Source organism: Ideonella alba (assembly GCF_018069875.1).
Lineage (GTDB): Bacteria > Pseudomonadota > Gammaproteobacteria > Burkholderiales > Burkholderiaceae_C > Ideonella > Ideonella alba.
The window spans coordinates 1-109,143 of record NZ_JAGQDF010000004.1 but is presented as its reverse complement, the minus strand read 5'-3'; the positions used below and the strand labels follow the sequence as shown (position 1 = coordinate 109,143).

The 109,143-nt window shown below is 71.1% G+C and carries 107 protein-coding genes, 1 tRNA gene and 1 pseudogene (1 of these 109 only partly in view); 49 read left to right on the top strand and 60 right to left on the bottom strand.

Translation table 11 applies throughout. The features are described from left to right. A protein-coding gene (locus tag KAK07_RS25710) for a putative bifunctional diguanylate cyclase/phosphodiesterase (protein ID WP_210860085.1) crosses the window boundary here: on the top strand, positions 1 to 889 show its 3' portion. 977 nt of this gene lie to the left of the window's left edge; the window shows 889 of its 1,866 coding nt (coding positions 978-1,866); its start codon lies off the left edge, out of view; the stop codon is at positions 887 to 889. 31 nt (positions 890 to 920) lie between these two features. On the opposite strand, the gene KAK07_RS07900 is transcribed toward KAK07_RS25710, so the two are convergent. Genes KAK07_RS07900 through KAK07_RS07880 form a run of 5 tightly spaced genes read right to left on the bottom strand, consistent with a single transcriptional unit; the run spans position 921 to position 4,288 of the window. Next, on the bottom strand, positions 921 to 1,421 hold the full coding sequence (locus KAK07_RS07900; protein ID WP_210860084.1) for a CinA family protein: 501 nt from the start codon (positions 1,419 to 1,421) through the stop codon (positions 921 to 923). Beyond that, positions 1,421 to 1,978 carry a phosphatidylglycerophosphatase A family protein gene (locus KAK07_RS07895; RefSeq protein ID WP_210860083.1) on the bottom strand — a complete coding sequence of 186 codons (558 nt, stop codon included), beginning with the start codon at positions 1,976 to 1,978 and terminating at the stop codon, positions 1,421 to 1,423. The genes KAK07_RS07900 and KAK07_RS07895 overlap by 1 nt, the downstream gene beginning before the upstream one ends. After that, positions 1,975 to 2,940, bottom strand: a complete 966-nt coding sequence (thiL, locus tag KAK07_RS07890) for a thiamine-phosphate kinase (protein ID WP_210860078.1) — start codon at positions 2,938 to 2,940, stop codon at positions 1,975 to 1,977. Before thiL ends, KAK07_RS07895 begins: the two co-directional genes overlap by 4 nt. Then, positions 2,927 to 3,751, bottom strand: a complete 825-nt coding sequence (locus tag KAK07_RS07885) for an anti-sigma factor family protein (RefSeq protein ID WP_210860076.1) — start codon at positions 3,749 to 3,751, stop codon at positions 2,927 to 2,929. Before KAK07_RS07885 ends, thiL begins: the two co-directional genes overlap by 14 nt. A gap of 3 nt (positions 3,752 to 3,754) precedes the next feature. Then, positions 3,755 to 4,288, bottom strand: coding sequence for a sigma-70 family RNA polymerase sigma factor (locus KAK07_RS07880; RefSeq protein WP_210860074.1), 534 nt, complete (start codon positions 4,286 to 4,288; stop codon positions 3,755 to 3,757). Positions 4,289 to 4,379: 91 nt separating this feature from the next. On the opposite strand from KAK07_RS07880, the gene trxC reads away from it, so the two are divergent. From trxC to KAK07_RS07855, 5 genes are all read left to right on the top strand, one after another. Then, positions 4,380 to 4,811, top strand: coding sequence for a thioredoxin TrxC (gene trxC / locus KAK07_RS07875; protein WP_210860072.1), 432 nt, complete (start codon positions 4,380 to 4,382; stop codon positions 4,809 to 4,811). A 63-nt stretch (positions 4,812 to 4,874) separates the two neighbouring features. Continuing rightward, complete coding sequence (locus tag KAK07_RS07870; RefSeq protein ID WP_210860070.1) at positions 4,875 to 6,842, top strand: aminotransferase class I/II-fold pyridoxal phosphate-dependent enzyme; 1,968 nt, start codon at positions 4,875 to 4,877, stop codon at positions 6,840 to 6,842. 112 nt (positions 6,843 to 6,954) lie between these two features. After that, positions 6,955 to 10,533, top strand: a complete 3,579-nt coding sequence (locus tag KAK07_RS07865) for a response regulator (RefSeq protein WP_210860068.1) — start codon at positions 6,955 to 6,957, stop codon at positions 10,531 to 10,533. A gap of 21 nt (positions 10,534 to 10,554) precedes the next feature. After that, positions 10,555 to 11,412, top strand: a complete 858-nt coding sequence (locus KAK07_RS07860) for a Rossmann-like and DUF2520 domain-containing protein (protein ID WP_210860066.1) — start codon at positions 10,555 to 10,557, stop codon at positions 11,410 to 11,412. Positions 11,413 to 11,497: 85 nt separating this feature from the next. Further along, on the top strand, positions 11,498 to 12,451 hold the full coding sequence (locus KAK07_RS07855) for a class I SAM-dependent methyltransferase (RefSeq protein ID WP_210860064.1): 954 nt from the start codon (positions 11,498 to 11,500) through the stop codon (positions 12,449 to 12,451). Positions 12,452 to 12,469: 18 nt separating this feature from the next. On the opposite strand, the gene KAK07_RS07850 is transcribed toward KAK07_RS07855, so the two are convergent. After that, positions 12,470 to 12,925: a MaoC family dehydratase gene (locus KAK07_RS07850; protein WP_210860062.1), complete on the bottom strand. Its 456-nt coding sequence runs from the start codon at positions 12,923 to 12,925 to the stop codon at positions 12,470 to 12,472. 132 nt (positions 12,926 to 13,057) lie between these two features. Between KAK07_RS07850 and KAK07_RS07845 the strand changes: the two genes are divergently transcribed. Genes KAK07_RS07845 through KAK07_RS07830 form a run of 4 tightly spaced genes read left to right on the top strand, consistent with a single transcriptional unit; the run spans position 13,058 to position 16,049 of the window. Beyond that, positions 13,058 to 13,309 (top strand): FeoA family protein, encoded by a 252-nt coding sequence (locus KAK07_RS07845; protein WP_210860053.1) that lies wholly within the window; start codon positions 13,058 to 13,060, stop codon positions 13,307 to 13,309. Further along, on the top strand, positions 13,306 to 15,198 hold the full coding sequence (gene feoB / locus KAK07_RS07840; protein ID WP_310740711.1) for a ferrous iron transporter B: 1,893 nt from the start codon (positions 13,306 to 13,308) through the stop codon (positions 15,196 to 15,198). Before KAK07_RS07845 ends, feoB begins: the two co-directional genes overlap by 4 nt. 5 nt (positions 15,199 to 15,203) lie before the next feature. Beyond that, entirely contained in the window at positions 15,204 to 15,431 is a 228-nt protein-coding gene (locus KAK07_RS07835) for a DUF6587 family protein (protein WP_210860051.1), read from the top strand. Between the two features lie 36 nt (positions 15,432 to 15,467). Further along, on the top strand, positions 15,468 to 16,049 hold the full coding sequence (locus KAK07_RS07830; protein WP_210860049.1) for a cob(I)yrinic acid a,c-diamide adenosyltransferase: 582 nt from the start codon (positions 15,468 to 15,470) through the stop codon (positions 16,047 to 16,049). On the opposite strand, the gene KAK07_RS07825 is transcribed toward KAK07_RS07830, so the two are convergent. Continuing rightward, on the bottom strand, positions 16,042 to 16,350 hold the full coding sequence (locus tag KAK07_RS07825) for a hypothetical protein (RefSeq protein WP_210860047.1): 309 nt from the start codon (positions 16,348 to 16,350) through the stop codon (positions 16,042 to 16,044). The genes KAK07_RS07830 and KAK07_RS07825 overlap by 8 nt on opposite strands. 2 nt (positions 16,351 to 16,352) lie before the next feature. Beyond that, entirely contained in the window at positions 16,353 to 16,955 is a 603-nt protein-coding gene (locus tag KAK07_RS07820) for a sigma-70 family RNA polymerase sigma factor (RefSeq protein WP_210860045.1), read from the bottom strand. Positions 16,956 to 17,088: 133 nt separating this feature from the next. Here KAK07_RS07820 and KAK07_RS07815 point away from each other — a divergent pair, with 133 nt between their 5' ends. The 3 genes from KAK07_RS07815 (at position 17,089) to KAK07_RS07805 (ending at position 22,867) form a co-directional block, all read left to right on the top strand. Next, entirely contained in the window at positions 17,089 to 17,553 is a 465-nt protein-coding gene (locus KAK07_RS07815; RefSeq protein WP_210860043.1) for a hypothetical protein, read from the top strand. 64 nt (positions 17,554 to 17,617) lie between these two features. Then, complete coding sequence (locus KAK07_RS07810) at positions 17,618 to 20,227, top strand: serine/threonine-protein kinase (protein WP_210860042.1); 2,610 nt, start codon at positions 17,618 to 17,620, stop codon at positions 20,225 to 20,227. Positions 20,228 to 20,233: 6 nt separating this feature from the next. Continuing rightward, positions 20,234 to 22,867, top strand: a complete 2,634-nt coding sequence (locus KAK07_RS07805; RefSeq protein ID WP_210860041.1) for a serine/threonine-protein kinase — start codon at positions 20,234 to 20,236, stop codon at positions 22,865 to 22,867. Between the two features lie 69 nt (positions 22,868 to 22,936). On the opposite strand, the gene KAK07_RS07800 is transcribed toward KAK07_RS07805, so the two are convergent. After that, the gene (locus tag KAK07_RS07800; RefSeq protein WP_210860040.1) at positions 22,937 to 23,110 is read right to left on the bottom strand and encodes a hypothetical protein; all 174 of its coding nucleotides are present in this window, start codon (positions 23,108 to 23,110) and stop codon (positions 22,937 to 22,939) included. An 80-nt stretch (positions 23,111 to 23,190) separates the two neighbouring features. Then, positions 23,191 to 24,309: a 3-deoxy-7-phosphoheptulonate synthase gene (locus tag KAK07_RS07795; protein ID WP_210860039.1), complete on the bottom strand. Its 1,119-nt coding sequence runs from the start codon at positions 24,307 to 24,309 to the stop codon at positions 23,191 to 23,193. Between the two features lie 259 nt (positions 24,310 to 24,568). Here KAK07_RS07795 and KAK07_RS07790 point away from each other — a divergent pair, with 259 nt between their 5' ends. After that, positions 24,569 to 25,996 carry a sulfatase gene (locus KAK07_RS07790; RefSeq protein ID WP_210860037.1) on the top strand — a complete coding sequence of 476 codons (1,428 nt, stop codon included), beginning with the start codon at positions 24,569 to 24,571 and terminating at the stop codon, positions 25,994 to 25,996. A gap of 30 nt (positions 25,997 to 26,026) precedes the next feature. Here KAK07_RS07790 and KAK07_RS25705 read toward each other — a convergent pair whose 3' ends face one another. From KAK07_RS25705 to tldD, 3 genes are read right to left on the bottom strand one after another with little or no spacing between them, the layout of a single operon-like run. Further along, positions 26,027 to 26,683 carry an acyltransferase gene (locus KAK07_RS25705; RefSeq protein ID WP_210860035.1) on the bottom strand — a complete coding sequence of 219 codons (657 nt, stop codon included), beginning with the start codon at positions 26,681 to 26,683 and terminating at the stop codon, positions 26,027 to 26,029. Next, a complete protein-coding gene (locus KAK07_RS07780) occupies positions 26,680 to 27,774 on the bottom strand; it encodes a methyltransferase domain-containing protein (protein WP_210860034.1) in 1,095 nt (364 codons plus the stop codon). The genes KAK07_RS25705 and KAK07_RS07780 overlap by 4 nt, the downstream gene beginning before the upstream one ends. Positions 27,775 to 27,810: 36 nt before the next feature. Beyond that, a complete protein-coding gene (tldD, locus tag KAK07_RS07775) occupies positions 27,811 to 29,304 on the bottom strand; it encodes a metalloprotease TldD (RefSeq protein WP_210860033.1) in 1,494 nt (497 codons plus the stop codon). 96 nt (positions 29,305 to 29,400) lie between these two features. On the opposite strand from tldD, the gene KAK07_RS07770 reads away from it, so the two are divergent. Next, positions 29,401 to 29,766, top strand: a complete 366-nt coding sequence (locus KAK07_RS07770; RefSeq protein ID WP_210860032.1) for a hypothetical protein — start codon at positions 29,401 to 29,403, stop codon at positions 29,764 to 29,766. On the opposite strand, the gene rsmI is transcribed toward KAK07_RS07770, so the two are convergent. Further along, positions 29,767 to 30,693 carry a 16S rRNA (cytidine(1402)-2'-O)-methyltransferase gene (gene rsmI, locus KAK07_RS07765; protein WP_210860031.1) on the bottom strand — a complete coding sequence of 309 codons (927 nt, stop codon included), beginning with the start codon at positions 30,691 to 30,693 and terminating at the stop codon, positions 29,767 to 29,769. Here rsmI and KAK07_RS07760 point away from each other — a divergent pair. The 3 genes from KAK07_RS07760 to KAK07_RS07750 are packed head-to-tail and all read left to right on the top strand — an operon-like array spanning position 30,692 to position 32,341. Beyond that, the gene (locus KAK07_RS07760; protein ID WP_210860029.1) at positions 30,692 to 31,093 is read left to right on the top strand and encodes a YraN family protein; all 402 of its coding nucleotides are present in this window, start codon (positions 30,692 to 30,694) and stop codon (positions 31,091 to 31,093) included. The two genes, rsmI and KAK07_RS07760, sit on opposite strands and share 2 nt — an antisense overlap. Before the next feature lie 30 nt (positions 31,094 to 31,123). Beyond that, the gene (locus tag KAK07_RS07755) at positions 31,124 to 31,693 is read left to right on the top strand and encodes an SIS domain-containing protein (protein WP_210852639.1); all 570 of its coding nucleotides are present in this window, start codon (positions 31,124 to 31,126) and stop codon (positions 31,691 to 31,693) included. Between the two features lie 21 nt (positions 31,694 to 31,714). Next, entirely contained in the window at positions 31,715 to 32,341 is a 627-nt protein-coding gene (locus tag KAK07_RS07750) for a BON domain-containing protein (RefSeq protein WP_210852637.1), read from the top strand. 30 nt (positions 32,342 to 32,371) lie between these two features. Here KAK07_RS07750 and KAK07_RS07745 read toward each other — a convergent pair whose 3' ends face one another. The 4 genes from KAK07_RS07745 to KAK07_RS07730 are packed head-to-tail and all read right to left on the bottom strand — an operon-like array spanning position 32,372 to position 36,133. Beyond that, a complete protein-coding gene (locus tag KAK07_RS07745) occupies positions 32,372 to 33,262 on the bottom strand; it encodes an NAD(P)-dependent oxidoreductase (protein WP_210860027.1) in 891 nt (296 codons plus the stop codon). A 16-nt stretch (positions 33,263 to 33,278) separates the two neighbouring features. After that, positions 33,279 to 34,415 (bottom strand): PilT/PilU family type 4a pilus ATPase, encoded by a 1,137-nt coding sequence (locus KAK07_RS07740; protein ID WP_210860026.1) that lies wholly within the window; start codon positions 34,413 to 34,415, stop codon positions 33,279 to 33,281. Between the two features lie 20 nt (positions 34,416 to 34,435). Continuing rightward, the gene (locus KAK07_RS25700) at positions 34,436 to 35,083 is read right to left on the bottom strand and encodes a Crp/Fnr family transcriptional regulator (protein WP_210852631.1); all 648 of its coding nucleotides are present in this window, start codon (positions 35,081 to 35,083) and stop codon (positions 34,436 to 34,438) included. 6 nt (positions 35,084 to 35,089) lie between these two features. Next, positions 35,090 to 36,133, bottom strand: coding sequence for a type IV pilus twitching motility protein PilT (locus tag KAK07_RS07730; RefSeq protein ID WP_210860024.1), 1,044 nt, complete (start codon positions 36,131 to 36,133; stop codon positions 35,090 to 35,092). Between the two features lie 48 nt (positions 36,134 to 36,181). Here KAK07_RS07730 and KAK07_RS07725 point away from each other — a divergent pair, with 48 nt between their 5' ends. Beyond that, entirely contained in the window at positions 36,182 to 36,889 is a 708-nt protein-coding gene (locus KAK07_RS07725; RefSeq protein WP_210860022.1) for a YggS family pyridoxal phosphate-dependent enzyme, read from the top strand. Here the strand turns inward: KAK07_RS07725 and KAK07_RS07720 are convergent. Further along, a complete protein-coding gene (locus KAK07_RS07720) occupies positions 36,883 to 37,059 on the bottom strand; it encodes a hypothetical protein (protein WP_210860020.1) in 177 nt (58 codons plus the stop codon). The two genes, KAK07_RS07725 and KAK07_RS07720, sit on opposite strands and share 7 nt — an antisense overlap. Positions 37,060 to 37,176: 117 nt before the next feature. Beyond that, the gene (locus KAK07_RS07715; protein ID WP_210860018.1) at positions 37,177 to 37,671 is read right to left on the bottom strand and encodes an Lrp/AsnC ligand binding domain-containing protein; all 495 of its coding nucleotides are present in this window, start codon (positions 37,669 to 37,671) and stop codon (positions 37,177 to 37,179) included. Positions 37,672 to 37,775: 104 nt separating this feature from the next. On the opposite strand from KAK07_RS07715, the gene KAK07_RS07710 reads away from it, so the two are divergent. Then, a complete protein-coding gene (locus KAK07_RS07710) occupies positions 37,776 to 40,814 on the top strand; it encodes an L-glutamate gamma-semialdehyde dehydrogenase (protein WP_210860016.1) in 3,039 nt (1,012 codons plus the stop codon). A gap of 55 nt (positions 40,815 to 40,869) precedes the next feature. After that, on the top strand, positions 40,870 to 41,502 hold the full coding sequence (locus tag KAK07_RS07705) for an FABP family protein (RefSeq protein WP_210860014.1): 633 nt from the start codon (positions 40,870 to 40,872) through the stop codon (positions 41,500 to 41,502). Between the two features lie 29 nt (positions 41,503 to 41,531). On the opposite strand, the gene KAK07_RS07700 is transcribed toward KAK07_RS07705, so the two are convergent. The 3 genes from KAK07_RS07700 to KAK07_RS07690 form a co-directional block, all read right to left on the bottom strand. Beyond that, positions 41,532 to 43,085 carry a tetratricopeptide repeat protein gene (locus KAK07_RS07700; RefSeq protein ID WP_210860013.1) on the bottom strand — a complete coding sequence of 518 codons (1,554 nt, stop codon included), beginning with the start codon at positions 43,083 to 43,085 and terminating at the stop codon, positions 41,532 to 41,534. Continuing rightward, positions 43,082 to 44,107, bottom strand: coding sequence for a tetratricopeptide repeat protein (locus KAK07_RS07695; protein ID WP_210860011.1), 1,026 nt, complete (start codon positions 44,105 to 44,107; stop codon positions 43,082 to 43,084). Before KAK07_RS07695 ends, KAK07_RS07700 begins: the two co-directional genes overlap by 4 nt. A 157-nt stretch (positions 44,108 to 44,264) precedes the next feature. Beyond that, a tRNA-Arg gene (locus KAK07_RS07690) sits at positions 44,265 to 44,340 on the bottom strand. Between the two features lie 138 nt (positions 44,341 to 44,478). Between KAK07_RS07690 and KAK07_RS07685 the strand changes: the two genes are divergently transcribed. Further along, entirely contained in the window at positions 44,479 to 44,976 is a 498-nt protein-coding gene (locus tag KAK07_RS07685; protein WP_210860009.1) for a c-type cytochrome, read from the top strand. A 47-nt stretch (positions 44,977 to 45,023) separates the two neighbouring features. Here KAK07_RS07685 and KAK07_RS07680 read toward each other — a convergent pair whose 3' ends face one another. The 10 genes from KAK07_RS07680 to KAK07_RS07635 all read right to left on the bottom strand — a co-directional run bounded on the left by KAK07_RS07680 (position 45,024) and on the right by KAK07_RS07635 (position 53,681). Then, complete coding sequence (locus KAK07_RS07680; RefSeq protein WP_210852604.1) at positions 45,024 to 45,539, bottom strand: DUF2946 family protein; 516 nt, start codon at positions 45,537 to 45,539, stop codon at positions 45,024 to 45,026. 9 nt (positions 45,540 to 45,548) lie between these two features. Continuing rightward, a complete protein-coding gene (locus KAK07_RS07675) occupies positions 45,549 to 46,520 on the bottom strand; it encodes a YheT family hydrolase (RefSeq protein WP_210860007.1) in 972 nt (323 codons plus the stop codon). Next, positions 46,520 to 46,972 carry a YybH family protein gene (locus KAK07_RS07670; RefSeq protein WP_210860005.1) on the bottom strand — a complete coding sequence of 151 codons (453 nt, stop codon included), beginning with the start codon at positions 46,970 to 46,972 and terminating at the stop codon, positions 46,520 to 46,522. The genes KAK07_RS07675 and KAK07_RS07670 overlap by 1 nt, the downstream gene beginning before the upstream one ends. Before the next feature lie 2 nt (positions 46,973 to 46,974). Beyond that, positions 46,975 to 47,859 carry a formyltetrahydrofolate deformylase gene (gene purU / locus KAK07_RS07665; RefSeq protein WP_210852598.1) on the bottom strand — a complete coding sequence of 295 codons (885 nt, stop codon included), beginning with the start codon at positions 47,857 to 47,859 and terminating at the stop codon, positions 46,975 to 46,977. A gap of 69 nt (positions 47,860 to 47,928) precedes the next feature. Then, positions 47,929 to 48,294, bottom strand: coding sequence for a phosphate-starvation-inducible protein PsiE (locus tag KAK07_RS07660; protein ID WP_247664284.1), 366 nt, complete (start codon positions 48,292 to 48,294; stop codon positions 47,929 to 47,931). Positions 48,295 to 48,349: 55 nt separating this feature from the next. Beyond that, a complete protein-coding gene (locus tag KAK07_RS07655) occupies positions 48,350 to 49,339 on the bottom strand; it encodes an NAD(P)H-binding protein (protein ID WP_210860003.1) in 990 nt (329 codons plus the stop codon). Positions 49,340 to 49,388: 49 nt separating this feature from the next. Further along, complete coding sequence (locus KAK07_RS07650; protein ID WP_210860002.1) at positions 49,389 to 50,171, bottom strand: indolepyruvate oxidoreductase subunit beta; 783 nt, start codon at positions 50,169 to 50,171, stop codon at positions 49,389 to 49,391. Then, the gene (locus KAK07_RS07645) at positions 50,168 to 51,826 is read right to left on the bottom strand and encodes a thiamine pyrophosphate-dependent enzyme (protein ID WP_210859994.1); all 1,659 of its coding nucleotides are present in this window, start codon (positions 51,824 to 51,826) and stop codon (positions 50,168 to 50,170) included. The genes KAK07_RS07650 and KAK07_RS07645 overlap by 4 nt, the downstream gene beginning before the upstream one ends. Before the next feature lie 134 nt (positions 51,827 to 51,960). Beyond that, complete coding sequence (locus KAK07_RS07640; RefSeq protein WP_210852584.1) at positions 51,961 to 52,431, bottom strand: aromatic-ring-hydroxylating dioxygenase subunit beta; 471 nt, start codon at positions 52,429 to 52,431, stop codon at positions 51,961 to 51,963. Next, entirely contained in the window at positions 52,428 to 53,681 is a 1,254-nt protein-coding gene (locus KAK07_RS07635) for an aromatic ring-hydroxylating dioxygenase subunit alpha (RefSeq protein ID WP_210860436.1), read from the bottom strand. The genes KAK07_RS07640 and KAK07_RS07635 overlap by 4 nt, the downstream gene beginning before the upstream one ends. A 98-nt stretch (positions 53,682 to 53,779) precedes the next feature. Between KAK07_RS07635 and KAK07_RS07630 the strand changes: the two genes are divergently transcribed. The 3 genes from KAK07_RS07630 to ybiB all read left to right on the top strand — a co-directional run bounded on the left by KAK07_RS07630 (position 53,780) and on the right by ybiB (position 57,939). Further along, positions 53,780 to 54,700, top strand: a complete 921-nt coding sequence (locus KAK07_RS07630; protein WP_210859992.1) for a LysR family transcriptional regulator — start codon at positions 53,780 to 53,782, stop codon at positions 54,698 to 54,700. A gap of 141 nt (positions 54,701 to 54,841) precedes the next feature. Further along, complete coding sequence (locus KAK07_RS07625) at positions 54,842 to 56,953, top strand: methyl-accepting chemotaxis protein (RefSeq protein ID WP_210859990.1); 2,112 nt, start codon at positions 54,842 to 54,844, stop codon at positions 56,951 to 56,953. A 53-nt stretch (positions 56,954 to 57,006) separates the two neighbouring features. Next, the gene (gene ybiB, locus KAK07_RS07620) at positions 57,007 to 57,939 is read left to right on the top strand and encodes a DNA-binding protein YbiB (protein ID WP_210859988.1); all 933 of its coding nucleotides are present in this window, start codon (positions 57,007 to 57,009) and stop codon (positions 57,937 to 57,939) included. On the opposite strand, the gene KAK07_RS07615 is transcribed toward ybiB, so the two are convergent. From KAK07_RS07615 to KAK07_RS07595, 5 genes are all read right to left on the bottom strand, one after another. Then, positions 57,940 to 59,736 carry a sensor histidine kinase gene (locus tag KAK07_RS07615; protein ID WP_210852574.1) on the bottom strand — a complete coding sequence of 599 codons (1,797 nt, stop codon included), beginning with the start codon at positions 59,734 to 59,736 and terminating at the stop codon, positions 57,940 to 57,942. It abuts the gene before it with no gap. Further along, on the bottom strand, positions 59,736 to 60,581 hold the full coding sequence (locus KAK07_RS07610; protein WP_210859987.1) for a phosphate/phosphite/phosphonate ABC transporter substrate-binding protein: 846 nt from the start codon (positions 60,579 to 60,581) through the stop codon (positions 59,736 to 59,738). Before KAK07_RS07610 ends, KAK07_RS07615 begins: the two co-directional genes overlap by 1 nt. A gap of 140 nt (positions 60,582 to 60,721) precedes the next feature. Next, the gene (locus KAK07_RS07605) at positions 60,722 to 60,928 is read right to left on the bottom strand and encodes a zinc-finger domain-containing protein (protein WP_210852570.1); all 207 of its coding nucleotides are present in this window, start codon (positions 60,926 to 60,928) and stop codon (positions 60,722 to 60,724) included. A 20-nt stretch (positions 60,929 to 60,948) separates the two neighbouring features. Next, on the bottom strand, positions 60,949 to 61,872 hold the full coding sequence (locus KAK07_RS07600; RefSeq protein WP_210852568.1) for a branched-chain amino acid transaminase: 924 nt from the start codon (positions 61,870 to 61,872) through the stop codon (positions 60,949 to 60,951). 40 nt (positions 61,873 to 61,912) lie between these two features. After that, positions 61,913 to 62,293: a hypothetical protein gene (locus KAK07_RS07595; RefSeq protein WP_210852566.1), complete on the bottom strand. Its 381-nt coding sequence runs from the start codon at positions 62,291 to 62,293 to the stop codon at positions 61,913 to 61,915. 131 nt (positions 62,294 to 62,424) lie between these two features. On the opposite strand from KAK07_RS07595, the gene KAK07_RS07590 reads away from it, so the two are divergent. Beyond that, on the top strand, positions 62,425 to 62,793 hold the full coding sequence (locus tag KAK07_RS07590; RefSeq protein WP_210859985.1) for a hypothetical protein: 369 nt from the start codon (positions 62,425 to 62,427) through the stop codon (positions 62,791 to 62,793). On the opposite strand, the gene KAK07_RS07585 is transcribed toward KAK07_RS07590, so the two are convergent. Continuing rightward, positions 62,766 to 63,125 (bottom strand): antibiotic biosynthesis monooxygenase family protein, encoded by a 360-nt coding sequence (locus KAK07_RS07585; RefSeq protein ID WP_210852562.1) that lies wholly within the window; start codon positions 63,123 to 63,125, stop codon positions 62,766 to 62,768. The two genes, KAK07_RS07590 and KAK07_RS07585, sit on opposite strands and share 28 nt — an antisense overlap. Continuing rightward, the gene (locus KAK07_RS07580; protein ID WP_210859983.1) at positions 63,125 to 63,757 is read right to left on the bottom strand and encodes a LysE family transporter; all 633 of its coding nucleotides are present in this window, start codon (positions 63,755 to 63,757) and stop codon (positions 63,125 to 63,127) included. Before KAK07_RS07580 ends, KAK07_RS07585 begins: the two co-directional genes overlap by 1 nt. Positions 63,758 to 63,794: 37 nt before the next feature. On the opposite strand from KAK07_RS07580, the gene radA reads away from it, so the two are divergent. Then, the gene (radA, locus tag KAK07_RS07575; RefSeq protein WP_210859981.1) at positions 63,795 to 65,162 is read left to right on the top strand and encodes a DNA repair protein RadA; all 1,368 of its coding nucleotides are present in this window, start codon (positions 63,795 to 63,797) and stop codon (positions 65,160 to 65,162) included. A 75-nt stretch (positions 65,163 to 65,237) separates the two neighbouring features. Here the strand turns inward: radA and KAK07_RS07570 are convergent, their stop codons facing one another. From KAK07_RS07570 to KAK07_RS07560, 3 genes are all read right to left on the bottom strand, one after another. After that, positions 65,238 to 65,627 carry a hypothetical protein gene (locus KAK07_RS07570; RefSeq protein WP_210852556.1) on the bottom strand — a complete coding sequence of 130 codons (390 nt, stop codon included), beginning with the start codon at positions 65,625 to 65,627 and terminating at the stop codon, positions 65,238 to 65,240. Positions 65,628 to 65,714: 87 nt separating this feature from the next. Further along, the gene (locus KAK07_RS07565; protein WP_210859979.1) at positions 65,715 to 66,434 is read right to left on the bottom strand and encodes a PepSY domain-containing protein; all 720 of its coding nucleotides are present in this window, start codon (positions 66,432 to 66,434) and stop codon (positions 65,715 to 65,717) included. A 6-nt stretch (positions 66,435 to 66,440) separates the two neighbouring features. Continuing rightward, the gene (locus tag KAK07_RS07560; protein ID WP_210859976.1) at positions 66,441 to 67,898 is read right to left on the bottom strand and encodes an aminotransferase-like domain-containing protein; all 1,458 of its coding nucleotides are present in this window, start codon (positions 67,896 to 67,898) and stop codon (positions 66,441 to 66,443) included. 152 nt (positions 67,899 to 68,050) lie between these two features. On the opposite strand from KAK07_RS07560, the gene KAK07_RS07555 reads away from it, so the two are divergent. The 3 genes from KAK07_RS07555 to KAK07_RS07545 all read left to right on the top strand — a co-directional run bounded on the left by KAK07_RS07555 (position 68,051) and on the right by KAK07_RS07545 (position 70,605). Beyond that, complete coding sequence (locus KAK07_RS07555; protein WP_210852550.1) at positions 68,051 to 68,344, top strand: DUF2917 domain-containing protein; 294 nt, start codon at positions 68,051 to 68,053, stop codon at positions 68,342 to 68,344. A gap of 72 nt (positions 68,345 to 68,416) precedes the next feature. Beyond that, on the top strand, positions 68,417 to 68,929 hold the full coding sequence (locus tag KAK07_RS07550; RefSeq protein WP_210859974.1) for a hypothetical protein: 513 nt from the start codon (positions 68,417 to 68,419) through the stop codon (positions 68,927 to 68,929). Positions 68,930 to 68,976: 47 nt separating this feature from the next. Next, positions 68,977 to 70,605, top strand: coding sequence for a peptide chain release factor 3 (locus KAK07_RS07545; RefSeq protein WP_210859972.1), 1,629 nt, complete (start codon positions 68,977 to 68,979; stop codon positions 70,603 to 70,605). Between the two features lie 19 nt (positions 70,606 to 70,624). On the opposite strand, the gene KAK07_RS07540 is transcribed toward KAK07_RS07545, so the two are convergent. The 5 genes from KAK07_RS07540 to KAK07_RS07520 form a co-directional block, all read right to left on the bottom strand. Beyond that, a complete protein-coding gene (locus tag KAK07_RS07540) occupies positions 70,625 to 72,508 on the bottom strand; it encodes a DUF4135 domain-containing protein (protein WP_210859970.1) in 1,884 nt (627 codons plus the stop codon). A gap of 20 nt (positions 72,509 to 72,528) precedes the next feature. Further along, positions 72,529 to 73,941: a hypothetical protein gene (locus KAK07_RS07535; protein ID WP_210859968.1), complete on the bottom strand. Its 1,413-nt coding sequence runs from the start codon at positions 73,939 to 73,941 to the stop codon at positions 72,529 to 72,531. Positions 73,942 to 74,222: 281 nt separating this feature from the next. After that, positions 74,223 to 74,813, bottom strand: a complete 591-nt coding sequence (locus tag KAK07_RS07530) for a hypothetical protein (protein WP_210859966.1) — start codon at positions 74,811 to 74,813, stop codon at positions 74,223 to 74,225. A 35-nt stretch (positions 74,814 to 74,848) separates the two neighbouring features. After that, positions 74,849 to 75,475, bottom strand: coding sequence for a hypothetical protein (locus KAK07_RS07525; protein WP_247660968.1), 627 nt, complete (start codon positions 75,473 to 75,475; stop codon positions 74,849 to 74,851). A 123-nt stretch (positions 75,476 to 75,598) separates the two neighbouring features. Beyond that, a complete protein-coding gene (locus tag KAK07_RS07520; protein WP_210859964.1) occupies positions 75,599 to 76,738 on the bottom strand; it encodes an HD-GYP domain-containing protein in 1,140 nt (379 codons plus the stop codon). A 112-nt stretch (positions 76,739 to 76,850) separates the two neighbouring features. On the opposite strand from KAK07_RS07520, the gene ubiA reads away from it, so the two are divergent. Both ubiA and KAK07_RS07510 read left to right on the top strand, forming a co-directional pair. Beyond that, the gene (gene ubiA / locus KAK07_RS07515; RefSeq protein WP_210852539.1) at positions 76,851 to 77,744 is read left to right on the top strand and encodes a 4-hydroxybenzoate octaprenyltransferase; all 894 of its coding nucleotides are present in this window, start codon (positions 76,851 to 76,853) and stop codon (positions 77,742 to 77,744) included. Between the two features lie 30 nt (positions 77,745 to 77,774). After that, positions 77,775 to 78,245 carry a glutaredoxin family protein gene (locus KAK07_RS07510; protein ID WP_210852536.1) on the top strand — a complete coding sequence of 157 codons (471 nt, stop codon included), beginning with the start codon at positions 77,775 to 77,777 and terminating at the stop codon, positions 78,243 to 78,245. Positions 78,246 to 78,263: 18 nt separating this feature from the next. Here KAK07_RS07510 and proC read toward each other — a convergent pair whose 3' ends face one another. Then, positions 78,264 to 79,094, bottom strand: coding sequence for a pyrroline-5-carboxylate reductase (proC, locus tag KAK07_RS07505; RefSeq protein WP_210852534.1), 831 nt, complete (start codon positions 79,092 to 79,094; stop codon positions 78,264 to 78,266). Positions 79,095 to 79,318: 224 nt separating this feature from the next. Between proC and KAK07_RS07500 the strand changes: the two genes are divergently transcribed. From KAK07_RS07500 to KAK07_RS07485, 4 genes are all read left to right on the top strand, one after another. Beyond that, entirely contained in the window at positions 79,319 to 80,593 is a 1,275-nt protein-coding gene (locus KAK07_RS07500; RefSeq protein ID WP_210859962.1) for a Glu/Leu/Phe/Val family dehydrogenase, read from the top strand. 59 nt (positions 80,594 to 80,652) lie between these two features. After that, entirely contained in the window at positions 80,653 to 81,621 is a 969-nt protein-coding gene (locus KAK07_RS07495) for a Bug family tripartite tricarboxylate transporter substrate binding protein (protein ID WP_247664283.1), read from the top strand. A 78-nt stretch (positions 81,622 to 81,699) separates the two neighbouring features. Further along, a complete protein-coding gene (locus KAK07_RS07490) occupies positions 81,700 to 83,064 on the top strand; it encodes an AAA family ATPase (RefSeq protein WP_310740715.1) in 1,365 nt (454 codons plus the stop codon). Next, a complete protein-coding gene (locus KAK07_RS07485; protein WP_210859958.1) occupies positions 83,061 to 83,711 on the top strand; it encodes a retron system putative HNH endonuclease in 651 nt (216 codons plus the stop codon). Before KAK07_RS07490 ends, KAK07_RS07485 begins: the two co-directional genes overlap by 4 nt. 31 nt (positions 83,712 to 83,742) lie before the next feature. Here KAK07_RS07485 and KAK07_RS07480 read toward each other — a convergent pair whose 3' ends face one another. Next, a complete protein-coding gene (locus tag KAK07_RS07480) occupies positions 83,743 to 85,401 on the bottom strand; it encodes an MBL fold metallo-hydrolase (protein WP_210859956.1) in 1,659 nt (552 codons plus the stop codon). A gap of 44 nt (positions 85,402 to 85,445) precedes the next feature. Here KAK07_RS07480 and KAK07_RS07475 point away from each other — a divergent pair, with 44 nt between their 5' ends. Then, entirely contained in the window at positions 85,446 to 85,781 is a 336-nt protein-coding gene (locus KAK07_RS07475; protein WP_210859954.1) for a 2Fe-2S iron-sulfur cluster-binding protein, read from the top strand. A gap of 225 nt (positions 85,782 to 86,006) precedes the next feature. On the opposite strand, the gene KAK07_RS07470 is transcribed toward KAK07_RS07475, so the two are convergent. After that, positions 86,007 to 86,837 carry an HDOD domain-containing protein gene (locus tag KAK07_RS07470; protein ID WP_210859952.1) on the bottom strand — a complete coding sequence of 277 codons (831 nt, stop codon included), beginning with the start codon at positions 86,835 to 86,837 and terminating at the stop codon, positions 86,007 to 86,009. A gap of 128 nt (positions 86,838 to 86,965) precedes the next feature. Between KAK07_RS07470 and KAK07_RS07465 the strand changes: the two genes are divergently transcribed. Together KAK07_RS07465 and KAK07_RS07460 are read left to right on the top strand one after the other, a co-directional pair. Beyond that, entirely contained in the window at positions 86,966 to 88,669 is a 1,704-nt protein-coding gene (locus KAK07_RS07465) for an ExeA family protein (protein ID WP_210859950.1), read from the top strand. 17 nt (positions 88,670 to 88,686) lie between these two features. Further along, positions 88,687 to 89,412, top strand: coding sequence for a general secretion pathway protein GspB (locus KAK07_RS07460; RefSeq protein ID WP_210859948.1), 726 nt, complete (start codon positions 88,687 to 88,689; stop codon positions 89,410 to 89,412). 169 nt (positions 89,413 to 89,581) lie between these two features. On the opposite strand, the gene metW is transcribed toward KAK07_RS07460, so the two are convergent. After that, positions 89,582 to 90,166: a methionine biosynthesis protein MetW gene (metW, locus tag KAK07_RS07455; RefSeq protein WP_210852519.1), complete on the bottom strand. Its 585-nt coding sequence runs from the start codon at positions 90,164 to 90,166 to the stop codon at positions 89,582 to 89,584. 1 nt (position 90,167) lies between these two features. Next, positions 90,168 to 91,304, bottom strand: a complete 1,137-nt coding sequence (gene metX / locus KAK07_RS07450; RefSeq protein WP_210859946.1) for a homoserine O-succinyltransferase MetX — start codon at positions 91,302 to 91,304, stop codon at positions 90,168 to 90,170. A gap of 214 nt (positions 91,305 to 91,518) precedes the next feature. On the opposite strand from metX, the gene KAK07_RS07445 reads away from it, so the two are divergent. From KAK07_RS07445 to KAK07_RS07435, 3 genes and pseudogenes are all read left to right on the top strand, one after another. After that, a complete protein-coding gene (locus KAK07_RS07445) occupies positions 91,519 to 92,466 on the top strand; it encodes an HlyD family secretion protein (protein WP_247664282.1) in 948 nt (315 codons plus the stop codon). After that, a pseudogene (locus KAK07_RS07440) lies at positions 92,463 to 93,167 on the top strand (ABC transporter ATP-binding protein); the annotation flags it as partial. The gene KAK07_RS07445 and the pseudogene KAK07_RS07440, both read left to right, overlap by 4 nt. A 65-nt stretch (positions 93,168 to 93,232) precedes the next feature. After that, positions 93,233 to 94,369 (top strand): ABC transporter permease, encoded by a 1,137-nt coding sequence (locus tag KAK07_RS07435; RefSeq protein ID WP_210859942.1) that lies wholly within the window; start codon positions 93,233 to 93,235, stop codon positions 94,367 to 94,369. A gap of 20 nt (positions 94,370 to 94,389) precedes the next feature. On the opposite strand, the gene KAK07_RS07430 is transcribed toward KAK07_RS07435, so the two are convergent. From KAK07_RS07430 to KAK07_RS07405, 7 genes are all read right to left on the bottom strand, one after another. Continuing rightward, a complete protein-coding gene (locus KAK07_RS07430; RefSeq protein ID WP_210852511.1) occupies positions 94,390 to 95,340 on the bottom strand; it encodes an Ig domain-containing protein in 951 nt (316 codons plus the stop codon). 67 nt (positions 95,341 to 95,407) lie between these two features. After that, positions 95,408 to 96,436 (bottom strand): MBL fold metallo-hydrolase, encoded by a 1,029-nt coding sequence (locus tag KAK07_RS07425; protein ID WP_210859940.1) that lies wholly within the window; start codon positions 96,434 to 96,436, stop codon positions 95,408 to 95,410. 79 nt (positions 96,437 to 96,515) lie between these two features. After that, on the bottom strand, positions 96,516 to 97,478 hold the full coding sequence (locus tag KAK07_RS07420) for a DUF535 family protein (RefSeq protein WP_210859938.1): 963 nt from the start codon (positions 97,476 to 97,478) through the stop codon (positions 96,516 to 96,518). A gap of 194 nt (positions 97,479 to 97,672) precedes the next feature. Beyond that, positions 97,673 to 99,004: a S1C family serine protease gene (locus tag KAK07_RS07415; protein WP_210852505.1), complete on the bottom strand. Its 1,332-nt coding sequence runs from the start codon at positions 99,002 to 99,004 to the stop codon at positions 97,673 to 97,675. A 162-nt stretch (positions 99,005 to 99,166) separates the two neighbouring features. Further along, entirely contained in the window at positions 99,167 to 101,317 is a 2,151-nt protein-coding gene (locus tag KAK07_RS25160; RefSeq protein WP_247660967.1) for an SEC-C metal-binding domain-containing protein, read from the bottom strand. Between the two features lie 197 nt (positions 101,318 to 101,514). Beyond that, positions 101,515 to 101,646 carry a hypothetical protein gene (locus KAK07_RS25595; RefSeq protein ID WP_256441060.1) on the bottom strand — a complete coding sequence of 44 codons (132 nt, stop codon included), beginning with the start codon at positions 101,644 to 101,646 and terminating at the stop codon, positions 101,515 to 101,517. Positions 101,647 to 101,835: 189 nt separating this feature from the next. Next, positions 101,836 to 102,723 (bottom strand): serine hydrolase domain-containing protein, encoded by an 888-nt coding sequence (locus tag KAK07_RS07405; protein WP_210852503.1) that lies wholly within the window; start codon positions 102,721 to 102,723, stop codon positions 101,836 to 101,838. 355 nt (positions 102,724 to 103,078) lie between these two features. On the opposite strand from KAK07_RS07405, the gene KAK07_RS07400 reads away from it, so the two are divergent. The 7 genes from KAK07_RS07400 to KAK07_RS07370 form a co-directional block, all read left to right on the top strand. Further along, complete coding sequence (locus KAK07_RS07400; protein WP_210852501.1) at positions 103,079 to 103,402, top strand: hypothetical protein; 324 nt, start codon at positions 103,079 to 103,081, stop codon at positions 103,400 to 103,402. After that, positions 103,399 to 104,553 (top strand): GGDEF domain-containing protein, encoded by a 1,155-nt coding sequence (locus KAK07_RS07395; RefSeq protein WP_210852499.1) that lies wholly within the window; start codon positions 103,399 to 103,401, stop codon positions 104,551 to 104,553. The genes KAK07_RS07400 and KAK07_RS07395 overlap by 4 nt, the downstream gene beginning before the upstream one ends. Before the next feature lie 22 nt (positions 104,554 to 104,575). Further along, positions 104,576 to 105,550, top strand: a complete 975-nt coding sequence (locus KAK07_RS07390; protein WP_210852497.1) for an ABC transporter permease — start codon at positions 104,576 to 104,578, stop codon at positions 105,548 to 105,550. Next, positions 105,551 to 106,450: an ABC transporter permease gene (locus KAK07_RS07385; protein WP_210852495.1), complete on the top strand. Its 900-nt coding sequence runs from the start codon at positions 105,551 to 105,553 to the stop codon at positions 106,448 to 106,450. Next, positions 106,450 to 107,421: an ABC transporter ATP-binding protein gene (locus KAK07_RS07380; RefSeq protein WP_210852493.1), complete on the top strand. Its 972-nt coding sequence runs from the start codon at positions 106,450 to 106,452 to the stop codon at positions 107,419 to 107,421. Before KAK07_RS07385 ends, KAK07_RS07380 begins: the two co-directional genes overlap by 1 nt. Further along, entirely contained in the window at positions 107,418 to 108,416 is a 999-nt protein-coding gene (locus KAK07_RS07375; protein ID WP_210852491.1) for an ABC transporter ATP-binding protein, read from the top strand. The genes KAK07_RS07380 and KAK07_RS07375 overlap by 4 nt, the downstream gene beginning before the upstream one ends. After that, positions 108,413 to 109,143, top strand: a 731-nt coding sequence (locus KAK07_RS07370; RefSeq protein WP_210859935.1) for a septal ring lytic transglycosylase RlpA family protein, incomplete at its 3' end; no start/stop codon positions are given. The genes KAK07_RS07375 and KAK07_RS07370, both read left to right, overlap by 4 nt.

The following is a 109,143-nucleotide window of genomic DNA, read 5'->3' as shown; positions in this document are numbered from 1 at the left end:
GCCCCAGCTCTCGCCGGGCGAGCGACCGATCGGTGCCGACGGCGAGATGCTGCGCGCCTTCGACGACGACGAGCTGCAGCTGTTCTTCCAGCCGGTCATCGACACCGAAACCGGCCAGGCCGTCGGCGCCGAGGCCCTGATCCGCTGGCAGCACCCCAGCGAAGGCCTGCTGCCGCCCTCGCGCATCATCCACCGCGCCGAGGAAACCGGCGCGCTGCACCGGCTGGAGCTGCGCACGCTGGACCAGGCCTGTGCCCAGCTGGCCGCCTGGAAGCGCATGGGTCTGAAGCCGGGCAAAGTCTCGATCAATGTGTCGGCCCCCGAATTCCGCCACGCCGCCTGGGCCGAGGAACTGGGCCAGGCGCTGACCCGCCACGGCATCCACCGCGGCGAGCTGGCTGTCGAGCTGACCGAGGGCACGCTGATGGGCGACGCCGAGGACACCGCCCAGCGCCTGCGCGCGCTGCGCAGCCTGGGCGTGCCGCTGGTGATCGACGATTTCGGCTCGGGCCCGATCTCGCTGGCCCGGCTGGGCGAGCTGCAGCCGGCCATGGTCAAGCTGGATGCGGGCTTCGTGCAGCGTCTGCCGCAGGATGTGGCGGCGCGCGCGCTGGTGTCGGGCATCGTCGGTCTGGCGCGCAGCCTGGGCATCACCGTGATCGCCGAGGGCGTCGAGACCGAGGCCCAGCGCGACATGCTGGCCGACCTGGGCTGCCCGCTGCAGCAGGGCTACCTGTTCGCCCGGCCGCAGCCGGCGCTGCCCGAGCCGGCCTGGCCGCTGCCGCACGCCGAGCCCGACCTGGAGCCCTGGCCGCTCGAGGGCGCCAACGACGCCATGCTGTCGCCGCTGGACGCATTGCAGCCCAACCGCCAGCTCGGCCTGCGCTGAGCACCGGCGCGCGGCCGGTCCGCAGCGAGCGTCAGCCCAGCGCGTCCACCAGCATCGTCAGCGCGCGCACCACGGTGGCGCTGCGCACCGCGGTCCGGTCCCCTTCGAAGACCTGGCACTCGGCCCGGGTGTCGCCGCCGCGCCGTCCCAGCGCCAGCCACACCGTGCCCACCGGCTTGGTCGCTGAGCCGCCGCCCGGCCCGGCAATGCCGGTCACCGCCAGCGACCAGTCGGCGTCGCTGTGCTGCAGCGCGCCCTCGGCCATCGCGCGCGCCACCGGCTCGCTCACCGCGCCGTGGCGCTCGATCAGTGCCGCAGGCACGCCCAGCAGCTCGTGCTTGGCGGCATTGCTGTAGGTGACGAAGCCGCGCTCGAACCAGTCCGACGAGCCCGCCAGCACGGTGCAGCTGGCGGCGATCAGGCCGCCGGTGCAGCTCTCGGCGGTGGTCAGCCGCTGGCCGCGGGCGCGCAGGCCCTGCGCCACCTGCTCCAGCAGCGGCGCCAGTGCCTGGGGGTCATCGATCAGCCGCATCAGGTACCGGCCCGCCACAGGGCCATGACGATCAGTGTGCAGAAGGCCGCCACCAGGTCGTCGAACAGGATGCCGAAGCCCTGGCGCCAGCCGGGCGCCTCGCCGGGCCTGGCCTTGAAGAGCCGATCCGCCCAGCCCACCGGGCCGGGCTTGGCGGCGTCGAACAGGCGGAACAGCGCGAAGGCCACCAGCTGGGTCCACCAGCCGGCCGGCGTGACCACCCACAACACCAGCCAGATCGCCAGCCATTCGTCCCAGACCACCGCGCCGGGGTCGGCGGTGCGCATGGCCTGCGCGGTGCGGGTGCAGGCCCACCAGCCGACGACGAAACCGGCCAGCAGCAGCGCGGCCCATTGGCCATCGTCCAGCCGGCCTTCCAGCAGATGGAAGGCCACCCAGGCCCACAGCGTGCCCACCGTGCCCGGGGCCATCGGCGCCAGACCGCTGCCCGCGCCCAGCGAAAGGAAGTGCAACGGTGAGGACAGCAGCAGTCGCCAGTCGGCCCGCCGCGGGGCACCGACGATCTGCGCGTCGCTGACCTCGGGGGCGGTGCTCATGGCGCGGCGAAATGGTCGAAGCCGCGCCAGCCGCGCAGGTCCAGCGCGGCGCCCTGGCCATCGCGCACGACCAGGCCGGGCTCGGCGGTGACGCGGCCAATCCGGGTGACCGCCACACCGGCGGCGGCGCCGGCGGCGCGCACGCCCTGGGCGTGGGATTCGGGCGCGGCAAACAGCAGCTCGTAGTCGTCGCCGCCAGCCAGCAGGCAGGTGCGCTGCAGCGCCGCGGGCTGGGCGGCCAGCAGGGGGCTGCGCGGCAGCGCGGCCTCGTCCAGCTCGGCGCCCACGCCGGAGAGCGCCAGCACATGGCCCAGGTCGCCCAGCAGGCCGTCGGACAGGTCGATCGCCGCGCTGGCCACGCCGCGCAGGGCGCGGCCCAGGGCCACGCGTGGCATGGGTGTTTCCATCGCCCGGCGGGCCTGCTCAAAGCCCTCGCCGGCCAGCGCCACGGTGCCGCGGAAGGCCTCCAGCGCCAGCCGCGCATCGCCCAGCGCGCCGCTGACCCACAGCGCATCGCCCGGCCGCGCGCCGCTGCGCAGCAGCGCCTCGCCGGGGGGCACCTCGCCGAAGACGGTGATGCCGATCGTCAGCGGTCCGGCGGTGGTGTCGCCGCCGACCAGTTCGATGCCGTGTTCATCGGCCAAGGCCAGCAGGCCCTGGGCGAAGGGGGCCAGGAAGGCCTCGTCGGCGCGCGGCAGCGCCAGGCTGAGGGTGAAGGCCAGCGGCTCGGCGCCGCTGGCGGCCAGGTCGCTGAGGTTGACCGCCAGCGCCTTGTGGCCCAGCCGCGCCGGGTCGACCGTGGACAGGAAATGCCGGCCCTCGACCAGCAGGTCGGTGGACACCGCCAGTTGCAGGCCGGGACGCACGCGCAGCAGCGCGCAGTCGTCGCCCACGCCCAGCGCGGCGCGCTGCACCGGGCGGCGGAAGAAGCGGTCGATCAGCGCGAATTCACCGAGGGCCATGGGCGGCATTGTCGCCCACGCCCTGCTGGTAGATCGCCTCGGCCAGCGCCAGCAGCTCGGCCTTGGGCAGGGCGCCGGTCAGCGCGTAACCGGCGCCGCCCTCCACCCAGTAGAACTGGCCCAGGCCGTCCTGCTCGCGGTACTGGAAGGCGGCGGGCGTGCCCGCCTCGGGCTTGCGCAGATAGACCGTCACCCGGCCGCCATCGGCGCGCTCGTACATCAGCTGGGCGCCGGGCGCGCCGCCATCCGGCAGCAGGCGGCCGCCCACCAGCTGGTAGCCGCGGGCCTGCAGGTCGAACAGCTTGACCGGCACCGACAGGCGCTTGGTCAGCCAGGCGGCCAGGTGCTGTTCCTGGGCGGCGATGGCCTGGCCATCGTCACCGCGCACCGACACCTCCACCGGGTGGCGCTTCTCGGGCACGTAGACCGCGTGGGCGGCGGCGGCGCGCTGCACCCAGGGGGTGGCCGTGGCCAGCGCGGTGCCGCCACCGCTCCAGCGCCCCGCGGCAAAGCCGGCCAGACCAGTGGCCAGGGCCAGCGCGGCGGCCAGCGCGGGACGACGCCAGGCGCCGTCGTTGGCAGGCGCGGCCTGCAGGCGCTGCACCCAGGCCTCGGGCAGCGGCTCGGCCAGCTCGGCGTCCAGGCGCTGGCGCAGCGCGTCACGGTCGGCGGCCCACAGACGCACGCGGGCGGCTTCTTCAGGGTGGGCCTGCAGCCAGGTTTCGACGGCCTTGCGCTCGGGCGGCGGCAGCTCGCCATCCAGCCAGGCCTGCAGGCGGGCGTCGGAGGGGGAAGGGGTGGAGGCGTTCATGGCTCAGACCACACGTTTGAGCGGCACCGGCGGCCGCGCGGGCGGCGCGCCGTCCAGCGCCTGGCGCAGCGCGGCACGGGCGCGCGACAGGCGCGACATCACTGTGCCGGCGGGCACCTGCAGCACCTCGGCGCACTCGGCGTAACTCAACTGCTCGACGCCCACCAGCAGCAGCACCTCGCGGTGCAGCGGCGCCAGCTGGGCAAAGGCCGCCAGCAGGTCGATGCGCAGCCCCGGGTCACGCGGGCCGTGGTGGGCCTGGGCGTCCTGCAGGTGGGCCAGCTCGTCCGGCGGCAGGCCCTGGGTGCGGCGCTCGCGGCGCAGGGTGTCGTGGTGGGCGTTGTGGGCGATCGACAGCAGCCAGACCAGCAGGTCACGCCGCTGGTCGAACTGGTGCCAGTGGCTCAGCGCCCGCTCGATCGTGCCTTGCACCAGGTCGTCGACGCCGGCGGCGTCGTGCACCAGGGTGCGGGCATAGCGCCGCAGCCGCGGGAGGGCGTCCAGCAGCTGGCGGCGGAAGGGCTCGGGGGCGTGCATCACACGGTAGACGTCGCGCGGCGCCCGAATATTCCCACGGCCCGCAGCCCGGTCTCTTGAAATACCGTCGCCGGTACCCATGATGCTGGACATGGACTCTTCGAACGCTCCCCACATCGTCTGCACCCACTGCGGCGCCACCAACCGCGTCCCGGCCCAGCGCCTGGGTGAGGACCCCAGCTGCGGCCGCTGCGGCCATGCGCTGCTGCCGGGCGAGCCGGTGGAGCTGACCGACGCCAACTTCGCCCAGGTGGTGAACGGCACCGACCTGCCGGTGATCGTCGACGTCTGGGCCGCGTGGTGCGGGCCCTGCCGGATGATGGCGCCGCAGTTCGCGGCCGCCGCGGTGCAGATGAAGGGCCGGGCGCTGTTCGCCAAGCTCGATTCCGACGCCCACCCGCGCACCGCCGGTGCGCTGGGCATCCGCAGCATCCCCACGCTGATCAAGCTGCAGCGCGGTCAGGAGCTGGCGCGCCAGTCCGGGGCGCTGCCCGCCGCACAGATCGTCGCTTTCGCGGGCTGATCGCCGCCGAATATTCGGCGGCCGGGCGCCTACACTCGGCACTCCCACCAGGAGTGCTTTCCGATGAAACCGGTCACCCATGTGCTGGTCGTCAGTGCCGACCCGGCCTGGCGCCAGCCGGTGTGTGACGGCCTGAACCAGGCCGCCGCCCAACGCGACAACCCCCATGGCCTGCTGGCCGTGCCCTGTGCCTGCGACACCAGCGCGCTGGAAGCCGCCCTGTCCACTCAGCACGGCGCCGACGTGCAGGTGGTGCTGGTCGACCACGGCCCCGCCGGCAGCGGCCAGGGCCCGGCCGCGGTGCTGCTGGCGCAGCGCCTGATCGACGCCCGCCCCGAGTTGTCGCTCTACATGGTGCTGGAGGACGACGCCGACAAGCTGCTGGTCGAGCAACTCGCCAGCGACGCGGTGGACGGCTATTTCTTCCGCGGCGAGGACGACCCGGTCGGCTGGCTGCGCATCCTGGCCGCCGAAGTGGCCGAGAAGGCCGACACCCCGTTCTACGACGCGCTGCGCGACTATGTGGCGCAGGCCAAGGACAGCTGGCACACGCCCGGCCACGCCGGCGGCGACGCCTTCAAGGGCAGCCCCTGGGTGGGCGATTTCCACGGCTTCGTCGGCGAGGAGATGCTGCGCGCCGACCTCTCCTGCAGCGTGCCCGCGCTGGACTCGCTGCTGCACCCCACCGGCGTGATCGCGCAGGCGCAGCGGCTGGCGGCCAAGGCCTTCGGCGCGCGCGCCACCTACTTCGCCACCAACGGCACCAGCACCTCCAACAAGGTCATCTTCCAGAGCCTGCTGACACCCGGCGACAAGCTGCTGCTGGACCGCAACTGCCACAAGAGCGTGCACCACGGCGTGATCCTGTCGGGGGCGCGGCCGGTGTACCTGGACTCGGCGGTGAACCGCCACTTCGGCCTGTTCGGCCCGGTGCCCAAGGCCACGATCGCGCGTGCCATTGCCGAGCACCCGGATGCCCAGGTGCTGATCCTCACCAGCTGCACCTACGACGGCCTGCGCTACGACCTGCGCCCCATCATCGAGATGGCACACGCCGCGGGCATCAAGGTCATCGTCGACGAGGCTTGGTACGGCCACGCGCGCTTCCACCCTGAGCTGCGCCCCACCGCGCTAGAGTGCGGCGCCGACTACGCCACGCAGAGCACGCACAAGGTGCTGTCGGCCTTCTCGCAGGCCAGCATGATCCACGTGAACGACCCGGGCTTTGACGAGCACCTGTTCCGTGAGAACTTCAACATGCACGCCAGCACCAGCCCGCAGTACACGCTGATCGCCAGCCTGGACGTGGCGCGCAAGCAGGCGGTGATGGAGGGCTACCGGCTGCTGGATCGCTCGCTGGCCTTCGCGCGCGAGCTGCGCGAGAAGATCAACGCCACCGGCGCCTTCCGCGTGCTGTCGCTCGAGGAGCTGCTGCCCGAAGAGCTGAAGGGCGACGGCATCCGCCTGGACCCGACCAAGCTCACCATCGACATCAGCGCCAGCGGCTGGAGCGCCGACGCGCTGCGCGACGAGCTGATCGGCCGCTTCAACATCCAGGTCGAGAAGAACACCCACAACACGCTGACGCTGCTGCTGACCATCGGCACCACGCGCTCCAAGGTCTCGCGCCTGTTCGACGCCATGCTGCGCCTGACCAAGGAGCGCCGCACGCCGCTGACCTACGCCCGCATGCCCGAGGCGCCGCGCTTCAGCGCGCTGGCCTGCCTGCCGCGCGACGCCTTCTACGAGGCCGGCGAGCGCCTGCCGCTGCTCGACGAATCGGGCCAGCCCAATGCCGCGCTGTCGGGTCGTGTCTGCTGCGACCAGATCGTGCCCTACCCGCCGGGCATCCCGGTGCTGGTGCCGGGCCAGGTGATCGAGCCCGCGGTGGTGGCCTACCTGGTGCGCCTGCTGCAGACCCAGCGCAGCATCGACCTGCACGGCCTGGCCACGCAGGACGGCGAATGGCATCTGCGCGTGCTGACCCCGGCCGAGCAGGCAGCGCTGCCGCCGCTCGATCGCGCCTCCTAAAGGCCCTGCACGTTCCGGGGCCGTTACCGCCGGCTGGCTCCGGCGGGCCCGCGTGACTAGACTCGAAACCTTCACGCTCGTGATGCGCATGAGAGACGTGCGCGGAGGTGTCATGGAACGTCGCACGACAGTCGGCTGGTCGTTGGCCCTGCTGCTGGCCGGCCTGATTGCCGCCGGGGCCGGCACCCTGGTGCACCGGCACAACGCCGAGCAGCGCGAGCAACGTCTGGATCGACTGGCCGATCGGGCCGTCGCGCGTGTGGAGTCGAGGGTCCGCACCTACGAGTACGGCCTGCGAGGCGCCCGGGGTGCGGTGGTGGTGATCGGACTCGATGACCTGACGCGCTACCGGTTCCAGTCCTACATTGCCACCCGCGATCTGCCGCGCGAGTTTCCCGGGGCCCATGGTTTCGGCTTCATCCGGCGCATCGACCCGTCGCGCCAGACCGACTTTGTCAATGCCCAGCGCCGAGACGGGCGGCCCGACTTCAGCATCCGGCAGTTCGAGCCCCATGACGGCGATCTCTTCGTCATCGAGCACATCGAGCCCGAAGCCGCGAACCGCGTGGCCGCCGGCCTGGACATTGCGTCCGAGCCGCGACGCCGCAGGGCAGCCGAGGAGGCCGAACGGCGCGGCCAGGCCATCCTGACGGGGCCGATCACCCTGGTTCAGCAGGATCGTCAGCTCGATGGCGGCCTGCTGATGCTGCTGCCGGTGTTCGATCCGCGCGGGGCGCTGGACCGGGCCGCGGGCTGGGTCTACGCGCCGCTGCTGCTCAGCGAGGTGATGGCCGGCTACGACTACGAGGGCAATACCTTCGCCCTGGTCATCGACGACATCACGGACGGCGCGGCGTCGCCGCAACGCGGCTTCCTCTCGGCCGGCTTCGAGGCCCTGGCCACCGATCTGCCGGCCACCACACGCAGCCTGGACCTGTATGGCCGCCGCTGGCGCATCGGCCTGCAGACCACACCCGCCTTCATCGTGGGGCTGCGCGAGACCTCGGCGGTCCAGGTCGGGGTGGCGGCCTTCCTGCTGCAAGTGCTGTTGCTGGGTGGCCTGGCCTACTACCTGCGCAGCAGCCTGCGCCTGCGCCAGGCGCACGAGGACCATGCCCAGCTCGCGGCGATCGTCGAGAACTCGATCGACGCCATCATCGGCAAGCGGGGCGATGGCGTGGTGACCAGCTGGAACCGTGCCGCCGAGCTGATGTTCGGCTACACGCGCGAGCAGGCGCTGGGTCGACCGCTGGCCGAACTGATCATCCCCCCCGAACTGCTGGACGAAGAGGTGCGCATCCTCGGGCGCATCGCCAGCGGCGAGCGGGTCAGTCACTTCGACACCGTGCGGCGCACCCGTGACGGCCGGCTGCTCAATGTCTCGATCGCGGTGTCGCCGATCCGCGATGAGCGCGGGCACATCGTCGGTGCCTCGAAGACGGTGCGCGACATCACGCTGCAGAAGGAGACCGAGCTGCGTATCCGCCAGCTCAATGCCACGCTGGAGCAGCAGGTGGCCGAGCGCACGCGGGAGCTGTTCCATGCGCTGGAGTCGGCGCAGCAGGCGGCGCAGGCCAAGTCGGCCTTCCTGGCCAACATGAGCCACGAGATCCGCACGCCGATGAACGCGGTGCTGGGCTTGGCCTACCTGGCCGAGCGCCAGTCGACCGACCCGACCGTGCGCTCGATGGTGGCCAAGATCGGCGAGTCCGGCCGGTCGCTGCTGCGCATCCTGAACGACGTGCTGGACTTCTCGAAGATCGAGCAGGGGCGGCTGGAACTGGAGGCCACCCCCTTTGACCTGCAGGGCGTGCTGGACCGCCTGGCCACGATGATGGGGGCCTCAGTGGGCGACAAGCCGGTGGAACTGGTGATCGCGCCGCTGCCCCCGGCGCTGCGCCGCGTGGTGGGCGACCCGACCCGGCTGGAGCAGGTGCTGGCCAACCTGGTGGGCAACGCGATCAAGTTCACTGCCAATGGCTATGTGCAGGTGGCCGTGCGGCTGGTCTCGGACCAGGACGGCGAACTGCTGCTGCGCTTCGTGGTGCAGGACAGCGGCATCGGGATTCCGTCGGACAAGCTGGCGCAGATCTTCGCGCCGTTCACCCAGGTCGATGCCAGCACCACGCGGCGCTTCGGCGGCACCGGCCTGGGACTGGCGATCTGCCGCGAACTGGTCACGCTGATGGGCGGCGAGATCGGTGCCGAGAGCGTCGAGGGCCGCGGCAGCGAGTTCTGGTTCACCGCCCGCCTGCGCCGCGACGATGAACCCGACGTGGCGCCGCGCCGCCTGCTGGGGTCGCTGCAGGTGCTGCTGGCCGATGACAACGCGATCGCACTCGATGCCCTGCAGCGCACCAGTGAGCAACTGGGCTGGCGCTGCCAGGCGGTGGGCGATGGCGAGGCCGCCCTGGCGGCCGTCACCACGGCAGAGCAGCCGCCCGACGTGCTGGTGCTGGATTGGCAGATGCCCATGCGCGACGGCCTGGCGGTGGCCCGCGCGCTGAAGGAAGGCGAGCCCCAGCAGCACCGCCCGGTGGTCATCATGGTCACGGCCCATTCGCGGGAACAGCTGTCGGGCCATCCGGACGCTGTCTTCGTTGACAGTGTGCTGGCCAAGCCGGTGACGGCATCAGCGCTCTACGACGCGGTCGCGCGGGCCATGCGCGAGCGGGGGCTGGTCGACCTCCCACGCCACTCGGCGGACGGGGCCCAGCGCCTGGCCGGCACGCGCGTGCTGCTGGTCGACGACAGCGACATCAACCGCGAACTGGCGCGCCGCATCCTGGAAGCCGAGGGCGCGGTGGTGGAGGAAGCCGCCGACGGCGAGCAGGCAGTGCGGTGGATGCAGCAGAACCCGAGCCGGGCCGATCTGGTGCTGATGGACATCCAGATGCCGGTGATGGACGGCCTCACCGCCACCGGCATGATCCGGCAGATTCCCGGCTGTGCGGCGTTGCCCGTGCTGGCACTGACCGCCGGCGCGTTCGCCAGTGATCGCGAAGCGGCGCTGGCCGCCGGCGTCAGCGCGGTGGTGACCAAGCCGTTCAACATCGACCACACGGTGGCGGTTATCCGTCGCCTGATTGACGAGCATCGTCCGGTGCCCGATGAGGCACCGGCCGCAGCGGCGCTCCCAGACCCGGCCACCGACGGCTTGATCGACTTTGCCGCCGGGCAACGCATCTGGGGCGATCCAACGATCTACCACCGCTACCTCGACCGCTTCTTCGGCGAATATGCCGGCTTCCCGGCCGAGGCGCGCGAACTGCCACTGCTCACGCTGGGGCGGGCGATGCACAAGTTCCGCGGCGCGGCGTCGGCCGTGTGTCTGCCGGCGCTGGTGGTCCAGGCCCAGGCCGTCGAGGAGCAACTGGTGGCCGGGCGGCCGGTCGAGTCGGCGCTGGCGTCGTTCGCGGCCACGATGGAGGCCACGCTCGCCGGCTGGGAGCGGTACCGCGAAGCGCTCACCCCGTCCTCGGCTGCCGCCACGCCGCAGGTCGTGGCCGCGCTGCGTCGCCTGGTGCGGTCGCTGGAATCGCAGGGCGACCCGCAGGCCGCGATGGCGGAGCTGGCCAGTCAGCTGCCTGAGCAGTCGCTGAGCGGCCTGCGTGCGGCCGTGTCGCGTGGCGATCGACGCGCCGCGGCCGACGAGGCGCGGGCGCTGGGGCATGCACTGCGAGAGGGCTAGCTGCCGCGGTAAGCTCGCCGCATGACGGTCGCGCTCGCCTCCCCGCCCCTACTCAACCTGGTGGGTGCCGGCCGCGTCGGCCGCACGCTGGCGCGGCTGTGGCAGCGCGCGGGCGTGGTGCAGGTGCAGGCCGTGCTGGCGCGCCAGCCTGAGAGCGCCGCGCAGGCGGTGGCGGTGATCGGCGCGGGCCGGGCGGTGGATCGGCTGGCGGCCCTGCCGCCGGCCGAGCTCTGGCTGCTGGCCGTGCCCGACTCCCAGATCGCGTCCGTGGCTGCGGCGCTGGCCGCGGCGGGCACCACACCCGCCATTGCCTGGCACGCCAGCGGTTTTCTGCCTGCGTCTGAAGCCGCGCCGCTGCAGGCCGCCGGCTGGTCGGTGGCCAGCACCCACCCGGCGCTGAGCTTTGCCGATGTCGACCAGGCCTGCGCCCAGTTCCCCGGCACGCTGTGCGCACTGGAGGGCGACGCCGCCGCGGTCGAACGCGCACGCGACGCCTTCCGGGCGATTGGCGGCCAGTGCGTGGACCTGGCCGCGGCCGACAAGCCGCTGTACCACGCGGCCGCGGTGTTCGCGTCCAACTTCGCGCCGGTGCTGCAGGCGGTGGCGGCCGGGCTGTGGCGCGACGTCGGGCTGCCCGCCGAGCGGGCCGAGGCCCTGGCCGCCGGCTTCCTGCAGCGCGCCGCAGCCAACCTGCAGGCGCTGGGCCCGCGCGGCGCGCTCACCGGCCCGGCGGCGCGGGGCGACACGCGGGTGCTGGCCGAGCAGGGCGCCGCGCTGGCCGCGCACGACCCGGTGCTGGGCCAGGCCTATGCGGCGCTGAGCGAATTGGCCGGTCGCTTGGCACGTGACGGGCACACGGGCGGCCCTCGACAGAACTGAGGATTCGCACCGCGGCACGCGTCCCTAAGCTCCCCTTCCATCGCCAGGGCCCCAGGACCCTGGCCATCACCAGGAGGGAGCATCGATGCAGTTCGAGGATGGGGGTGACACCACCCTGGCCGAGCCGGCGGCCGAAGCCGACACCACCGAGATGCGCCGCTGGCTGGTCGAGCTGGCTGCTTTGGTGGCAGCCGGCGGCCCGCAGCCGGCCCAGTACCCGCTGGCCCGCGCCTGGCTGGACGAGGTGGGCCACGCGATCATCAACGGCCGCCTGGGCGGCGCGGCGCTGGCGCGGCTGCGCCAGGCGGCCGGCGCGGCCATGCAGGCTGGCACGATGCAGGGGCGCGCCTGGCTCAAGCCGCTGGGCTACGCGGGCGACTTCCGCATCATCGACGACATCTACTGCCACGCCACCAGCCCCGATCCCGCGCTGGCGGCCTGGGACCGCTTCTTCCACGAGCAGCCCGCGGTCAAGGCGGTGCGCAACCGCAAGGCCTACTTCAAGCAGCTGGTGCGCGCGGTGCAGGCGCGGGTGGGCGGGCCGATCCGGGTGCTGGACGTGGCCTGCGGCCCCTGCCGCGACGTGGCCGAACTGCTCGAGGAAGACCCCGCGCTGCCGGTGCATCTGACCTGCCTCGACGCCGACGAGCGGGCCCTGGCCCATGCGCGCACGCTGTGCGACCGCTGGCCGGAGCGCACCCGCTTCATCCACGGCAACGCGTTGCGCCTGCGGCTGCGCGAGCGCTTCGACCTGGTCTGGAGCGCCGGCCTGCTGGACTACTTCGACGACCGCGGCTTCGTCCGCCTGGTCAGCCGGCTGCTGGCGCACGCCAGCGAGGGCGGCGGCGAGGTGGTGGTGGGCAACTTCGGCGATGCCAATCCCTCACGCCCCTACCAGGTGTGGACGGACTGGCACCTGGCGCACCGCAGCGCCGAGCAACTGCACACGCTGGGTCGGGCCTGCAGCGTGGCCGACGAGGCGATCACGGTGGAGCGTGAGCCGGAAGGCGTGAACCTGTTCCTGCGCCTGCGCTGCTGACGCCGGCCGCCGGGCCCGTCAGAGCAGGTAGCGCGCCAGCGACTCGGCCACGCAGGCCGGCTTGGGCGCGCCTTCGCGCTCTACCGTGACCTCGTTGCGCAACTGCCAGCCGCCGTCGATCGGCTCGCAGGCCACCAGGGTGAACACCGCGCGCAGCCGGCTGCCCACCGGCACCGGCGACGGAAAGCGCACCTTGTTCAGGCCGTAGTTCAGGCCCATGCGCACGCCGTCCACGCGGAAGGCCTGCTCGCTCATCACCGAGATCAGCGACAGCGTCAGAAAGCCGTGCGCGATCGTCGTGCCGAACGGGCCGGCGGCGGCGCGCGCCGGGTCCATGTGGATCCACTGCAGGTCGCCGGTGGCGTGGGCGAAGGCGTCGATGCGGGCCTGGTCGATCAGCATCCAGTCGCTGGTGCCCAGCACCTGGCCCACGAGGTTCGGCAGGTCGGCGGCGGCGTGGACGGTCAGGCTCATCGGACGGGCTCCAGTGGGGGTCGAGGCGCCGACGATAGCGTTGCCGCCCCGCCACGGCTGTCGCCTGGGTTACCCGACTGTCATTGTTGGTGATGCGAACAATTCTCATTCGATGGGCGCACAATCGGGCGCATGAACCTGGCCGATCTGCCCGACGGCGCCCATGCCACCGTGACTGCCCTGGCGGAGCGCTCCGCTGACCTGGATGAGCACCAGCTGCGCCGCCTGGGCGAGCTGGGCTTCCTGCCGGGCGAGCCGGTGCAGGCGCTGCGTCGCGGGCCGGGTGGCCGTGAGCCGATTGCGGTGTGCATCGGCGACACGCTGATCGCGCTGCGCCAGGTCGAGGCCCGCTGCGTGCAGGTGCGCCTGCCCGAGGGCGCGTGAACGCCGCGCTGCTGTCGCGCGCGCACGCCGGGCCGCCGCGCTCGGTGGCACTGGTGGGCAACCCGAACTGCGGCAAGACGGCGCTGTTCAACCGCCTGACCGGCGCGCGCCAGAAGGTGGCCAACTACAGCGGCGTCACGGTGGAGCGCAAGGTGGGCATTGCCCGGCTGCCCGACGGCAGCACGGTGCAGGTGGTCGACCTGCCAGGCACCTACAGCCTGCACCCGGTGTCGGCCGACGAGGAGGTCACGCTCGAGGTGATCGAGGGCCGGCGCGCCGGCGAGGAGGCGCCCGACCTGATCGTCGCCGTGGTCGACGCCACCAACCTGCGCATGAACCTGCGCCTGGTGCTGGAGCTGCGCCGCCTTGGCCGGCCGATGCTGGTGGCGCTGAACATGATGGACACCGCGCGCCAGCAGGGCCTGCGCCTGGACCGCGAGCGCCTGGCCGAGGAACTGGGCTGCCCGGTGGTCGAGACCGTGGCCGTTGCCAGCCACGGCCACGAGGCGCTGCTGGCCGAACTGGCGCGCGACCTGCCGCCGGTGCACCAGCATGTCGACGGTCACCACGTCGACACCCCCGACGCGCGCGCGCTGCAGTCCGAGGTGCGCCGCCTGCTGGCCCTGGTGGCCAGCGGCGCCGCGCCGGCCACGCGCTTCCATCCGCGCCTGGACGCCTGGCTGATGCACCCGGTCTGGGGCCTGCTGATCCTGGCGGCGCTGCTGTTCGTGATGTTCCAGGCGGTGTTCACCTGGGCCGAGGCGCCCAAGGGCCTGATCGAGGACGGCGTGGCGGCGCTGGCTGGCCTGGTCGAGGCCGGCATGGACCCGGGGCCGCTGAAGAGCCTGCTGATCGACGGCGTGCTGGCCGGCGCCGGCGGCGTGCTGGTCTTCCTGCCGCAGATCCTGATCCTGTTTGCCTTCATCCTGGCTCTGGAGGACTCGGGCTACCTGCCGCGGGCGGCCTTTCTGCTGGACACGTTGATGGGCAAGGTGGGCCTGTCGGGCCGGGCTTTCATCCCGATGCTCTCCAGCTTCGCCTGCGCGGTGCCCGGCATCATGGCCACGCGCAGCATCACCCACTGGCGCGACCGCCTGGCCACCATCATGCTGGCGCCGCTGATGACCTGCTCGGCGCGGCTGCCGGTCTACACCCTGCTGATCGGCGCCTTCGTGCCTGAGCGCGGTGTCGGCCCGGGGGGCTTTCTGGACCTGCGCGGCCTGGTGATGTTCGGCCTGTACGTGGCGGGCGTGGCTTCGGCGGCGGCGGTGGGCTGGGCGCTCAAGCGCACCTGGCTGAAAAGCCGCTACCAGCCGCTGATGCTGGAGCTGCCGCCCTACCGCTGGCCCAGCCCGCGCACGCTGGCGATCGGGCTGTGGGAGCGCGCGCGCATCTTCCTGCTGCGCGTGGGCACGATCATCTTCGCGCTGACCGTGGTGCTGTGGTTCCTGGCCACCTGGCCGGCGCCGCCCGAGGGCGCCAGCGCCGCGCCCATCACCTACAGCCTGGCCGGCCAGATCGGGCGGGCGCTGGAGTGGGTGTTCGCGCCGATCGGCTTCAACTGGCAGATCTGCATCGCGCTGATCCCGGGCCTGGCGGCGCGCGAGGTGGTGGTGGGCGCGCTGGGCACGGTCTACGCGCTGTCGGCCAATGGCGACGCGGTGGCCGACGCGCTGACCCCGCTGCTGGCCGCACAGTGGTCGCCGGCCACCGCCTATGCGCTGATTGCCTGGTTCATCTTCGCTCCGCAGTGCCTGTCCACGCTGGCCACGGTGCGCCGTGAGACCAACCATTGGCGCTACCCGCTGATCATGGCCGGCTACCAGTTCGCGCTGGGCTATGCGGCCGCCTTTGTCACGTACCGGGTCGCGCTGGCCTGGGGAGGCTGAACACCATGCAAACGCTGATCGTCTGGGCCATCGTGGTTGTCTGCGTGGTCTATGCCAGCTGGTCGCTGATGCCCGCCGCCTGGCGCCGCGCGCTGGCGCGGCGCCTGTTGGGCTGGCCCGGCCTGGGCCGCTGGCGCGCCGTGCAGCGCGCGGCCGGCGGTGGCGGCGCGGGCTGCAGCGGCTGTGGCGACTGCGGCGAGGCGCCGATCCAGGTGGTGCGCCGACCCCGCTGAGCGTGCGGCCCCGGCCGGGCGGCTACCATCGCCGCCATGGCCAACCGTCTCACCCAGATCGCCACCCGCACCGGCGACGACGGCACCACCGGGCTCGGCGACGGGCAACGGGTGCCAAAAACCCACGTGCGCATCGCCGCGATGGGCGATGTCGATGAACTCAACTCCCAGCTCGGCGTGCTGCTCGCCGAGCCGCTGCCGGCCGACGTACGCGAGCTGCTGGTGGTGATCCAGCACGAGCTGTTCAACCTGGGCGGCGAGCTGTCGATCCCCGGCTTCACGCTGCTCAAGGACGACGCCGTGCTGCGCCTGGACGAGGCGCTGGCGCACTACAACGCCACGCTGCCGCGTCTGGCCGAGTTCATCCTGCCGGCCGGCACGCGCAGCGCCGCACTGGCCCATGTGGGCCGCACCATTGCCCGCCGCGCCGAGCGCGCGGTGGTGGCGCTGGCCGCCGCCGAGCCGGTCAACGAAGCGCCGCGCCAGTACCTGAACCGGCTGTCGGACCTGCTGTTCGTGCTGGCCCGGGTGCTCAACCGCGCCAACCTCGACGGCCTGGGCGGCGACGACGTCTACTGGCGCAGCGAGCGCCTGCAGCGCGAGGGCGACCTCAGCTGACCTTCATCGTCTGCAGGTTGATCGTCACCGCCGGGCGCTGCAACTGACCCAGCACCGCGCGGGCAAAGGCCAGGCGCAGCGCCTCGTCGGCAAAGCCGGCGGGGCCGATCTCCTGCGCCAGCACCAGCAGCTTGTCGGCGGTCAGCAGCTTGCCGCTGGGGCGCAGCGGCTCGCACTCGCGGCGGGTGAATTCCTCGTCCAGCCAGCGGCGCGCATCCAGGGCGTCGGGCAACTGGGCCGCGTCGACGGCGATCTCCACCGTGGTCTGGTCGTCGAACTGGATCAGCAGGTCGTGGCGCATGGTCACTCTTTCGGGGAGGCGGAAGGGGGGCTGTGGCTGAGTTCTCGGTGGAGCCAGGACTTGGCCAGCGTCCAGTCGCGCTTGACGGTGGCGGGGGAGACCGCCAGCACCTCCGCAATCTCGTCGATCTCCAGGCCACCGAAGAAGCGCAATTCCACCACTTTGGCAGCGCGCGGGTCGACCGTCTCGAAGGCCAGCAAGGCATCGTTGACCGCGATCAAGTCCCGGTCAGGTGGCAGGGCCAGCGACTCCAGGCCCGAGACGGTCAGGCTGGTCAGTTCGGCATCGCGCTTGTTGGCGCGCCGGGCCTGCTCGTGGTTGATCAGGATGCGCCGCATCATCGTGGAGCTGACCGCCAGGAAGTGCGCCCGGTTGCGCCACTGGGTGCGGGTCTGCTCGGCCATGCGGAACCAGGCCTCATGCGTCAGCGCGGTGGCGCTGAGGGTGTGGCCGGCGGCTTCCTTGCGCATGTGGTTGCGCGCCATGCGCCGCAGGTCCTCGTAGAGGCTTTCGAACAGGCGCTGGCCGGCCTCGGGATCGGGACCCGCGAACTGGCTGAGCCACTGCGTCAGGGAAGGGTCGGGCGCCGACATGGTGTCGAACACGGCATCTTGGGGGGCGACACCCGAGTCTAGCCTGCGTGTGAGCCGCCGCGCAGGCCCGCGCGGCGTATGTGATCAAGTGCACAGTGCCGATCGGCGGCGTCTGGCACCTCACCTGGAACCCACGATGCACACGATGACCCGACCCCTGACGCTGGCCCTCACGATGGCGGCCCTGTCTGGCCTGTCCGCCTGTGGCGGCGGTGACACCACCGCAGCTGCCGATGGTGTGGCGGCCGACTGCGACACCAAGGCCTATGTGGCCGGTGCCGTGGTGGCGCCCACGCTGGATGATCTCAAGGCCTATGCCGGCACCTTCAACGGCGATGAGGGGTCCTATGACGGCGGCGGCACCTTCACCAAGTCCGGCACGGCCAAGCTCGTGATCGGCGTGGATGGCGCCATCACCTACAAGGACGCCAAGCAGACCGTGACCTCGATCTGCATGGACAAGACGGCCGGCCCGGTGGGCAAGCTGGTGTACTTCATCGTCGGCAAGGGCCACCTGGACGTGGCCGACAAGCCGGCCATGGGTCTGGGCCAGGCCTGGGGCGTGTCGCCTGTCGATGGCACCACCATCTTCACCAATGGCCTGAAGTGATGGCGGCGGGCCGCGCGCGCCGGCCCTGCGTACACTGGCGCCGACGGCCGTTGGCGGCGGAAGGATGAGCGTGCACACGGGCGAACACTGGCAACAGGTCAAGGCGCTGTTCGAGTCGGCGCTGGAGCATCCGCAGGCGGCGCGCGAGGCCTTCGTGCGCGCCAGCGGTGCGGATGCGGCGGTGCAGGACGAGGTGCTGAGCCTGCTGGCGCACGAGCGCGCACTGAGCGAGGCGACGACCGACGACTTCCTGGCCCCGACCGAGCCGGCCGCGCCCCCACTGCTGCTGTCCCCCGGCGAGCGCCTGGGCGCCTGGGAGATCGTCGGCCCGCTGGGGGCGGGCGGCATGGCCGAGGTGATGCTGGCGCGCCGCGCCGACGGCGCCTGGGACGGCGAGGCGGCGGTCAAGGTGCTCAAGCGCGGCATGGACTCGGCCGCGGTGCTGGCGCGCTTCGCGCTGGAGCAGCGCGCGCTGGCGCGGCTGAACCACCCGCACATCGCCCACCTGCTGGACGCCGGGCGCAGCGCCAGCGGGCTGCCCTACTTCGTGATGGAGCTGGTGCGCGGCCGCCCGATCGACCAGGCCTGCGAGGGCCTGGCGCTGGAGGCGCGGCTGGGCCTGTTCCTGCAGCTGGCCGACGCGGTGGCCTTCGCCCACCGGCAGCTGCTGGTGCACCGCGACCTCAAGCCCAGCAACGTGCTGGTCACCGAGGACGGCCAGGTCAAGCTGCTGGACTTCGGCATCGCCAAGGCGCTGGACCCGGCCGAGGGCGAGCACACTGGCGCTGGCCCGCGGCCCTACACGCCCAACTACGCCAGCCCCGAGCAGGTGCGCGGCGAGCCGGTGGGCACGCTGACCGACATCTACAGCCTGGGCGTGCTGCTGTACGTGATGCTCACCGGGCTGCGGCCCTACGGCCGGAACGCGACGACGCCACAGGAAGCCGCCCGCAGTGTGCTGGAGGAAGAGCCCACGCGGCCCAGCGCGCTGAGCCCCGGGCTGGTGAGTGATCCGCAGTGGATGGCCACGCGCAAGCGCCTGAAGGGCGACCTGGACAACATCCTGCTCAAGGCCCTGTACAAGGCCCCGGCGGCGCGCTACCCCAGCGTGGACGCGTTCGCGGCGGATGTGCGGGCCCACCTGGCGGGGCTGCCGGTCAGTGCCCGTGCGCCCAGCGCCGGCTACCTGCTCAGCCGCTTCGTGCTGCGCCACCGGGCGGCCAGTGCGGCGGCGGCGCTGGCGGCGGTGTCCCTGGTGGTGGGCGCCGGTGTGGCCGGCTGGCAGGCCCATGTCGCCGGCCAGCGGCTGGAGCAGTTGCGCGGCCTGAGCCGCGACGTGGTGCTGCGCTATGCCGATGCCGTCACCTATCTGCCCGGCGGCCTGGTGGTCAAGGAGAACCTGCTCAAGGGCCTGCTGGGCCAGCTCAGCGAGGTCGAACAGGAGGCCGGCGACGATGCCGAATGGCTGGCCCTGCTGGCCGGCGTCTACGCCCGCCTGGCCCAGGTGGGTGGCGACGACGGCGGCGTGTCGCTCAGCAAGATGGGCGAGGCGCGCCAGCATGCCGAGCACGCGATCACGCTGGCCCGGCAGGTGCTGCCGGCGCGGCCCGACGACGCCGCGCTGAGCCTGTCGCTGTCGCAGGCGCTGCAGATCCGGGCCCGCGCGCAGCGCGCCGACGGCCAGCCCGAGCAGGGCCTGAAGACGCTGGAGGAGGCGATGGCGCTGATCGACCAGCGGCTGCAGCGCCTGCCAGCGGCCGAGCAGCGCGACCTGCAGGTGCAGCGCGCCTCGCTGCAGATCGTCGAGGCGCAGTTCTTCGACCAGCAGACCGTGGCCAGCCTGAACCGCCCCGAGGACGCGCTGGCGCTGTACGGCCAGGCCGAGCAGGCCCTGCGCCGCCTGGAGCGCGACGGCGACGCCAGCCTGGCGCCGCTGCTGGGCACGCTGCTCGGGGCGCGGGCGATCACCCATGCGCGGCTGGGCCGGCTCGACGCCTCGCGCGGTGACGCCGAAGCCGCCTGGCAGCAGCGCCTGCGCGCGGTGCAGGCCGAGCCCTTCCACACCGGCCGGCGTGACGAGCTGGTCACCGAGGCCACCAATGCCGCGGTGATCCTGATGCGTGCCGACCAGCCCGCGCGTGCCGTGCTGGCCAGCCAGGCGGCCTGGGACACGGTGCAGCGCCTGGCCGCCGAGAACGGCCCGCAGAGCAAATGGGCCGAGAACCTGCCGCGCGTGGCCCAGCACCATGGGCGGGCACTGGCGCTGGTCGGCCGCTCGGCCGACGCGCTGCCGGTACTCGACAGCGCGCTGGCCTACTGGCAGCGCCAGCGCGAGGCCAAGCCCGGGCCACACCCTGAGCGCCTGTGGGCCTGGCTGGGCATCTACCGTGCGGTCGCGCTGCTGGGGCTGCAACGGCGCGACGAGGCCCTGACGCAGCTGCGCCAGAGCCAGGCGATCCTGGAGCCGCTGTCGCGCGAGTCCAAGGCCGGTGATGCGCTGCTCAACCTGGCCGAGTCTGCGCTGGTGATGGCCGCGGCCGAGCCCGCCGCCGCCCCCGCCTGGCGCCAGCGCGCGCTGCAGCATTACCAGGCGGCCGACGCGCTGCGGGCGCTCAACGGCGAGCACCTGCGCCGCCGCGATGCGCTGGCGCGCGGCGAGCCGATCGGCCTGTAGCCTGCCATGGCCGCCGGCGACACCCACTGGCCACAGGTCAAGGCGCTGTTCGAGGCAGCGCTGGAGCATCCGCAGGCGGCGCGCGAGGCCTTCGTGCGCGCCAGCGGGGCCGACGCGGCGGTGCAGGACGAGGTGCTGAGCCTGCTGGCGCACGAGCGCGCACTGAGCGAGGCGACGACCGACGACTTCCTGGCCCCGACCGAGCCGGCCGCGCCCCCACTGCTGCTGTCCCCCGGCGAGCGCCTGGGCGCCTGGGAGATCGTCGGCCCGCTGGGGGCGGGCGGCATGGCCGAGGTGATGCTGGCGCGCCGCGCCGACGGCGCCTGGGACGGCGAGGCGGCGGTCAAGGTGCTCAAGCGCGGCATGGACTCGGCCGCGGTGCTGGCGCGCTTCGCGCTGGAGCAGCGCGCGCTGGCGCGGCTGAACCACCCGCACATCGCCCACCTGCTGGACGCCGGGCGCAGCGCCAGCGGGCTGCCCTACTTCGTGATGGAGCTGGTGCGCGGCCGCCCGATCGACCAGGCCTGCGAGGGCCTGGCGCTGGAGGCGCGGCTGGGCCTGTTCCTGCAGCTGGCCGACGCGGTGGCCTTCGCCCACCGGCAGCTGCTGGTGCACCGCGACCTCAAGCCCAGCAACGTGCTGGTCACCGAGGACGGCCAGGTCAAGCTGCTGGACTTCGGCATCGCCAAGGCGCTGGACCCGGCCGAGGGCGAGCACACTGGCGCTGGCCCGCGGCCCTACACGCCCAACTACGCCAGCCCCGAGCAGGTGCGCGGCGAGCCGGTGGGCACGCTGACCGACATCTACAGCCTGGGCGTGCTGCTGTACGTGATGCTCACCGGGCTGCGGCCCTACGGCCGGAACGCGACGACGCCACAGGAAGCCGCCCGCAGTGTGCTGGAGGAAGAGCCCACGCGGCCCAGCGCGCTGAGCCCCGGGCTGGTGAGTGATCCGCAGTGGATGGCCACGCGCAAGCGCCTGAAGGGCGACCTGGACAACATCCTGCTCAAGGCCCTGGACAAGGCCCCGGCGGCGCGCTACCCCAGCGTGGATGCGTTCGCGGCGGATGTGCGGGCGCACCTGGCGGGGCTGCCGGTCAGTGCCCGCGCGCCCAGCGCCGGCTACCTGCTCAGCCGCTTTGTGCTGCGCCACCGGGCGGCCAGTGCGGCGGCGGCGCTGGCCGTGTCCTCGCTGATGGTGGGGGTGGGCGTGGCCACCTGGCAGGCCCACGAGGCCGACCGCCAGCGCGCCCGCGCCGAGGCCCGCTTTGCCCAGGTGCGCCAGCTGGCCAACCAGATGGTCTTCAAGTACCACGACCAGATCGCCCACCTGCCCGGGGCCACCGCGGTGCGCGATGCGCTGCTGCAGGACGCCGCCGGCTACCTGGACGCGCTGGCGCACGACGTGGCCGATGACGCCGGGCTGGCCCGCGAGCTGGCCGAGGCCTGGTTCCGCCTGGCGGTGCTGCAGGGCGAATCCTTCTCGCCCGGCCAGGAGCGGCCCGACGATGCGCTGCGCAGCGCCGAGAAGGCGCTGGCGCTGCTGCCGCTGTACCTGCCGCAGGCCGATGTGCCGGCGCTGGACAAGGCGGTCGACCTGCGGCTGCTGCACAGCGACCTGCTGCTGCGCCAGGGTCGGTTGATCCCGGCGAACGAGGCGCTGGCCGAGGCCAGTCGCCTGGTCGAGCGCATCGTGGCCCAGAAGCCCGATGACCTGCAGACCCTGTCGCGCCAGGCCACGGTGCTGGGCCGGCGCGCGGTGCTCACCGGCGGCAGCGTGGCCGCGTCCAACCTGGGACGCACGGAGGAGGCGCTGCAGCTGTGGCAGCAGGCACTGGCGATTTTCGAGCGCATGCGCGCCCGCGAGCCGGGTGAAGTCGAGTGGGTGCACCAGACCGCCTGGGCCCACCACGGCCTGGGCAGCGTGGGTGTGCTGCGCGGTGACAACGCGCTGGCCCTGGCCCACACCGCGCAGGCGGTGGCGCTGCGTGACGAGGCCGCTCGGCGCGCGCCGCAGAGTTCGCACTTCCGCCACCAGACCGCGATGGCCCGGGTGGTGCGCGGCGCGGCGCTGAACCAGGCCGGCCGCAACACCGAGGGCCGCGCCCGGCTGGACGAGGCCGAGGCGACGATGCGCGCACTGTCCGCCGAGGACCCGGGCAACGAGGTGTTGCAACGCGACCGCGTGTTGCTGGGTCTGCTGCAGGGGCGGTTGCTGATCGATGCCGGCCAGCCCGCCGAGGCGCGTCAGCGCATCGACGCCGCCGCCGAAGCCCTGTCGCGTCGCGCCCAGGGCGGCCACGATTTCTACGTCCAGCGCTGGTGGGCCGACGCGCTGCTCTGGTCAGCCCGGCTGCGCCTGTCGCAGGACCCGGCCGAGGCCGCACACCGTGCCGCCCAGGTCGCGGCGATCATGCAGGGCGACGACGCCACCAGCAACGCCGCCCGGGGCTGGCAGCTGGCCCAGGCACTCAGCACCGAGGGCCAGGCGCTGGCCGCGCTGGGCCGCCGTGACGACGCACGCGAACGCGGCCGTCAGGCCCTGCGCCTGTGGACCGCGCTGCACCCCGATGGCCAGATCCCCGGCGCCTTGCAGCGCTGGTTTCGCGAGGCCCAGGCGCTCAGCGCCGCCGCGCCTTGATGGCGCATGCCGGGCTTGCCGCGATGGCCATTCAAGCCCGATGGACCACCGCTGGGAGGCCGGTGGCCGTCAACGACCGGTCAAGCGGCTCCACAGCGCAGACAGCGATGCCTGCCAACCCGCATCGTCCGGCGCGGCCAGCGTCGACCGAGCGCTGATGCGCACATCGGCTGCCTGAGCGACCGACGACAACAGGCTGGCACCGAGTGCGACAGCACACGCGAACGACTTCAGACACGACATGGCAACTCTCCCTTGAACCTGTTGTGGATGCGAGATCCTAGTTCAGGGGGTGAGGTGGCGCGTCATGGTTTGCGCGAACTTCAGCGCCGCCGCGCCTTGACCGCGTCGCTCAGCACCTGCAGCGCATCGATCGAGTCATCCCAGCCCAGACAGGCGTCGGTGATGCTCTGGCCGTAGGTCAGCTTGGCCGGGTCGTCCTTGCCGGGGCTGAACTTCTGCGCGCCGGCTTCCAGGTGGCTCTCGATCATCACGCCGAAGACCTGGCGGCTGCCGCCGGCGACTTGGGTGCCAATGTCGCGCGCCACGTCCAGCTGGCGCTGGTGCTGCTTGCTGGAGTTGGCGTGGCTGCAGTCCACCATCAGCGTGGCGGGCAGCTTGGCGGCCTCGAGCTCCTTGCAGGCGGCGGCCACGCTGGCGGCGTCGTAGTTGGGCGCCTTGCCGCCGCGCAGGATGACGTGGCAGTCCTTGTTGCCGCGCGTCTCGACAATTGCGACCTGGCCGTTCTTGTGCACCGACAGGAAGTGGTGCGGCTTGCCGGCGGCCTGGATGGCGTCGGTGGCGATGCGGATGTTGCCGTCGGTGCCGTTCTTGAAGCCCACCGGGGCCGAGAGGCCGCTGGCCAGTTCGCGGTGCACCTGGCTCTCGGTGGTGCGCGCGCCGATCGCGCCCCAGCTGATCAGGTCACCGATGTACTGCGGGCTGATCACGTCCAGGAACTCGCTGCCCGCGGGCACGCCCTGGCGGTTGATCTCGACCAGCAGCTGGCGGGCGATGCGCAGGCCCTCGTCGATGCGGTAGCTCTCGTCCAGGTAGGGGTCGTTGATCAGGCCCTTCCAGCCCACGGTGGTGCGCGGCTTCTCGAAGTACACGCGCATCACGATCTCCAGCGTGTCCTTGAACTTCTCGCGCTGGGCCTTCAGGCGGCGGGCGTACTCCACCGCGGCGGCCGGGTCGTGGATCGAGCAGGGGCCGATGATGACCAGCAGCCGGTCGTCCTTGCCGGTGATGATGCGGCGGATGGTCTCGCGGGTGGCCTTCACCATCTGTTCGACCGGCGTGCCGGCGATGGGGAAGAAGCGGATCAGGTGTTCAGGCGGCGGCAATGGGGTCACCTCCTCGATGCGCTGGTCGTCGGTCTGGCTGGTGCGTTCTCCGGGCGGATAGCCCGACCAGTGCTCGTGGGTGGCTTTGGCGTTCATCGAGGTCTTCTCCTGGGTGGGTGCTGGGGGCCGACCGGCGAAAAAAAACCGCCGGGGGTTCCGGCGGTTTTCTGGGGGTGTTCGCTTGGTCTCAGTTGCGCGCGATTGCCTCTCCAGCCGCCGATCGGGGCGAGAACCAAAAGTACGCAAAAAAGTAGGCCGATGCGCAATGCATGACCCAAGTCTAGCATCATCTGCAGTCCGGGACAGGCCCTAGACTGTCGCCCGATCCGACACCCGCATGGGTGGAAAGGCCCCGATGAGCAGTGACCCCGCCCCGCCACCGGCCGGGCTGATCAACCGACGGCGCTGGCTGCACCTGGCCGGCTGGAGCGGTCTGGCCACGGCCTGCGGCGGTGGTGGCGGATCGGGCACGCCCTCGCCCCCGCCGCCACCGCCCATCAGCGGCAATGTGCTGATGATCGCGGTGGACGACCTGAACGACTGGGTCGGCTTCCTGGGCGGCCACCCCCAGGTGCGCACGCCTGCGCTGGATGCGCTGGCGGCCCGCTCCACCGTGTTCCGGCGGGCCTACTGCACCGCACCGGTGTGCTCGCCAGCGCGCGCTGGCGTGCTGTCGGGCCTGCTGCCGCGCCGCACGGGGGTGGTCGACAACACGGCCACCTTCAGCAGCGTCAACCCCGGCAAGCAGACGGTCGACCAGCAGTTCGCCAGCGCCGGCTACACCGTCGAGCGCTTCGGCAAGATCGACCACATCTGGTCGGTGGTGCCCACGCCCCTGCCCAGCCCGATGCCCTACACCAACAAGCAGTGCCCGGCGCCGGTGGGCGAGAACGGCTTCGACTGGGGACCGGCGCGCGGCGAGGACAACAACCAGCCCGACTACCAGTATGCGCAGGCCGGCATCGATTTCCTGAACCAGCACAGCGCCGACCAGCCCTTCTTCCTGTCGGTGGGCTTCACCCGCACCCACACCGGCTGGTATGTGCCGCAGCGCTACTTCGACCTCTACCCGCTGAGCAGCATCCAGCTGCCCTACGCCCCGCCGGACGACCTGGACGATCTGGGCCCGGAAGGCCGCGCCACCGCGCTGCGCTTTGACATGCACAACTGCATCGTGCGCCAGGGCCTGTGGGCCTCGGCGGTGCGCGGCTACCTGGCCAGCATCAGCTGGGTCGATGCGCAGATCGGCCGACTGCTGGCCGCGCTGGCGGCCAGCCCGCACGCCGACACCACCACGGTGGTCTTCTGGAGCGACCACGGCTTCATGCTGGGCGAGAAGTTCCACTGGCACAAGATGGCGTTGTGGGAGCACGCGACCCGGGTGCCCTTCCTGATCCGCCGGCCTGGCCAGACGACGGGGGCGGTGGTCAACGCCCCGGTCAGCCTGGCCGACCTGGCGCCCACCCTGCTGGGCCTGCATGGCCTGACGCCGGCCTATTCGATGGACGGCCAGAGCCTGCAGCCGCTGCTGAGCAACCCGGCTCAGGCCTGGGATCGCCCGGTGCTGATCACCCGCCGCCAGGCCGATGCGCTGCAGAGCACCGGCCTGGACTATGCGATCCGCACCGCGCAATGGCGCTACATCCGCTATGCCAACGGCGAGCAGGAGCTCTACGACGTGGTCGCCGACCCCGGCGAGCTGCGCAACCTGGCGGCCTCGCCGGCGCATGCGGCGGTGATCGCCCAGCTGGATGCGCAGATGCCGCCGACGGCCTGGCCCTGAGGTCGGAGCGAAGGGGCGGCGGCGGCCGCGTCAGTCGTCCTCGGACAGGGGCAGCAGGCGGCGGTCCCAGCTGACGCCACTGCGCACCACCCGGGCCGGCACGCCGACAGCCAGGCTGTTCGGCGGAACCTCGCCGGAGACCACGGCGCGGGCGCCCACGATGCTGTGGGCGCCGATGCGGGCACCCTTGAGCACGTAGGTGCCGAAGCCCAGCCACACGTGCTCGCCGATCTCGAGGTCGCCAGGCGGGTTGATGCGTCGTCCCGTGGCCACATCGATGATGCTGTGCATGTCGCTGGTGTCCATCCGGACCTCGGCCGCGAACATGCAGTCCGTGCCGATGCGGATCGTGCCCGGCTCGTGCATCGTGATCGTGGCGCCCATCATCGTGGTCTTGTCGCCGATCAGCAGCCGCGTGTGGCTGGAGCGGCACACGAAGCCCCCGGCCAGCTGGCAGCCCTGGCCGATGTCGATCGTGCAATGGTGGCCGCGGATGTCCAGGCGACAACGCGTCAGCTTGACGCCGGCGCCGATGCGCACCTGGTTGTCGTGACCGTTGATCACCAGCTTGAGTTCGCCCCGCAGGTTGGGCGGGATCTCGATGACATTGCGCTGGCCCTTGTCCTGGACCGAGATCGCGGGCGAGGTGCCCGGCGCCCCGGCCGGCGCAGTGGGTGGCGTGCTCACTTGAAGGCGACGATGCAGCGCCGCTGACCGACGCCGTAGGGGTCGGTCTTGAAGCCGGCCCAGGCGGGGTCAGGCTCGCCCTGCAGCTCGATGACTTCCTTGAAGCCGGCCAGGTAGGCCAGCTCGATCAGCGCGCGGTAGGTGGGGTGCAGCTCGCAGCCGGTGGCGGTGGCGGCGTGTTCGGGGGCGTGCTCGCCGGTGCCCAGGATGAAGCCCGAGAAGGGCTCGCGGTGCACCACGGTGTCGAACACCGCCATGTGTTTGCACAGCGCATGCGTGGCCCGCACCAGCTCGTAGGGCTTGGTGATGTGGTACATCAGGCCCAGGTTCAGCACGATGTCATAGGTGCGCTGGGGCTGGAATTCGTAGACATCGGCCACCGAGAAGCGGGTGTTGGCTTCGGTGCCGAAGTACCCGGACAGGCGGCGCGCCCGCTCGATGTTCTGGGTGCGGATGTCGAAGCCGTCCACCTCCTGCGCGCCGCGCAGTGCCGCCTCGATCGCGAAGGCGCCCCAGTTGCAGGCGATGTCCAGCAGCGACAGGCCGTCCAGGCGCCCGCCCACCAGCTGGCTGACGCCGTCCATGATGAAGTTCAGCCGATACAGGCTGCGCCAGCGCGAGGTGGCCTGCGGCACCGTCAGGCTGCCCACCGCGCCCAGCGTGCCCAGGCCCGGCGCCAGCGGCATGAAGTAGCCCCACTCGTTGGGCGGCACCTCGCGCAGCAGCGCACGGGCGGCGGCCTCGTTGCCCTGCTGCTCGGCCCAGCGCTCGGCGGCCGACGGCCGGCGTGGCACGGTCAGCAGCGGCACCAGCTGTTCCACCACCTGCATCTGGGCCGGCTTGCTGTTCTGGAGAAATTCGCCGTAGCGGGCAGACAGCTTGCTGCCGCGCATCAGGTGGTTCACCCGCACCAGCGGCGACACCCGCGCCGTCAGGTCGAGCTGGCAGCCGCCGGCCACGGCCTTGTTCACCGCCTCACTGGCCTGGGGCAGGCCGATGGCCAGCGGTGCGTCCGTGGCGGGCGCTGGCCCGACACCGGAGGCGACCACCGGTTTGGCACCAGGCTTGTTCTTGCCGAAAGGGGACCACATGGCGGCTCCAGCGGGGACAGAAAGAAGGTGAAGGGATCAGGCCGTGCCACCGACGGTCAGGCCGTCGATGCGCAGCGTCGGCTGGCCCACGCCCACCGGCACGCTCTGGCCGTCCTTGCCGCAGGTGCCCACGCCGGAGTCCAGCGCCAGGTCGTTGCCGATCATGCTGACGCGCTTCATCGCGTCGGGCCCGTTGCCGATCAGCGTGGCGCCCTTGACCGGGTACTGGATGCGGCCGTTCTCGACCCAGTAGGCCTCGGACGCCGAGAAGACGAACTTGCCGCTGGTGATGTCGACCTGGCCGCCACCGAAGTTGGTGGCGTACAGGCCGCGCTTGATGCTGGCGACGATCTCCTCGCGCGGCGTGTTGCCGGCCAGCATGTAGGTGTTGGTCATGCGCGGCATCGGCACGTGGGCGTAGCTCTCGCGGCGGCCGTTGCCGGTGGGCTTCACGCCCATCAGGCGGGCGTTCATGCTGTCCTGGATGTAGCCGCGCAGGATGCCGTCCTCGATCAGCACATTGCGCTGCGTGGCATGGCCCTCGTCGTCGATGTTGAGCGAACCGCGGCGGTCGGCCAGCGTGCCGTCATCGAGCACGGTGACGCCCTTGGCCGCCACGCGCTGGCCGATGCGGCCGCTGAAGGTGGACGAGCCCTTGCGGTTGAAGTCGCCCTCCAGGCCGTGGCCCACGGCTTCGTGCAGCATCACGCCGGGCCAGCCCGCGCCCAGCACCACCGTCATCTCGCCGGCCGGCACGGGGCGTGACTCCAGGTTGGTCAGCGCGGCGTTCACCGCCTGGTCCACGTACTCGGTCAGGTGGCTGTCCTGGAAGTAGCCCAGGCCGAAGCGGCCGCCGCCGCCGCCGGTGCCCACCTCGCGGCGCTCGCCCTGCTCGGCGATCACGGTGACCGACAGGCGCACCAGCGGGCGCACATCGGCGGCGCGGGTGCCGTCGGCGCGCGCCACCATCACCACGTCGTACTCGGCGGCCAGGCCGGCCATCACCTGCACGATGCGCGGGTCCTTGGCGCGGGCCATGCGCTCGACCTTCTCGAGCAGCGCCACCTTCTGCGTGCTGTCGAGCGTGGCGATCGGGTCCAGCGGCGCGTAGAGCAGCCGGCTGGGCGCCACCTTGGGCGCGCCCACCTTGACACGCCGGCTCTGGCCGGCGGCGGCGATGGTGCGCACGGTGCGCGCGGCATCCAGCAGCGCGGCCTCGGACAGCTCATCCGAATAGGCGAAGGCGGTCTTCTCGCCGGCCACGGCGCGCACGCCCACGCCCTGGTCGATCGAGAAGCTGCCGCTCTTGACGATGCCTTCCTCCAGGCTCCAGCCCTCGTGGCGGGTGTACTGGAAGTACAGGTCGGCATCGTCGACGCGGTGTTCGCCGATCACCGACAGCGCGCGCGCCAGGTGGATCTCATCCAGGGCGTGGGGCTCGAGCAGCAGGCTGCTGGCGACGGCCAGGCGCTCCTGTGTGGTGGCGCGGGAGGTGGCGGCAAGAGGGGTGGCGGAGAGGGGCGTCAACATTTCTTTGCAAACTCGCTGTGGTCCGGGCTGGGTCGGCCTGCGTTGTCTGCGCATGGTGCCACACAGGCTGGCATCTGTTGAACAAGGAGATTGAACATGCAGACCCCGTCCGCCCGCACCCTCTTCGGCGCCCTGATGCTGGCCCTGTCCGCCGGTGCCATGGCCCAGACCGCCACGGCCACCGCCGCCTCGGGCGCCGCCCGCATCGACCAGCGCCAGGCCAACCAGGAGCAACGCATCCAGCAGGGCAAGGCAGACGGCTCGCTGACGCACCATGAGAAGCGCAAGCTCGTGCGCGGCCAGAAGCGCATCTCCGCCGCCGAGGACCGGGCCGCCGCCGATGGCAAGCTGAGCGCCGCCGAACAGGCCAAGATCGAGGCGCGCCAGGACCACCAGAGCAAGGTCATCCACCGCCGCAAGAACGACGTCGACAAGCCGCCGGTGGCGCAACCCGCGAAGTGATCAGTCGGACTCGCTCTTGAGCCGCAGGGCCTCGTCGTAGAGCTGGTTGCGTGGCAGGCCGCTGAGCTCCACCGCCAGCGCCACCGCCTGCTTCAGTGGCAGCTCGCGCACCAGGACCTGCAACTGCCGCCGCACCGGCTCCGCCAGACCGGTGTCGGCCGCAGCGGCCGGCATCTGCGCATGCAGCACCACCACGAACTCACCGCGACGCCGCGAGGCCTCCTCGGCCAGCCAGGCCGGCAGCGCCTCGGCGGCGGCGGTGTGGACCTGCTCGAACTGCTTGGTCAGCTCGCGGCACAGCGTCACCGGGCGCGCCGCGCAGGCCTGGGCCAGCGCCTGCGCCAGGGCCTCGATGCGGTGCGGCGCCTCGAACAGCACCACGCTGCGCGGCTCGGCGGCCAGTGCCGCCAGTGCGGCGCCGCGCTCGCGTCCCTTGGCCGGCAGGAAGCCGGCGAACACGAAGCCGCCGGTCTGGCCGGGCAGTGGCCCGTCGCCAGCCGCGCTGAGCGCCGTGACCACCGCGCTGGCGCCCGGCAGCGCATGCACCGGATGACCGGCCGCCCGGGCGCGGGCCACCAGCCAGGCGCCCGGGTCGGAGATCGCCGGCGTGCCGGCGTCGCTGACATAGGCCACGCGCTCGCCGCGCGCCAGGCGCTCCAGCACCCGCTCGGCGGCCTCGCGCTCGTTGTGCTCGTGCACCGCCAGCAGCGGCTTGTCCAGACCCAGGTGGCGCAGCAGACCGGCGCTGACGCGGGTGTCCTCGCAGGCCACGGCGTCGGCCAGCGCCAGCGCGTGGATGGCGCGCAGCGTGAAGTCGGCCAGGTTGCCGATCGGCGTGGCCACCACGTACAGTGCGCCGGTGGGCCAGTGCTGGTGGCCGGCAGCCTGCCGGGCGGTGGCCAGCAGCTCAGAGGCGGGGAGGGACATGGTCTGGCGGTGGGGTTCCGGTGCGCGCGGTGGACAGGCGACGCAGGTCAGCGGCGCCCAGGCCGAGGACCGTGCCCTGGCCTACCTGCAGGCGCAGGGCCTGCGGCTCGTCGAGCGCAATTATCGGTTCGCGCCGGGCCGCTCGCGCGCCGGCGGCGAGATCGACCTGATCCTGCGCGAGCGCGACGGCACGCTGGTCTTCGTCGAGGTGCGTGCCCGGGCCCGCGCGGACCAGGGTGGCGCCGCGGCCAGCATCACCGCGGCCAAGCAGGCCCGCATCGTGCGGGCCGCCCAGGCCTACCTGCTGCGCCTGGCGGCGCCGCCGCGCTGCCGCTTCGATGTGGTGGCGATCGACGGCGAGCAGCTGCAGTGGCTGCGCGCCGCTTTCGATGCCGGCTAGACCCCGGTGCGCCGCTTATCATGGCGGCCCATGCTCGAACCCCGGATCCAGCAGCACTTCTTCGAGAGCGCCGACCAGCTCTACCAGGTGGCCGAACCCATGGCGCGGCCGATTGCCGACGCCGCGCAGCTGATCGTCGCCTGCCTGACCGGCGGCGGCAAGCTGCTGGTGGCCGGCGAGGGCCGGGCGCGCTGGCTGGCGCGCGCCGCCGCCAGCGCCCTGCAGCAGGGCTTCGAGCGCGAACGCCCGCCGCTGGCCGCCTGCCTGCTGGGCGACGGTGCGCTGCCGGGGCCGCGTGCGCTGGCCCAGTCGGTGGCCGCACTGGGGCAGGGCGGCGACCTGCTGCTGCTGTTCAGCCTGGCCGACGAGGACCCGGCCGCTCAGGCCGCGCTGGACGAGGCGCACCAGCGCGACCTCAATGTCGTGCTGCTCGGCGCCGGCCTGGCCGCGCCCTGGGCCTCGCTGCTGTCCGAATCCGACGTCTGGATCGCCGCGCCGGTCAATGGTGGCCCGCGGGCGATGGAGCTGCTGCTGCTGGCGCTGCATGCGCTGTGCGACGCGATCGATGTGCAATTGCTGGGCGAGGCCGATGAGCCCTGAGCCCCTGAGGAGAACCCTGTCATGAACCCCCTCCAACACCGTGTGTCCACGCGTGTCCTGCTGTCGGCGCTGGCCCTGAGCGGCCTGCTGGCCGGCTGCGCGCCGCTGCTGCTGGGCGGTGCCGCCGTGGGCGGTGCGCTGATGTACAAGGACCGCCGCACCACCGGCACCCAGCTCGAGGACGAGGGCATCGAGATCAAGGCCGCCGCGCGCCTGCGCGAGCGCCTGGGCGACAAGGCCCACCTGAACGTCACCAGCTACAACCGCATCGCGCTGGTCACCGGCGAGGTGGCCACCGATGGCGACCGTGCCGCGGTCGAGGAGGTGGTGGCCAAGGTCGAGAACGTGCGCTCGGTGGTCAACGAGAGCGCGGTGATGGGCATCACCTCGATGACCGCGCGCTCCAACGACCTGATCATCACCAGCCGCGTCAAGGCCGCGCTGATCGATGCCAACGACCTGCCGGTGACCGCGGTGAAGGTGGTCACCGAACGCGGCGTGGTCTACCTGCTGGGCCGCGTGACCGAGCGCGAAGCCACGCGCGCCACCGACGTGGCGCGGGGCGTGTCCGGCGTGGCCAAGGTGGTCAAGGTCTTCGAGACGCTGACCGAGGACGAACTCAAGGCGCTCTCCACCGAGAAGCGCTGAGCCGCGCTGGCGGGCCGCCTGGCCCGCGCCTCAGCGCAGCCGGCGGATCAGGCTGGAGGTGTCCCAGCGGCCACCGCCCTGGCCCTGCACATCGGCATAGAACTGGTCGACCAGCGCGGTGACCGGCACCCGTGCGCCGTTGCGCCGGGCCTCGTCGAGCACCAGGCCCAGGTCCTTGCGCATCCAGTCGACGGCGAAGCCGAAGTTGAACTGGTCGTCGACCATGGTCTTGCCGCGGTTGTCCATCTGCCAGCTCTGCGCGGCGCCCTTGCCGATCACCTCGAGCACCTGCTTCATGTCCAGGCCGGCCTTCTGGCCGAAGGCGATGGCTTCCGACAGGCCCTGCACCAGCCCGGCGATGCAGATCTGGTTGACCATCTTGGCCAGCTGGCCCGCGCCGCTCTCGCCCACACGGGTGACGGCCTTGGCAAAGGCCATGGCCACCGGGCGGATCTGCTCGAAGGGCGCGGCGTCACCGCCGCACATCACGGTGAGCACGCCGTTGACCGCACCGGCCTGGCCGCCGGAGACCGGCGCATCGATGAAGTGTAGGTCGCGCTTCTGGGCGGCCGCGTGCAGCTCGCGCGCCACCTCGGCCGAGGCGGTGGTGTGGTCGACGAAGATCGCGCCCGGCGCCATGCCGGCGAAGGCGCCGTCGGAGCCCAGCACCACCGAGCGCAGGTCGTCGTCGTTGCCCACGCAGGCAAAGACGATCTGCGCCCCCTTGGCCGCCTCGCGCGGCGTGGGCGCCCAGGTGCCGCCGTGCTCGGCGGCCCAGGCCTGGGCCTTGGCGGTGGTGCGGTTGTAGACGCTCACGCGGTGGCCGGCGCGCTGCAGGTGGCCGGCCATGGGCGCGCCCATCACGCCCAGGCCGATGAAGGCGACGGTGTGCGGGGTCACGGGGTCGTAGGTCTTGCTCATGGGCGGCGTGCGGTCGTCAGATGATCTGCAGGTGCTCGGTGCCGGCCGACAGGTCGGTCACACGGGCGCGCTTGCTGTCGAGCTTGATCTGCAGGCGCAGGTCGTTGACCGAGTCGGCGTTGCGCAGCGCGTCTTCGTAGCTGATCGCGTGCGACTCGTAGAGGTCGAACAGGGCCTGGTCGAAGGTCTGCATGCCGTGCTCGCGCGAGCGCTTCATCAGCTCCTTGATTTCGCCCACCTCGCCCTTGAAGATCAGGTCGGCCATCAGTGGCGTGTTCAGCATGATCTCCACCGCGGCGACCCGGCCCTTGCCTTCCTGGCGCGGGATCAGGCGCTGCGAGATCAGGCCCTTGAGGTTCAGCGAGACGTCCATCAGCAGCTGGTCGCGCCGCTCCTCAGGGAAGAAGTTGATGATCCGGTCCAGTGCCTGGTTGGCGCTGTTGGCGTGCAGCGTGGCCATGCACAGGTGGCCGGTCTCGGCAAAGGCGATCGCCAGCTCCATGGTCTTGCGGTCGCGGATTTCGCCCATCAGGATCACATCCGGCGCCTGGCGCAGCGAGTTCTTCAGCGCCACGTCCCAGTCGTCGGTGTCGATGCCGATCTCGCGCTGCGTGACGATGCAGTTCTTGTGCGGGTGCACGAACTCCACCGGGTCTTCCACCGTGATGATGTGGTCGTGGGCGTTCTCGTTGCGCCAGTCGATCATCGCCGCCATCGAGGTGCTCTTGCCCGAGCCGGTGCCGCCCACCAGGATCACCAGGCCACGCTTGGTCATGCCGATGTCCTTGAGGATCTTCGGCAGGCCGAGCTCGTCCACGGTGGGGATGTGCGCCGGAATCGTGCGCAGCACCATGCCCACATGGCCCTGCTGCATGAAGGTGCTGACGCGGAAGCGCCCGATGCCCTGCGGCGAGATCGCGAAGTTGCACTCCTTGGTGCGCTCGAAATCGGCCGCCTGCTTGTCGTTCATGATGGCCCGCGCCAGCGCCACCGTGTGCGAGCCGGTCAAGGGCTGCGGCGAGACCTTGGCCACCTTGCCGTCCACCTTGATCGCCGGCGGGAAGTCGGCCGTCAGAAACAGGTCCGAGCCGTTGCGTGTGACCAGCAGACGCAGCAGGTCGTTGATGAATTTCGAGGCCTGGTCGCGTTCCATGACAAGTCTCCGGGTGATGCTCAGTCGGCCGTGCCGCGGGTGAGTTGGGCGCCCAGGCGGGCATTGGCCTGGCGCAGGCGGCGCGAGACACGCTTGCCCAGCCAGGTCAGCAGCGCAGCGGCCAGGCGCGGGTCTTCCTGGGTCATGCGCTCCAGCGTGGAGGCACTGATCACCGCCAGTGTCACCGGCGAGGCGGCGGTCCACGAAGAGACCCGGGTCTCGCTGTCGAGGGCGCTGAATTCGCCCAGCAGGTCGCCGGCGCGGGCTTCGCCCAGGCGGATGCGCTCGCCCGAGGGCTGCAGCCGCGTCTCGACCAGCATGCCGTGCAGCACGACCATCATGAAGTCGCCCTGCTCCTCCTGGCCGATGATCAGCTTGCCCGATTCGATCTGCACATAGTCGAGGTAGCCGCCCAGCACCGACAGCTGCTCGGTGCCCAGGTCGGCCAGTTGGCGATCAGAGCCCAGCAGGCGCACCAGCGCCAGCACGCCCAGCGCGCTGTCGTAGGGCTCGGCCTTCAGGTCGGGGGCGCGCTGCGCCCAGTGGACGTAGAGCTGGGTGTCGGCGTGGCGCTCGACGAACTGGGTGGCGTAGAAGCCCTGGTCGTCGGGGCGGGCGGCGGTCGTCGAGGACGACCGGCCGAAGAGTCGCTTGAAGAAGTCGTGCACGATGGATCAGCCCGGGAAGTTCTCGGGGAAGCGGGCGCGCGTGCGCGCCTCGGCCGCCGAGATCTGGTTGCGCCGCACCAGATCGGCCAGGCACTGGTCGAGGGTCTGCATGCCCACGTTCTGGCCGGTCTGGATGGCCGAGTACATCTGGGCCAGCTTGTTCTCGCGGATCAGGTTGCGGATGGCCGCGGTGCCCAGCATGATCTCGTGGGCAGCGACCCGGCCGTTGCCGTCCTTGGTCTTGCACAGGGTCTGGGCGATCACCGCCACCAGCGACTCGGACAGCATCGCGCGCACCATGTCCTTCTCGGCGGCGGGGAAGACGTCGACCACCCGGTCCACGGTCTTGGCGGCGCTGGAGGTGTGCAGCGTGCCGAACACCAGGTGGCCGGTCTCGGCGGCGGTCAGCGCCAGGCGGATGGTTTCCAGGTCGCGCAGCTCGCCCACCAGGATGGCGTCGGGGTCTTCGCGCAGGGCGGCGCGCAGCGCGTTCGAGAAGCTCAGTGTGTGCGGACCCACCTCGCGCTGGTTGACCAGGCACTTCTTGCTCTCGTGGACGAACTCGATCGGGTCTTCCAGCGTCAGGATGTGCCCGTACTCGCTCTCGTTGAGGTGGTCGACCATGGCCGCCAGCGTGGTCGACTTGCCCGAGCCGGTGGGGCCGGTCACCAGCACCAGTCCACGCGGCTTGAGCGCCAGGTCGGCGAACACCGGGGGGCAATTGAGCTGCTGCAGCGTCTGGATCTTCGACGGGATGGTGCGGAACACCGCCGAGGCGCCGCGCTGCTGGTGGAAGGCGTTGACCCGGAAGCGCGCCAGGCCCTGGACCTCGAAGCTGAAGTCGCACTCCAGCGTGTCCTCGTAGGTCTTGCGCTGGGTGTCGTTCATGATGTCGTACACCATGGCGTGCACCTGCTTGTGCGTCAGCGGGTCGATGTTGATGCGCCGCACGTCACCGTGCACGCGGATCATCGGCGGCAGGCCGGCCGCCAGGTGCAGGTCCGAGGCCTTGTTCTTGACGGAGAACGCGAGCAGCTGGGTGATGTCCATGGTGCGGTGGGCCCGGTCACGGGCCTGTGGCTTATGCTCTGTGGGGTGATGCCCAGTATCCCCGAGAACATACTACAGGTGCGCACCCGGATCGAGGCCGCGTGCACACTGGCGCACCGGCCCGCGGGGTCGGTGACGCTGCTGGCGGTCAGCAAGACCTGCCCGCCCGATGCCGTGCGTGCCGCGCTGGCCGCCGGCCAGCGGGCCTTCGGCGAGAACTACGTGCAGGAGGCGCTGGACAAGATCGCCGCGCTGGCCGACCGGCGTGCCGATCTGGAGTGGCACCTGATCGGCCCGCTGCAGTCCAACAAGACCCGACCGGTGGCCGAGGCCTTCGACTGGGTGCATTCGGTGGACCGGCTGAAGATCGCCCAGCGCCTGTCCGAACAGCGCCCCGACCACCTGCCGCCGCTGCAGCTGTGCCTGCAGGTCAATGTGAGCGGCGAGGCCAGCAAGAGCGGCGTGGCGCCCGACGAGCTGCCCGCGCTGGCCCAGGCGGTGGCCGCGCTGCCGCGGGTTCGCCTGCGCGGCCTGATGGCGATCCCTGAGCCCGAGGACGACCCGGTGCGCCAGCGGGCCCCGCACGCGCTGCTGCGTTCCTTGCGCGACGGCCTGCGCACCCAGGGCCTGGACCTGGACACGCTGTCGATGGGCATGAGTGCCGACCTGGAGGCCGCGGTGCAGGAAGGCGCCACGATGGTGCGCATCGGCACCGCGATCTTCGGCGCCCGCGCCCGGCCCGGCCCGGCTCAGTGAGGGGCGCTGGCGGGTTCCAGGCTGAGGGAGTGCAGCGGGAACTCGTGCAGCTCCTGCAGGAACAGGCCGGCGCGCAGGTCCTGGCTGGAGCCCTGCCAGTCGCCCAGGCCGGGCAGGGTGGCCGAGGGGGTGTCGGCGGGCGGGGTGTCAAGGGCGGGCGGCGGGGTCATGGCGGGCTCCTCGCGGTGGGTGCCGCCATCTTCAGCGCCGCGCGCTGGCCGCCCCATCACCCGGTGGGGGGTGATGCGACCGGTGGATCCCCCTAACTTGAAGTCGCTGCCGGGGTGTCAGAAACTCAGCGCGGTGGTGTTCTTGACCTCTTCCATCACGGCGTAGGTGCGGGTTTCGCGCACACCGGGCAGCGACCAGATCACGTCGCCCACGAAGCTGCGGTAGGCCGCCATGTCGGACACCCGCGTCTTCAGCAGGTAGTCGAAGCCACCGGCCACCAGGTGGCATTCCAGGATTTCCTGGCGCACCTGCACCGCGGCGCGGAAACTGTCCATCACGTCGTGCACCGTGCGGTCGAGCAGCACCTCGACGAAGACCATCAGCCCGGCGCCCAGCTTGGCGGGGTTCAGCCGCGTCTCGTAGCCCAGGATGTAGTTGTCGCGCGTCAGCCGCTTGACCCGCTCCAGCACCGCGGTGGGCGACAGATGCACCTCCTCGGCCAGCTTGAGGTTGCTGATGCGGCCATCGGCCTGCAGCACCCGCAGGATGCGCAGATCGATCTTGTCCAGGCTGCGTTCGGCGGGTGGGGTGGGATCGGGCGTCGGCTTCATGCGGCGAAAAACTCCGTGGCGACTACAAAACTCCGAATCTTTCGCAGGCATTGTCGCCATACGCTGCGCATCTTCGCAGTAGTTCTAACCCTGCCATCACCGCCATGACCACCGCCGCCCCGCTGACCCTGCCCCGCCCGCCGCACGCGCGGCTGCCTTTTCCCTACCGCCCCGAGGCCCAGGCCCTGGCCGGTTGCCGCGAGCGTCTGGGCCGTGGCTTCGACTGGTCGGCCGTGGTGCAGCGCGCCCGGCCCTGGGTGCAGGCGGTGCGCGAGCACCCGGCGCCCTTCTGGGCGATGGAGTCGCTGCTGAAGGAGTACCCGATCAGCAGCGCCGAGGGCCTGGCCCTGATGCGCCTGGCCGAGGCGCTGCTGCGCGTGCCCGATGTGGAAACTGCGATCGCGCTGACCGCCGACCAGCTCGGCCGCGCCGACTTTGACGCCCACGACGGCTCGCAGGGCCTGCTGGCGCGCCTGTCGGCCACGGCGATCGCGATGAGCAAGAGCTTCCTGCCCGAGGCCGGCGCCAGCGAGCCCGGCCTGATGCAGCGCCTGGGCGCGCGCACCGTGGTGGCGGCCACGCTGCGCGCCATCCAGCTGCTGGGCCGGCAGTTCGTGCTGGGTCGCACGATCGACGAGGCGATGGGCGAGGCCGACAGTCAGCGCCGCGCCCAGCCGCGGCTGCGCTTTTCCTACGACATGCTGGGCGAGGGCGCCCGCACCGAGCACGACGCCGAGCGCTACCTGGCCGCCTACGCCGGGGCGATCCGCGCGATTGCCGCCTCGGCCAGCGGCCGCTCGGCGCTGCAGGACGGGCCCACCGGCGCCGATGGCATCTCGATCAAGCTCTCGGCGCTGTTCTCGCGCTATGAGGAACTGCAGCGCGAGCGCGTCGAAGCCGAGCTCTTGCCGCGCGTCTGGCAACTGGTGGCGCTGGCCGCCGAGGCCAACCTGAACCTGACCATCGACGCCGAGGAGGTGGACCGGCTGGAGCTGTCGCTGGATGTCTTCGAGGCGCTGGCGCGTCGCATTGCCGCGCAGTACCCGCGCTGGGCCGGCTTCGGCCTGGCGGTGCAGGCCTACCAGACGCGCGCGCTGGGCGTGGTCGACGAGGTGGCGCGCATCGCCCGCACGCTGAACCTGCGCTTCATGGTGCGCCTGGTCAAGGGCGCCTACTGGGACGGCGAGGTCAAGCGCGCCCAGGAGCTGGGCCTGGTGGGCTACCCGGTCTACACCCGCAAGGCGCACACCGACGTCTCCTACCTGGCCTGCGCCAAGGCATTGCTGGAAGCGCGCGACGTGCTGTACCCGCAGTTCGCCACCCACAACGCCGGCACCATCGGCGCGATCGACCAGCTCGCCCGCGGCCTGGGCGCGCTGCCCGACACCCATTTCGAGATGCAGCGCCTGCATGGCATGGGGGATGGCGTGTACCGCGAGGTGCTGAAGGACGGCATCGGCGCGCTGCGGGTGTACGCGCCGGTGGGCGAGCACCGCGACCTGCTGGCCTACCTGGTGCGCCGGCTGCTGGAGAACGGCGCCAACTCGTCCTTCGTCCACCAGCTGGCCGACCCGCGGGTGATGCCCGAGGAACTGCTGGCCTCGCCGCTGGCGCTGGCCCATGCCGGCGAGCAGGCCGAGGGCCTGACGCTGCCGGCCCAGCTGTACGGCGTGGCGCGGCGCAATTCGGTGGGCGTGGACATCAGCTGCCTGGCCCAGCGTGCGCCGCTGGAAGCCGCGGTGGCCCTGGCCCAGGTGCCGGCTGTGCCGCTGGCCGACGCGGCCGCGGTGGACGCCGCGATGGCGCGGCTGCAGACCGGCTTCGAGGGCTGGAACGCACGCCCGCTGGCCGAGCGCGCCGCGGTGCTGGAGCGCGCCGCCGACGCGCTGGAGGGCCGCCTGCCCGAGTTCTGCGGCCTGCTGGTCACCGAAGCCCGCAAGACGCTGGGCGACTGCGTGGCCGAGGTGCGCGAGGCGGTGGACTTCTGCCGCTACTACGCCCAGCAGGCGCGCACTCGCCTGGCCGAGCAGGAATTGCCCGGCCCCACCGGCGAGCGCAACACGCTGCGCCTGCACGGCCGCGGCGTCTTCGTCTGCATCAGCCCGTGGAACTTCCCGCTGGCGATCTTCGCCGGCCAGGTGGTGGCGGCGCTGGTGGCCGGCAACAGCGTGGCCGCCAAGCCGGCCGAGCAGACGCCCGGCGTGGCGCGGCGCATGGTCGAGCTGCTGCACGAGGCCGGCGTGCCCACCGATGCGCTGGTGCTGCTGCACGGCCCCGGCGAGACCGTGGGCGCCGCGCTGGTGGCCGACGCCCGCACCGCCGGCGTGTGCTTCACCGGCTCCACCGCCGTGGCGCGCCACATCAACCGCGCGCTGGCCGCCAAGGATGGCCCCATCGTGCCGCTGATCGCCGAGACCGGCGGCCTCAACGCCATGCTGGTCGACAGCACCGCGCTGCCCGAGCAGGTGGTGGACGCCGTGGTGCAAAGCGCCTTCCGCAGCGCCGGCCAGCGCTGCTCGGCGCTGCGCCTGCTGTGCGTGCACGAGAGCATCGCCGACGGCCTGCTCGAGATGCTGGCCGGCGCGATGCGCGAGCTGCGCGTGGGCGACCCGGCGCGCCTGGACACCGACGTCGGCCCGCTGATCGACGCCGAGGCCCACGCCGCGATCGCTGCCCAGGTGCAGCGCCTGCGCGGCCAGGCGCGGCTGATCGCCGAGACCCCGGCGCCGCAGGCCCTGCCCGACACCCAGACGCCGGTGGCCTTCGAGCTGCAGCACATCGGCCAGCTGACCAGCGAGATCTTCGGCCCGGTGCTGCACGTGGTGCGCTGGGGCGGCGCGCCCGAGGACGTGGTGCAGCAGGTCAACGCGCTGGGCTACGGCCTGACCTTCGGCCTGCAGACCCGCATCGACAGCCGCGCCGAGCGCCTGGCGCACCTGGCGCGCATCGGCAACGTCTATGTCAATCGCAACACCATCGGCGCGGTGGTGGGCGTGCAGCCCTTTGGCGGCGAGGGCCTGTCGGGCACCGGCCCCAAGGCCGGCGGGCCGCACTACCTCTACCGCTTCTGCGCCGAGCAGACGCTGACGGTCAACACCGCGGCAGCAGGCGGCAACGCGGCGCTGCTGGCTGGCGGGCATTGAGGCGGCTGGCGGCGCTGCACTACAGTCGGTCCATCACCTCTTCGCGCACACCGACATGAGCGACGTCCCCGCCGACATCTACACCGAGCCGAATCCGATCAACGTCGACACGCTGGCGTGCCTGGGCCCGCTCGCCCGCATGGCCGGCGTCTGGGAAGGCCGGCGCGGGCTGGACGTGAAGCCCAAGGCCGAGGGCCCGAAGAAGCAGGCCTTCCACGACCGCATCGAGCTTCAGCCGATCGACCCGGTCACCAACGGCCCGCAGTTGATGTACGGGCTGCGCTACCACCAGTTCGTCACCAAGCCCGACAACATCAAGACCTACCACGACCAGGTGGGCTACTGGCTGTGGGAGCCGGCCACCGGCCAGGTGATCCACACGCTGACCATCCCGCGCGGCCAGACCGCGCTGGCCGGCGGCCTGGTGGCGCCCGACGCCGTCCAGTTCGAGCTGACCGCCACCCAGGGCCTGGACACCTTCGGCATCTGCTCGGCGCCCTTCCTGGATGCGGCCTTCAAGACGGTGAGCTTTCGCATCCAGGTCACGTTCAACCCGGATGGCAGCTGGACCTACGACGAGGACACGGTGCTGAAGATCCGCGGCCAGGACGAGTTGTTCCACCACACCGACCGCAGCACGCTGACCAAGGTGGCCGAGCCCACGCCCAATCCGCTGGCGCGGGGCTGAATGCGGGGCTGAGCGCGGGGCTGAAGGCGCTATCGGTTCGCGGCCACGAAGGCCGCGTCCAGCTCCTCGCGGGCGCGCTGCACGCCGTTGTCGGCGGCCAGCTTGAGCCACTTGTAGGCTTCGCGCCCGTTGGCCGGCACGCCGGCACCGTGCTTGAGCTGCCAGCCCCAGCGCAGCTGGGCAAACCAGCGGCCGCCTTCGGCCGCCATGCGGTTGAAGCGCGCGGCCTCGGGCATGTTCTGCGGCACATGCTGGCCGATGAACAGCGCCTCGCCCAGGTTGTCGGCGGCCAGTACCGAGCCGGCCTCGGCCCCCGCACGCAGCATCGGCAGGGCCCGTGCCACGTCCTGGCGCACACCGTTGCCGGTCATCAGCAGGCCGCCCAGCACACCCTGGGCATCGGCTTCCTTCTGCTCGGCCGCCTTGCCCAGCCACACCACCGCCTGATCCACGTCCTGCGCCACGCGCACGCCCTCGAGCAGATAGACGCCCCAGTCGAACTGCGCCCGCGCCAGCCCGTGCTGCTCGGCCGCCTGGCGAACGAGTGCCAGCCCGCGCGGCACATCGGGCGGCCCTCCCAGGCCGCGCACCAGCATGACGCCGCCGTTGCTCATGCCTTCGGGCACGCCGGCCTCGGCCGCCTGCAGGTACAGGGTTCGTGCCCGGACGTCGTCGCGCGCGCCGCCCTCGGCATGCGCCAGCATCTCGGCCAGTTCATAGGTCGCCAAGCCAAAACCCTGCTGTGAGGCCAGCTCCAGCAGCCGCCGCGCCTCGGGCAGGTCGCGTGGCAGGCTGACGCCCGAGCGCAGCTGGGTGGCCACCGCCCATTGCGCGTAGCGTTCGCCCCCGGCGGCCGCCTTCTGCAGCCATTGCATGGCCAGCGGCGTGTCGGCCCGCAAGCCGCCTTCGCCCTTGAACTGGGCGATGCCGTACTGCAGCTGCGCCCGAGGCACACCGGCCTCGGCGCCCAGCTTCAGCCAGCGCACGGCCTGGTCCAGGTCCTTCGGCGTGCCGCCCTGGCCAAACAGGTAGGCCTCCCCCAGGACTGTCGCCGCTTCAGGATGGCCGGCGGCGGCGGCCTTGCGGAACCAGCCCATGGCCGCGGCATCGTCGCGCGCCACGCCGCCGAAGCCCCCGGTGAACAGCAGCCGGCCGGCGTTCCACATCGATTCACGCTGGCCGGCGGCGGCTTCGCGCAGGATGCGCCTGGCGGTCTCGGGCTCGCTCTCGCGCACCCGCATCACTTCGGTGGTGCTGGACTCGATGGCGCGCGGGCCATCATCGTCGGCGCCGCTGTAGCTGGGAGACGCCGGGCCCGTGCCGCTGCTGCGGCGAGCGCTGCTGCCCGTCGAGCCGCCATTGCCGCCGGACGGCGAATAGGTGGCGCGGCGCGTTTCGTCGTTGCGCCGACTGGCCCGCTCGGCGTCGGCGCGGAACTGGTTGGCCATGCGCTGACGGTTGGCTTCGTCGGCGTCGCGACGGTAATAGCCCATGGCCTGGGCGCGGGTCTGAGCGTCGGCCACTGCAGTGGTGCAGCCCAGCACGGCGGCCCACAGCAAGGCGCGCAGCAGGGAGCGCTTCACTTCAGGTCACCGTCCCACACGAAGTGGTCGGGGCTGGCCACGCCCAGCTGCATCGCGGCCAGGATCTTCTTGCGCCATTCCGGCCCCTCGTAGTCGGGCCGGAGATGGCTCTTCTGGAACTTCGCCGCGATCGTGGTGCGCAGCGCCGGATCGGGCCGGGTGCCGAAGTCCATCATCCACGTCACTTCCTCCTTGCCCACGGAGCCGGTGGACACCGAGGAGTACAGCGTCAGCGTGCCGCCGTCGATGCCGTTGTCCTTGAAGTTGGCCACCTTGTAGCGGCCGCCCGACTGGCTGACGATGGTGTTGATGGCCTTCAGCACCTCCACCGGCGAGCGGTAGCCCTCGCCCACCAGGCGGTTCTTGGCGCCATCGTGGCCGTTCACGGCGGCCATCACCGACCAGTAGTGGCCCTCGTCGGCCTGCGCCGGCAGGTCGCTGCGGCCCTTGGTGAGGACGATGCCGAGGTTGTTCATGGCGCTGGCGTTCTTGGCCTTGGCGGCCTGCCGCCACCAGCGCACCGCTTCCTTGCCGGAGGCGGCGGTGCCGATGCCGTTGTCCACCATGTAGCCGACATAGTTGGCGGACACGGCATCGCCGGCCTCTGCTGCGCGCTGGTACCACTTCAGCGCCGCAGCGGGGTTCTTGTCGATGCCGATGCCGTCCAGATACATCCAGCCGGCCCGGTTCATCGCCGTAACGTTGCCGCCTTCTGCGGCGCGCTCAAACAGGCGCAGGGCCGCCACCTGGTCTTTCGGAACCGGCCCACCTCCCTCCAGGTGCTCTTCGGCCAGTTGCAGTTGCGCGGCGGGAAAGCCTTCGGCCACCAGGGCGTCCAGCAGCGCCTTCGCGGCGGGCAGATCATTGGCCTTGCGCAGCTTGTGAAATTCGGCCAGCCGCTGTTCCTGCTCCGGCGTGCCCGCTCGGGTCTGCGCCAGCGCAGCAGACAGCCCGGCGGCACACAGACACAGGGTCAGCAGGGTTCGACCCAGCCGGGCCCAGACGGGGTTGGTGACGTTCATGGTGGCGACCTCGCAAGCGGACTCTTGGGGCCACATCCAGCCCCTTGACGCCATACGCAGATCGGCCGGCCCGAACGGGTCATCGACCAGGGCCTTCGCAAGCCTTCCACCAATGTGAACAGGCCCTATCCACTTCTCAGTGGCAGCGGTGCAAGATTGGCGCGCCCGGCTGGGATCGAACCAGCAACCCCTGGCTTCGGAGGCCAGTACTCTATCCATTGAGCTACGGGCGCAGCGCAGGAAGCCGCGGATTCTAGCAGCGTCAAGCCGGCGTCAGGGTTGACCCAGGGGCGCAGCCTATAATCGCGGGTTGATGTTCCCCGGCCTGCGGGGACCGGTCTGACAACCCCATCCCTGCCCCCGAGGATCCCATGCGCGACGTTCACACCCCGGCCCGTCAACGCGGCGAGGCCAGTTCCAAGAACCTGGTCACCCTGGCGGTGGTCGCCCTGCTGGCGGTGCTGGTGGGCATCTTCTTCCTGCCCAACAACAAGAAGATGAGCGACAGCTCGGACGAAGCCCAGGCCATTGCCGAGCGCCTGCAGCCGGTGGGCCGCGTGGAAGTCAAGGCCGCGGCCGGCGGTGGCGCTGCGCGCACCGGCGAGGAAGTCTTCAAGGCCGTGTGCTCGGCCTGCCACACCGCCGGCGCACTGGGCGCGCCCAAGTTCGGCGATGCGGCCGCCTGGGGCCCGCGCATCAAGACCGGCTACGAGGCGCTGCTGACCTCGGCGCTGAAGGGCAAGAACAGCATGCCGGCCCAGGGTGGCGGCGACACCTCCGACCTGGAAATCGGCCGCGCCGTGGTCTACATGGTGAACAACGCCGGCGGCAAGTTCGACGAGCCCAAGGCCCCGGCCGAAGCCAAGTAAGCCCGCGCCCGCACCGCGATCAAGGCCGCCCCAGGGGCGGCCTTTTTTCATGGCTGCGGGTGCAACTGGTAGCCGAAGCGCGCCGGCATCTGCGCGAACGGCAGTTCGGCCAGCGGCCAGTCGCCGCGCTCCAGCGCGTCGGACGCGGCCAGCATGTCCTGCGGGTGGACGATGCCGAAGCCGAGGTCGGCTTCCAGGAACAGCCGGCCCGCCTCGTCCAGCCAGGCCTGGCGCGCCTGTGCGGCCAGGCCGGTGTGCGACTGCAGCGCGCCGCGCTCATCCACCCGCCACACATGGGGCGCGGCCTCCAGCGTCACGTACACCCGCTGCGGGCCGTTCTGGAAGTACCAGGCGCCCTGGGCGTCGGCCTCGTAGTTGCGGTGGATGAAGGCGCGCAGCTTGTCGTGGCGGATCGCGCTGCCCTTGACCTGCGGGAAGGGCCCGGCGCGCTGGATGCGCTCGTCGCGCATGAACCAGTCGCCGCGCGCGTCCAGCGCCAGCCAGTCGTGGCAGGCGGGCACGTTGGGCCACTTGGCCAGCGCGGCCTTGACGATCTCGTCCATGGGCACAGCTTACGCGTGATCGGCCAGCCAGGCGCTCACCGCCTGCGGCATGGCCGTGACGTGGCCGGGGAATCGGCCGCTGGCAAAGCCCACATGGCCGCCGTGCGGCGGCTGCCACAGCGTCACGCAGCGGCCCACCTCGTGGGCGCGCGGCAGGCAGGCGGCGGGCACGAAGGGGTCGTTCAGCGCATTCACCACCAGCGCCGGGATGCGGATGGCCGCCAGGTGCGGCTTGGCCGAGGCACGGGTCCAGTAGTCGAGCGCTCCCTGGAAGCCGTGCACCGGCCCGGTGAAGACCTCGTCGAACTCGAACAGCGTGCGCGCGGCGCGCAGGCGCTCGCGGTCGAACAGGCCCGGGTGCTGCTCCCACTTGGCCAGCGCCTTGGGCAGCATGCTGCGCAGGAACATCGGCGTGTAGACGCGCCGGTTCAGGCCGCGGCCCAGCGCCAGGCCGCCGGCCACCAGGTCGATCGGCGAGCACACCGCGGCCACCGCGGCGGCGGTGGCGGCCGCGCTGTCGCCGCTTTCCTGGGCCCAGCGCAGCAGCGCATTGCCGCCCAGCGAGATGCCCACCACCCGCAGCGGGGCGGCGGCGCGCTGGCGCAGCCGGGCCAGGATCCAGCCGATCTCGGCGAAGTCGCCCGAGTGGTAGGCGCGCGGCGCGCGGTTGAGTTCGCCCGAGCAGCCGCGGAAGTGCGGCACCGCGAAATGCCAGCCGCGGCTGCGCGCCACCTCGGCAAAGGCCAGCGCATAGGCGCTGGACGAGGAGCCCTCCAGGCCGTGGAACAGCACCAGCCAGGGCGCGTCGGGGGCCGCGGCGGGATGGAGGAAGTCGACATCGACGAAGTCGCCGTCCGGCGTGTCCCAGCGCTCGCGCGCGAAGGCCGGGCGCGGTCCCAGGTGGTGGCGCGCCCACAGCGCCGGCCAGATCGTCTGCGCGTGGCCGCCGGGCAGCCAGCGCGGCCCGCGGTGGCCCTGCATCAGTGCAGCACCGACGGGGTCTCGACCAGCTCGGGCGGCTCGTGCGCCGTGCCCGGGCTGGCGTGGTGCATCACCAGCCGCCAGCCCTGGGCGGTCTTGGCGTAGACATTGGTGGCCATCACGTAGCCGGTGCGCACGCCTTCGTCGGTGCGCAGCTCGACCTGCTCCACCACGCTGTGCACCGCGCTGTCCATGGTGTGGATGCGCCGCACATTGCTGGGCTGCACATGGATCGGGCCGTTGCTGAACACCGCCTCGAAGGCCACGCGCACCGCTTCCCAGCCCACCATGCGCGGGCCGCCGGGGTGGATGCACACGACCTCGTCGTCCTCGGCCCACAGCGACATCAGCTTGTCGAGGTCGGCCTCGCGCAGCGCCTCGTAGAAGCGCTGCTCGGCGTCATCGGGCGATGCCAGCAGCATCGCGGTCTGGGCCTTGCCGATGCGGGGCATGGTCAGCGGAAGACCACCGTGCGGTGGCCGTTCATCAGCACGCGGCGCTCGACATGCCAGCGCACCGCGCGGGCCAGCACCACGCATTCCACATCGCGGCCCACGGCGGTCAGGTCCTCGGCCGACAAGGAGTGGTCCACCCGCGCCACGTCCTGCTCGATGATCGGGCCCTCGTCCAGATCAGGCGTCACGTAGTGGGCGGTGGCGCCGATCAGCTTCACCCCGCGGGTGTGCGCCTGGTAGTAGGGCTTGGCGCCCTTGAAGCTGGGCAGGAAGCTGTGGTGGATGTTGATCGCCCGGCCGCGCAGCGCCTGGCAGAACTCCTGCGACAGGATCTGCATGTAGCGCGCCAGCACCACCAGGTCGATCTGCTCGGCTTCGACGATGGCCTCGACCTGGCGCTCCTGGGCGCGCTTGACCTCGGCACTGGAGCCGCCGGCCAGCGGCAGGTGGTGGAAGGGCAGGCCGTAGCTGGCGGCCAGGTCGGCGAAGGTGGTGTGGTTGCTGACGATGGCGCGGATGTCCATCGGCAGCTGGCCGCTCTTCCAGCGGAACAGCAGGTCGTTCAGGCAGTGGCCGTGCTGGCTGACCATCAGCAGCACGCGCGGGCGCTCGTCCACCGCGTGGAAGCGGGCGTCCATCGTGAACTGGGCGCGCACATGGCCGAACAGCTTGTCCAGCGTGTCCACGCTGGCCAGGTGCTCGGGCGCCTCGAAGTGCACGCGCATGAAGAAGAGGCCGGTGGCGCCCTCGTCCTGCACGTCGCCGAACTGCTGCGAGTCGATGATGTTGCAGCCGGCCTGGTACAGCAGGCCCGAGACGCTGTGGACGATGCCCTTGGCGTCCGGGCAGGACAGGGTGAGGATGAATTCGTGCGGCCGGCTCATGGGGGCGTGATTGTAAGGACGCCCTGGCCAGGACGACCCGCCGCAGGCGCCGCGCTCAGGCGGGCCGGCTCACTCTTGCGGACGGATGCGGCCGATGACCCAGCAGGCCATGGCGATCAGCAGGATCGCGCCGCTCTCGTACAGCAGGATCGACGGGTCGGCCTCCTTGCCCTGCAGGATGATCAGCCGTGCCAGCGCGGTCATCGCAATGAACAGCGGGATCGTGATCGGGATGCGGTGGCTGGCGTAGAAGGCGCCGAGCATGCCCAGCACCTCGGCGTAGATGAACATCAGCAGCAAGTCCTTCAACTCGACCCGGCGCAGCTCCAGCAGATGGAACACCTCCTGCCCCATGGCCACCACGGTGAACAGCGCGATCAGCATCAGGAAGGCCTTCTCGGTGCCTTCAAGGACGGACTTGACCGACAGGGACATGCGCGACTCCGGACAGGCCTGGGATGGCCTGCAATGTAGGCGCGGAGCGAATGACCTAGAAGACGGCGTGGTCGCCGCGCTCGTCGCTGCGCTCGCCGGCGAGCAGCTGGCGGTAGTGTTCCGCCAGCGTCTGCCGGCCGGTGGCGGGCGTGGCCTGGGCGTCGTAGCGGCCGCTGGCCGCATCTAACACCAGCATTGATTCGGTCGCGTAGTAGCGGCCGATGCGGGCCAGCTCGGCCTTGGCCGCCATCGCCGGCCAGACCCGGCCCAGCGTGCCCAGCAGGCCGACCACGCCGTCCAGCAGCGCCACCGGCACCTGGCGAAAGCGCGGCGGCCGGCCGGCCAGCGCGAACAGCAGCTCGCCCTGGGCGCGCGGCGTGATCGCCTCGCCCGGTCCGCCGATCGGCAGGATGCCGCGGTGGCCGGCGGGGTCGTCCACGCAGTCGGCCAGGTACTGCGCCAGGTCCTGGTTGCCGATCGGCTTGCAGGCGGTCAGCGTGCCATCGCCGAACACCAGGAAGGGCTGGCCGCGGCGCACCCGCTCGACCTGGCCCGACAGCGACTTGAAGAAGGCGGTGGGCCGCACGATCGCGTGGTCCAGGCCCGAGTCGATCAGCTCGCGCTCCAGCGCCAGCTTGGCATGCTGGAAGGCCAGCCGGGGTTTCTGCACGCAGATCGCCGACAGCAGCACCACCCGCGCCACGCCGGCCTGGCGCGCCAGACGCAGCGCCTGGGCCGGGGCGCGGTGCTCAATCGCCCAGGCATCGGCCGGGGCGCCGTGGCGCGAGGCCAGGCAGGACACCAGGGTGTCGAAGCGCTGGCCGGCGAAGCCGTCGCGCGCCAGCGAGTCCGCGTCCGTGACATCGCCCGCGCGCCAGTCCACGCCAGGGAGCTGGCGCGCCAGATCGGCGGGCGTCAGGCGCCCCTGCACGCCAGCGCGTGGCCGCACCAGGGCGGTGACCTGGTGACCGCGGTCGCGCAGCGCCTGCGCGGTGGCCAGACCGATGGTGCCGCTGGCACCGAGCAGGAAGATGCGCTGGCCCATCAGTGGCCGGCGGGGGTGGGCGGGGACGGGGTCACCGCCCGATCGTAGTTCAGGCCGTCACCGCATGCACCGCCTCCAGCGGCAGCAGCTTTGGCGCGGCCCAGACCTGCCGCGCGGTGGCCTCGCCGTGCGGCCCCAGCAGGCGCTCGGCCCAGGCGGCGAGCAGCGTGTCGTCCACCGGGTGCGGGGCAAAGGCCAGCCGGCTGCTGACCCGCGCCACGCGCGCCGAGGGCACGCCGGCCGCGCGCATCGCCTGCACGAAGCCGGTGGCCGCCGCGCCCTTGCGGAAGGCGCGCAGGTTGGCCTGCACGATGCGCTCGCCCTTGGGCTCGAACAGCGTCTGCAGCTGAGCCTCCAGCGCCTCGCGCGGCAGGGGCAGCAGCGGCGCGGCGGCGCCCAGCACCACGGTGTTCTGCGCCTTCACCGTGCCGGCGGCGTGGGCCAGCCGGGTGGCGTCCACCGCCACCAGGTTCGGCAGCGAGAACAGCACCGTCAGCATCGTCTCCAGGTCCGGGTAGTGGTCGATGTTGACCAGCGGGGTCACGTCGGTCACCACCGTGCCGTCGGTGCGCAGCAGCGGCGTGTAACGCAGCGCCTCGAGCGGCTCCACCGCGGCCACCAGCGCGGCCGAGCCGGCGGCGATCAGGTCGCTGGCCACCGGCTGGTCCGACAGCCGCACGCAGGCCGACACCGCACCACCGCGCTGCGCCATGCCGTGCACCTCGGACTGCTTGATGTGCAGGCCGGCCGCATGGGCCGCCTGGTCGATCACCCAGGCGATCGACAGCACGCCCTGGCCGCCCACGCCGCCCAGCACCAGATCGAACCTCATTCGGTCACCACCGCGATGTCGCCCCTGGCGTGCCTGAGCGCCTTGATCTCCTTGGCGTAGGTGACGCAGGCGCGCCGCGCGATGATCACCGACAGGCCCTCGTAGGCCAGCTCCTGGCGGATCACGGCCACCGTGTGGTCCTTCTGGTGGCGCGTGGGCTCGACCACGCGGATGTGCGCGCGCGGCACGCCCAGGCCGGCCACCAGGTCCACCACCTGCTCGTCGGTGGCGGCGGTGGGCTGGCCGCCGGTCATCGCGACGATCGAGTTGTCGAGGATGAAGACCTTGATGTTGACCTTCGCCTGCACCGCGTCGAGCAGCGGTGCCAGGCCGGAGTGGGTGAAGGTGCCGTCACCGATCACGCACAGCGCCGGGCTCATGCCGGCGTGCGCGGCGCCGATGGCCATGCCGATCGACGAGCCCATGCACAGGCAGGAGTGGATCGCACGCAGCGGCTCGAGCGTGCCCAGCGAGTAGCAGCCGATGTCGCCCATCACCCGCACGTCCTCGCCCAGCTCGGCGATGACTTCCTTGATGGCCAGGTAGGTGTCGGTGTGCGGGCACTTGTCGCACAGGCGTGGCGGGCGCGGCGCCAGCACCGCGGCCAGGCCCGGCACCTGCAGCACCGGGGCCACCGGCCGGCCGAAGGCGCGGCGCACCAGGTCCTGGTTCAGCTCGCCGGTGCGCGGCAGCGCGCCGCTGAGCTTGCCCAGGATGCGCCGCTCGCGCATCAGGCCCAGCGCGCTGACCTGGCGCTCGATGAAGGGGTAGCCCTCCTCGACCACGGTGACCTCGCTGGACGCGTCGAGCAGTTCACGGATGCGCGCCACCGGCAGCGGGTAGGCGCCGATGCGCAGCAGGTTGTAGCCGGCCAGGTCCTCGCCCAGCGCCTCGACCAGGTAGTTCCAGGCGATGCCGCTGACCAGGATGCCGGGCCGGCCCTGGCCGGTGATCTGCAGCCGGTTCACCGCGTGGCTGGCGCTCCAGTCCTGCAGCGCGGCCTGCTTGTCGACCAGCGCCGCGTAGGCCCGGCGGGCGTTGGCGGGGATCAGCGTGAAACGATCGGGGTCGGGCACCCAGTGGGCGTCGTTGGGGGCGCGGCGGGTGCCGGCGCGCACCGCCGAGCGGCTGTGCGCCAGCCGGGTCACCAGGCGCAGCAGCACCGGCAGCTGCAGCCGCTCGGACAGCTCGAAGGCCTCGCGGGTGAAGTCGTAGCACTGCTGCTGGTCGGCCGGCTCCAGGCAGGGAACCATCGCGAAATCGGCGAAGAAGCGCGAGTCCTGCTCGTTCTGCGAGCTGTGCATGCCCGGGTCGTCGGCCACCACGACCACCAGGCCGCCATGGGTGCCCGACACCGCCACGTTCATGAACGGATCGGCCGCCACGTTCAGGCCCACGTGCTTCATCGCCACCAGGGCGCGCCTGCCGGCGTAGGACACGCCCACGCCTTCTTCCAGCGCCACCTTCTCGTTGGTCGACCACAGGCCTTGCACCGGCAGGCCCAGGGCCCGGGCCTGGGCCTGGAGGGTCTGGAAGATCTCGGTCGAGGGGGTGCCCGGGTAGGCATAGGCGGCGCTGAGGCCGGCGTCGATCGCGCCGCGGGCGACGGCTTCGTCGCCGAGCAGGATCTGGTCGTCGGGGGCGGTGGGGTCCATGCGGGTGGTTCCTGGGCAGGCCCGCGGACAGGCGGCGGGAATGGCCCGCAGTATTCGGACTCCGGCGATCGCGGAGGTTGACCAGGGACAAGCCCTGCGAATCTCGGGGCGGACGGACGACCTCCGGGCCGCGCTCAGATCGGGTAGATCAGCGAGTTGGGGATCATCTCGCTGTCGTACACGCACACCCGCTCGGCGAATCGCCAGCCGGCGGGGGTGTGCACCACGCGGTCGAGGTAGCGGCCGACGTTGAACACCGTGCTGAGCTGGGACAGCTTGGTGCGGAACACCGCGTAGTTCGCCTCGCAGCGCAGGCCCGCGTCGTCCTGCGACAGCAGGCGCGGCAGGCCCACCACATGGCGCTGGTAGTAGGGGTCGTGGAAGAGCGTCTCGCGGATCGCGTACACCCGGTCCTGCAGCATCGCGCGGCTGTCGAAGGCCAGCGTGGCCAGCGGCAGGCCGCGCTCGAAGTTCTCGCGCGGCACGATGCGGTAGACGCAGTCCTCGGTGAACAGCGCCACCCAGGCGTCCCAGTCGCCCGCGTCCACCGCGGCGGCGTAGTCGGCATGCAGCTGCGCGATCTCGTACAGGGTCTGCGCGTTCATTCGCCGGCCTCCATCACCTCGCGCCAGTAGCGGTACATGCCGCGGATCAGCGTCTCGGTCACCATGTGGCCGGTGTCGCCTACGTCGCGCCCGCCCAGCTCGGCCAGCGTGTGGCCGCCAGGGGTGCTGTCGAAGGCCTGCTGCGAGAACTCGATCACCTCGCCGTCGTCGGCCGAAACGAAGCCCGCCGGTCCGAACAGGTTGGCCTGGCGCAGCCGGCGCTCGGTCATCGCCGCGTCGTCGTCGGCAAAGCCGAAGTGCGTCCACTCGAAGAAGAAGGCGCCGTGGCCGTCGGGCACGATCTGGCGGGTCGAGACGCTGTTGACCTGCTGCTGCAGGATCACGCTGGGGAAGACCGTGGTCATCACGGCCGTCGGCCCACCCCACCAAGGCTCCGGCACGATGTCCAGAAAGCGCGGGTCGTTGAGCTGCATGCGCGACTTGAAGCTCGACACCGCCGTGACCTGCCCGGCCTCACCGGCCTGGCCGCGGGTGGAGATCATCGCGGCGTGGCGGTGGCGCGCGTCCATCTTCAGCGCCGACTCGTTGTCGGCGCGCCAGAGCCCGAAGGTGACGAACCAGGTGTGCAGCAGGCCCGGGTGGTAGGGGTCCTTGATGTTCTCCTGCATCAGCTTCCAGTTGCCCGGGATGTGCTGGCGGTTGTAGCCCAGCAGCTTCAGCGGCCGGCCGTTGAACAGGCGGTCGTAGTAGCCCAGGATGGTCGGGCCCAGGTAGTCCTCGAAGCTCTCCACGCCATGGTCGAAGGAGGCGAACACCGCGCCGCCTCGGCGCGCCACCTTCAGCCGCGTCAGGCCATGCTCGGCCGGGCTGAAGTCGGCCGGCATGCCGCCATGCACCTGGTCGCCCTTGCGCACGCCGCGCTGGAAGGGCACGCCCTTGAGGCTGCCGTCCAGGCCGTAGCCCCACTGGTGGTACGGGCAGACGAAGTTCTTCGCCCGGCCGTGGCGCTCGCGGCAGAAGCGCATGCCGCGGTGGGCGCAGACGTTCTCGACCACATGGATCTCGCCGTCGGCGCTGCGCGTCATGATCACCGAACGCTCGCCGATGCTGGTGCGCTTGAAGTCGCCCGGCTCGGGCACCTCCACCTCCAGGCCCACATAGCACCAGTGGCCCTGGTAGAAGAAGCGCTGCAGCTCGCGCTGGTGCAGCTGCTCGTCGGTGTAGACGCCGAACGGGATGCGGTGGGTGCCCTCGGAAGCCCAGGGCGGCAGGGCGGTGGTGGGGGTCATGCGAGCCTTGCGTTGGATCAAGGCACGCATGATCGGCAATCCTCGGTCATCAGCCAATAGAATTTCACGAATAGTCCGTATTCACCAAATCAATACACATGGGCGCCCCGACCAGCGACCTGAACCTGTGGGTGGTGTTCGACCAGCTGATGCGCACGCGCCAGGTCTCGCGGGCGGCGCTGGCGCTGGGGCTGTCGCAGCCGGCGGTCAGCAATGCGCTGGCCCGGCTGCGGCGCCAGCTGGGGGACCCGCTGTTCGTGCGCACGCCCACCGGCATGCAGCCCACGCCGCGCGCCGAGGCCATGGCCCCGGCGGTGCGCGAGGCGCTGGCCCGGCTGCAGGAAGCCGGACAGGCCCAGGCGGCCTTCGAGCCCACGCACAGCACGCGCGAGTTCCGCCTGGGCCTGAGCGACATTGGCGAGATCTACTTCCTGCCGCCGCTGATGCAGCACCTGGCGGCCCAGGCGCCAGGGATCCGCGTGTCGACGCTGCGCCAGCCCAGTGCGCAGATGGCCGAGGCGCTGGCCGGCGGCCAATTGGACCTGGCGATCGGCCTGCTGCCGCAACTGCAGCGCGGCTTCTACAAGCGCCAGCTGTTCGACCAGCGCTATGTGTGCCTGATGCGCAGCGGCCACCCGCTGGCCAACGCGCCGTTGAGCGCCGAGGCCTTCGAGGCCGCCGAGCACCTGCGCGTGCTGGCCGAGGGCACCGGCCACGGCCAGGTCGACGAGGCGCTGGCCCGTCACGGCCTGCGCCGCCGCGTGCGCCTGAGCGTGCCGCATTTCGTGGCGGTGGGTCACCTGCTGGCTGGCACCGATCTGCTGGCCACGGTGCCTGAGCGCCTGGCCCAGGCGCTGCAAGGACCGTTCGGCCTGGTGCAGCTGCCGGTGCCCGCACCGCTGCCGGCGGCAGCGATCAGCCTGTACTGGCATGCCCGGCAGCACCAGGACCCGGCCAACCGCTGGCTGCGCGCCACCCTGGCCGCCCGTTTCGGTGCGCCGGCCGGTCCGCCGGCCTGAGCTTCCGGCGCGATCCACCCGGGGGTATGCCCTGGCGGCACGAATAGAGGGGTTTAGACCTGTTTGCTTTGGGGGCTTGTGGCGGCCGATCGTGTCGATACTGGTGTCACCTCCCGACCTTGCCGGACACAGACGCTCGCCATGAGAAACAACGGACCCGTGACCCAGCAGGAGTACGCCTTCCCGAAGGGCGCCACCCTGGTGTCGGTGACCGACATCCAAGGTCGCATCACCTACTGCAATGGCCCCTTCATCGAGGTCAGCGGCTACAGCCGCGACGAGTTGATGGGCCAGCCGCACAACCTGGTTCGGCACCCGGACATGCCGGCCGAGGCCTTCCGGGACCTGTGGGCCACCGTGGAGCAGGGTCGGCCCTGGACGGCGCTGGTGAAGAACCGGCGCAAGAACGGCGACCACTACTGGGTGCGGGCCAACGTGACCCCGATGCTCAATGGCAGCGAGGTGGTGGGTTACCTGTCGGTGCGCAGCGAACCCAGCCGCGACGAGGTGCAGGCCGCCGAGGCCCTGTACCGGCAGATGCGTGACGAGGCCGCGCAAGGCCGCCTGGTCACCACCTTGCAGCATGGCCAGCTGCGCCGACTGACCCTGTCCGGCCGGTCCGGCGAATGGCTGGCGCGCGCCCGCGATGCGCTGGGCGGCATCAGCGGCAGCCTGCCGGTGCTGGCGGCCCTGGGTGGCGTCGGCCTGGCCCTGGTGCTGCCCGCCGGCTGGGCGCTGGCCGCCGCGCTGGTGCCGGGCGCCCTGGCGGCCTGGGGCACGGCGCGCCACACGCGCCGCGTGCTGACCGGGCTGACCGACGATGCCCAGCACCTGGCCGCCTGCGACCTGTCGCACACCCCGGCCACCGGCGCCCGAGGCACCCAGGGCCGGCTGCAACTGGCGCTGCGCCAGCTGGCCGTGAACCTGCGCACCGTGGTCTTCGACAGCCGGCGCGAGATGGACCATGTGCGCAGCTCGATCGGCGAGATCTCGGCGGGCAACCAGGACCTGTCGGCCCGCACCGAGTCGCAGGCCGCCAACCTGCAGCAGACCGCGGCATCGATGGAAGAGATCAATGGCGCCATCAAGCTGAGCGCCGAGTCCGCCCGGCGCGGCGCCGACCTGGCGGTGGACACCGCCCAGACCACCCGCGCCTGCGCCGAGGCCGTCGAGCAGGTGGTGGGCGACATGGATGAGATCCGCCGCGCCGCCGATGGCATGGGCGAGATCGTCCAGACCATCGAGGGCGTGGCCTTCCAGACCAACCTGCTGGCGCTCAATGCGGCGGTTGAAGCCGCGCGGGCCGGCGAATCGGGCCGCGGCTTCGCGGTGGTCGCCGCCGAGGTGCGCGTGCTGGCGCAACGCACCGCCGACGCGGTGCAGCAGATCCGCGGGTTGATTTCCGGCACCCAGGAGCGGGTGACGGTGGGCGTCAACCATGCCCGCGAGACCCGCGAACTGATGGCCCGTGCCCGTGACGCCGTGGGCGAGGTGGCGCAGGTGCTGGAACAGGTCAGCACCGCCGCTGCCGAACAGCAGCAGGGCGTCAGCCAGATCAACGAGGCCGTTTCGCAGATGGACGGCCTGACGCAGCAGAACGCGGCCATGGTCGAGCAACTGGCCGCCTCGGCCAACACGGTGTCGGCCCAGGCCGGCGCGGTGGTGGACACGATGCGCCTGTTCCGCCTGTCGGCCGACGAGCGCAGCGTCGCCCAGATCGACGCGGTGCAGCTGCGCCGCGAGGCCCGCGCCGCCGACAAGCAGGATTTTTCGCTCGACAAGGCGGTCCGCGCCCATGTGGAGTGGCGCACCAAGCTGCGCAACGCGGCGATGCAGGGCGAGCAGCTCGACATCCAGACCGTCTCGCGTGACGACGCCTGCCCGCTGGGCGGCTGGCTGCACGGCGAGGGCCGGCACCGCTGCGGCCAGCTGCCGTCCTTCACCGCGCTGGTGTCCGAGCATGCCGGCTTCCACCGGCAGGTGGGCGCCGTCGCCCGGCTGGTCAATGCCGGCCAGAGCGACCAGGCGATCGCGGCCATGGACGGCGGCACGCCCTTTGCCGAAGCCACCCAGTCCACGGTGCGCCTGATCCGGCAACTGATGCACGAGTGCGAGCAGCGTGGCCTCACCCAGATGCCCGCGGCCTCGGCCACCCGGTCCGCCGCGCCGGCGCCGGCACCGGTGGCCCGAGCGGCCCCCGCGCCGGCCCCTGCCGCGGCCAGCGCTGCCGACGGCGACTGGGAAACCTTCTGATCCCCTGACCGGGCCCCCAGTGGCCCGGGCCTGCGCGGCCCGACAATCGGGCCATGAACTCCGCTCCACCCACGATCGCGCCCTACCTGCGCGAGATCGGCCGCGGCAAGGAGGGCGCCCGCTCGCTGAGCCGCGCCCAGGCCGCCGACCTGATGGCCCGCCTGCTGGATGGCCGCGTCAGCGACCTCGAGAAGGGCGGCTTCGCGCTGGCCATGCGCATCAAGGGCGAGACGCCTGAGGAACTGGCCGGCTTCATGGACGCGGTCGAGCCGCGCACGCTGGCGCTGAGCGCGCCCGCCGCCGCGGTGGTGCTGCCCAGCTACAACGGCGCGCGCAAGCTGCCCAACCTGACCCCGCTGCTGGCCGCGCTGCTGGCCCGCGAAGGCGTGCCGGTGCTGGTGCACGGCTTTGCCGAGGACCCCACCCGCATCACCAGCGCCCAGGTCTTTGCCGCGCTGGGCTGGCCGCAGGCCGAGGATGCCGCGGCGGCGGCGCAGGCCTGGGCCGGCGGCCAGCCGGTGTTCATGCCGCTGGAGGCGCTGCACCCGTCGCTGGCCGAGCTGCTGAAGCTGCGCGCCGTGCTGGGCCTGCGCAACCCGGGCCACACCCTGGCCAAGCTGCTGCCGGCCCTGCCCGGTGCGGTGCGGGTGGTCAACCACACCCACCCCGAGTACGCGCTGAGCCTGTCGGAGTTCCTGGGCCAGACCGGCGCCACCGCGCTGCTGCTGCGCGGCACCGAGGGCGAGCCGGTGGCCGATGCGCGGCGACTGCCGGCGCTCAAGGCCTTTGTGCGTGGCCGGCTGGACGACGGCCTGTCGGTCGAGGCGCAGGGCGGCACGCTGGCCAGCCTGCCCGAGCTGCCGCCCGAGATCGACCCCGCCAGCACCGCCCGCACCATTGGCCGCATGCTGGCCGGCGAGCTGCCGGTGCCCGCGCCGATCGAGCGCCAGTGCCGCGTGCTGCAGGCGCTGCGCGCGCAGGCCTGATCAGCGCAGCGCCGGCAGCCACAGCGTGGCGGTGGTGCCCACACCCGGTTGGCTGCTGAGCTCGACGCTGCCGCCCTGGATCTCCATCAGCTCCTTGACGATGCTCATGCCCAGGCCGGTGCCGGGGATCGCGCCCGAGCTGTCGGCGCGGTAGAAGCGCTCGAAGACCCGGGCCACCTGCTCGGCGCTCATGCCGATGCCCTGGTCCACCACCCGCAGCCCGACGCGGCCGTCCGGGGCGTCGATCACCGACAGCCGGACCTCGCCGCCACCCGGCGAGTACTTGTAGGCGTTGGACAGCAGGTTGCGCAGCGCCTGCGCCAGCTTGGCGCGGTCGGCGCGCACCCGGCGCGGGCCGTCGGGCAGCGCCAGCAGCGGTGCCGCGCGGCCCTCGGGCAGGCCGAAGGCCTCGGCCACCTCGCGCGCCAGCGCCAGCGTGTCCACCTCGGTGAACTCGAAGTCCTGGCCGCGGCGGTCGTCGATGCGGGCCAGGTCCAGCAGCTCGTCGATGATCTGCGTCATCGCGCCGGCCTGGCGGTGGATGATGGCCAGCACCTCGGCGCGGCGCGTCTCGTTCATCGGCCGCAGGCGCAGCAGCTCGGAGAAACCGAAGATGCTGGCCATCGGCGTGCGCAGCTCGTGCGCGGCGTGCGACAGGAACTCGCTCTTCATGCGGTCCACCTCGCGTTCATGGGTGACATCGCGGAAGAACAGCAGCCGCGCCACCTCGCCGCTGCCGGACTCGCGCAGGCCCACCTCCAGTTCGCGGCCGGTGGCGGCCAGCGTGATCAGCTGGCGCAGCGGCCGATCGCCCGCCTGCTGCTGGGCGGCCTGCATGGCCACCACGCCGGGGAAGCTCTGCCCGGGCCGGCACGCGGCCGACAGCAGCGCCGAGAAGCGGGTCTCGTCGATGCCCACCACATCGGCCTCGGCCAGGCCGCTGAGCCCTGGAAAGGCCGGGCTGACCATCCGCACCAGGCCGGCCGAGTCGAAGGCCACGAAGCCGTCTGGGCTGAGGGCCAGGATGGCGTCGAGCTGCAGGTTGCGCTCGTGCAGCGAGGCGGCCATGCGCACCGTCTGCTCGTTGGCGCGGGTGAGCTGCTCGACCCGCTCGGCAATCGCACCGGACATGGCGTTGAAGGCGGCGCCCAGGCGGCCGACATCGTCGCGGCCCTCGGGCACCGGCTCGATCGCGAAATTGCCCGTCGCCACCTGCAGGCTGGCGCGGGTCAGGCGCGAGAGCTGGCGCGTGATCAGCAGGCCCAGCAGGCTCAGCAGGCCGGCCGACAGCAGCATCTCGCCCGCGGCGATCGCCACGCCCTGACTCAGCAGCTCGCCGCGCGCCTGCACGATGTGCGAGAGGTCCAGCCCGAAGCGCAGCGTGCCCAGGTGCTGGCCGGCCAGGTTGATCGGGCGCGCCACGTCGTAGCGCGGCAAGGTCTCCTGCAGGTCCAGCCGACGATCGGGCTCAGGCAGCGGCCGGCCCTCGGGCCAGCCGCTCAGCGCCACCTGGCGGCCGCTGTTGTCAAGCACGGCCACGTAGCTGATGCCGCGGATCGCCTGGCTTTCGTCGATCACCGCCTTGACGGTGGCGTAGTCGAGCTGCGCCAGCGGCGCCACCAGCGCCGCCACCAGCACCGGCGAGATCTGCTCGGCCTGGCGCTCGGCCTGGTCGCCCATGGATTCACGCAGCAGGCGCAGGCTGTTGCCGACCAGCATGGCCAGCATCACCATCTCCACCACCAGCGCGGTCACCACCAGGCGGCCGCGCAGCGTGCGCCAGGGCGCCAGGTCCATCAGCGCGCCTTCAGCTCGTTGCGCACCTCGTTGGCGTAGGGCTCCATCGCCACCAGCTCGCGGGGTTCCAGCGCGCGGTAGCCGCCCAGCTTGTAGCGTGCGAAGTAGGCCTTGGCCTCGGGCGTCTGGGCGAAGCTCCACAGCGCGTCGCTGATGGCGGCCTGGCTGCGGGCGTGGCGCTCGTTGAGCAGGTAGGTGCGGCCGGTCATCGGCAGGCTCTCGGCCAGGATGCGGGTCTGGTCGCGCACCGCGGCCGGCAGGTTCTGGTAGTTGGCCAGCGACATGTAGGCGGCGGCGCACTCGCCCTTGATCACCAGCTGGCCGGTGCTGTCCGAGGCGCTGACGTAGCGCATCGTCAGGTTGGGGATCGCGTTGCGGAAGGCCCAGTGCTCGCCCCACAGCGTGACCAGCGACGAGCGCGACAGGCCCACCACCGAGGTGCCGGCCAGGTCCCTGGGCTCGCGGTAGCGGCTGTCGGCGGCCACCACGGCCACCGCCTTGAAATCGGCCTTGTAGGTCAGCAGCGGCAGGTAGCGGGCATCGGTCTGCAGCAGCCGCGCCTGGTGGCCGGTGGTGATCGCGATGTCGTACTGCTGCGCCATCGCCCGGCGCGCGTACTCGGTGAAGTCAGGGGCGGTGACGATGTCCACCGGCCGCTGCAGCGCCTGCTCCAGGTGCAGACGCAGCGGCTGGTACATCTCCAGGATGACGCGCGCGCTGGAATGCGGCGCCACGCCGATGCGCAGCGGCCCCGGCGCCGCCGCTGGCGCGGCCAGCGCGGTGCCCAGCGGGCCCAGGGCCAGCAGGCCGGCAAGCAGGCGGACGAGGTGACGGCGGCTGGGCATGACGAATCTCCCGGACAGGCGTGAAGCCCGCGCGCAGGCGAGCGTGCGGCCATCCTAGGCGGCGGCCCTGGCCGCCAGGCATGAAAAAAGGCACCCGAAGGTGCCTCTTTTCCCCCGCGCCGAGCGGCGCTTGACGGTGGTCAATGGCCGTGGGCGATCTTCTCGCCGGCCTTCAGGCGGTAGACCGTGCCGCAGTAGGGGCAGCGGCCCTCGCCGTCGTGGCTGAGGTCCACATAGACCTTCGGGTGGGCGCTCCACTGGGTCATCTTGGGGTTGGGGCAGAAGACCACGCCGGGGCCCTGCAGGTCCTTGGCGCTGACTTCGACGACGCTCGCTTGTTCGCTCATGGTGGGCGTTCCTTGTGGGTTCAGACCAGGGTCAGCCAGTGGGCGTACTTCTCGTTGCGCCCGTTGACGATGTCGAAGAACGCGGCCTGGATCTTCTCGGTGATCGGGCCGCGGCTGCCGCTGCCGATCTCGATGCGGTCGAGTTCGCGGATGGGGGTGACTTCGGCGGCGGTGCCGGTGAAGAAGGCCTCGTCGGCGATGTAGACCTCGTCGCGGGTGATGCGCTTCTCCACCAGCTTCAGGCCCAGGTCCTGGCAGATGTGGAAGATGGTGTTGCGGGTGATGCCGTTGAGCGCACCGGCCGACAGGTCGGGGGTGTAGACCACGCCGTTCTTGATGACGAACAGGTTCTCGCCGGCGCCTTCGCTGACGAAGCCGGAGGCATCCAGCAGCATCGCCTCGTCGTAGCCGTCGTCGGTGGCTTCCATGTTGGCCAGGATGCTGTTGGTGTAGTTCGACACCGTCTTGGCCTGCGTCATCGTGATGTTGACGTGGTGGCGGGTGTAGCTGCTGATCTTCACGCGGATGCCGCGCTTCAAGCCTTCCTCGCCCAGGTAGGCGCCCCAGGCCCAGGCGGCGACCATCGCGTGGATCTGGTTGCCCTTGGGGCTGACGCCCAGCTTCTCGGAGCCGATCCAGACCAGCGGGCGCAGGTAGCAGCTCTCCAGGGCGTTCTCGCGCACCACGGCCTTCTGCGCCTCTTCCAGCTGCTCCACCGAGAACGGCACCTTCATGCGCAGGATCTTGGCCGAGTTCAGCAGGCGCTCGGTGTGCTCGCGCAGGCGGAAGATGGCCGTGCCCTTGGGCGTCTTGTAGGCGCGCACGCCCTCGAAGGCGCCGCAGCCGTAGTGCAGCGTGTGGGTCAGCACATGGATCTTCGCGTCGCGCCAATCCACCAGTTGGCCGTCCATCCAGATCTTGCCGTCGCGGTCTTCCATGCCCATGGCTCAATGTCCTTGTACGAAATCGGTCGAATCCGCGATTTTACGGTTCCGCGCGCCGCAGCTGCCACTCGGCCAGCCGGCCGCCGCGCAGCAGCAGCTCCACGCGGTCGCCGCCGGCGTCGGTCCAGGCGAAGCGTTCCTCGGGGGGCGGCGCCAGCGGCTCGCCCAGGCTGCCGGTCAGCGGCAGGATCTGCATCAGCGTCATCCCGGTCTGCAGCTGGCTGTGCAGCATCACCGCATTGGCCACCGCGCCCTTGGGCGCGGCACCGGCTTGGCGCAACACGCGCAGGCTGCGGCTGAACTGAAGCAGCAGCCAGAACACCACGACCGTGGCGCCCAGCAGCACGCCTTGCCAGCCCCATTGCCAGCCGCCCAGCGCCACTGCGGCGGCTGCCAGCGCCCATCCCACCCGCGGATTCATCCGGTCTCCTTCGTCACTGCCAGCCCCGGATTGTCCGGGATGCAGCTGGATACAGCCTGTGGCTTTCGCTGACTTCACGAACCCGGCGGGCGGCCGATGAAGCGCGCATGTCACAACAACGGGAGCCGCTCATGCTGGTGATGAACCGGATCGAGGACTGGCTGGATCATGTGGATCCGTGGAGCGTGCGCGAGGCCAGCGACCTGCTGCAGGCCGTGCTGCAAGGCGCCCCGGCGGGCATCTACGACTGCGCCTGCAGCCTGGACGGCGAGCGCTGGCTGGTCATGGCCGCGCATGCCGACGCGGTGCTGCGCCTGCCGGCCAGCGAACTGCCGGCGCTGGCCGCGTGCCTGAGCGAGCGCTTCGACCTGCCGGCCACCCGGATCCAGCAGGCCTGGTGGGCGCAGGCCGACCTGCATGAGGACCGCCTGGCGGCCAACGAATCGCGGCCCGCGCCGCTGTGGGACGCGCCCTACCCGGCGCTGCGCTCGAAGGCGTAGGCCCGCTCGACCTTGGCCACGCGCAGCTCGAACTGGCTGTACCACTGCTCGCGACCCAGGCGCCTCGCATCCGAGTGCTCGGCATGCAGGCGCCACTGCGCGATGTCCTCGGGCGAGCGCCAGTAGGACACGGTGATGCCGAAGCCCTGCGCATCGCGCGTGCTCTCCATGCCCAGGAAGCCTGGCTGCCGGCGGGCCAGATCGACCATGTGATCGGCCATTTCGGCATAGCCGGCGTCGCGGCCCTCGCGCTGGCTGGCGAAGATGACCGCCCAATACGGCGGCTTGAGTCCGGTCGCGAACGGGCCGGACAGGCTCGACGGGTTCGACATCACACCCCCCGTTTGAACAAGGCCAGGAAAGCCCCAGCGGCCACGAACAGGCCGCCGAAGCTGCGGTTCATCCAGCGGATCTGCGCCGGTGTGCGCAGCAGGCGCAGCACGCGCGAGGCCAGCGCGGCGTAGCCGGTCATCACCGTGAACTCGACCACGCCGAAGGTGGCCGCGATCACCGCGTACTGCGGACCCATCGGCAGCGCCGGGTCCAGGAACTGCGGCATCACCGCCAGCAGGAAGACCGTGCCCTTGGGGTTCAGCGCATTGACGCCCCAGCCGCGCAGCACCAGCTGGCCCCGGGTGGTGCCGGCCGCGCCCTCGCCGTCCGGTGCGCTGACCGGCGCCGCCGGCGAGCGCCACTGCTGCACGCCCAGCCACACCAGGTAGGCCACGCCCACCCACTTCAGCACCGCAAAGGCCAGCGCCGAGGTGGCCAGCAGCGCGCCCAGGCCCACGCCCACCACCAGCAGCTGCGTCCACACGCCCAGCGCCAGGCCGAAGGCAATCGCCTGACCGCGCCGGAAGCCGTGGTTCAGTCCCGCGCCCATCGCCGCCATCGCGCCGGGGCCGGGCGACAGGCTGATCGCGACGGTGGCCAGGAAGAAGGGGAGCCAGATGCTGAATGCCATGCCTGGAAGTGTAGGTCGCCACTGCCACAATCGTCCCATGAGCCGAGCCAAGACCATCTACACCTGCAGCGAATGCGGCGGCACCGCGCCGCGCTGGCTGGGCCAGTGCCCGGCCTGCAAGGCCTGGAACACGCTGGAGGAAACCGTGGCCGAGGCCGCCGGGCCGGCGAAGAACCGCTTCCAGGCGCTGGCCGCCTCGCAGCCGGTGGCCACACTCAGCGAGATCGAGGCCGCCGAGGTGGCGCGCACGCCCACCGGTCTGGAGGAGCTGGACCGGGTGCTGGGCGGCGGCATCGTCGAGGGCGGCGTGGTGCTGATCGGCGGCGATCCGGGCATCGGCAAGTCCACGCTGCTGCTGCAGGCGCTGGATGCCTTGTCCAGCCGGATGAAGGTGCTGTATGTCACCGGCGAGGAGTCCACCGCCCAGGTGGCGATGCGATCGCACCGGCTGGGCCTGGCGGGCACGCGGGTGCGGGTGCTGGCCGAGGTCGGGCTGGAGAAGATCCAGGCCACGATCGCCGCCGAGCAGCCGGCCTTCTGCGTGATCGACTCGATCCAGACGCTCTACTCCGACCAGCTCAGCAGCGCGCCCGGCTCGGTGGCCCAGGTGCGCGAGTGCGCGGCGCAGCTCACCCGCACCGCCAAGTCCGGCGGCTGCACCATGGTGCTGGTGGGCCATGTCACCAAGGAGGGCGCGCTGGCCGGCCCGCGGGTGCTGGAGCACATTGTCGACACGGTGCTGTACTTCGAGGGCGACACGCACAGCAGCTTCCGCCTGGTGCGGGCGATCAAGAACCGCTTCGGCGCGGTCAACGAGATCGGCGTCTTCGCGATGACCGAGAAGGGCCTCAAGGGCGTGGCCAACCCCAGCGCGATCTTCCTGTCCACCCACGCCCAGCCGGTGCCCGGCAGCTGCGTGCTGGTGACACTGGAGGGCACGCGGCCGCTGCTGGTGGAGATCCAGGCCCTGGTCGATGCCGGCGGCCCCAGCCCGCGCCGCCTGAGCGTGGGCCTGGAGCGCGACCGGCTGGCGATGCTGCTGGCGGTGCTGCACCGCCACGCGGGCGTGGCCTGCATGGACCAGGACGTGTTCGTCAACGCGGTGGGCGGCGTGCGCATCAGCGAGCCGGCGGCCGACCTGGCGGTGCTGCTGGCCATCCAGAGTTCCTTGCGCGGCCGCGCGCTGCCACGCGGCTTCATCGCCTTCGGCGAGGTCGGCCTGGCCGGCGAGGTGCGGCCGGCGCCGCGCGGGCAGGAGCGGCTGAAGGAGGCGGCCAAGCTGGGTTTCAGCGTGGCCGTGGTGCCGCAGGCGAATGCGCCCAAGAAGCCGATCGAGGGCCTGCGCATCGTGCCGGTGGAGCGCATCGAGCAGGCGATCGACGCGCTGCGCGAGCTGGCCACTTAGCGGAACACCACACCAGCCGCTGCGCGGCGTCGCCACCCCCGAGGGGGCTGCGGCCACCTTGGGGCGGCCTCCAGCTCAGCGGCCGCTGCGTCGCAGCAGGTCCCACAGCAGCGCGCCGCTGACCGTGGCCAGGGCCGCGGGGTGGCTGGCCAGCAGGTCGGACAAGGAGGTCAGCGCCTCGGGCGTGCGCTCCTGCAGGTAGGCGACCAGCTGGAAGACATGGTCGGCACTGACCGCGGCAGTGTCTTCGGCGGTGACCTGCAGGCGCTGCCAGCCGTGGCGATGGCGCAGGGCGGCGAACACGCCATCGGCCACGGCCACCAGACCCAGCACGCCCATCGGGCGCAGCAGGCGCTCGAGCAGCTGCACGCGCAGGCCGGCGTGGGCATCGCGGTACAGGCCGGCCACCCACAGGGGCACCAGGGCGCGGTTGCCCACCGGCGACAGGGAGGAGGGGTTGCTCATCAGGAACCTCCTTTCAAGGCAGGCCGCGATGATGACCGCCGCACGTGACGCGCGTGTGAAGCCTGGTGACGAATTGTGGGCCGGCGCTCAGCCGCGGGGGCGGCGCCAGTGGCGGCGCAGCGCCAGCAGCAGCATCACCACGCCCACGGCCACCAGGCCCAGCGCCAGCAGCGCCGCGGCGCGCAAGAGCGGGTTGTTGAAGTCCTCGCCGCCGCGGTAGTCCATCACGTGCAGGCGCCAGAAGAAGTCGTACAGCACCCAGGCGTCGTTGCGCGCGGCCAGCAGCTCGCCGCTGCGGGCGTCCAGGTAGAAGCGGGTGGACAGCGTGTCGTCGAAGCGCGCCACCCACACCTCGCGCCGCTCGCCCAGCTCGCGCACGATGCCCCAGCGCGGGCCCACCTCGGCCAGCCGCTCGACCGCCTGCAGCCGGCCGTCGCCGCGGTAGCGCTGCTGGGCATAGCGGGCGATCGCGGTGGCGTCGGGCGCGGCCAGCGGCGCGCCCTGCGCATCCAGCCAGTGTTCGCCCTGGGCGGTGCGCAGCTTCCAGGCCGGACCCGCGGCGGTGGACACGCTGCTCAACGCCAGCACCGGCGTGTCGGGCAGCTGGGCCCGCGCCAGCGCCTGGGGCCACTGCGACGGCAGCGGCTCGGTGGCCGGCGCCAGCACATCGCCCGCCTTGACCCAGGCCTGGAAGGGCACCCACGCGAACAGCACCCCGCCCACCACCCAGGCCAGCACCTGCCAGGCCACCAGGTAGCCCAGCCAGCGGTGCCAGCGGAACAGGCGGGGGGACCAGCGGGTGGCCATGGCGTTTCAGCGCGCGCGCATCTGGCCGCGCACCAGGCTGCGGGCCAGTTCGCCCACGCGGCGCAGCGCGGCCGGGTGGCCGGCGCGCCAGTCGGCCCCCACGCCGATGCGCAGGCAGTTGCGAAAGCGCGCGTGCGCGCTGAACAGCGAGCCCGGCGCGACCAGGATGTTCTCGGCCTGCGCCGCCTGCTGCACCGCCTGGGCATCCACGCCCGCCGGCAGCTCCACCCACAGCAGGAAGCCACCGGGCGGGTCGCTGACCCGGGTGCCGGCCGGAAAGTGCTCGGCAATCAAGGCCCGCGCCTGCTCCAGGCGGCGCGCTGCCTCGCTGCGCAGCTGGCGCATCAGCGCCTGGTGGCCGGCCTGGGTCAGCAGATCGGCCAGTGCCAGCTCCAGCACCGCGGTCTGCGCGCCGTGCAGGCTCTTGAGGCGCTGCAGCGGCTCGGTCCAGCGCCCGGCCTCCACCCAGCCCAGGCGCAGGCCCGGCGCCACGGTCTTGGAAAAGGAGTCGCACAGCATCACATGGCCGCTGCTGTCGTAGCTCTTGACGCTGCGGCGCAGGGTGTCGCTGAGCACCAGGTCGCTGTAGACCGCGTCCTCGATCACCGCGATGTCGTGCCGCGTGGCCAGGGCCGCCAGGCGCTGGCGCTCGGCCAGCGGCATGCAGCTGCCCAGCGGGTTGGACAGCGTGGGCACCACCAGCACGGCGCGCACCGGCTGGGTGTCCAGCGCCAGCTGCAGCGCGTCCAGCGACAGGCCGTGGCGCGGGTGGGTGGGAATCTCCAGCGCCTTCAGGTGCAGGCCCTGCAGCAGCTCCAGGAAGGAGTAGTGGGTGGGTGATTCGATCGCCACCACATCGCCCGGCCGGGTGACGGTGCGCAGGCACAGGCTGACCGCGTCCATGCAGCCGGCGGTGATGGTGATGCGCTCGGGGTCGAGGCTGCAACCCAGCGTCAGCGCATAGCGGGCCAGCGCCTGGCGCGCCTCGGGGTGGCCGTGGGCGCCGGGGTACTGGCACAGCAGCGCGCGCTGGCGCTGCACGGTGCGCACCAGGGTGCGGCGCACGCGGTCGGCGTCCAGCAGGCTGGCGTCGGGCGTGCCGCTGCTGAAACTGACCACGCCCTGCGCCGCCACCGGGCCCAGCAGGCGCCGACCCAGCGCGTCGTCCACGCACACCGCCTGCGGCTTTCGGGTGGCGCGGGCGATCGTGGGCTCGGGCAGCTGCACGCTGCGCGGACCGCGCACGAAGAAACCGGCGCGCGGCCGCGCCTCGATCAGCTGCGTGTCCTCCAGCCAGCGGTAGGCCTGCACCGCCGTGCCGATCGCCACGCCGTGCTGGCGGGCGGTCTCACGCACCGATGGCAGGCGCTGCCCGCGCGCCAGGCTGCCCTGGCGCATCGCATCGGCCAGGCCGTGGGCGATGCGCAGGTACTGGGTGCCGGGGTCGGTGGCGGGCGCGTCCATGCCGCATTCTGTACCGGTGGGCGGCAGGCCGACTGGTACAGCAGCCCCGCAGGGCGGCTGGTACAGCGCCGCGCGGTGCGCAGTCTGTACCAGTGCGGTCCGCGCGCTGCTGTGGCTGTCGCCGCGGGGCCGGGGCCCTCAGCATGCAGGCCATGAACACCGCCACCCCGCTGCTTGAACGCCCCTCGGCCGGCACCGCCGGCGAGGATCTCCACCTCGCGCCGCTGAACGGCCCGCACGGCCGCGTGCGCAGCCTGGACTGCGTGGCCGGCCCGCACCAGCTGCGCGTGCTGCAGGGCCGCGTCTGGCTGACCATCGAAGGCCAGCCCGCGGACCATGTGCTGTCGGCTGGTCAGGGCTGCGACCTCGTCGGCCCGGCGCGCCTGCACCTGAGTGCCGAGGGCGCGCGCAGCGCGCGCGTCACGCTGCGGCCCCGGGACCGCTAGAGTCGGGGCCATGCGCCCCTCACTCACCGCATCAACGCCGCCCTCCCCGCCGGCTGGTGGTGCCCGCTGCGCATGACGCGCGTGCTGGGCCTGCTGCTGCTGGCCGCGGTGGTCAGCGTGGGGCTGCTTGGCCTGGGCTGGGCGATCGCCGGCTCCATCGGCCTGGTGGCGGCCACGCCGCTGGTGGCGCTGGTGGTCACGCTGCCGCTGCAGAACGCCCTGAGCCAGGCGGCGCTGGAAACCACCCGCCTGGCCACCGCCCACGCGCTGCGCGGCAAGCGCGCGTACCGCGGCCGCCTGATCGGCGTGATCGAGGACGAAGACGGCCACTGGTGGCTGCACGTGGCCGATCTGCGCCGGGTGCTGGACGGCCTGCCCGACACCACCCGCCTGCTGGCCGCCACCCGCGGCCGCAGCACGCCCGACACCTGGCGCCTGGACGCCCATGTGCGCGCCGACGCGCTGATCGAGCTGCTGGACGCCGCCCACGCCCGGCCGACGCGGCAGTTCACGCAGTGGCTGCGCCAGGAGATGGCCGCCGACGCCCGCCGGCGCGAGCGCGCGGGAACGGCCGGGCCGCGATAATCAGGGGTTGGCCGCCGCCCGGTGGCCCCCGACCGATACCCGCCCCGATGTCCGCCGAACTCGCCGAGCAGGTGCGCCAGCGCCGCACCTTCGCCATCATCTCCCACCCCGACGCGGGCAAGACCACGCTGACGGAAAAGCTGCTGCTGTTCTCGGGCGCGATCCAGATCGCCGGCTCGGTCAAGGCCCGCAAGGCCACGCGCCACGCCACCTCGGACTGGATGGAGATCGAGAAGCAGCGCGGCATCTCGGTGGCCTCCTCGGTCATGCAGATGGAGTACCGCGGCTGCACCATCAACCTGCTCGACACCCCCGGCCACCAGGACTTCTCGGAAGACACCTACCGCGTGCTGACCGCGGTGGACGCGGCGCTGATGGTGATCGACGCGGCCAACGGTGTGGAGCCGCAGACCCGCCGCCTGCTGCAGGTCTGCCGCGCGCGCAACACGCCCATCCTCACCTTCGTCAACAAGATGGACCGCGAGGTGCAGGAGCCGCTGGCGCTGATGGACGAGATCGAGCGCGAGCTGGGCATGACCGTGGTGCCCTTCACCTGGCCGGTGGGCATGGCCAAGTTCTTCGGTGGCGTGCTGGACCTGCGCAAGGACCAGATGCGCGTCTTCAGCCCCGGCGAGGACCGCGTGGCGGGCACCGAGGAGATCGTCGACGGCCTGGCCAACCCGGTGCTGAACGCGCGCTTCGGTGACGTGTACGAGCAGGCCGCCGGCGAGATCGAGCTGGTGCGCGAAGCCGCCCCCGCCTTTGACGAGGCCGAGTTCCTGGCCGGTCGCCAGACGCCGATGTTCTTCGGCTCGGCGGTCAACAACTTCGGCGTGCAGGAGGTGCTGGACGCGCTGGTCGACCTGGCGCCGCCGCCGGGCCCGCGACCGGCGATCCAGCGCACGGTGGAGCCCGACGAGGGCAAGTTCACCGGCGTGGTCTTCAAGATCCAGGCCAACATGGACCCGGCGCACCGTGACCGCATCGCCTTCCTGCGCGTGGCCAGCGGCAAATTCAGCCGCGGCATGAACCTCAAGGTGGTGCGCAGCGGCAAGACCTTGCGGCCCAACACCGTGGTCACCTTCATGAGCCAGAAGCGCGAGCTGCTGGACGAGGCCTTCGCCGGCGACATCATCGGCATCCCCAACCACGGCGTACTGCAGTTGGGCGACACCCTGACCGAGGGCGAAGCCCTGCAGTTCACCGGCCTGCCCTTCTTCGCGCCCGAGCTGTTCCGCTCGGTGGAAGTGGCCGACCCGCTGAAGACCAAGCAACTGCGCGCCGGCCTGACCCAGCTGGGCGAGGAAGGCGCGATCCAGGTCTTCCGCCCGATGGCCGGCAGCGTGCTGCTGCTGGGCGCCGTGGGCCAGCTGCAGTTCGAAGTGGTGGCGCACCGCCTGGAGCACGAATACGGCGTGAAGGCCCGCATCATGCCCGCGCGCTACAACGTGGCGCGCTGGGTGACCTGCGAGGAAGCCGACGGCGGCGAGAAGGAATTGAAGCGCTTCATCGACGCCAACAGCCACCGCCTGGCGCTGGACGCGGTGGACGCGCCCACGCTGCTGCTGGAATACGCGGGCGAGCTGCGGGCGATCCAGGAGAACTGGCCGAAGATCAAATTCCACGCGCTGCGCGAGCATGCGGGGCTGGTGTTTCAGCAGCGGATGGGGGACTGAACCCCCGGGGCCGATCTGCTCAGTGACTGAACGCGCGCAACCAGCCGATCATGTGTTCGTGCATGTCGGTCACCAGCGTCCCCATCTGGGCCTTGAAGAACTTGACCACGGCCGCCGGATCCTCCTCGCGCCGCTTCTTCATCGCCGCGACGATCCCCAGGGGATTGGACTTGGCGTGGCCATCGATCGTCACCGGATTGCCGTCCTCGTCGCGGACCACGTTGGTCCCCAGGTTGCGTGTGTAGTACGGCACCTCGCCAGCGCGCAGGGCTTTCCAGGCGCCCGCGGCGACGATCAGATTGCGGATCGTCGGTAGCGGCGTCGACGTGCCTCCCTTGAGCGGCACCAGCAGGGCGCCGTTGCGGTGTGCCAATTCTTCGTCGATGTAACGGGTCCAGCTGTCCAGTGTCGCCGGTGTGTCGCCCGCCAGCAGCGGGTAGTTGTCGCGCTGGGCCGTGGGGATGAGGTTGTTGAATTCGGCCGTGGCAATCGGCACGAATCGAGCCGTCAACTTGCCAAGGTTCTTCTCGAGCTCGCTGAGGTCAGGCCCCTTGCCCGGGTCGCTCATCCGACCGATCACATCCGAGAAGCCCTTGAACAGGGCGTTGAGAGCCTCTGGCGTGGTCGGCAAGGTGGTGATCTTGCCGTCCTGGATGTCGCGCTCAATGGTCTTGCGGATGCCCTCGAGCGACTTGGTCCAGAGCTGATCGGCCCATCCGCCCTTCTTGCACTTCTGCGGATCGACCTTGTCGTCCTCCTCCGGGTTCTTTTTGGGCGCAAGGTAGTCGGTGTTGAGCACGAACAGGCCCGTCGTCGCCTCCATGTCGATCACCTGCAACGAATTCTTCTTCAGCAGCACGTTCTCCTGGTGGACGTCATCGAGTCCGACGTAATAGGACATCGCCATGGCACCACCCATGCTGGCGTAGATGTCCAGCACGTCGTCCTTGCCGGTGGGGCCACCGCCGGTGTCCACGAACTCCATGTAGCCGCGCCCGGTGTCCTCTGGCGGGACATCCTTGGTCATGATCGGCACGATGCGATAGGTGTCCACGCCTTCCAGCTTGGACGCCACGCCGTCGGAGCCGAACAGCATGGCGTCGATGGCCAGACTGCTTGGCTTGTAGACGACCTTCTTCTCCTTGCCGCCGTCGATGAAGCGCAGGATCAGCACCTGCTTGCCGCCCTTGTGGAAATCACTGCCGGTGAAACGGATGCCGGCCAGTGTTGCCGTCGGGCCCAGCAGGCCGCTGGACTTCATCTCGGCCAGATCCTTGGTGATGTTCTTGGACACATTGTTGCGGACCTCGTTGATGGCCTGCTCCCAGATGCTGCCATCGATGACGCCTGAGTCGACGCCCAGCTTGGTGTCCTTGACCGCACTGATGACCAGGGAGTCCAGGCCGTCGATCGCCACCCCGAGGTCGGAACCCATGGTCTTGACCTTGCTCACCAGGTCGTTGATGTAGTCGAACTTGTTCTGCGTCAGCGTGGCACCGTGAAGCGTGCCCATGTCGTCCTTGACGAACTCGTCGTCAACCCGCACGCCGGGTACCCCGGCCATGGTCTTGACCAGGGACACCTTGGGCGGGCCGACGCTGATGTCCTGGGACCGCACCACCGTGTCCGCCAGGTTCTTGTTGAGATCATCCAGCAGTTGTCCGTACTTGGCGTTGAGTTTGCGGTCCTCCTTGGCGCGGGCGATCTTCAGGCGCAGATCCAGCACCTTCTGGAGGCGCTCCGGTGGCGGGCTGTTCTCGATGTCGTCAAGGTCGGACGCGATGGAGGCCAGGCGGGTCTGGCTCAGGAAGATGTTCTTGGTGGCGGCCCAGCGGATCTTGGGGTTGACCTGCTCGGCCCCCATCTTGAAGGCCGCCTTGAACTGGCTGATCGACATGACCATGGTGGTGCTCCTTCCCTCGGTCAGGACAGTTCGGTGACAAAGCGATCGAGTGCCGCCGCCAGGGTGTCACGGATGCTGACTTCGATCCCGAAGGGGTTCTGGTCACAGGCGGCGACGCGGATGTCGCCGCGCAGGTGATTGGCGTAGGCACGTGCCAGCTCGCGCGCGCCGGCCGCGTCCTCGGCGGTGGCGTTGTGGCCGTCGCCCAGTTCCAGCATCGCGGCCAGCAAGGGCACCTTGAAGTTGCCTGTGACCGCATTGAGGCCGAACTCGGCAATCTCCTTGAGCTCGCTGTCGTCCTGCTCACGCAGCACGCGCTGCAGCCGGCTGATCTGCTCATCGACCGACTCGCTGGCCTCGCGCAACTCACTCGAGATGCGGCGCCACTTGGCCGGGAACTCATTGCCCAGCGGCGACTCGCCGCTGGGCGAACCTGCGCCGCCGCCGCCGCGGGATGACAGCATGTCCTGCAGTGCGCGAAGTACAGCCATCGCGCCGTCGAAGTCCTTGGCCTTGGCCAGTTCACCCATGCGGGCCACCAGCGCGGCGACCCGGGGATCCCGGGAGGCGCCGCCCGTGGCCTGGACGATGGCCGGCTGCAGGGCCTTGAGCCGGGCCATGAAGTCGGCCTGGCTGACACCTGGGGGCGCCGGCGACACCTCGGGTGACTGCGGGGCAGGCGGCGGCGTGCCGGTCTCGTCCTGGGCTGTGGCGGCGTCATCCTCGTCGTCGCGCTCCAGTGCCGTGCCGTCCTCGGCCCACAGCACGACAGCGCTGACGCGGAAGCCACAGGCCTTGAGCGGCCCCCGAACCTTCTTGGTCAGGCCGCTGAAGGGTTTGTCCACGCGCAGATTCAGCACCCGATCTTCGATCCACGCCACGCCGTAGCATCCCTGCTTGATGTCCTGCTCGTCCTGCAGGCGACGCAGCAGCGTGCGGCCGGAGACCTTGGCGTGCAGACACAGTGCAGCGGGTTTCTTGAGCTTCGGGTTCGCGTCGATGAAGGCGAAGTTCGGTCGGTACTCCGGCTTGCGCTGGCACATCATCAACTGCGCCAGCAAACGCTTGGGGTCGAAGAGCGCGGCGACGGCGGCATCAGCGTCATCACCCTCGTCCTCGGAGCCTTTTTGTTCCGCCGCCAGGGCCTGGCGCGCCTCCTTGAGGGCGGCCGCCAGCTCCTTGCCCAGGGTGTCAAGGCGCTTCTGGTGCTTCTGGGCCTCAGCGATGATGTCCTTGCAGGCCTCCAGGGTGGGCTTGGCTGCGTCCTTGGCCTTGGCCTGCTTTGCGGCGGTATCCGAGGCGGTGCTGATCAACTTGCCCAGCGCCTCGGCCAGACTGTCCCAGGCGTCATCCCGGCTGCCGTAGGCCTTGTCCAAATCAGCCAGGCTGCGGACCTTGCGCACGCTGGCGATGTCCCAGACGGACCAGTCCACACTCTGGTGCCGCTTGTGCAATGCCTTGAGCGCCTCGCCCACATCACTTCGAGGGGGAAGTGATCCTTTCTTCCGATCCCAGTGTCCGGGATCGAGCGCATCGGGAAACTCAAGCACAGCCATCTGCATCCTCCTGCCTTGGGGAGCGCCGATTCTAGGATTGGCCTGGGCGGCTCACTCGTCGGGGCCTTCCCCAGCTGTCGGCAGGGATACGACAGGTTGGCGCGCAGCGGCCCCGGCCCACCGCGTGGACACGCGACTGGGCCAGCGCCAGGTCGGCCTCAACGCTTGACAGCCGCCTTGAAGTCGGCGTCGTCGAACAGCTGGCCGATGAGCTTCTGGTAGAGCGCGCCGTACTGGTTGAACGCCGCCGGGATGGCGACCGCGCCCATGAACGACGACTCCCATTCGGCCGCAGCCACCAGCTCCTTGTCGAAGACCTGGGCACCGTCGCGCTTGACCTGGAAGCGGGCCGCCAGGCGGCCGATGCCCTTGCCGATGCCGGCGTCCAGGTTGTTGTCGGTGATCGTGCCCGAGACCACGATGCGGCCATCGGTGGACAGCAGGCCGGCGCCCTTGAGCTCGGCGGCCAGCTGGTCGCGCAGTTGCACCGCAAAGCTGCCGCCCTGCGGGGCGATGGTGTTGCCGCCACGCACGCTCAGGCCCTTGTCGGCGTCGGCGGCCTTGCCGGGCGCGGCCTTGAACTCGCCGACGCCCATGGGGGCGGGCGGGCTGCTCTTCAGGCGCTCGACGTTCGGAGCGCTGGCGGTGACGGGAACGGTGACCGAGGCACAGCCGGTGGCGAGTGCGGCCACGGCGATCAGGGACAGGCCGGCCACGCGGCGGCCGGTGGCGAGGAAGACAGACGTCATGGTGTGCGGGATAGGAGAAATGGGGGGGGACCGGATCAGCGGCCGGCGAAGGCCGGGTCGCGCGACAGCTCGTTGAGCAGTTGGCTGACGACCTGGCGGCTCATCGTGAACACGGCGTCGCCGACGCTCTCGGCCTTGGTGGCGTTCTGCGGCGCGCCCGAGGCGCCCACGGTGGTGTGGATCGCATGACGGGCCGTCTTCACCACGGCCGAGCCACCACCGGGCGGCGTGTAGCGCGCGGTGCAGACATAGCCGTCCGACACCTGGGTGCCGGCCAGTCCGAAGGTCAGGCCCGTGACGAAACCCTTGGTGAAGGCGTCGTCCGACAGCGGCACGTTGTTGATCGTGATGCTCAGCAAGCCGGCGCCCGGATCAGCCTGTTCAACGACGGTGCTGAACAGGCCGCTGTCCTTGACCTGGTTCACCACCCGGCCGCGCACCAGCTCACTGGCGCGCCCGTTGGGCGCGCCCTTCGTCTGGAACTCGAAGAACACCTGCACCGGCTGCGCCCGGGCCGGCTTGGCGAACTGGGCACTGGGCACTTCAGGCACGCCGTTGTCGACGTAGACACTGGCGCATCCGCTGAGCAGCAGGCTCAGCAAGAGGGCGGCGAACGGGCGCCACCACCGGGCGCCGGTGCGCCAGGCAGTCAAGGTCATCATGTGGGTTCTCCCTGGAACTGATGTGTGGTCGGCCAGCCTGGTCGATGCCGCAGCAGGCTGCGGGCGACTATAGCGGCGCGGCTCGATCCTGCCAGTCAGGGTGATCTCGGAGCGTAGGGCTTGTCAGTGCTCCACGGTTTCCTCGAAGCGCGCGATGATCGCCCGCACCTCGTCCATGCCATGGCGCAGCGCCGCCACGCACTCGGCATCGACCTTGCCGGCGCGGGCCATGGACTCCAGCGTCTTCAGCGAGTCCTCGATGGCGAACGCCGGCTTGTAGACGCGCCGGCTGGTCAGCGCGTCGAAGACATCGGCCACGGTGACGATGCGCGCTTCGATGGGGATGTCGTCGCCGCGCAGGCCTTGCGGGTAGCCGCTGCCGTCCAGGTATTCGTGGTGGTGGGCCACCAGGCGGCGCAGGATGTCGATGCCGCTGATGCCGCCCAGGCGGAAGTCGATGATCAGGCGCTCGATCATCTCGCAGCCCAGCGTGACGTGGCGCTGCATCTGCTGGCGCTCTTCGGGGGTGTACAGGCCGGGCTTGAGCAGCAGGGCGTCGGGCACGCCGATCTTGCCGATGTCGTGCAGCGGCGCGAACAGGAACAGCTGTTCGATGAACTCGTCGCTCAGCTGGCGCGGACCGCTCAGGCTGCGCGCGATCAGGCGCACGTAGCGCGACATGCGGTCGAGGTGGGTGCCGGTTTCCACGTCGCGCAGGTGGGCGAAGTCGCGCGCCACGCGCATCGAGCCCACCAGCGCCTGCACCGCGATCACCTCGTGGCTGATCATCAGCGCCACCAGCTGGGTGTAGACCTCCAGCCGATCCACCACCTCGGGCGTGAAGGCCTCGGGCTGCAGCGAGTCGTAGAACAGGAAGCCTTCGAAGGTGTCGCCGTCGAAGATCGGCACGGTGTAGGACGATCGGTAGCCCTGCTCGCGCAGCCAGTGGCTGTGGGCCGTGTCGGTGGCCGGCAGCAGGTCCAGGCGGTCCACCACCCGGGCGCGACGTTCACGGGCCAGCGCGCCCAGGCTGGGGCTGTCCGACAGGCGGTACTGGTAGGCCCGCAGCGGCTCGCCGTGCGCGGTGCTGTTGACGAAGGTCTTGAGCAGGTCCTCGGCCGGGTCGTAGAGCGCACAGGCCATGCGGTCGATGGCTGGCGCCACCCGACGCAACTGACCGTGCAGCGCGCCGATGCGCTCGCTCAGTGACTGGGTCTGGGCCGGGGGGAGGACCCACGCGGGGGCGTTGGATGCTTGGGTCATGGAGGGTACGCTGGGGTACTGCATTCAGCGTGGCCGCAAGGTTAACGAGGGCAGGCCCGCCGGGCAAGCGGGGCGCGGGATCGACCTGTCGCGCAGCGGTGACAATTCCCGCATGTCTGCTCCCCGTTCGCGCCTGGCGCTCTACCTTGACCTGATCCGCTGGAACCGGCCGGCCGGCTGGCTGCTGCTGCTGTGGCCCACGCTCAGCGCGCTGTGGATCGCGGCCGACGGCTTCCCCGGCTGGCACCTGCTGGTCGTGTTCACCGCCGGCACCATCCTGATGCGCAGCGCCGGCTGCTGCATCAATGACGTGGCCGATCGCGAGTTCGACCGCCACGTCAAGCGCACCGCGGCGCGGCCGGTGACCAGCGGCGAGCTGCCGGTGAAGGAGGCGCTGGGCCTGGGCGCGGTGCTGGCGCTGGCGGCCTTCGGCCTGGTGCTGACCACCAATGCGCCGACCATCCTGCTGTCCTTCCCGGCACTGGCGATCGCGCTCGTCTATCCCTATGCCAAGCGGGTGGTGGCGATGCCACAGGCGGTGCTGGGCGTGGCTTTCAGCTTCGGCATCCCGATGGCCTTCTCGGCGGTGCTGGGCGGCGCCGAGTGGAGCCTGTCGGCGGTGGGCGCGGCCGTGCCCTGGCAGGCCTGGGCGCTGCTGCTGGCCAACCTGTTCTGGGTGCTGGCCTATGACACCGAATATGCAATGGTCGATCGCGACGACGACCTGCGCATCGGCATCCGCACCTCGGCCATCACGCTGGGTCGCTTCGACGTGGCCGGGGTGATGGCCTTCTACGCCATCCACCTGGTCGCCTGGGGGGCGCTGAGCCATTCGCTGGGGCTGGACCGGCTGTCCTGGCTGGGCCTGGTGGCCGCGGGCTTGCAGGCCGGCTGGCACTACACGATGATCCGCACCAGAAGCCGCGAGGGCTGCTTCCGTGCCTTCCGGGTCAACCACTGGCTCGGTTTTGCCGTTTTCATGGGCACGGTGCTGGCCACTGCCTGAGCACCCCGACAACCCACCCAGGAGGAGCCCATGTCCATCAACCGCCGCCACTGGACCCTGGCCCTGCTGCTCGGCAGCCTGGCCGGTGCTGCCCGCGCCGAATCGCTGGAACAGCGCTTCCGCGGCTTCCTGGACAAGCTGCGCAGCCAGGGCCGCCAGCTGATCGAAAGCCGTCTGCCGGGCCTGAACGAGGCGCGCACCCCCACCATCACCCGCCGCACCGACAACCTGCCGCTGGGGCAGGGCGAGCTGGCCGTTTTCGTGGCGCCGGGCTGCCGCCTCTGCAACGACGCGATGGCCCAGTTGCGCAAGCTGAAGGTGCAGTTCGACGTGCTGGACCTGGGCAAGAGCGCCACCGCGCGGCAGTCGCACGCGCTGCTGGGCTCGCCCGACCTGCCAGTGATCCTGATGCCCACGCAGATGCTGGTGGGCTACACCGCCGCCAAGCTCAACGAGGCGCTGGCGCTGGACCAGCAGACACTGTCCCAGGTGCCGATCTGACCGCGCGCGCCGGCGCGGTCAGGCGCGGCCGAACTCGTCGCCCAGCTCCGCCGCGCGCCGCGCCGCCGCGTGCACTGCGGCCACCACCGTGGCCTTCATGCCGGCGGCCTCCATCGTGCTGATCGCCGCGTGCGTGGTGCCGCCCTTGCTGGTCACCCGCTGGCGCAGCACCTCGGGGCTGTCCACCGATTGCGCCGACAGCGCCGCCGCCCCGGCAGCGGTGCCCTCGGCCAGCTGGCGGGCCTGGGCCGGGCTCAGGCCCAGCTCGGTGCCGGCCTGCACCATGGCCTCGATCAGGTAGAAGAAGTAGGCCGGGCCCGAGCCCGACAGCGCGGTCACCGCGTCCAGGTCGCGCTCGGCGTCCACCCACAGCAGGCGGCCGGTCGGGGCCAGCAGGGCCTCGGCGCGCTGGCGCTGTGCGCTGCTGACCGCGGCACTGGCATGCAGGCCGGTCATGCCCTGGCCGATCAGCGCCGGCGTGTTGGGCATGCAGCGCACCACCTGCGCGCTGCCGCTGGCGCGGGCGATGGCCTCGCTGCGGATACCGGCCATCACGCTGATCTGCAAGGCGCCGCCGATGTGCGCGGCGCAGGGCGCGGCGGCTTCGGCGAAGAGCTGCGGCTTGACCGCCCAGACCACCGTGTCCACGCCCTGCAGCGCCGCACCGGCGGCGTCCAGCACCGTCAGTCCGAACTGCTCACGCAGCCGGGCCGCCTGCTCGGCCCAGGGTTCCACCACGATGAAGGCATCGGCCGGCGCGCCCGCGCGCAGCAGGCCGCCCAGCACCGCGCTGGCCATGTTGCCGCCACCGATGAAGGCGGTGCGGCCCAGGGAAGTTGAAGCATTCATGGCGCGCAGTGTAGGCGCGGCCTGGGGCCGGCGCGCGCATGCCAAGGGCTGGCGCTGGTCATGCATGGCCTGCATGCATGAACGGCCGGAACAGCAACTATGCAAAGGTTGCATGAGGCTCGGTGACAAATTCGGCGCCACCCCGCCTACAGTCCGCCCCCATGCCGAACGGGCCGGCTCACAAGGCCGGTGACGGCTGATCCAACATCCCTGGAGACACACCGATGACCGAACCCCTGTCCTACGTCCACCCGACCCCCGACAGCCCCTGGGGCACCTACCTGATGCAGGTCGACCGCGTGGCGCCCTACCTGGGCCACCTCTCGCGCTGGATCGACACCTTGAAGCGCCCCAAGCGCGCGCTGATCGTCGACATCCCGATCGAACTGGACGACGGCACCATCGCCCACTACGAGGGCTACCGCGTGCAGCACAACCTCAGCCGCGGCCCGGGCAAGGGGGGGGTGCGCTACCACCCGGACGTGACGCTGGAAGAGGTGATGGCGCTGTCGGCCTGGATGAGCATCAAGAACGCCGCGGTCAACCTGCCCTACGGCGGTGCCAAGGGCGGCATCCGCATCGATCCCAAGAAGCTCTCGCTGAAGGAGCTTGAGCGCGTGACCCGCCGCTACACCAGCGAGATCGGCATCATCATCGGCCCGCAGCAGGACATCCCGGCGCCGGACGTCAACACCAACGCCCAGATCATGGCGTGGATGATGGACACCTACTCGATGAACACCGGCGCCACCGCCACCGGCGTGGTCACCGGCAAGCCGATCCACCTGGGCGGCTCGCTGGGCCGCGTGAAGGCCACCGGCCGCGGCGTGTTCGTCACCGGCCGCGAGGCGGCTCGCCGCATCAACCTGGACCTGCAGGGCGCCCGCGTGGCGGTGCAGGGCTTTGGCAATGTGGGTTCGGCCGCGGCCGAGCTGTTCGGCCAGGCCGGCGCCAAGATCGTGGCGGCGCAGGACCACACCGGCACCATCTACAACGGCAACGGCTTTGACCTGGCCGAGCTGATGCCGCACGTCAAGGCCACCGGCGGCGTGGGCGGCTTCAAGGGCGCCGAGGTGATGGGCAACGAGGAGTTCTGGGATGTCGACTGCGACATCCTGATCCCCGCCGCGCTGGAAGGCCAGATCACCGCCGACCGCGCCCGCCGCGTGAAGGCCAAGATGGTGCTCGAGGGCGCCAACGGCCCCACCGTGCCCAGCGCCGACGACATCCTGGCCGACCGCGGCATCCTGGTGGTGCCCGACGTGATCTGCAACGCCGGTGGCGTGACGGTCTCGTATTTCGAGTGGGTGCAGGACTTCTCGAGCTTCTTCTGGACCGAGGACGAGATCAACGTGCGCCTGGACAAGATCATGGTGGGCGCGCTCAAGCGCATCTGGGAGGTGGCCGACCAGCACCGCATCACGCTGCGCACCGCCACCTTCACGGTCTCCTGCGAGCGCATCCTGCAGGCCCGCGTCGAGCGCGGTCTCTATCCCTGATCGCCTGGCGGCACACCGCTACCATGGGGGCCTTCCAAGGCCCCTTTTTCATGCCCATGATGCTGCGCCGCTCCCTGCTTGCCCTGGCCGCCACACTCGTCAGCGTCCCGCTGGCCCAGGCCCAGTCCGCCTGGCCCACCAAGCCGGTGCGCATCGTCGTGCCGGCACCGGCCGGCTCCTCGCTGGACATCATCGCCCGGCTGCTGGGCGACAAGCTCAAGGACCGCTGGGGCCAGGCCGTGGTGGTGGAGAACAAGCCCGGCGCGGGCGGCATGCTGGGCACCGACGTGGCGGCCAAGGCGGCGCCCGACGGCCACACGATCGCGCTGTCCTTCAACGGCCCGATCGCCTTCGCGCCCTACCTGTACGCCAAGGTGCCCTACGACGCCGCCAAGGACCTGGTGCCGGTGGTGATGACCACCTCGCAGCCCAATGTGCTGGCGGTGGGCGCGCATGTGCCGGTGAAGACGCTGGCCGAGTTCATCGCCTGGGCCAAGGCGAAGAACGGCGCGATGAACTACTCGTCGCTGGGCAACGGCAGCTCGGCCCACCTGACGATGGAGCTGTTCCTGGTCGAGATCGGCGCCAAGGCCCAGCACATCCCGTTCAACGGCTCGCCGCCGGCCGCGCTGGCGGTGGCCCAGGGCGAGGCCGACGCCTGCTTCATGGTGGCCCCGGCGCTGATGGCCCATGTGCGCAACAACAAGGCGCGCCTGCTGGCCGTCAGCAGCAGCCAGCACCCCGACAGCCTGAAGGACCTGCCGACCATGGCCTCGGCCGGCCTGAAGAATGTAGAGAGCCTGGCCTGGAACGGCCTGTTCGTGGCCGCCGGCACGCCCGAGGCGGTGGTGGCGAAGATCAATGCCGATGTCAACGCCACGCTGGCCGATCCAGCGGTCAGGAGCGCGCTGGACGCGCAGGGCCTGACGCCGGTGGGCGGCAGTGCCGCGGCGTTCCGCCAGGTGGTCGAGGCCGACAGCGCCCGCTGGGGCGCGGTGATCCGCAAGCTGGGGGTTAAGCTCGACTGAGGTTTGTTCTCGCCGTGCGGTAAGTTGAACAGCGACGTCGCGTCATACTGTGGCGACGCCGTCGACGGATCTGGCGAGATGCGGCGGCAGCTAGCTCAACCTAAGGAGGCAGGGCTAATGAGATTTGAGTCGGTCCACTTGACCAACTACCGGTGCCATCGAGATTTGCATGTGGCGTTCAAGCCTGGCTTCAATGTCGTAGTTGGCGTAAACGGTAGCGGCAAGACATCGCTATTGAAGGCACTGTGCGACGCGTTGTTGACGGGCTTCAGTCAGTACATGTCGATTTCCAGCGTGGTCGCAATGGATGACCCCAACGTCGCCACCTTGCTTGGGCACGCTGACCACGGACGCATTCGCTTCGAGTCGCAGTATCCTGTCAAAGTCGTTGCTGTCGCCGAGGTCTTCGACCACGAAAGTGTGTGTATCTGGACTACGCAGCGGACCAGTCAGGTTGACGGCGCAGTTTCAGGTGGAACGCCGCCGGGCCTTGTCTGGCAAGGGATCCAACAGGCGGTTGGTCCGACTGCCCAGACGACCCGAGCCAAGTCGTCTCTGCCTATCATGGCCTTCTACCGTGCCAATCGGCATTGGAGCCAAAGTCAACCACAGGAAATACAGGCGGCTGCAACCCGCAGTGGGCGAACCGATGGCTATGCGTCTTGGTGGGATGCATCTCTGGACGCTACTGCACTTCAAGCCTGGGTCATTGGCAAGTGCCTTGAACGCTTCCAAACATCATCTGAGACTGGTGTGGCCTTCGATGCCATCGACAACGACGAATTAGCCTTGGTCAATCGCGCTTTGGGCGACGCCGTAGAGGGCGCCAAAGGCCTGAAGTACGACCTCAAGCAGAAAAGCCTGTTGATGGAGTGGCGGTCGTTGGGCGATAACGATCGCCAACCGACGGCCTTCGAGAACCTTAGCGACGGTCAACGGGCAGTCATCGGGCTGGTGGCCGACATTGCGCGGCGTATGTGTCTGCTGAACCCGCAACTGGGCTGGGATGTGACGCAGAAAACACCCGGGGTGGTGCTGATCGACGAGTTGGACATGCACCTCCATCCCCGCTGGCAGCGCATCCTGACCAGCGGCCTCAAGCGGGCCTTTCCAGCTGTCCAATTCATCGTGGCAAGCCACTCACCGCAGGTGCTGGGTGAACTGCGACCCGACGAAATCATCCTGCTCAGGAATGGTCAGACAGATCATCCACAGGTCAGCTACGGCCTGACCTCCAGCCAAGTCCTGGAGGAGATCATGGGTGCCGATGCGCGGACGTCAGATGTTCAGGCACAGCTGGATGCCCTGTTCGAGGACCTGGAGCGCGGTGAGTTGCCCTCTGCGCAAAGGCGACTGACAGCGCTGGAGTCGATTGCGCCAGGCATTCCTGAGTTGTCGGGTGCCAGGGCCTTGCTTCGTCGCAAGGAAGTCCTGGGTCGATGAAGCGGGTCATCAAGCAGGCTGAGCCTGTGGGCTTTGCTCAATGGAAGGCTCAAGCCAACGCGGATTGGCAGCCGACCTACGATGGTTTGCAAAACCCGCAGAAGCGCGAACTGCACGAATCGCTTCTTTGCGAACAGGGTTGGGTGTGCTGCTACTGCGGGTGCCGAATTGACTTTTCAGACAGCCACATAGAGCACTTCCGGCCGCAGGAAGCCCGCCCAGACCTGGCGCTCGACTATGGCAATCTGCATGCATCGTGTATCCGCGAGACGCGCCCGGGTTTGCCACTGCACTGCGGGCACGCCAAGGGCAGCGACTTCGATGAGGCACAGGCCATTTCACCGCTCGACATGGACTGTGAGCGTCGCTTTTTGTACTCGCTGGGTGACGGCAGGATCTACCCGACAGACCGCGACGATGAGGCGGCCGACTTCATGTTGAAGATCCTGCAACTCGACATCAGCTTCCTTCGGGAACGTCGTGTAGAGGCTCTGCGACGGGTCTTTGACGATGCCTTTGTGACCTCGGCAAGCGACGAGGAGTTGAGCCAACTGGCCGAGGGTTTTCGAACGCCTGATGCGGCGGGTCGACTCGACAACTTCGGTCACGTTGTGGCGCGATACGCTGAGCAAATGCTGGGTCGCTGAGCGGTCTGAGGTTGACGGTTATAGGCGCCGCTCAGCTGAGCCGGAGCAGGTTTCCGTCGTCACACACCCGCCCCTCGGCCAGCAGCTTGCCCAGGTGGGCGCGCAGCGAGCGCAGCGCCAGCGCGTGGCGCGAGCTGGGCACATCGCCATACACCGTGGGCACCAGCGCCTCGTCGCTGCAGGGGCCCAGCGTGCGCAGCGCGTCCAGCACCTTGGCCTCGCGCGCCAGGCGGTGGGCGATGAGCTTGCGCAGCTCGTCGTGCGGGCGCGCCATCAGGAAGCCGTGGCCGGGGGCGAACCAGTCCAGATCGATGGCCAGCAGCTTCTCCAGCGCGCCCAGGTAGGCGGCCATGTCGCCGTCGGGCGGGTTGATGACCACGGTGGAGCCCTGCATCACGTGGTCGCCGGTGAACAGCAGCTTCTCCTCCTCGAGCAGCCAGCAGACATGGTTGGCGGCGTGGCCGGGCGTGTGCACCGCACGCAGCGTGCAGCCCTCGCCCAGCAGCAGCCGTTCGCCGTCGGCCGGCGCGTGGTCGGGCGCGAACACCGTGTCCTGCCACTCGGGGTGTACCGCCGCCAGCCCCACCAGCGGGGCGCCGGTCAGGGCGTGCAGGCGCTGCGCGGCGGGCGAATGGTCCTTGTGGGTGTGGGTGACGATGATGCGCGTGATCGGCCGGCCGGCGGCGGCCTGCAGCACGGCCTGCAGGTGGGCCTCGGTGTCGGCATCATCGGGGCCGGGGTCGAGCACCGCCAGCGGCCCGCCGGGTGCGCCGATCAGGTAGGTGTTGGTGCCCGGGCCGGTCATCACCGAGCCGTTGCCGCAGGTCACGCGCATCACGCGCTCGGACAGCGCCACTGCGCGCAGCGGCGGCAGCTCGAACCAGATGTCGCCGCGGCCCTGCGGGTCCAGCCGGCCGATCTCGGCGTAGGCCCACTCATCCGGCAGCACCGGGCGCACGCCCTGGGCGTTGCAGCCCAGGCGCGGCATGTGGCGTGGCGGGTTCACCCGTGCGGCGGCCTCGTCCAGGATGGCCTGCACGCTGGTGAATCGGCCCAGGTCCTGCAGCGTGCGGCGGGTGACCGGCAGCAGCTTCAGGCGGCGCTCCTTGTCCAGCGCCTGCGCCGGCGTCAGCCAGGCGATCTCCAGCGCCTCGCCCTCGTCGGCCTGCGGCTGCTGGCCGTCGGGCAGTCGGGCCACGTAGAAGCGGGTGTCGAAGCGCTTGGCAATGCCCGGCGGCGTCAGCCAGTGGCTGTGATAGACCAGGGCCGAGGTGGCCAGGCGCAGGTCGTGGCGCTGGCACAGCGCGACGAAATCCTCGCCGCTTTGCATCGCGTGGCGCTCGGCCACGGCCGCCGGCAGCGAACCGTGGGCGAACAGCAGGCCCACCTCCTCGAAGCACTCGCGCACCGCGGCCACCGCGTAGTCCAGCGCGCCGCGGGCCAGGCCCAGGCGGGTGCTGTGGGCAGCGTCGTCCTCGCCGTCGCAGTGCTCGTGCAGCAGGCCGTCGGTGGCGTCCAGCACGCCGCCGGGGAAGACCCAGACGCCGCTGCGGATGTCGCCGTCGCGCTCGGCACGGCGCAGCATCAGCACCTCGGGGCCGCTGTCGCCGTCGCGCAGCACCACCACGCTGGCGGCCAGGCGGGCGCCGGCCAGGTCGGGGTCGTTCGGGTTCAGCGGGGTCGGGGGCATGGCGGCAGGGCGTCGGGGCGAAGCCGCCAGTCTACGATTGCGGCATGACGCCCCCACTGCCGTGTCTGCGCATCGAGCCCCTGGGCCGGGAACTGCCCGTGGCGCCACGGCAGTCGCTGCTGGAGGCGGCGCAGGCCGCGGGCCTGTGGCTGCCGCGCTCCTGCCGCAACGGCACCTGCCGCGCCTGCCTGTGCCGGCTGCGTGCCGGGGCGGTGAGCTACCGCGTGGAATGGCCCGGCCTGAGCGCCGAGGAACGCGCCGAGGGCTGGGTGCTGCCCTGCGTGGCCGAGCCGCAGGGCGACGTGGTGATCGAGCAGCCGAAGGCGCTAGTGTGCTGTCCCGCAGATCACTGCCCTATGGACGGGTCGAAACGGGGATGAGCCGTAGGCGCACGACCGGGCAGATACCGGGTGGTATCTGCCCGGTTGGGCAACGCCCGGATCGCCCCGTGTCGACCCGCCCCGCAGGGGTTCGCTCAGATGGCGCCCTCGCGCGCCCGCCGCAACGTGCGCATACCGCCAGGTATGGGCCCGTTGCGGCGAACGCACGATCATCACCATCTGAACGAATCCATAGGGCAGTGATCTGCGGGACAGCACACTAGATCAGCGCATCAGCGCCAGCTCCTCGTCGGGCGACGCGGCCTCGGCCAGCTGAGCCAGCAGCCAGTCGGGCTTGATGCGCAACCGGGCCAGCAGCTCGGCGCAGCGGCCCTGCACCACCTCGGCGGGGTCCAGACCCCGCTCGACGGCGTCGGCCAGGGCCTCGGCCAGGTGCAGCACCGTGCCCAGGCCGGTGTAGGGCTGGGCCTGCAGCGGCGTGGCGCTGGCCTGGAAGGCGGCCACCAGGGTGTCGGGGAACTGCCAGCGGCGGGCCAGCTCGGCGGTGACGTCGGCGTGGCTGCACTGCCAGCGCGCCTGTTCGGCGGCAAAGCGGCCGCCGGGCGTGGCCAGCGACTGCTCCACCTCGGCCACGCCGGCCTTGTCGATCTGCGCCATCAGCAGCTGGCCGGTGCGCAGCATCAGGCCGCCCAGGTAGGCGGTGTCGGCGTCCAGCAGCGCGCCGCGGCTGAGCAGCACGGCGTGCTGGGCGCTGGTCATCGCGTGGCGCCAGAAGCGGTCGGGGTCCAGGCCCGCGGCGCGCGGAAAGGCGCCGCTCAGGCTGGTGGCCAGCGAGAGGTTGCGCAGCATCGTCATGCCCAGCGAGGCGGCGGCCTCGCGCAGGCTGCTGACGCTGCGCAGCGGGCTGTAGCGGGCCGAGTTGGCCAGGCGCAGCACCTTGGCCGACAGGGCAGGGTCCTGGCCGATCAGCTCGGCCAGCTCGCCCAGGCCGACGCGGTCGTCGTTGAAGCTCTTCACCAGCTGCGCGGCCACGCCAGGCATGTTGGGCAGCACCAGGTTGAACGGGAAGAAGCGGCGGGCGGCTTGAGCGGACATGGGCGGGCCTGGGCGGGGTGGGCGGATCAGGGGCAGTCTAGGTAAGCCGCGCCCGACCGATGCCCGGAAATGTCAGGCCGGGGCGGCGTTCATCGGCGGCTGGGCGGGGGCGGGGTATCCTCCCGGCCATGTATGAGAGCTTCTTCGGGCTCAGGCAGGCGCCGTTCACGATCGCCCCCGATCCGCGCTACCTGTTCCTCAGCGAACGCCACCGCGAGGCCCTGGCCCACCTGCTCTATGGCCTGGAGGGCGGCGGCGGCTTCGTGCTGCTGTCCGGCGAGATCGGCGCCGGCAAGACCACGCTGTGCCGGGCCTTCCTGGAGCAGGTGCCAGCGCACACCCACGTGGCCTATGTGTTCAACCCCAAGCTCGACGCGGTGGAGCTGCTGCAGACCATCTGCGGCGAGTTCGGCGTGCCGGTGCCGGCCGGACCGGGCCACGAGGCGCCGACGATCAAGGACCACATCGACGCGCTGAACGCCTTCCTGCTGCGCGTGCATGCCGAGGGTGGCCACAGCGTGCTGATCATCGACGAGGCCCAGAACCTCTCGGCCGACGTGCTGGAACAGCTGCGCCTGCTGACCAACCTGGAGACCGCCGAGCGCAAGCTGCTGCAGATCATCCTGATCGGCCAGCCCGAGCTGCGCGGCATGGTGGCGCGGCCCGAGCTGGAGCAGCTGGCGCAACGGGTGATCGCGCGCTACCACCTGGGCTCGCTGGACGAGGCCGACACCGCGCGCTACCTGGCGCACCGGCTGTCGGTGGCCGGGCTGCAGGGCGAGCTGCCCTTTGACGTGCGCGCCGTGCAGCGCCTGCATGCGCTCAGCGGCGGCGTGCCGCGCAAGATCAACCTGCTGGCCGACCGCGCGCTGCTGGGCGCCTACGCGGCCGGCCGGGCCAAGGTCGATGCGCTGCTGGTCGAGCGCGCCGCGCGCGAGGTGTTCGACAGCGCCGCACCCGCTGCACCCGACAGCGCCAGCCGCCGGCGACGCTCGCGCCGCCGCTCACGCAGCGAGTGGGCGGTGTGGGGCCTGGCGGTCGGCGTGGCCGTGCTGCTGGGCGGCAGCGTCGGCTGGTGGCTGGGCCACCAGGGCGACGCACCGCGCGCCGCTGCGGTGGCGGGCAGTGCGCCGGTGGCTGCTGCGGCCCCGTTGGCGCGGGCGTCGGCCCCGGTGGCCGCGGTACCGGTGACGGTGTCACCGGCGGCATCTGTCGCCGACGCCAGCCCCGAGGCCTTTGCCCTGCCCGACGAGCGCAGCGCCTGGCGCCAGCTGGCCGCCGCCTGGAACGTGCAGCTGGGCGAGGCTGACCCCTGCGCCGACCTGCAGCGCAACACGCGCCTGCTGTGCCTGCGCGCCAACCTGCCCTGGAACCAGGTGCGCCCGCTGGACCGCCCGGGCTGGCTGCTGTGGCGCGACCCCCAGGGCCAGGAGCGGCCGCTGCTGCTGGTCGGCCTGGACGAGCGCGTGGCACTGCTGTCGCGCGACGGCCGGCTGCAGGCCGTGCCGCTGGAGCGCCTGGCGCGCGATTGGCGCGGCGTCTTCGCCACGCTGTGGCGGCCGCCGGATGGCTACAGCGGCGCGCTCACCGCCGGCCGCTCGGGCCCGGCGGTGGACGCGCTGGCGCAGGGCCTGGCGCGCTGGGCCGGCCAGCCGCTGCCGGAGCCCGGCGCCACGCTGGATGCCGCGCTGCTGGCGCGCCTGCAGGCCTTCCAGCGCGCCCAGGGCCTGGTCGACGACGGTGTCGCCGGCCCGGCCACCTTCATGCTGCTGAACCGGGTCACCGGCGTGGCCGAACCCCGGCTGCGGCGCCCCGACGCTGCGGCCCGCTGAGCCCCGAGGAGCCCCCGATGTCCATCATCCTCGATGCCCTCCGCCGCGCCGACGCCGAGCGCGAACGCAGCCGCGGCGCCGTGCCCGGCTTGCACGACCAGGTCGATCTGCCGACCCCGGTGAGCGCCGCGGTGGACGAGCCTGCGGTGGCGGGCGAACGGCGCCCGCCCTGGGTGCTGATCGCGGTGCTCAGCGTGCTGCTGCTGACCGCCGTGGCCTGGTGGCTGCGCACCAGCCAGCGCCCCCCGGCACCCGTCCCAGTGGCAGTGGCCGAGCCGGCTGTGGTCGCGCCCGTGGCCGTGCCGCCAGCGACGTTGCCAGCGCCCCCGTCAGTCGCGGTGGCGCCGCCCCCCGCCGCGCCGACCATTGCCGCCGCGCCGCCACCCGCCGCGCAGCAAGCAACGTCGCCGGTCACGCCGGTGCCTGGTACGGCGCCCGCGCCGAAGCCGCCCGAGCCCCGCGCGGGCGCCGGCCTGAAGATGTCCGAGGAATCGGCGCCGCCCCCGCCCAGCCGGCCGGTGCTGCGCTACCAGGACCTGCCGGGATCCACCCGCGCCGAACTGCCCACGCTGAAGATGGGCGGCGCCATGGTCTCCGACAGCCCCGGCGGCAGCGTGCTGGTCATCAACGACCAGCTGATGCGCGAGGGCGACAGCGTGGTGCCCGGCCTGCTGCTCGAGCGCATCGGTCCCCGCAGCGCCCGGCTGCGCTGGAAGGACCAGCGCTTCGAGATGCCGTATTGAAGCCCCCGGCCTGCGGGGTACCGCAGGCCACCCCCCGAGGGGGGCGCTGGCCGCTCCGGAGCGGCCGAGCGCTGGCCAGCGCAGGGCGCGCCTGGCCTCCGGGCTATTGGATGCCACCCCCTCCCGAAGGGCTGCGCTGGCCGGCGGGGCGCAATTCGGCCGTTGGCGCTCAGCGCTCGAACTTGAACACCGCCACGCTGGCCATCAGGTTCGGCCACTGGCGCACCACCTCGCCCGACTGCAGGCCGAAGCTGTCCAGGATGTCCAGGCCGTTCTTGCGCGCCAGCACCTCGAAGTCGGCGTAGGTGCCCACGCGGATGTTGGGCGTGTCGTACCACTCGTAGGGCAGGGCCTTGGTGACCGGCATGCGGCCGCGCAGCACGGCCAGGCGGTTGGGCCAGTGGGCGAAGTTGGGGAAGCTGACGATGCCCATGCGGCCCACGCGCGCGGTCTCGCGCAGCATGTGCTCGGCATTGCGCAGGTGCTGCAGGGTTTCCAGTTGCAGCACCACGTCGAAGCTGCGGTCCTCGAACAGCTGCAGGCCCTCTTCCAGGTTCAGCTGGATGACGTTGACGCCGCGCTGCGCGCAGGCCAGCAGATTGGCGTCGTCCAGCTCCACGCCGTAGCCGCTGCAGCCGCGGTGCTGCTGCAGGTAGGCCAGCAGCTCGCCGGTGCCGCAGCCCAGGTCCAGCACACGGCTGCCCTCGGGCACCAGCTGCGCGATGACCTGCAGGTTCTTGTGCTCCGTGCTCATCTCAGAAGCCCCCTTCGGTCGCGATCCGCGCGAAGTAGGCGCGCATCACGCCGTGGTAGCGCGGGTCTTCCAGCAGGAAGGCGTCGTGGCCGTGCGGCGCGGCGATCTCGGCATAGCTGGCGTCGATGCGGTTGTCCACCAGCGCCTTGACGATCTCGCGCGAGCGCGCCGCCGAGAAGCGCCAGTCGGTGGTGAAACTCACCACCAGGAACTTGTTCTGCCGCGCCGCGGCAAAGGCCTTGCTCAGGTTGCCGCCATGCGCGGCCGCCGGGTCGAAGTAGTCCAGCGCGCGGGTGATCAGCAGGTAGGTGTTGGCGTCGAAGTACTCGCTGAATTTCTCGCCCTGGTGGCGCAGGTAGCTCTCGATCTGGAACTCGATGTCCTGGGTGCTGTAGCCCAGCTCGGCGCTGCGCAGCGCGCGGCCGAACTTCTCCTCCATCGAGTCGTCGCTGAGGTAGGTGATGTGGCCGATCATGCGCGCCACGCGCAGGCCGCGCTTGGGCACCACGCCGTGCTCGTAGAAGTGGCCGCCGTGGAAATCGGGGTCGGTGACGATGGCCCGGCGCGCCACCTCGTTGAAGGCGATGTTCTGCGCGCTCAGGTTGGGCGCGGTGGCCACCGCCACGCAGTGGCGCAGGCGTTCGGGGTAGCGCAGCGTCCAGGCCAGGGCCTGCATGCCGCCCAGGCTGCCGCCCAGCACCGCGGCCAGCTGGGTGATGCCCAGGCGCTCGATCAGCAGCGCCTGCGCGTCCACCCAGTCCTCCACCGTCACCACCGGGAAGTCGGCGCCGTAGGGCTTGCCGGTGTCGGGGTTCAGGTGCATCGGGCCGGTCGAGCCGAAGCACGAGCCCGGGTTGTTGACGCCGATGACGAAGAAGCGGTCGGTGTCCAGCGGCTTGCCGGGGCCCACCAGGTTGTCCCACCAGCCCTCGCTGCGCGGCGTGTCGGCGTACTCGCCGGCCACGTGGTGCGAGGCGTTGAGTGCATGGCACACCAGCACCGCATTGCTCTTGTCGGCGTTGAGCGTGCCGTAGGTCTCGTAGACCAGCGTGTAGTCGCGCAGCGTGGCGCCGCTGCGCAGCGGCAGCGCATCGGCAAAGTGCATGCGCTGCGGCGAAACGTATCCGACGGAAGCCATGGCTTCGGTCCCCCAGAAAACAACAAACCCGGTGCCGCTTCAGAAACGGACACCGGGTGCGCCGGGGTCCCTCTTTAGCAGCATTTGTAGAGCGCCCGCAATCCGGAACAAATCGGCGCTGATGCCCGGAGTCTAGCAGCCTTCGGCTTGATCGGCGGGGTGGCCGCGGGCGCGGGCCTGGGCCATCATCAGCGTCTGGTCTGAGGAGCACATGATGAGGATCGCCACAGCGATGTGTGCGTTGGCCGCCGCCCTGGTCGCCTGCAGCGAACGCCCCGCCAGCGGCTGGGCCGGCTATGTCGAGGGCGAGTACGTGCATGTGGCCGCGCCGGTGGCCGGCACGCTGCAGGCGCTGGACGTGCAGGCCGGCCAGAACGTGGCCGCCGGCGCGCCGCTGTTCCGCCTGGACGCCCAGCCCGCCACCGACGCTGCCGCCGAAGCCGAGGCCCGCCGCCGCGCCGCCCAGGCCCAGGCCGCCAACACCACCAGCGGCCGCCGCGCCGACGAGATCGCCGTCACCCAGGCCCAGCTGGCGCAGGCGCGCAGTGCCGCCGAGCGCGCCGCGGCCGAGTGGCAGCGCCAGCAGGCGCTGCAGCGCGAGGGCTTTGTTTCGCCGCAGCGGGTGGACGACGCCCGCGCCGCCGAGCGCCAGGCGCGCGATCGGGTGGCCGAGCTGGAAGCCGCGCTGCGCGTGGCCCGCCTGCCGGCGCGGGGCGAGGAACAGGCCGCCGCCCGCGCCAGCGCCGACGCCGCATCCGCCGCGCTGGCCCAGGTGCGCTGGCGCGAGAGCCAGGCGGCGCAGCGCGCACCGGTGGCCGGCCTGGTGGCCGAGACCTACTACCGCGCCGGCGAGTACGTGGCCGCCGGCCAGCCGGTGCTGTCGCTGCTGGCGCCCGGCGCCCGCGTGGCGCGCTTCTGGGTGGCCGAGACCGAGCGCGGCGCACTGGCCCCGGGCCAGGCGGTGCAGTTGCGCTGCGACGGCTGCGGCGCGGCCATCGCCGCCACCATCAGCCGCATCGCCACCGCGCCCGAGTACACGCCGCCGGTCATCTACTCCAACGGCCAGCGCCAGCGCCTGGTATTCATGGTCGAGGCGCGCGCCACCAGCGCATCCGATGCCGCACGCCTGCCGCCGGGCCAGCCGATCGAGGTGACGCGGTGAGCGACACCGCCGCAGCGCCGGCGATCGACAGCCGTGCCGGGCTGGCGATCGACGTGCGCGGCCTGGTCAAGCGCTACGGCGGCCGCGCGGTGGTGGACCACGTCTCGCTGCGCCTGGCGCGCGGCCGCGTGTGCGGCTTCCTGGGTCCCAATGGCAGCGGCAAGACCACCACCATCCGCATGCTCTGCGGCCTGCTCACGCCCGATGAAGGCGAGGGCAGCTGCCTGGGCCTGGACATGCGCCGCGAGGCTGCCGCGATCAAGCGCCAGGTGGGCTACATGACGCAGCGCTTCGGCCTGTACGACGACCTGTCGATCCGCGAGAACCTGGACTTCGTCGCCCGCCTGTTCGAGCTGCCGCAGCGCCGCGTGCAGGTGGATGCGGCGCTGGAGCGCCTGGGCCTGGTCAGCCGCCAGCAGCAGCTGGCCGGCACGCTCTCGGGCGGCTGGAAGCAGCGCCTGGCGCTGGCCGCGGCGCTGCTGCACCGGCCGCGCCTGCTGCTGCTGGACGAGCCCACCGCCGGGGTCGATCCCAAGGCCCGGCGCGAGTTCTGGGACGAGATCCACCGCCTGGCCCATGAGGGCATGACGGTGCTGGTCAGCACCCACTACATGGACGAGGCCGCGCGCTGCGACGAGCTGGTCTACATCGCCTACGGCCAGGTGCTGGCCCAGGGCAGTGCCGCGCAGGTGCTGGCCACCGCCGGCGCCACCGACCTGGAAGACGCCTTCGTGCGCCTGGTGGCGCGGGCCAAGGACAACTTCGCATGAGCACCGGCTTCAGCCTGGCCCGGCTGTGGGCGGTCTTCCTGAAGGAGCTGCAGCAGATGCTGCGCGACAAGCCCACCTTCGCGATGGCGGTGGGCATCCCGGTGCTGCAGCTGGTGCTGTTCGGCTACGCGATCAACACCGACCCCAAGGGCCTGCCCACCGCGGTGGTCTGCCAGGACCGCGGGCCGCTGGGCCGCAGCCTGCTGGCTTCGCTGCAGCACACCGGCTACTTCAAGCTGGTGGCCTCGCCGCTGTCCGAGGCCGAGGGCAGCGCGCTGATCGCCGACGGCCGCGCGCAGTTCCTGGTCGTGGTGCCGCCCGACTTCACCCGCGCCGTGGTGCGCGGCGAGCGCCCCGCCGTGCTGGTGGACGTGGACGCCACCGATCCGTCCGCCGCCGCCAACGCCATCGCCGCGCTGGGCGCGCTGGCGCCCGATGTGCTGCGCCGCGAACTGCAGGGCGCGCTGGCCGTGCGCGCCGGTGGACCACCGCCCTTCGAGCTGCGCGTGCACCGCCGCTACAACCCCGAGGGCCTGTCGCGCGTGAACATCGTGCCGGGCCTGGTGGGCACCATCCTGACGATGACCATGGTCATGCTCACCGCGCTGGCCATGACCCGCGAGCGCGAGCGCGGCACGATGGAGAACCTGCTGGCCACGCCGGTGACGCCGCTGGAGGTGATGATGGGCAAGATCCTGCCCTACGTGGCCATCGGCTATGTGCAGCTGGGCGTGATCCTGCTGGCCGCGCGGCTGCTGTTTGCGGTGCCGATGGAGGGCAGCCTGACGCTGCTGCTGGCGCTGATCGGCGTGTTCATGCTGGCCAACCTGGCGGTGGGCTTCACCTTCTCCACGCTGGCGAAGAACCAGCTGCAGGCGCTGCAGCTGACCTTTTTCTTCTTCCTGCCGTCGATGCTGCTGTCGGGCTTCATGTTCCCCTTCCGCGGCATGCCGGACTGGGCCCAGGTGATCGGCGAGGTGCTGCCGCTGACGCACTTCCTGCGCATCGTGCGCGGCGTGCTGCTCAAGGGCAGCGGCTTTGCGCCGCTGTGGCCCGAGCTGTGGCCGATGCTGCTGTTCGCCGGCGTGGCCGGCGCGGTGGCGCTGGCGCGCTACCGGCGCACGCTGGACTGATCGGCCAAGGCGGCCCGTGCTCAGACCTTGAGCAGCAGCGTCAGGTCGTAGGTCTTGACCAGCCCGTTGTGGCGCACCACCAGTTGGCTGCCCACGCACTGGTTCAGGCCGGCGGTGGCGGTGCCGCTGATCCGGCCGGTGGCAGTGTCGAAGGCCCAGCCGGCCGGGACTGCCGCCGGGCAACCCGGCTGGGCGTGCAGCCGGAAGCTGTAGTCGGTGTAGTCGCTGCCCAGCAGGGAGTTGGCCTGCAGCAGGCCGATGTCGTAGCTGGTGCCCGCCACCAGCGTGGTGGGCTCGTAGGCGATGTCCAGCACGGGCGCCTCCACCTTCAAGGGCTGCCGCGCCGCGGTGGACTGGTAGGTCCGCCCATCGCGGGTGATGGTGATGCGGATCTGGGGCTGGAAGCTGCCGCTCGCTTCGGGCACACCCTGGACGACGCCGGTGGTGGTGTCCATGCTCAGGCCGGCGGGCAGGCCGCCGAGCAGCTCATAGGTCACCGTGTCGCCGGGCCGGGGCGAGTACCGGTCGATCGTGGGCCGGTCACTGAAGCTGTAGGCCCACCGGGCCCGGTTCGCATCCACTTCCCACTGGTAGACGGGTGACATGCCGACCACGCCAAAGCCATACGAGGTCTCGACGAAGCCGCTGTAGCCGCTGACGGTCAGGCGGATCGTGGCGTCGAAGTTGCCCGTCTCGGTGGGGCTGCCCGAGATGACGCAGGTGCTGCTGTTGAGGTTCACCCCCTGCGGCAGACGGCCGGCCGACACCGCGCAGGTGGGCGTGTGGCCTTGCAGGCCGCCGATGTTGGGCGCATCGCTGACCGTCCCCCACAGGTTCGCCACGCTGGGGGTGTAGCTGAAGCTGAGCACGAGGTCATCGACGTTGCTGCCACCGCCGCCACCGCCGCCACAGGCGGTCAGGACACAGGCAGCACTGGCCAGCGCGAATGCCGCGCAGCGCGAAACGATCATTGGAGTCACTCCCTGACTGGTTGATGTGTAACGGGAGTGTAACGGCCGGCGGCGCCGGCTCAGCGTGTCAGGCCCGGCGGTACCAGGCCACGCCGTGCTCGTCGAGTTCGCAGACCGCGTCGCCCAGGCCCATCAGGTGGTTCAGGCAGGCCTGGGCCTCGCCGGTGGCCATGCCCAGCAGCGCAGCCTTGGCCTCGGTGATCTCGCGCGAGAACAGCGCGGGGAAGGTGTCCACCACGCGGCGCGGCTGGGCCAGCCACAGGCGCAGGCGGTTGAGCGCCTCGGCCTGGCCGTCGGCCAGCGCGTCCAGGCGCTGGTGCAGGCCGCGGAAGGGCTCGTTGTGCGAGGGCAGCACCAGCACGTCGTCGGGCACGGCGCGGCGCAGCTTGTCGATCGAGGCCAGCCAGTCGCTCATCGGGTCGGCGTTGGGCTCCATCGGGTAGACCGACACGTTCGACGAGATGCGCGGCAGCACCTGGTCGCCCGACACCAGCAGCTTCAGCCCCGGGCAGTACAGGCAGGCGTGCTCGGGCGAGTGGCCGGCGCCGGTGATCACCTGCCACTCGTGCGCGCCGATGCGCAGCGTCTGGCCATCCTGCAGGCGCAGGAAGCTGTCGGGCAGCGCGTGGATGTGCTGGCCGAAGTTGCCGAAGCGGGCCTGGTAGCTTTCGATCGCGGCGTCGCTCCAGCCGGCGCGGCGGTAGTAGGTGAGCGCGGCGGGCGGGGCTTCGCGGCCGGTGTCGGCCATCACCACGCGGCACATCAGGTACTCCAGCCGCGTCATGTACAGCGGCACGCTGAACTTGCGCGACAGCCAGCCCGCCATGCCCACGTGGTCGGGGTGCATGTGGGTGACGAAGACGCGGGTCATCGGCCGCTGGTCGGGCTGGTGGGCGAACAGCGCGCGCCAGGTGGCGGCCACATCATCGGTGCGGCTGCCGGTGTCGACCACGGCCCAGCCGTCGCCATCGTCCAGCGCGTAGATGTTGATGTGGTCCAGCGCGTAGGGCAGCGGCAGGCGCACCCAGTGCACGCCGGGCGCGACCTCGGTGCCCAGGCCGCGCTCGGGGATGGTGAACGGGTACTCCAGCGACATCCGGCCAGTGTAGCCAGCGCGCTGTGGCGCGTCTGTCCGTGCGGCGACAGGCCCCGGCGGGCTCAGCCGCGCAGGCCGCTCAAGCCGCGCGGTCCAGCGGCGCGCCGTGCTCGGCCAGGCAGCCGTGCAGTTCCTGGCGCATCTCGTCCATGAACTGGTAGCGGCGGCGGTACTGGGCGCGCTTGTGGCTGGGGATCTCGGCCACCTCGCGGCGCGGCGCGGCCACCGGCAGCTCGTAGAAGCCCTGGCCGTCGGGCTGGCCGCCGTAGTCGCGCCAGAAGGCGTCGTAGTCGAAGTGCACCTGCTCGCTGCGCTCGCTGCCGTGGTGGATGTGGCGCTCGCGGCCGCAGGCGCGCAGGCGGCGCGCGCCCACCGCCTCGGCCAGGCACTGCAGCAGGTACAGCAGCAGCGCGGGCGGGCGCAGGCCTTCGGTCAGCTTGGTGATGTGGCGGGTCAGCGGCAGCGGCATCTGGCCCTGCAGCGCGCCGATCACCACCTCCACGCCATGCTCGCAGGGCTGCAGCGAGAAGGTCAGCGCATACAGCTTGGTGCCGAAGGGGTCGTACAGCGCCAGGGTCAGGTCGCCCTCGCGCAGGTGCTGCTGGCGCGCCGCGCCCAGCAGCGCGCGCATCTGGCCCTGGCCGTCGGGCAGGTTGATGCGGCAGGCCAGCAGCGGCTCGCCGCGCGCCAGGCGGCGCGAGAGCTGCGGGCCGAACAGCGTGCGCGCGGCCTGCAGATGGCCCAGCAGCCAGCGCCGGCGCGCCTCGGGGCCCAGGCCCTGGAAGGGGTAGGTGTCGTGCAGCTTGCGCAGCGTCTGCGGCTGCTCGCGCAGCAGTCGCCCCAGGCCCAGCGCGCGCAGCTGGCGCTGCATGTCCAGGTGCGCGTCCAGCGACAGCACGGTCTTGGCCCACAGCCAGTGGTGCGCCAGCGCGCGCGGATGCCGCGGCGGGTAGGCGCCGCGGCACATGGCCGGCAGGCGGCGCAGCTCGTTCAGGGTCAGACGGGTGGGAGAGGACATCGGCGGGTACGGCAGCAGATCCATCGACCCACGCAGGCCCCCGCCCAGGCTGGCGAGCGCCCACGCTGGGCGGGTGCGACGCTAGCCGCGCCCGCCTGACGGCCTGTTACAGAAGGTAAATTTCCCGGGCAGGCCGCCTGGCGTCTTCATCGGCCATGCGTGCAGCGGCTTAAGCGGCCCGCCGCCAGCCGGCCGCGCGGCAACAACTGCTCACCGCTTCAGCGCGAGCAGGCCAGCCGCCGGCCCTGGCCGGCGTTGAGCACCAGGCGGGTGGCGCCGAGCGATTCCACCGCGTAGCGCTCGGTGCCGCTGCCATCGGCCAGCAGCAGCTGGCTGTCGCGCAGCTGGTAGCGGCCGTTGATCGCGCGGCCCTCCATCTGCCCGCCCAGGCGCCCGTCGGCGCCGAACACCAGCGTGATCCCGCGCCCGGTGAGCGGCCCGAAGCACTCCCAGCGGCCCACCAGCGGACTGTCGGTGCCGGTGATGCGGGGCGGCACGGTATCAGTCGATGGTCCGGCCGAGCGCATCGGCGGCAGCGCCGAGCCGCGGCTGCGGTCGGTGGGGCTCATGCGCAGCACCCAGTCCACCGGCACCGCGAAGTTCAGGTTCTGGCCGTCACGCACCTGGAAGGTGACGATGCCCACCAGCAGGCCATCCTCGGTGAACAGCCCGCCGCCGCTGGAGCCCGGCGAGATGGGCGCGCTGGTCTGGATCAGCGTGCCCTCGGGCGTTTCGCGCAGCGAGGACACCAGGCCGTCGCTGAGCGTCAGGTCCAGCCCGCGCGGCGAGCCGATCGCATAGACCTTCTGCCCCACCCGCAGGCTGGCCACCCGGCCGATGGGCGCCGCCGGCGCGTCCAGCCCCGGCACCGACAGCCGGCACAGGTCATGCGTTTCATCGGCCAGCTCCACCGACGCCTCAAAGCCCTGCGCCCCCTGCAGCACCCGCAGCCGCGCCCCGCCGCGCGCCACATGGCAGTTGGTGACCACCGCGCCCGGCCCCAGCACCACGCCGCTGCCCGACACCCCGCCCTGGCCCGACTGCGCATTGATGCGCACCACACTGGCCGAGGCGCGCGCGAACAGCGCCTCCGGGCTGAGCGCCGGCCCCGGCGCCGCGGCGGCCGGTGGCGGCAGCGCAGCGGCCGCGGGTGCCGCGGCGGTCGGCCCCTCCAGCGGCGCTGCAGCAGCAGCCGCCGCGGCAGACGCCCGCGCCGCCGTGCGGCCCTGCCAGTAGCGCCAGCCCGCCATCGCGGCCACCGCGATCAACCCGCCCAGCAGCAGCCAGGTCAGCGGCGACGCCGCCCGGTCAGCGCCCTCCACCGCGCCCGCGCCGGTGTGGCGCTGCATCTCGCGGTGGCGCTGCTCGCGCTGCCGCGCGTCATACGCCGCCCGCCGACCCGGGTGCCCCAGCGTCAGCCAGGCCTCCTTCACCGCCACCCGGCGCACCTCGTCCTGCGCCGCCGCCGCCTGCTGCTCGTAGGCCTGGCGGATCGTGTCGGCGGTAGCGTCGGGCGGGACGCCGAGGAGGGTGTAGAGGGATTTGCTCATGCCGCGGGGGGGGAGGGCTGAGCGGGGATTGTCGCGTGAGGGGGAGGGCGGGTGTGCAGCGGGAGCGGACAGTGAAAGTCGATCGCTGAAAGACGGCTGATGCTCAAGGAGCGGGCCTCTTCCCGAGTCCGCTTTCAGTTCTGCACGCTGCGTCGGGATCAATTAAGGCATGCAGCACTTCTTGTACTTAATTCCACTGCCGCAGTGGCATGGGTCATTCCGTCCGAGCTTCATACGTCGCGCATCCCGCACGAACTTAGGCAAGGCATCACGTACCTGCAGCGGTGCCTTCATGCCGGCCGTCAACCGCTCCATCTCATCTGATGCTTCCCATGGAAAGTCTAGCGTGACACCGAATTGGACGTCGCCAGCTGGGCTGATAGAGATACCGAACCACCGAGGTGCCCGCAGCGCGTATTTCCGTTTCACACAGTGATTCTCTAGGGTGGCGACAGCTTCGACCGAAGGCTTCGGATTGCAGTGGAAGGTGACGCCAGATGGGTCCGTGCTGGACGCTAGCGTGACGTCATGTCGCCTACCATCAGTCTGTGTTTTTCGGGTGATTGTCTCGAGCAGCGAATGGACGTCTCTGCAAGAGTCCTCGGCCATTGACAGCAAGTGGAAGCCAAGCTCAAGGGTTGCAGGGTCGGCCCGAGCTTCAATCTGGCTGATGAGGCCCTCATAGAGGGTTCCGCGCATCTGCGTAAGGATACCGGTCGGGGTGTCGAAGCCCGGCTGGTTGTCCCGTCGAACCATCATTGCTGCGTCCAAATCACGAGCAATCGAGTCATCGAGCATAACGAGGTCGTGCTCCTCATCGAGCCATAGGTTCTGCTGCAGGTGGTAGCCAAGTACGGTCAACTCGTGCCCACTCATCAGCTTGTCGGTGACGTCGACGCGCAACTTGATATAGCTAAGCAATCTCAGCGGGCTCGCCAACATCTCCGTCAGCGTGTCCAGTAGGAACACATCCATCACAAAGGGTGGTCGGATGACATCGGTAGTCGCGAACTTCAGCGACTGCTTGACCTGAAACGCCAACGCTGGGTAATGGTCCGACACGAGGCTAACCAGGAATACCTCCTTGACGCTCTCCGGCAATGCGACCTCATTTCCTCCGTCATTGACCAACCGACATCCGCCCGACAGCATCTCGTTCGCGCACAACCATCCCTGGTCGTACGAGTCTTGGATAGCCGCGGCGAAGTCGGCTTTTAGTTGCTTATCGTTCCCCTTGCGGGCGGCGACCGTGAGCTTCTTCGCTTTCGCCTGCACGATGATGAGCCGGTCTCCATAGATGACCAGAACATCCGCCTCTCCCACGACATCCTTGCCACGAAACAGATTTACATTCGTGTGGACATGATGGCGCCCAAAGACTCCAGACAAACGTCGCGCCGCGAACTGCTCAGTAAAGGCCCCACGATGCTTAGCGGCTATCGATCGGTAGGCCTTGTCTTCCCACATCCAGAAGAACGGGGATTCATACAGAGCTTCTAGTACGGCGTAGTGCGAGAACAAGAGCACAGTTCCGCGACCGGTTGGAAGCAGCGGCCAAGCGGCAACCTCATTGAAGTCACCGGCCTCTTTGAACCCGGCGTTGTCCCCTGAGTAAGTGAACGCGCGGAAGAAGGCATCCACCACCTCCTTGGCGACGCCACTATGGAAAGTCACTTCTTCTTGGGAGAACTCAAACGCGGGTAGCCACGTTGCTGGGGGTACCTTGGCTGCCCGTGACTCCACGAGCAGCCTTGTCAACTTCAGGTCCATCAGGATGCAAAAGGTCTTTGCGACGGTTCGGGCCTGACCGCTGGTAAAGCCCTTGTTCTTTAGCATCCATTCGTCATCGGCACCGTACTTTTCAGGCACCAAGTCGCGGTATTGAAACGCGTAGGCCGATTCGGTGCCATAGAAGATGGGTTCACGCATTCCGGGGCCGAGCCAAGGGTTCGGCATGGCATCGCCAGACGTGGCTGCATCAAACAGCGCCGAGAACGTGGGGTACGACATGGCGTTATGCAGCTCTTTCATCAAGGCATCGGTGCGCTTGACGTAGCCCTGTATCACCTCGGGCCGCTGTAGAGCGACGTCAAGTGGCTTCTTTGCCATCAAACCGATGACCGTCGACAGCTCCGTGCGAATGAGGCGCTCTCTGCTGAAGAGCAAATCCATGTCCGACGGCTTCAGCTCTCCCTGGATGTGAATGACGTTGTCACGGAAACAGAGTTTTGCGACCGCGTGAGCAAATCCTGGTGATGCAGCTAACGCTTCAAGTTCTTCAAGAATCTGGATCTCTTCCCTAGGCTTATTCATGACTTCCTCTGGTTTGGTCCGCTGAAGTTCTCAAGGCCCATCACGGTGAGCTTCTATTGTCTGCTCCACGGCTGCACAAACTTGCGGTTTGAATTACCGCTCTAGGACAAAGCGGTCAATCGATGGAGCCACGGCGAGGGCCAGCAACCAGTCTGAAGCCGCCAACCAAAAGCAATTGATCACCCCCCCCCCGGCCCTCACCGCCCCGCCGCCCAGAACACCATCTCCCCATACTCCCACGCCCACGGCAACCCGGTGTCGCCCAGGACGGCCTGGACGAGCGCCGGAAACGCCGGTTCGGCCCGCACGTCGTTGGCCAGGATGACCACACAGCGCCGGCCCGTCTCCAGACACACCCAGATGTTGGCGGTGCTGTCGTTGTGCCCGCCCTTGAAGAAGCCGGGCCCCTGCGGGCCGTTGAAGGTGATGACGCCCAGGCCGGCGGCCAGGTGGCGGAATGGGGGTGGATCCAGTGTGGGTTGCAGTGACGGAAACTGGCTGCGGGTGGTGATGGGCAGTTATGGCCGGACCAGTTCGGCACGCGCTGCCGGGCTCAGGCCGTCGCCGCGGATGTAGCTGGCGACCAGACGCCCCATGTCGGCGATGCTGGTGTCCATCGAGCCTGAGGCGCGCACGCGGCTGCGTTCGTCGTGGGCTTGGGACTGGCCGTCCTGCGTGAACCCGTCGGCCAGGTTGGGTCGGAAGTCGGGGCGCCAGGTCATGCTGGTGCGGGTCAGGCCGTGGGGTGCGAACAGGCGGCGCTGCATCTCGGCGCCCACGTCCAGCCCCAGGCCGCGCTCCAGCACGAACTGCAGCAGGATCAGCCCGTCGCCCGAGTAGGCGTAGCGGCTGCCGGGGTCGAAGTGGATGCGCAGTTGCTGGTCGGGCTCCAGAAAATAGAAGTTGGCAAAGCCGCCGCTGTGGGTGAGCAGCATGCGGGCGGTGAGCCGGCGCCAGCGCTCGTCCTGGGCCAGCCCGGCGAACGCGGAGTAGCGCCGCACCACGTCGGGCGAGGCATAGCTGGGCAAGGGCTGGGGCAGGTAGCGCGCCAGCGGCACGTCCAGGTCCAGCCGGCCTTCGTCGACCAGCTGCATCACCAGGTGGCCGAAGACGGCCTTGGTCAGCGACGCGCCGTACATCACCGTGTCGGTCTGCAGCGGCGCGCCGTGGGCGTTGCGCACGCCATAGGCCTGGGTGAACACCACCTGGCCGCGGTCCACCACCGCCAGCGCCAGGCCGCGGGCGCCGGTGGCGGCCATGGCCTGGCGCACTGTGTCGTCGATGTGCCGCAGGTCCACTTCTGCCGTGGGCGGCGTGGGGGGCCGGTGGCCGCAGCCCAGCAGGGCGCTGCCCAGCAGCAGGGCGGCCGCCCGGCGCATCCAGGTCCATCGGGTCGGGGCGGTCATGGCGTGGGCAGGCCCGGTGTGGCACTGGCAGAGGCGACACGCTTGATCGTAGCCCGCGTTGGCGTCTGGCGGGGGCGGTCGTCGCGGTGGGCTGTGGCCGGGGGAACCCTGGGGTGGCCGGCGCGGAGCGGGCGGCCGGACTGTGAACTCCTGCGCACTCCGCGTGCCCCCGCCGCATCACCCCAGTGCAGCTTCCCCGTCGGTCCCGGTAACATCATGTTTCATCCATGGAGGGGTTGGCATGTCCTGGGAGTCGTTGTCCGGCCCAGGTGCCGGCGACGCAGAGGGACACCCCGCAGGGCCGGGCCGCTATACGCGTGCCTTGCGCCGGGCGGGCTGGGACCCGGGGCCGGGCTTGTCCGAACGAGAGGCACTGCTGGATGCGCTGTTGAAAGACGTCGCGCAGGCCTTCGATCGCCTGCAGGAACGCCACGCCCAGGATGCCCACCACATTGAAGGCCTGCTGATCGGCGACGAGGACAGCCCGGTGCCCGGCCAGCTGGCCGACCTGGCCGGGGCCACGCGGCGCATTGCGCAGCTGCTGCGCACCCAGGCGCGCGAGACGGCGCAGCTGCTGGTCACGCTGCGCCGCGGGGCCGGCGCGGCCGATGAGCTGGCGGCGCTGGCCGAAGGCCTGCGGGCCGGTCACGGCGCGCTGCCGGAGGCGGGGCGCGAATGAGCGGCGCCCAGGTCGTGTGGCTGGTCACGGCGCTGCAGCTGCTGCTGTTCGCGGCGGTGTGGCAGGTGGCCGCGGGCAATGCCACGGGCCGGCGCCTGGCGCTGCGTGAGCTGGCCCGTTTCGACGCCGTGCTGGCGCTGGCGTTGCTGCTGATCGCCGGGCGCGGGCCACTGCCCTACTGGCTGACCCACGCGCTGGCCGACATGCTGGTGCTGGGGGCGATGCTGCTGCTGTGGCGCGGCACCCAGCAGGCGCTGCGCCTGCCACCGATGGCCTCGCCGCTGCCGCTGGTGGCCATGGCGCTGGGCGCCATCGCGGTGCTGGGGCTGGACGCCGAGTCCGCCCCCTGGCGCGGCGCGGTGCTGCTGCTGGTGATGGCCTGGATGGTGGGGCGCTTGTCGCTGGCCTGCCTGCGGCCGGTGTCGACCAGCCTGGGCCCGGCGGCCGGCCGGGCCATCTGGGCCCTGGCCAGCGGTCTGGCGGCCCTGATGCTGGCGCGGGCGGTGGGCGGCCTGTGGCTGGACTGGCCGATGGAGGCCCACCTGGGCGACGCGTCCACGCTGGCGCTGGGCCTGCTGAGCACGGCGGTGCTGACGCTGCTGAACGCGCTGCTGGCCTCGCTGCTGCTGCGGGGCACGCTGGGCCGGCTGCGCAGCCAGGCGCAGATCGACGGCCTGACCGGCCTGGTCAACGACCAGGGCCTGGCGCGCGCGCTGGCCCAGGCCTGGAGCCGCTGGTCGCGTGAGCACCGGCGCTTTGCGGTGCTGACGCTGGTGATCGAGCCGCTGCCGGCGCTGCGCGCGCAAAGCGGCCCCGCGGTGGCCGACGATGTGCTGCGCCGCGCCGCCGCGGTGGTCTCCCATGAGTTGCGCCAGACCGATGTGCTGGCGCGTGGCGCCGATGGGGCGCTGGTGGCGGTGCTGGACGGCCAGCTCAGCACGACCGATCTGGACGTGGTGGTGCGGCGGCTGCAGGAATCGGTGGAAGCCATGCGCCTGCTGCCGCTGCTGCCGGCGCTGCGCCTGCACCTGCGGGTGGGCAGTGCCCTGGTGGCGCCGGGCGACAGCCAGGCCCAGACCGTCACCGAGCGGGCACTCGAGGCCCTGCGCGGCAGCCCGGCCGGGGCTGTGGTTCAATCGGTCGCATGTTGATCGCCACTGCCATCGCCTGCTGATGCTGGCCTTCCTGCTGCGCCGCCTGGGGCAGTCGGTCGCGGTGCTGCTCACCGTGGCCGCCTTGGCCTTTGCGCTGTTCCAGTACGTGGGCGACCCGGTGGCCTTTCTGGTGGGCCAGGACGCCAGCCCCGAGAAGGTGGCCCAGGTGCGCGCCGAGCTGGGCCTGGACCAGCCGATGCCGGTGCAGTTCCAGCGCTTCGTGGCCAATGCGGTGCAGGGCGAGTTCGGCATGAGCCTGCGCCTGGGGCGCCAGGTCAAGGACGTCATCGCCCAGGCCTTTCCGGCCACGATGGAGCTGGCCGTGCTGGCCGCGCTGATCGCGCTGGTGGTGGGCATTCCGCTGGGCGTGTACACCGCGCTGCGGCGCGACGGCTGGCTGTCGCAGGGGCTGATGGCGGTGTCGCTGGTGGGTGTGTCGCTGCCCAACTTCCTGATCGGCATCGTGCTGATCCTGGTGTTCGCGGTGCTGCTGGGCTGGCTGCCCAGCTTCGGCCGCGGCGACGTGGTGATGATCGGCCGCTGGTCCACCGGCCTGGCCACGGCCGATGGCTGGCGCCACATCCTGCTGCCCGCCATCACCCTGGCCACCTACCCGCTGACCCTGGTGATGCGCCTGGTGCGCGCCGAGATGCTGGAAGTGCTGCGCGCCGACTACATCCGCTTCGCCCGCGCCCGCGGCCTGACCGACCGCGCCATCCACTTCGGCCACGCGCTGAAGAACACGCTGGTGCCGGTGATCACCGTGGTGGGCCTGCAGCTGGGCAGCCTGATCGCCTTTGCGGTGATCACCGAAACCGTGTTCCAGTGGCCCGGCATGGGCCTGATGTTCCTGGACGCGGTGAACTTTGCCGACATCCCGGTGATGGCCGCCTACCTGTGCCTGGTGGCGCTGATCTTCGTGGTCATCAACCTGGTGGTCGACTTGCTGTACGTGGTGGTCGATCCGCGCCTGCGCGTGGGCCGGGAGCACTGAATGTTGGCCTGGTGGCAGTCTGACCTGATGCTGAGCCTGCGCCGCTCGCCGGTGGCGCTGGTGTCGGCGCTGGTGGCGCTGGCCTGCCTGGTGATGGCGGTGTTTGCCGAGTGGCTGGCGCCGACCAACCCGTTCGACCTGAACGCGCTGGAGCTGGCCAATGCGCGGCTGCCGCCATCCTGGTCCGAGGGCGGGCAGCCCGGCTTCCTGCTGGGCACCGATGAACAAGGGCGCGACATCCTCTCGGCGCTGATGTACGGCGCGCGCATCTCGCTGGTGGTGGCGGGCGTGTCGGTGCTGGCGTCGGCGCTGATCGGCATCGCGCTGGGCCTGCTGGCGGGCTACCGCGGCGGCTGGGTGGATGCGCTGCTGATGCGCCTGTGCGACGTGATGCTGAGCTTCCCGGCCTTCCTGCTGGCGCTGATGCTGGCGGGTGTGGCGCATGCGCTGTTCCCGCAGGCCTCGCTGCTGGTGACCTTTGGCGTGCTGATCGTGTCGATCACGCTGGCCGGCTGGGTGCCGTATGCACGCACGGTGCGCGGCCAGGCCATGGTCGAGCGCCACAAGGAATACGTGCTGGCCGCGCGCGTCACCGGCGTGCCGGGCCACCGCATCATGTGGCGGCATGTGCTGCCCAACGTGATGCAGCCGGTCTTCGTGCTGGCCACGCTGCAGGTGGCGCAGGCCATCATCATCGAGGCCACGCTGTCCTTCCTGGGCGTGGGCGTGCCGCCCACCTCGCCCTCGCTGGGCACGCTGGTGCGCATCGGCAACAACTACCTGCTGTCGGGCGAGTGGTGGATCACGCTGTTCCCGGGCCTGATGCTGGTGGCGATCTCGCTGAGCATCAACCTGCTGGGCGACTGGCTGCGCGACGCGCTGAACCCGAGGCTGCACTGATGGCGCTGCTCGAGGTTCATGATCTGGTGGTGGAGTTCCCGCAGCGGCGCGGCGGCGTGCTGCGCGCGCTCGATGGTGTGAGCTTCCACATCGACCCCGGCGAGGTGCTGGGCGTGGTGGGCGAATCGGGCGCTGGCAAGTCGCTCACCGGCGCGGCCATCATCGGCCTGCTGGAGCCGCCGGGGCGCATCGCCAGCGGCGAGATCCGGCTGGGCGGCGAGCGCATCGACACCCTGCGCGGCGAGGCCCAGCGCCGCCTGCGCGGCCGCCACATCGGCGCGATCTTCCAGGACCCGCTGACCTCGCTGAACCCGCTCTACACCGTGGGCCGGCAGCTGACCGAGACCATCCGCACCCACCTGCCACTCGACGCCGCGGCGGCGCGCGAGCGCGCCATCCAGCTGCTGCGCGACACCGGCATCCCGGCGCCCGAGCAGCGCATTGACCATTACCCGCACCAGTTCAGTGGCGGCATGCGCCAGCGGGTGGTGATCGCGCTGGCGCTGGCGGCCGAGCCGCGGCTGATCGTGGCCGACGAGCCCACCACCGCGCTGGATGTGTCGATCCAGGCGCAGATCATCGGCCTGCTCAAGCGCGTCTGCCGCGAGCATGGCGCGGCGGTGATGCTGGTCACCCACGACATGGGCGTGATCGCCGAGACCTGCGACCGTGTGGCCGTGATGTACGCCGGCCGCGTGGCCGAGATCGGCCCGGTGGCCGACGTGATCCACCGCGGCGCGCACCCGTACACGCAGGGCCTGGTGGCGTCGATCCCGGCCCTGGACGGCGAGCGCGAGCGCCTGGCGCAGATCGACGGCAGCATGCCGCGGCTGGGCGCCATTCCCAGCGGTTGCGCCTTCCACCCGCGCTGCCCGCGCGCGGTGGACCGCTGCCGCGCCGAGCGGCCGGGGCTGATGCCGGCCGGCGCCACGCAGGCCGCCTGCTGGCTGGCGGTGGAGGGCCGGACATGAGCGACGCGCTGGTGCAGGTGCAGGATCTGTCGCGGCGCTTTGATGTCTCGGCGCCCTGGCTGACGCGCGTGATCGAGCGCCGGCCGCGCCAGTGGCTGCAGGCGGTGGACGGCGTCAGCTTCGAGATCGAACGCGGCCGCACGCTGGCCCTGGTGGGCGAGTCGGGCTGTGGCAAGAGCACCGTGGCGCGGGTGCTGGTGGGCCTGTACGAACCCAGCGGCGGACAGGTGCTGTTCGACGGCCGCGATGCCCATGCGGTGTACGCCTCGGCCGACGCGCTGGCGCTGCGCCGGCGCGTGCAGATGATCTTCCAGGACCCGTACGCCAGCCTGAACCCGCGCTGGCGCGTGGGCGACATCGTCGGCGAGCCGCTGCGCGAGCATGGCCTGGCGCCCGATGCCGCAGCGCGCGAGGGCCGGGTGGCCGAGCTGCTGCAGTCGGTGGGCCTGTCGGCGGCCGATGGCGCCAAGTTCCCGCACCAGTTCTCGGGCGGGCAGCGCCAGCGGGTGTCGATCGCGCGGGCGCTGGCCACCGCGCCCGAGTTCCTGGTCTGCGACGAGCCCACCTCGGCGCTGGATGTGAGCGTGCAGGCCCAGGTGCTGAACCTGATGAAGGACCTGCAGCGCGAGCGCGGCCTGACCTACCTGTTCATCTCGCACAACCTGGCGGTGGTGCGCCACGTCAGCGACGAGGTGGGCGTGATGTACCTGGGCCGGCTGGTCGAGCGCGCGCCCACGCGGCGGCTGTTTGCCATGCCACGCCACCCGTACACGCGCATGCTGCTCGATGCGATCCCCTCGCTGGCGGCGCCGGGTCGCGCGCGCACGCCGGTGCAGGGCGATGTGCCCAACCCGCTGCAACCGCCCACCGGCTGCGGTTTCCACCCGCGCTGTCCGCTGGCCAATGCCCGCTGCCGCGCCGAGCGGCCGGCGCTGCGCGCGCTGGACGAGGGCGGCGTGGTGGCCTGCCACGCGGTCGAGGAGGGCCGCGCGTGAGCCGCACCGCCGGCCTGCGCCAGGTGGCCTGGCCGCTGGCCCTGGCGGTGCTGGCGGGCTGCTCGTCGCCGCCCAAGTCGCCCTCGGGCGGCGCCGCGCCGCCGCGGCCGGTGCCCCAGGGACCGCCCGGCCGCGATGGGCCGCCGCCGCCGGGCTCGCCCGACCCGATGGCCCTGCCGGATGCCGAGCCGCGCGTCGAGCCGATCCGCCAGGGCGGCCCGAACAAGCCCTACGAGGTGGCCGGCACCACCTACGTGCCGCAGACCGGCGACGCGCCGATGGTGGAAACCGGCCTGGCCAGCTGGTACGGCCGCGCCTTCCATGGCCGACGCACCGCCAGCGGCGAGACCTACAACATGCACGCGATGACCGCGGCGCACAAGACCATGCCCATCCCCAGCTATGCCCGGGTGCGCAACCCGGCCAATGGCCGGGAGGTGATCGTGCGCATCAACGACCGCGGGCCCTTTGCCAAGGGCCGCATCATCGACCTGTCCTGGGCCGCGGCGGTCAAGCTGGACGTGCAGCACGGCGTGCGGCCGGTCGAGGTGGAGCGCATCACCTTCGAGGAGATCCGCGCCGGCCTGGTGCGTCCGCGCGGCGCACCTGCCGAGACCGCGCTGGCCGCGGCGCCGCCGCCGCCCCCGCCGTACCTCACCACGCTGGCGCCGGAGTTCTCGCGCAGCCACCTGCAGTCGCTGATCGAGCGGGGGCTGGTGCGGGTCGC

Excerpts from the sequence above, each read along its gene's own strand:
- KAK07_RS07605 (WP_210852570.1), bottom strand. The coding sequence starts at position 60,928 with ATGAGCGAACAAGCGAGCGTCGTCGAAGTCAGCGCCAAGGACCTGCAG.
- metX (WP_210859946.1), bottom strand. The coding sequence starts at position 91,304 with ATGGCTTCCGTCGGATACGTTTCGCCGCAGCGCATGCACTTTGCCGAT.
- KAK07_RS07655 (WP_210860003.1), bottom strand. The coding sequence starts at position 49,339 with ATGGGCCAGCGCATCTTCCTGCTCGGTGCCAGCGGCACCATCGGTCTG.
- KAK07_RS07745 (WP_210860027.1), bottom strand. The coding sequence starts at position 33,262 with ATGAGCAAGACCTACGACCCCGTGACCCCGCACACCGTCGCCTTCATC.
- tldD (WP_210860033.1), bottom strand. The coding sequence starts at position 29,304 with ATGTTGACGCCCCTCTCCGCCACCCCTCTTGCCGCCACCTCCCGCGCC.
- KAK07_RS07420 (WP_210859938.1), bottom strand. The coding sequence starts at position 97,478 with ATGGATCTGCTGCCGTACCCGCCGATGTCCTCTCCCACCCGTCTGACC.
- trxC (WP_210860072.1), top strand. The coding sequence starts at position 4,380 with ATGGACTCTTCGAACGCTCCCCACATCGTCTGCACCCACTGCGGCGCC.
- KAK07_RS07585 (WP_210852562.1), bottom strand. The coding sequence starts at position 63,125 with ATGTCGAACCCGTCGAGCCTGTCCGGCCCGTTCGCGACCGGACTCAAG.
- KAK07_RS07760 (WP_210860029.1), top strand. The coding sequence starts at position 30,692 with ATGGTCTGGCGGTGGGGTTCCGGTGCGCGCGGTGGACAGGCGACGCAG.
- KAK07_RS07475 (WP_210859954.1), top strand. The coding sequence starts at position 85,446 with ATGACGCCCCCACTGCCGTGTCTGCGCATCGAGCCCCTGGGCCGGGAA.
- KAK07_RS07870 (WP_210860070.1), top strand. The coding sequence starts at position 4,875 with ATGAAACCGGTCACCCATGTGCTGGTCGTCAGTGCCGACCCGGCCTGG.
- KAK07_RS07810 (WP_210860042.1), top strand. The coding sequence starts at position 17,618 with ATGAGCGTGCACACGGGCGAACACTGGCAACAGGTCAAGGCGCTGTTC.
- purU (WP_210852598.1), bottom strand. The coding sequence starts at position 47,859 with ATGAGCCGGCCGCACGAATTCATCCTCACCCTGTCCTGCCCGGACGCC.
- KAK07_RS07565 (WP_210859979.1), bottom strand. The coding sequence starts at position 66,434 with ATGGCCACCCGCTGGTCCCCCCGCCTGTTCCGCTGGCACCGCTGGCTG.
- KAK07_RS07800 (WP_210860040.1), bottom strand. The coding sequence starts at position 23,110 with ATGTCGTGTCTGAAGTCGTTCGCGTGTGCTGTCGCACTCGGTGCCAGC.
- KAK07_RS07865 (WP_210860068.1), top strand. The coding sequence starts at position 6,955 with ATGGAACGTCGCACGACAGTCGGCTGGTCGTTGGCCCTGCTGCTGGCC.
- ybiB (WP_210859988.1), top strand. The coding sequence starts at position 57,007 with ATGAACTCCGCTCCACCCACGATCGCGCCCTACCTGCGCGAGATCGGC.
- KAK07_RS07835 (WP_210860051.1), top strand. The coding sequence starts at position 15,204 with ATGCAAACGCTGATCGTCTGGGCCATCGTGGTTGTCTGCGTGGTCTAT.
- KAK07_RS07780 (WP_210860034.1), bottom strand. The coding sequence starts at position 27,774 with ATGTGGTCCCCTTTCGGCAAGAACAAGCCTGGTGCCAAACCGGTGGTC.
- KAK07_RS07510 (WP_210852536.1), top strand. The coding sequence starts at position 77,775 with ATGTCCATCAACCGCCGCCACTGGACCCTGGCCCTGCTGCTCGGCAGC.
- KAK07_RS07830 (WP_210860049.1), top strand. The coding sequence starts at position 15,468 with ATGGCCAACCGTCTCACCCAGATCGCCACCCGCACCGGCGACGACGGC.
- KAK07_RS07525 (WP_247660968.1), bottom strand. The coding sequence starts at position 75,475 with ATGATGACCTTGACTGCCTGGCGCACCGGCGCCCGGTGGTGGCGCCCG.
- KAK07_RS07430 (WP_210852511.1), bottom strand. The coding sequence starts at position 95,340 with ATGATCGTTTCGCGCTGCGCGGCATTCGCGCTGGCCAGTGCTGCCTGT.
- KAK07_RS07895 (WP_210860083.1), bottom strand. The coding sequence starts at position 1,978 with ATGAGCACCGCCCCCGAGGTCAGCGACGCGCAGATCGTCGGTGCCCCG.
- KAK07_RS07640 (WP_210852584.1), bottom strand. The coding sequence starts at position 52,431 with ATGAACGCGCAGACCCTGTACGAGATCGCGCAGCTGCATGCCGACTAC.
- KAK07_RS07615 (WP_210852574.1), bottom strand. The coding sequence starts at position 59,736 with ATGGACCTGGCGCCCTGGCGCACGCTGCGCGGCCGCCTGGTGGTGACC.
- KAK07_RS07600 (WP_210852568.1), bottom strand. The coding sequence starts at position 61,872 with ATGGGCATGGAAGACCGCGACGGCAAGATCTGGATGGACGGCCAACTG.
- KAK07_RS07470 (WP_210859952.1), bottom strand. The coding sequence starts at position 86,837 with ATGTCCGCTCAAGCCGCCCGCCGCTTCTTCCCGTTCAACCTGGTGCTG.
- KAK07_RS07555 (WP_210852550.1), top strand. The coding sequence starts at position 68,051 with ATGAACACCGCCACCCCGCTGCTTGAACGCCCCTCGGCCGGCACCGCC.
- KAK07_RS07435 (WP_210859942.1), top strand. The coding sequence starts at position 93,233 with ATGAGCACCGGCTTCAGCCTGGCCCGGCTGTGGGCGGTCTTCCTGAAG.
- KAK07_RS07825 (WP_210860047.1), bottom strand. The coding sequence starts at position 16,350 with ATGCGCCACGACCTGCTGATCCAGTTCGACGACCAGACCACGGTGGAG.
- radA (WP_210859981.1), top strand. The coding sequence starts at position 63,795 with ATGAGCCGAGCCAAGACCATCTACACCTGCAGCGAATGCGGCGGCACC.
- KAK07_RS07695 (WP_210860011.1), bottom strand. The coding sequence starts at position 44,107 with ATGAACGTCACCAACCCCGTCTGGGCCCGGCTGGGTCGAACCCTGCTG.
- KAK07_RS07750 (WP_210852637.1), top strand. The coding sequence starts at position 31,715 with ATGAACCCCCTCCAACACCGTGTGTCCACGCGTGTCCTGCTGTCGGCG.
- KAK07_RS07385 (WP_210852495.1), top strand. The coding sequence starts at position 105,551 with ATGTTGGCCTGGTGGCAGTCTGACCTGATGCTGAGCCTGCGCCGCTCG.
- KAK07_RS07730 (WP_210860024.1), bottom strand. The coding sequence starts at position 36,133 with ATGGACATCACCCAGCTGCTCGCGTTCTCCGTCAAGAACAAGGCCTCG.
- KAK07_RS07405 (WP_210852503.1), bottom strand. The coding sequence starts at position 102,723 with ATGACCGCCCCGACCCGATGGACCTGGATGCGCCGGGCGGCCGCCCTG.
- KAK07_RS07815 (WP_210860043.1), top strand. The coding sequence starts at position 17,089 with ATGACCCGACCCCTGACGCTGGCCCTCACGATGGCGGCCCTGTCTGGC.
- KAK07_RS07720 (WP_210860020.1), bottom strand. The coding sequence starts at position 37,059 with ATGACCCCGCCGCCCGCCCTTGACACCCCGCCCGCCGACACCCCCTCG.
- KAK07_RS07755 (WP_210852639.1), top strand. The coding sequence starts at position 31,124 with ATGCTCGAACCCCGGATCCAGCAGCACTTCTTCGAGAGCGCCGACCAG.
- KAK07_RS07545 (WP_210859972.1), top strand. The coding sequence starts at position 68,977 with ATGTCCGCCGAACTCGCCGAGCAGGTGCGCCAGCGCCGCACCTTCGCC.
- rsmI (WP_210860031.1), bottom strand. The coding sequence starts at position 30,693 with ATGTCCCTCCCCGCCTCTGAGCTGCTGGCCACCGCCCGGCAGGCTGCC.
- KAK07_RS07380 (WP_210852493.1), top strand. The coding sequence starts at position 106,450 with ATGGCGCTGCTCGAGGTTCATGATCTGGTGGTGGAGTTCCCGCAGCGG.
- thiL (WP_210860078.1), bottom strand. The coding sequence starts at position 2,940 with ATGGCCCTCGGTGAATTCGCGCTGATCGACCGCTTCTTCCGCCGCCCG.
- KAK07_RS07795 (WP_210860039.1), bottom strand. The coding sequence starts at position 24,309 with ATGAACGCCAAAGCCACCCACGAGCACTGGTCGGGCTATCCGCCCGGA.
- KAK07_RS07715 (WP_210860018.1), bottom strand. The coding sequence starts at position 37,671 with ATGAAGCCGACGCCCGATCCCACCCCACCCGCCGAACGCAGCCTGGAC.
- KAK07_RS07550 (WP_210859974.1), top strand. The coding sequence starts at position 68,417 with ATGACGCGCGTGCTGGGCCTGCTGCTGCTGGCCGCGGTGGTCAGCGTG.
- KAK07_RS07560 (WP_210859976.1), bottom strand. The coding sequence starts at position 67,898 with ATGGACGCGCCCGCCACCGACCCCGGCACCCAGTACCTGCGCATCGCC.
- KAK07_RS07805 (WP_210860041.1), top strand. The coding sequence starts at position 20,234 with ATGGCCGCCGGCGACACCCACTGGCCACAGGTCAAGGCGCTGTTCGAG.
- KAK07_RS07630 (WP_210859992.1), top strand. The coding sequence starts at position 53,780 with ATGGGCGCCCCGACCAGCGACCTGAACCTGTGGGTGGTGTTCGACCAG.
- KAK07_RS07465 (WP_210859950.1), top strand. The coding sequence starts at position 86,966 with ATGTATGAGAGCTTCTTCGGGCTCAGGCAGGCGCCGTTCACGATCGCC.
- KAK07_RS07670 (WP_210860005.1), bottom strand. The coding sequence starts at position 46,972 with ATGCCCCGCATCGGCAAGGCCCAGACCGCGATGCTGCTGGCATCGCCC.
- KAK07_RS07740 (WP_210860026.1), bottom strand. The coding sequence starts at position 34,415 with ATGGAACGCGACCAGGCCTCGAAATTCATCAACGACCTGCTGCGTCTG.
- KAK07_RS07445 (WP_247664282.1), top strand. The coding sequence starts at position 91,519 with ATGAGGATCGCCACAGCGATGTGTGCGTTGGCCGCCGCCCTGGTCGCC.
- KAK07_RS07705 (WP_210860014.1), top strand. The coding sequence starts at position 40,870 with ATGAGCGACGTCCCCGCCGACATCTACACCGAGCCGAATCCGATCAAC.
- KAK07_RS07480 (WP_210859956.1), bottom strand. The coding sequence starts at position 85,401 with ATGCCCCCGACCCCGCTGAACCCGAACGACCCCGACCTGGCCGGCGCC.
- KAK07_RS07540 (WP_210859970.1), bottom strand. The coding sequence starts at position 72,508 with ATGGTCATGTCGATCAGCCAGTTCAAGGCGGCCTTCAAGATGGGGGCC.
- KAK07_RS07675 (WP_210860007.1), bottom strand. The coding sequence starts at position 46,520 with ATGCAGGGCCACCGCGGGCCGCGCTGGCTGCCCGGCGGCCACGCGCAG.
- KAK07_RS07900 (WP_210860084.1), bottom strand. The coding sequence starts at position 1,421 with ATGCGGCTGATCGATGACCCCCAGGCACTGGCGCCGCTGCTGGAGCAG.
- KAK07_RS07790 (WP_210860037.1), top strand. The coding sequence starts at position 24,569 with ATGAGCAGTGACCCCGCCCCGCCACCGGCCGGGCTGATCAACCGACGG.
- ubiA (WP_210852539.1), top strand. The coding sequence starts at position 76,851 with ATGTCTGCTCCCCGTTCGCGCCTGGCGCTCTACCTTGACCTGATCCGC.
- KAK07_RS07850 (WP_210860062.1), bottom strand. The coding sequence starts at position 12,925 with ATGAGCCTGACCGTCCACGCCGCCGCCGACCTGCCGAACCTCGTGGGC.
- KAK07_RS07395 (WP_210852499.1), top strand. The coding sequence starts at position 103,399 with ATGAGCGGCGCCCAGGTCGTGTGGCTGGTCACGGCGCTGCAGCTGCTG.
- KAK07_RS07885 (WP_210860076.1), bottom strand. The coding sequence starts at position 3,751 with ATGAACGCCTCCACCCCTTCCCCCTCCGACGCCCGCCTGCAGGCCTGG.
- KAK07_RS07570 (WP_210852556.1), bottom strand. The coding sequence starts at position 65,627 with ATGAGCAACCCCTCCTCCCTGTCGCCGGTGGGCAACCGCGCCCTGGTG.
- KAK07_RS07530 (WP_210859966.1), bottom strand. The coding sequence starts at position 74,813 with ATGACGTCTGTCTTCCTCGCCACCGGCCGCCGCGTGGCCGGCCTGTCC.
- metW (WP_210852519.1), bottom strand. The coding sequence starts at position 90,166 with ATGAGCACGGAGCACAAGAACCTGCAGGTCATCGCGCAGCTGGTGCCC.
- proC (WP_210852534.1), bottom strand. The coding sequence starts at position 79,094 with ATGAATGCTTCAACTTCCCTGGGCCGCACCGCCTTCATCGGTGGCGGC.
- KAK07_RS07685 (WP_210860009.1), top strand. The coding sequence starts at position 44,479 with ATGCGCGACGTTCACACCCCGGCCCGTCAACGCGGCGAGGCCAGTTCC.
- KAK07_RS07650 (WP_210860002.1), bottom strand. The coding sequence starts at position 50,171 with ATGAGGTTCGATCTGGTGCTGGGCGGCGTGGGCGGCCAGGGCGTGCTG.
- KAK07_RS07770 (WP_210860032.1), top strand. The coding sequence starts at position 29,401 with ATGCAGACCCCGTCCGCCCGCACCCTCTTCGGCGCCCTGATGCTGGCC.
- KAK07_RS07390 (WP_210852497.1), top strand. The coding sequence starts at position 104,576 with ATGCTGGCCTTCCTGCTGCGCCGCCTGGGGCAGTCGGTCGCGGTGCTG.
- KAK07_RS07580 (WP_210859983.1), bottom strand. The coding sequence starts at position 63,757 with ATGGCATTCAGCATCTGGCTCCCCTTCTTCCTGGCCACCGTCGCGATC.
- KAK07_RS07645 (WP_210859994.1), bottom strand. The coding sequence starts at position 51,826 with ATGGACCCCACCGCCCCCGACGACCAGATCCTGCTCGGCGACGAAGCC.
- KAK07_RS07610 (WP_210859987.1), bottom strand. The coding sequence starts at position 60,581 with ATGCCCAGCCGCCGTCACCTCGTCCGCCTGCTTGCCGGCCTGCTGGCC.
- KAK07_RS07520 (WP_210859964.1), bottom strand. The coding sequence starts at position 76,738 with ATGACCCAAGCATCCAACGCCCCCGCGTGGGTCCTCCCCCCGGCCCAG.
- KAK07_RS25160 (WP_247660967.1), bottom strand. The coding sequence starts at position 101,317 with ATGAATAAGCCTAGGGAAGAGATCCAGATTCTTGAAGAACTTGAAGCG.
- KAK07_RS07460 (WP_210859948.1), top strand. The coding sequence starts at position 88,687 with ATGTCCATCATCCTCGATGCCCTCCGCCGCGCCGACGCCGAGCGCGAA.
- KAK07_RS07590 (WP_210859985.1), top strand. The coding sequence starts at position 62,425 with ATGCTGGTGATGAACCGGATCGAGGACTGGCTGGATCATGTGGATCCG.
- KAK07_RS07660 (WP_247664284.1), bottom strand. The coding sequence starts at position 48,294 with ATGTCCCTGTCGGTCAAGTCCGTCCTTGAAGGCACCGAGAAGGCCTTC.
- KAK07_RS07880 (WP_210860074.1), bottom strand. The coding sequence starts at position 4,288 with ATGCACGCCCCCGAGCCCTTCCGCCGCCAGCTGCTGGACGCCCTCCCG.
- KAK07_RS07485 (WP_210859958.1), top strand. The coding sequence starts at position 83,061 with ATGAAGCGGGTCATCAAGCAGGCTGAGCCTGTGGGCTTTGCTCAATGG.
- KAK07_RS07635 (WP_210860436.1), bottom strand. The coding sequence starts at position 53,681 with ATGACCCCCACCACCGCCCTGCCGCCCTGGGCTTCCGAGGGCACCCAC.
- KAK07_RS07710 (WP_210860016.1), top strand. The coding sequence starts at position 37,776 with ATGACCACCGCCGCCCCGCTGACCCTGCCCCGCCCGCCGCACGCGCGG.
- KAK07_RS07625 (WP_210859990.1), top strand. The coding sequence starts at position 54,842 with ATGAGAAACAACGGACCCGTGACCCAGCAGGAGTACGCCTTCCCGAAG.
- KAK07_RS07680 (WP_210852604.1), bottom strand. The coding sequence starts at position 45,539 with ATGGACGAGATCGTCAAGGCCGCGCTGGCCAAGTGGCCCAACGTGCCC.
- KAK07_RS07725 (WP_210860022.1), top strand. The coding sequence starts at position 36,182 with ATGCCCAGTATCCCCGAGAACATACTACAGGTGCGCACCCGGATCGAG.
- KAK07_RS07860 (WP_210860066.1), top strand. The coding sequence starts at position 10,555 with ATGACGGTCGCGCTCGCCTCCCCGCCCCTACTCAACCTGGTGGGTGCC.
- KAK07_RS07490 (WP_310740715.1), top strand. The coding sequence starts at position 81,700 with ATGCGGCGGCAGCTAGCTCAACCTAAGGAGGCAGGGCTAATGAGATTT.
- KAK07_RS07425 (WP_210859940.1), bottom strand. The coding sequence starts at position 96,436 with ATGTCGCTGGAGTACCCGTTCACCATCCCCGAGCGCGGCCTGGGCACC.
- KAK07_RS07855 (WP_210860064.1), top strand. The coding sequence starts at position 11,498 with ATGCAGTTCGAGGATGGGGGTGACACCACCCTGGCCGAGCCGGCGGCC.
- KAK07_RS07595 (WP_210852566.1), bottom strand. The coding sequence starts at position 62,293 with ATGAATCCGCGGGTGGGATGGGCGCTGGCAGCCGCCGCAGTGGCGCTG.
- KAK07_RS07845 (WP_210860053.1), top strand. The coding sequence starts at position 13,058 with ATGAACCTGGCCGATCTGCCCGACGGCGCCCATGCCACCGTGACTGCC.
- KAK07_RS07415 (WP_210852505.1), bottom strand. The coding sequence starts at position 99,004 with ATGAGCAAATCCCTCTACACCCTCCTCGGCGTCCCGCCCGACGCTACC.
- KAK07_RS07375 (WP_210852491.1), top strand. The coding sequence starts at position 107,418 with ATGAGCGACGCGCTGGTGCAGGTGCAGGATCTGTCGCGGCGCTTTGAT.
- KAK07_RS07500 (WP_210859962.1), top strand. The coding sequence starts at position 79,319 with ATGACCGAACCCCTGTCCTACGTCCACCCGACCCCCGACAGCCCCTGG.
- KAK07_RS07495 (WP_247664283.1), top strand. The coding sequence starts at position 80,653 with ATGCTGCGCCGCTCCCTGCTTGCCCTGGCCGCCACACTCGTCAGCGTC.